The sequence below is a fragment of the Idiomarina fontislapidosi genome, assembly GCF_003226255.1.
Taxonomy (GTDB): domain Bacteria; phylum Pseudomonadota; class Gammaproteobacteria; order Enterobacterales; family Alteromonadaceae; genus Idiomarina; species Idiomarina fontislapidosi.
The window spans coordinates 173,015-288,357 of record NZ_QJST01000002.1 but is presented as its reverse complement, the minus strand read 5'-3'; the positions used below and the strand labels follow the sequence as shown (position 1 = coordinate 288,357).

99 protein-coding genes, 1 tRNA gene and 1 riboswitch (2 of these 101 running past the window's edge) are annotated in these 115,343 nt (G+C 47.7%); of the genes, 64 read left to right on the top strand and 36 right to left on the bottom strand.

The genetic code is table 11. From position 1 onward, the window contains the following. On the bottom strand, positions 1-330 hold the 5' portion of the coding sequence (locus DFP83_RS03905) for an energy-coupling factor ABC transporter permease (protein WP_110573363.1). The gene continues 306 nt to the left of window position 1, outside the view; 330 of the gene's 636 nt are visible here — the first part of the coding sequence; it begins with the start codon at positions 328-330; the stop codon falls past the left edge of the window. Positions 331-351: 21 nt separating this feature from the next. Next, entirely contained in the window at positions 352-1,161 is an 810-nt protein-coding gene (gene xthA, locus DFP83_RS03900; protein ID WP_110573674.1) for an exodeoxyribonuclease III, read from the bottom strand. Positions 1,162-1,308: 147 nt separating this feature from the next. On the opposite strand from xthA, the gene DFP83_RS03895 reads away from it, so the two are divergent. The 7 genes from DFP83_RS03895 (at position 1,309) to DFP83_RS03865 (ending at position 8,299) form a co-directional block, all read left to right on the top strand. After that, positions 1,309-1,632 (top strand): DUF3392 domain-containing protein, encoded by a 324-nt coding sequence (locus DFP83_RS03895; RefSeq protein ID WP_110573361.1) that lies wholly within the window; start codon positions 1,309-1,311, stop codon positions 1,630-1,632. A gap of 12 nt (positions 1,633-1,644) precedes the next feature. Next, positions 1,645-2,712 (top strand): alpha/beta hydrolase, encoded by a 1,068-nt coding sequence (locus tag DFP83_RS03890; protein WP_110573359.1) that lies wholly within the window; start codon positions 1,645-1,647, stop codon positions 2,710-2,712. Positions 2,713-2,806: 94 nt separating this feature from the next. Continuing rightward, positions 2,807-4,774, top strand: coding sequence for a PAS domain-containing protein (locus DFP83_RS03885; RefSeq protein ID WP_110573357.1), 1,968 nt, complete (start codon positions 2,807-2,809; stop codon positions 4,772-4,774). Then, complete coding sequence (locus DFP83_RS03880; protein ID WP_110573355.1) at positions 4,774-5,604, top strand: AAA family ATPase; 831 nt, start codon at positions 4,774-4,776, stop codon at positions 5,602-5,604. The genes DFP83_RS03885 and DFP83_RS03880 overlap by 1 nt, the downstream gene beginning before the upstream one ends. Continuing rightward, positions 5,594-6,763 carry a vWA domain-containing protein gene (locus DFP83_RS03875; RefSeq protein ID WP_110573353.1) on the top strand — a complete coding sequence of 390 codons (1,170 nt, stop codon included), beginning with the start codon at positions 5,594-5,596 and terminating at the stop codon, positions 6,761-6,763. Before DFP83_RS03880 ends, DFP83_RS03875 begins: the two co-directional genes overlap by 11 nt. Continuing rightward, entirely contained in the window at positions 6,760-8,130 is a 1,371-nt protein-coding gene (locus DFP83_RS03870) for a phospholipase D-like domain-containing protein (protein ID WP_110573351.1), read from the top strand. The genes DFP83_RS03875 and DFP83_RS03870 overlap by 4 nt, the downstream gene beginning before the upstream one ends. Before the next feature lies 1 nt (position 8,131). Continuing rightward, positions 8,132-8,299 carry a DUF2256 domain-containing protein gene (locus DFP83_RS03865; protein ID WP_110573349.1) on the top strand — a complete coding sequence of 56 codons (168 nt, stop codon included), beginning with the start codon at positions 8,132-8,134 and terminating at the stop codon, positions 8,297-8,299. Here the strand turns inward: DFP83_RS03865 and DFP83_RS03860 are convergent. Continuing rightward, complete coding sequence (locus DFP83_RS03860) at positions 8,296-10,104, bottom strand: DUF885 domain-containing protein (protein ID WP_181416363.1); 1,809 nt, start codon at positions 10,102-10,104, stop codon at positions 8,296-8,298. The two genes, DFP83_RS03865 and DFP83_RS03860, sit on opposite strands and share 4 nt — an antisense overlap. A 2-nt stretch (positions 10,105-10,106) precedes the next feature. Beyond that, positions 10,107-13,031: a ligand-binding sensor domain-containing diguanylate cyclase gene (locus DFP83_RS03855; RefSeq protein WP_241971573.1), complete on the bottom strand. Its 2,925-nt coding sequence runs from the start codon at positions 13,029-13,031 to the stop codon at positions 10,107-10,109. Between the two features lie 132 nt (positions 13,032-13,163). On the opposite strand from DFP83_RS03855, the gene DFP83_RS03850 reads away from it, so the two are divergent. The 11 genes from DFP83_RS03850 (at position 13,164) to DFP83_RS03800 (ending at position 25,712) form a co-directional block, all read left to right on the top strand. Next, positions 13,164-14,216, top strand: a complete 1,053-nt coding sequence (locus DFP83_RS03850) for an NAD(P)-dependent alcohol dehydrogenase (protein ID WP_110573344.1) — start codon at positions 13,164-13,166, stop codon at positions 14,214-14,216. Between the two features lie 83 nt (positions 14,217-14,299). Then, on the top strand, positions 14,300-15,391 hold the full coding sequence (locus DFP83_RS03845; RefSeq protein ID WP_110573342.1) for a GGDEF domain-containing protein: 1,092 nt from the start codon (positions 14,300-14,302) through the stop codon (positions 15,389-15,391). Continuing rightward, positions 15,385-15,553: riboswitch (Lysine riboswitch) on the top strand. (Overlaps the previous gene by 7 nt.) A 66-nt stretch (positions 15,554-15,619) precedes the next feature. Beyond that, complete coding sequence (gene lysC / locus DFP83_RS03840; RefSeq protein ID WP_110573340.1) at positions 15,620-17,002, top strand: lysine-sensitive aspartokinase 3; 1,383 nt, start codon at positions 15,620-15,622, stop codon at positions 17,000-17,002. Between the two features lie 95 nt (positions 17,003-17,097). Next, the gene (locus DFP83_RS03835; protein WP_110573338.1) at positions 17,098-17,898 is read left to right on the top strand and encodes an undecaprenyl-diphosphate phosphatase; all 801 of its coding nucleotides are present in this window, start codon (positions 17,098-17,100) and stop codon (positions 17,896-17,898) included. A 32-nt stretch (positions 17,899-17,930) separates the two neighbouring features. Next, on the top strand, positions 17,931-18,776 hold the full coding sequence (locus DFP83_RS03830) for an ion transporter (RefSeq protein ID WP_110573337.1): 846 nt from the start codon (positions 17,931-17,933) through the stop codon (positions 18,774-18,776). Then, complete coding sequence (locus DFP83_RS03825) at positions 18,751-19,452, top strand: YgjP family zinc-dependent metalloprotease (protein WP_110573334.1); 702 nt, start codon at positions 18,751-18,753, stop codon at positions 19,450-19,452. Before DFP83_RS03830 ends, DFP83_RS03825 begins: the two co-directional genes overlap by 26 nt. Continuing rightward, positions 19,421-20,599, top strand: coding sequence for an alpha-hydroxy acid oxidase (locus DFP83_RS03820; protein ID WP_110573332.1), 1,179 nt, complete (start codon positions 19,421-19,423; stop codon positions 20,597-20,599). The genes DFP83_RS03825 and DFP83_RS03820 overlap by 32 nt, the downstream gene beginning before the upstream one ends. A gap of 9 nt (positions 20,600-20,608) precedes the next feature. Further along, positions 20,609-22,345 carry a thiamine pyrophosphate-binding protein gene (locus DFP83_RS03815; RefSeq protein WP_110573330.1) on the top strand — a complete coding sequence of 579 codons (1,737 nt, stop codon included), beginning with the start codon at positions 20,609-20,611 and terminating at the stop codon, positions 22,343-22,345. Positions 22,346-22,422: 77 nt separating this feature from the next. After that, positions 22,423-22,863 carry a VOC family protein gene (locus tag DFP83_RS03810; RefSeq protein ID WP_110573672.1) on the top strand — a complete coding sequence of 147 codons (441 nt, stop codon included), beginning with the start codon at positions 22,423-22,425 and terminating at the stop codon, positions 22,861-22,863. 73 nt (positions 22,864-22,936) lie between these two features. After that, a complete protein-coding gene (locus tag DFP83_RS03805; RefSeq protein ID WP_110573328.1) occupies positions 22,937-25,162 on the top strand; it encodes an NADP-dependent isocitrate dehydrogenase in 2,226 nt (741 codons plus the stop codon). A gap of 70 nt (positions 25,163-25,232) precedes the next feature. After that, positions 25,233-25,712 carry a hotdog fold domain-containing protein gene (locus DFP83_RS03800; RefSeq protein ID WP_110573326.1) on the top strand — a complete coding sequence of 160 codons (480 nt, stop codon included), beginning with the start codon at positions 25,233-25,235 and terminating at the stop codon, positions 25,710-25,712. Positions 25,713-25,766: 54 nt separating this feature from the next. Here DFP83_RS03800 and DFP83_RS03795 read toward each other — a convergent pair whose 3' ends face one another. Both DFP83_RS03795 and DFP83_RS03790 read right to left on the bottom strand, forming a co-directional pair. After that, a complete protein-coding gene (locus DFP83_RS03795; RefSeq protein WP_110573324.1) occupies positions 25,767-27,329 on the bottom strand; it encodes a peptide MFS transporter in 1,563 nt (520 codons plus the stop codon). 117 nt (positions 27,330-27,446) lie between these two features. Continuing rightward, positions 27,447-28,217, bottom strand: coding sequence for a TerC family protein (locus DFP83_RS03790; protein WP_110573322.1), 771 nt, complete (start codon positions 28,215-28,217; stop codon positions 27,447-27,449). A 143-nt stretch (positions 28,218-28,360) separates the two neighbouring features. Here DFP83_RS03790 and DFP83_RS03785 point away from each other — a divergent pair, with 143 nt between their 5' ends. The 8 genes from DFP83_RS03785 to DFP83_RS03750 all read left to right on the top strand — a co-directional run bounded on the left by DFP83_RS03785 (position 28,361) and on the right by DFP83_RS03750 (position 40,674). After that, a complete protein-coding gene (locus DFP83_RS03785; protein WP_420843780.1) occupies positions 28,361-29,059 on the top strand; it encodes a GntR family transcriptional regulator in 699 nt (232 codons plus the stop codon). A 2-nt stretch (positions 29,060-29,061) separates the two neighbouring features. Next, positions 29,062-29,943 carry a methylisocitrate lyase gene (gene prpB / locus DFP83_RS03780; protein ID WP_110573318.1) on the top strand — a complete coding sequence of 294 codons (882 nt, stop codon included), beginning with the start codon at positions 29,062-29,064 and terminating at the stop codon, positions 29,941-29,943. Between the two features lie 93 nt (positions 29,944-30,036). After that, positions 30,037-31,161: a bifunctional 2-methylcitrate synthase/citrate synthase gene (prpC, locus tag DFP83_RS03775; protein ID WP_110573316.1), complete on the top strand. Its 1,125-nt coding sequence runs from the start codon at positions 30,037-30,039 to the stop codon at positions 31,159-31,161. 12 nt (positions 31,162-31,173) lie between these two features. Further along, positions 31,174-33,771: a Fe/S-dependent 2-methylisocitrate dehydratase AcnD gene (gene acnD / locus DFP83_RS03770; RefSeq protein ID WP_110573314.1), complete on the top strand. Its 2,598-nt coding sequence runs from the start codon at positions 31,174-31,176 to the stop codon at positions 33,769-33,771. Position 33,772: 1 nt separating this feature from the next. Beyond that, complete coding sequence (gene prpF / locus DFP83_RS03765; RefSeq protein WP_110573312.1) at positions 33,773-34,954, top strand: 2-methylaconitate cis-trans isomerase PrpF; 1,182 nt, start codon at positions 33,773-33,775, stop codon at positions 34,952-34,954. 153 nt (positions 34,955-35,107) lie between these two features. Next, a complete protein-coding gene (locus DFP83_RS03760; RefSeq protein WP_157981522.1) occupies positions 35,108-38,797 on the top strand; it encodes an ATP-binding protein in 3,690 nt (1,229 codons plus the stop codon). Then, the gene (locus tag DFP83_RS03755) at positions 38,794-39,414 is read left to right on the top strand and encodes a condensin complex protein MksE (protein WP_110573308.1); all 621 of its coding nucleotides are present in this window, start codon (positions 38,794-38,796) and stop codon (positions 39,412-39,414) included. The genes DFP83_RS03760 and DFP83_RS03755 overlap by 4 nt, the downstream gene beginning before the upstream one ends. Then, complete coding sequence (locus tag DFP83_RS03750; protein ID WP_110573306.1) at positions 39,415-40,674, top strand: hypothetical protein; 1,260 nt, start codon at positions 39,415-39,417, stop codon at positions 40,672-40,674. 5 nt (positions 40,675-40,679) lie between these two features. Here DFP83_RS03750 and DFP83_RS03745 read toward each other — a convergent pair whose 3' ends face one another. From DFP83_RS03745 to DFP83_RS03725, 5 genes are all read right to left on the bottom strand, one after another. Beyond that, complete coding sequence (locus tag DFP83_RS03745) at positions 40,680-41,414, bottom strand: 3'-5' exonuclease (protein ID WP_110573304.1); 735 nt, start codon at positions 41,412-41,414, stop codon at positions 40,680-40,682. 6 nt (positions 41,415-41,420) lie between these two features. After that, entirely contained in the window at positions 41,421-43,274 is a 1,854-nt protein-coding gene (locus tag DFP83_RS03740) for a DUF294 nucleotidyltransferase-like domain-containing protein (RefSeq protein WP_110573302.1), read from the bottom strand. Between the two features lie 68 nt (positions 43,275-43,342). Next, entirely contained in the window at positions 43,343-44,959 is a 1,617-nt protein-coding gene (locus DFP83_RS03735) for a BCCT family transporter (protein WP_241971582.1), read from the bottom strand. A 194-nt stretch (positions 44,960-45,153) separates the two neighbouring features. Then, positions 45,154-45,531, bottom strand: a complete 378-nt coding sequence (locus DFP83_RS03730; protein ID WP_110573298.1) for a YchJ family protein — start codon at positions 45,529-45,531, stop codon at positions 45,154-45,156. A gap of 57 nt (positions 45,532-45,588) precedes the next feature. Beyond that, positions 45,589-46,233, bottom strand: coding sequence for an outer membrane beta-barrel protein (locus tag DFP83_RS03725; RefSeq protein WP_110573296.1), 645 nt, complete (start codon positions 46,231-46,233; stop codon positions 45,589-45,591). Positions 46,234-46,414: 181 nt separating this feature from the next. On the opposite strand from DFP83_RS03725, the gene DFP83_RS03720 reads away from it, so the two are divergent. Then, complete coding sequence (locus DFP83_RS03720) at positions 46,415-46,822, top strand: thiol-disulfide oxidoreductase DCC family protein (protein WP_275540949.1); 408 nt, start codon at positions 46,415-46,417, stop codon at positions 46,820-46,822. Between the two features lie 9 nt (positions 46,823-46,831). Here the strand turns inward: DFP83_RS03720 and DFP83_RS03715 are convergent, their stop codons facing one another. Beyond that, positions 46,832-47,437: a methyltransferase family protein gene (locus tag DFP83_RS03715; RefSeq protein WP_110573292.1), complete on the bottom strand. Its 606-nt coding sequence runs from the start codon at positions 47,435-47,437 to the stop codon at positions 46,832-46,834. Positions 47,438-47,607: 170 nt separating this feature from the next. Between DFP83_RS03715 and DFP83_RS03710 the strand changes: the two genes are divergently transcribed. Together DFP83_RS03710 and katG are read left to right on the top strand one after the other, a co-directional pair. Next, positions 47,608-48,822, top strand: coding sequence for a M24 family metallopeptidase (locus tag DFP83_RS03710; RefSeq protein WP_110573290.1), 1,215 nt, complete (start codon positions 47,608-47,610; stop codon positions 48,820-48,822). Between the two features lie 124 nt (positions 48,823-48,946). Further along, positions 48,947-51,121 (top strand): catalase/peroxidase HPI, encoded by a 2,175-nt coding sequence (gene katG / locus DFP83_RS03705; protein ID WP_110573288.1) that lies wholly within the window; start codon positions 48,947-48,949, stop codon positions 51,119-51,121. A gap of 62 nt (positions 51,122-51,183) precedes the next feature. Here the strand turns inward: katG and DFP83_RS03700 are convergent, their stop codons facing one another. From DFP83_RS03700 to DFP83_RS03690, 3 genes are read right to left on the bottom strand one after another with little or no spacing between them, the layout of a single operon-like run. Beyond that, positions 51,184-52,182, bottom strand: a complete 999-nt coding sequence (locus DFP83_RS03700) for a LacI family DNA-binding transcriptional regulator (protein WP_110573286.1) — start codon at positions 52,180-52,182, stop codon at positions 51,184-51,186. Position 52,183: 1 nt separating this feature from the next. Beyond that, positions 52,184-53,509, bottom strand: coding sequence for a glycoside-pentoside-hexuronide (GPH):cation symporter (locus DFP83_RS03695; protein WP_110573284.1), 1,326 nt, complete (start codon positions 53,507-53,509; stop codon positions 52,184-52,186). Continuing rightward, positions 53,503-54,894 (bottom strand): GH1 family beta-glucosidase, encoded by a 1,392-nt coding sequence (locus DFP83_RS03690; RefSeq protein WP_110573283.1) that lies wholly within the window; start codon positions 54,892-54,894, stop codon positions 53,503-53,505. The genes DFP83_RS03695 and DFP83_RS03690 overlap by 7 nt, the downstream gene beginning before the upstream one ends. A gap of 122 nt (positions 54,895-55,016) precedes the next feature. On the opposite strand from DFP83_RS03690, the gene DFP83_RS03685 reads away from it, so the two are divergent. Next, complete coding sequence (locus DFP83_RS03685; RefSeq protein WP_110573281.1) at positions 55,017-56,291, top strand: sugar MFS transporter; 1,275 nt, start codon at positions 55,017-55,019, stop codon at positions 56,289-56,291. Further along, on the top strand, positions 56,291-58,810 hold the full coding sequence (locus tag DFP83_RS03680) for a glycoside hydrolase family 3 protein (protein ID WP_110573279.1): 2,520 nt from the start codon (positions 56,291-56,293) through the stop codon (positions 58,808-58,810). The genes DFP83_RS03685 and DFP83_RS03680 overlap by 1 nt, the downstream gene beginning before the upstream one ends. A 113-nt stretch (positions 58,811-58,923) precedes the next feature. On the opposite strand, the gene DFP83_RS03675 is transcribed toward DFP83_RS03680, so the two are convergent. The 4 genes from DFP83_RS03675 to hexR all read right to left on the bottom strand — a co-directional run bounded on the left by DFP83_RS03675 (position 58,924) and on the right by hexR (position 66,570). Next, positions 58,924-61,884: a TonB-dependent receptor gene (locus tag DFP83_RS03675; RefSeq protein ID WP_110573277.1), complete on the bottom strand. Its 2,961-nt coding sequence runs from the start codon at positions 61,882-61,884 to the stop codon at positions 58,924-58,926. 30 nt (positions 61,885-61,914) lie between these two features. Next, a complete protein-coding gene (locus tag DFP83_RS03670) occupies positions 61,915-64,551 on the bottom strand; it encodes a glycoside hydrolase family 16 protein (RefSeq protein WP_110573275.1) in 2,637 nt (878 codons plus the stop codon). An 87-nt stretch (positions 64,552-64,638) separates the two neighbouring features. Next, the gene (gap, locus tag DFP83_RS03665; RefSeq protein ID WP_110573273.1) at positions 64,639-65,697 is read right to left on the bottom strand and encodes a type I glyceraldehyde-3-phosphate dehydrogenase; all 1,059 of its coding nucleotides are present in this window, start codon (positions 65,695-65,697) and stop codon (positions 64,639-64,641) included. A 12-nt stretch (positions 65,698-65,709) separates the two neighbouring features. Next, positions 65,710-66,570: a transcriptional regulator HexR gene (gene hexR / locus DFP83_RS03660; protein ID WP_110573271.1), complete on the bottom strand. Its 861-nt coding sequence runs from the start codon at positions 66,568-66,570 to the stop codon at positions 65,710-65,712. Between the two features lie 128 nt (positions 66,571-66,698). Between hexR and zwf the strand changes: the two genes are divergently transcribed. The 6 genes from zwf (at position 66,699) to DFP83_RS03630 (ending at position 73,112) form a co-directional block, all read left to right on the top strand. Next, on the top strand, positions 66,699-68,162 hold the full coding sequence (zwf, locus tag DFP83_RS03655) for a glucose-6-phosphate dehydrogenase (protein WP_110573269.1): 1,464 nt from the start codon (positions 66,699-66,701) through the stop codon (positions 68,160-68,162). Beyond that, the gene (gene pgl, locus DFP83_RS03650) at positions 68,155-68,859 is read left to right on the top strand and encodes a 6-phosphogluconolactonase (protein WP_241971574.1); all 705 of its coding nucleotides are present in this window, start codon (positions 68,155-68,157) and stop codon (positions 68,857-68,859) included. The genes zwf and pgl overlap by 8 nt, the downstream gene beginning before the upstream one ends. Before the next feature lie 9 nt (positions 68,860-68,868). After that, positions 68,869-70,692 carry a phosphogluconate dehydratase gene (gene edd / locus DFP83_RS03645; protein WP_110573267.1) on the top strand — a complete coding sequence of 608 codons (1,824 nt, stop codon included), beginning with the start codon at positions 68,869-68,871 and terminating at the stop codon, positions 70,690-70,692. After that, a complete protein-coding gene (glk, locus tag DFP83_RS03640) occupies positions 70,693-71,709 on the top strand; it encodes a glucokinase (protein WP_110573265.1) in 1,017 nt (338 codons plus the stop codon). Between the two features lie 8 nt (positions 71,710-71,717). Then, complete coding sequence (locus DFP83_RS03635) at positions 71,718-72,275, top strand: bifunctional 4-hydroxy-2-oxoglutarate aldolase/2-dehydro-3-deoxy-phosphogluconate aldolase (RefSeq protein WP_110573263.1); 558 nt, start codon at positions 71,718-71,720, stop codon at positions 72,273-72,275. A gap of 135 nt (positions 72,276-72,410) precedes the next feature. Then, positions 72,411-73,112 carry a dUTPase gene (locus DFP83_RS03630; protein ID WP_110573261.1) on the top strand — a complete coding sequence of 234 codons (702 nt, stop codon included), beginning with the start codon at positions 72,411-72,413 and terminating at the stop codon, positions 73,110-73,112. Between the two features lies 1 nt (position 73,113). On the opposite strand, the gene DFP83_RS03625 is transcribed toward DFP83_RS03630, so the two are convergent. Continuing rightward, on the bottom strand, positions 73,114-73,827 hold the full coding sequence (locus tag DFP83_RS03625) for a restriction endonuclease (protein ID WP_110573259.1): 714 nt from the start codon (positions 73,825-73,827) through the stop codon (positions 73,114-73,116). Positions 73,828-74,066: 239 nt separating this feature from the next. On the opposite strand from DFP83_RS03625, the gene DFP83_RS03615 reads away from it, so the two are divergent. Continuing rightward, on the top strand, positions 74,067-75,248 hold the full coding sequence (locus DFP83_RS03615) for a GGDEF domain-containing protein (protein ID WP_110573255.1): 1,182 nt from the start codon (positions 74,067-74,069) through the stop codon (positions 75,246-75,248). A 46-nt stretch (positions 75,249-75,294) separates the two neighbouring features. Here the strand turns inward: DFP83_RS03615 and DFP83_RS03610 are convergent, their stop codons facing one another. The 3 genes from DFP83_RS03610 to DFP83_RS03600 all read right to left on the bottom strand — a co-directional run bounded on the left by DFP83_RS03610 (position 75,295) and on the right by DFP83_RS03600 (position 77,648). Further along, positions 75,295-76,293 (bottom strand): NADP-dependent oxidoreductase, encoded by a 999-nt coding sequence (locus tag DFP83_RS03610; protein WP_110573253.1) that lies wholly within the window; start codon positions 76,291-76,293, stop codon positions 75,295-75,297. A 97-nt stretch (positions 76,294-76,390) separates the two neighbouring features. Next, positions 76,391-76,467 (bottom strand) — tRNA-Val (locus DFP83_RS03605). Between the two features lie 116 nt (positions 76,468-76,583). Beyond that, positions 76,584-77,648, bottom strand: coding sequence for a DUF3080 family protein (locus tag DFP83_RS03600; protein WP_110573250.1), 1,065 nt, complete (start codon positions 77,646-77,648; stop codon positions 76,584-76,586). Between the two features lie 7 nt (positions 77,649-77,655). On the opposite strand from DFP83_RS03600, the gene DFP83_RS03595 reads away from it, so the two are divergent. Continuing rightward, positions 77,656-78,267: a riboflavin synthase subunit alpha gene (locus DFP83_RS03595; protein ID WP_110573248.1), complete on the top strand. Its 612-nt coding sequence runs from the start codon at positions 77,656-77,658 to the stop codon at positions 78,265-78,267. On the opposite strand, the gene DFP83_RS03590 is transcribed toward DFP83_RS03595, so the two are convergent. Next, positions 78,261-78,470, bottom strand: coding sequence for a CPXCG motif-containing cysteine-rich protein (locus tag DFP83_RS03590; RefSeq protein ID WP_110573246.1), 210 nt, complete (start codon positions 78,468-78,470; stop codon positions 78,261-78,263). The two genes, DFP83_RS03595 and DFP83_RS03590, sit on opposite strands and share 7 nt — an antisense overlap. A 35-nt stretch (positions 78,471-78,505) precedes the next feature. Further along, the gene (locus tag DFP83_RS03585) at positions 78,506-79,390 is read right to left on the bottom strand and encodes a DMT family transporter (protein ID WP_110573244.1); all 885 of its coding nucleotides are present in this window, start codon (positions 79,388-79,390) and stop codon (positions 78,506-78,508) included. Between the two features lie 151 nt (positions 79,391-79,541). Here DFP83_RS03585 and thrS point away from each other — a divergent pair, with 151 nt between their 5' ends. From thrS to DFP83_RS03550, 7 genes are all read left to right on the top strand, one after another. Next, positions 79,542-81,458: a threonine--tRNA ligase gene (gene thrS, locus DFP83_RS03580; protein WP_110573242.1), complete on the top strand. Its 1,917-nt coding sequence runs from the start codon at positions 79,542-79,544 to the stop codon at positions 81,456-81,458. A 20-nt stretch (positions 81,459-81,478) separates the two neighbouring features. After that, entirely contained in the window at positions 81,479-82,021 is a 543-nt protein-coding gene (gene infC, locus DFP83_RS03575; protein ID WP_110573240.1) for a translation initiation factor IF-3, read from the top strand. Positions 82,022-82,098: 77 nt separating this feature from the next. Next, positions 82,099-82,296 carry a 50S ribosomal protein L35 gene (gene rpmI, locus DFP83_RS03570; RefSeq protein ID WP_006955398.1) on the top strand — a complete coding sequence of 66 codons (198 nt, stop codon included), beginning with the start codon at positions 82,099-82,101 and terminating at the stop codon, positions 82,294-82,296. 14 nt (positions 82,297-82,310) lie between these two features. Then, positions 82,311-82,664, top strand: coding sequence for a 50S ribosomal protein L20 (rplT, locus tag DFP83_RS03565; protein WP_006955397.1), 354 nt, complete (start codon positions 82,311-82,313; stop codon positions 82,662-82,664). A 126-nt stretch (positions 82,665-82,790) separates the two neighbouring features. Further along, positions 82,791-83,771, top strand: coding sequence for a phenylalanine--tRNA ligase subunit alpha (gene pheS, locus DFP83_RS03560; protein WP_110573238.1), 981 nt, complete (start codon positions 82,791-82,793; stop codon positions 83,769-83,771). 13 nt (positions 83,772-83,784) lie between these two features. Beyond that, on the top strand, positions 83,785-86,169 hold the full coding sequence (pheT, locus tag DFP83_RS03555; protein ID WP_110573236.1) for a phenylalanine--tRNA ligase subunit beta: 2,385 nt from the start codon (positions 83,785-83,787) through the stop codon (positions 86,167-86,169). A gap of 3 nt (positions 86,170-86,172) precedes the next feature. Then, complete coding sequence (locus DFP83_RS03550) at positions 86,173-86,469, top strand: integration host factor subunit alpha (protein WP_110573234.1); 297 nt, start codon at positions 86,173-86,175, stop codon at positions 86,467-86,469. 34 nt (positions 86,470-86,503) lie between these two features. Here the strand turns inward: DFP83_RS03550 and DFP83_RS03545 are convergent, their stop codons facing one another. From DFP83_RS03545 to DFP83_RS03535, 3 genes are all read right to left on the bottom strand, one after another. Continuing rightward, positions 86,504-87,184, bottom strand: coding sequence for a ChrR family anti-sigma-E factor (locus tag DFP83_RS03545; protein WP_110573232.1), 681 nt, complete (start codon positions 87,182-87,184; stop codon positions 86,504-86,506). Continuing rightward, positions 87,177-87,797 carry a sigma-70 family RNA polymerase sigma factor gene (locus DFP83_RS03540; protein WP_110573230.1) on the bottom strand — a complete coding sequence of 207 codons (621 nt, stop codon included), beginning with the start codon at positions 87,795-87,797 and terminating at the stop codon, positions 87,177-87,179. The genes DFP83_RS03545 and DFP83_RS03540 overlap by 8 nt, the downstream gene beginning before the upstream one ends. Before the next feature lie 81 nt (positions 87,798-87,878). Continuing rightward, the gene (locus DFP83_RS03535; RefSeq protein WP_110573228.1) at positions 87,879-88,457 is read right to left on the bottom strand and encodes an LON peptidase substrate-binding domain-containing protein; all 579 of its coding nucleotides are present in this window, start codon (positions 88,455-88,457) and stop codon (positions 87,879-87,881) included. A 181-nt stretch (positions 88,458-88,638) separates the two neighbouring features. On the opposite strand from DFP83_RS03535, the gene DFP83_RS03530 reads away from it, so the two are divergent. From DFP83_RS03530 to DFP83_RS03480, 11 genes are all read left to right on the top strand, one after another. Continuing rightward, entirely contained in the window at positions 88,639-89,574 is a 936-nt protein-coding gene (locus DFP83_RS03530; protein ID WP_110573226.1) for a YbgA family protein, read from the top strand. A 2-nt stretch (positions 89,575-89,576) separates the two neighbouring features. Beyond that, positions 89,577-90,983 carry a cryptochrome/photolyase family protein gene (locus DFP83_RS03525; protein WP_110573224.1) on the top strand — a complete coding sequence of 469 codons (1,407 nt, stop codon included), beginning with the start codon at positions 89,577-89,579 and terminating at the stop codon, positions 90,981-90,983. After that, positions 90,976-91,410, top strand: coding sequence for a nuclear transport factor 2 family protein (locus DFP83_RS03520; protein WP_110573222.1), 435 nt, complete (start codon positions 90,976-90,978; stop codon positions 91,408-91,410). Before DFP83_RS03525 ends, DFP83_RS03520 begins: the two co-directional genes overlap by 8 nt. Further along, complete coding sequence (locus DFP83_RS03515; protein ID WP_110573219.1) at positions 91,407-92,135, top strand: SDR family NAD(P)-dependent oxidoreductase; 729 nt, start codon at positions 91,407-91,409, stop codon at positions 92,133-92,135. Before DFP83_RS03520 ends, DFP83_RS03515 begins: the two co-directional genes overlap by 4 nt. Continuing rightward, entirely contained in the window at positions 92,132-93,406 is a 1,275-nt protein-coding gene (locus DFP83_RS03510; RefSeq protein ID WP_110573217.1) for an NAD(P)/FAD-dependent oxidoreductase, read from the top strand. The genes DFP83_RS03515 and DFP83_RS03510 overlap by 4 nt, the downstream gene beginning before the upstream one ends. After that, positions 93,399-94,136, top strand: coding sequence for a DUF1365 domain-containing protein (locus DFP83_RS03505; RefSeq protein WP_110573215.1), 738 nt, complete (start codon positions 93,399-93,401; stop codon positions 94,134-94,136). Before DFP83_RS03510 ends, DFP83_RS03505 begins: the two co-directional genes overlap by 8 nt. Positions 94,137-94,147: 11 nt before the next feature. After that, on the top strand, positions 94,148-95,380 hold the full coding sequence (locus DFP83_RS03500) for an SAM-dependent methyltransferase (RefSeq protein ID WP_110573213.1): 1,233 nt from the start codon (positions 94,148-94,150) through the stop codon (positions 95,378-95,380). A gap of 18 nt (positions 95,381-95,398) precedes the next feature. Further along, positions 95,399-95,908, top strand: coding sequence for a DUF2878 domain-containing protein (locus DFP83_RS03495; protein ID WP_110573211.1), 510 nt, complete (start codon positions 95,399-95,401; stop codon positions 95,906-95,908). Next, entirely contained in the window at positions 95,905-96,447 is a 543-nt protein-coding gene (locus DFP83_RS03490) for a chalcone isomerase family protein (RefSeq protein ID WP_110573209.1), read from the top strand. Before DFP83_RS03495 ends, DFP83_RS03490 begins: the two co-directional genes overlap by 4 nt. Further along, complete coding sequence (locus tag DFP83_RS03485) at positions 96,425-96,976, top strand: DUF3833 domain-containing protein (RefSeq protein ID WP_181416361.1); 552 nt, start codon at positions 96,425-96,427, stop codon at positions 96,974-96,976. Before DFP83_RS03490 ends, DFP83_RS03485 begins: the two co-directional genes overlap by 23 nt. 82 nt (positions 96,977-97,058) lie before the next feature. Continuing rightward, entirely contained in the window at positions 97,059-97,310 is a 252-nt protein-coding gene (locus tag DFP83_RS03480) for a DUF3912 family protein (protein WP_110573207.1), read from the top strand. 63 nt (positions 97,311-97,373) lie between these two features. Here the strand turns inward: DFP83_RS03480 and DFP83_RS03475 are convergent, their stop codons facing one another. Next, a complete protein-coding gene (locus DFP83_RS03475) occupies positions 97,374-97,721 on the bottom strand; it encodes a hypothetical protein (RefSeq protein WP_110573205.1) in 348 nt (115 codons plus the stop codon). A 141-nt stretch (positions 97,722-97,862) separates the two neighbouring features. Here DFP83_RS03475 and DFP83_RS03470 point away from each other — a divergent pair, with 141 nt between their 5' ends. Genes DFP83_RS03470 through DFP83_RS03460 form a run of 3 tightly spaced genes read left to right on the top strand, consistent with a single transcriptional unit; the run spans position 97,863 to position 100,305 of the window. Then, positions 97,863-98,624 carry a Nif3-like dinuclear metal center hexameric protein gene (locus tag DFP83_RS03470; RefSeq protein ID WP_110573203.1) on the top strand — a complete coding sequence of 254 codons (762 nt, stop codon included), beginning with the start codon at positions 97,863-97,865 and terminating at the stop codon, positions 98,622-98,624. Beyond that, positions 98,621-99,397, top strand: a complete 777-nt coding sequence (locus DFP83_RS03465; RefSeq protein WP_110573201.1) for a methyltransferase domain-containing protein — start codon at positions 98,621-98,623, stop codon at positions 99,395-99,397. Before DFP83_RS03470 ends, DFP83_RS03465 begins: the two co-directional genes overlap by 4 nt. A gap of 17 nt (positions 99,398-99,414) precedes the next feature. Beyond that, positions 99,415-100,305 (top strand): NAD(P)-dependent oxidoreductase, encoded by an 891-nt coding sequence (locus DFP83_RS03460; protein ID WP_110573199.1) that lies wholly within the window; start codon positions 99,415-99,417, stop codon positions 100,303-100,305. Between the two features lie 46 nt (positions 100,306-100,351). On the opposite strand, the gene DFP83_RS03455 is transcribed toward DFP83_RS03460, so the two are convergent. Next, on the bottom strand, positions 100,352-101,704 hold the full coding sequence (locus tag DFP83_RS03455) for a DUF1329 domain-containing protein (protein WP_110573197.1): 1,353 nt from the start codon (positions 101,702-101,704) through the stop codon (positions 100,352-100,354). A 162-nt stretch (positions 101,705-101,866) separates the two neighbouring features. On the opposite strand from DFP83_RS03455, the gene DFP83_RS03450 reads away from it, so the two are divergent. Both DFP83_RS03450 and DFP83_RS03445 read left to right on the top strand, forming a co-directional pair. Continuing rightward, the gene (locus DFP83_RS03450) at positions 101,867-103,039 is read left to right on the top strand and encodes a WD40/YVTN/BNR-like repeat-containing protein (RefSeq protein WP_110573195.1); all 1,173 of its coding nucleotides are present in this window, start codon (positions 101,867-101,869) and stop codon (positions 103,037-103,039) included. A gap of 1 nt (position 103,040) precedes the next feature. Continuing rightward, on the top strand, positions 103,041-105,374 hold the full coding sequence (locus DFP83_RS03445) for an efflux RND transporter permease subunit (RefSeq protein ID WP_110573193.1): 2,334 nt from the start codon (positions 103,041-103,043) through the stop codon (positions 105,372-105,374). A 23-nt stretch (positions 105,375-105,397) separates the two neighbouring features. Here the strand turns inward: DFP83_RS03445 and DFP83_RS03440 are convergent, their stop codons facing one another. The 3 genes from DFP83_RS03440 to DFP83_RS03430 form a co-directional block, all read right to left on the bottom strand. Further along, the gene (locus DFP83_RS03440) at positions 105,398-107,020 is read right to left on the bottom strand and encodes a GMC family oxidoreductase (RefSeq protein ID WP_110573190.1); all 1,623 of its coding nucleotides are present in this window, start codon (positions 107,018-107,020) and stop codon (positions 105,398-105,400) included. Then, positions 106,998-108,467, bottom strand: coding sequence for an exodeoxyribonuclease I (sbcB, locus tag DFP83_RS03435; RefSeq protein ID WP_110573188.1), 1,470 nt, complete (start codon positions 108,465-108,467; stop codon positions 106,998-107,000). Before sbcB ends, DFP83_RS03440 begins: the two co-directional genes overlap by 23 nt. An 83-nt stretch (positions 108,468-108,550) precedes the next feature. Next, a complete protein-coding gene (locus DFP83_RS03430; RefSeq protein ID WP_110573186.1) occupies positions 108,551-108,790 on the bottom strand; it encodes a hypothetical protein in 240 nt (79 codons plus the stop codon). Positions 108,791-108,871: 81 nt separating this feature from the next. On the opposite strand from DFP83_RS03430, the gene DFP83_RS03425 reads away from it, so the two are divergent. Both DFP83_RS03425 and hrpA read left to right on the top strand, forming a co-directional pair. Further along, positions 108,872-109,924: an isoaspartyl peptidase/L-asparaginase family protein gene (locus tag DFP83_RS03425; RefSeq protein ID WP_110573184.1), complete on the top strand. Its 1,053-nt coding sequence runs from the start codon at positions 108,872-108,874 to the stop codon at positions 109,922-109,924. Positions 109,925-109,935: 11 nt separating this feature from the next. Further along, a complete protein-coding gene (gene hrpA, locus DFP83_RS03420; RefSeq protein WP_110573182.1) occupies positions 109,936-113,880 on the top strand; it encodes an ATP-dependent RNA helicase HrpA in 3,945 nt (1,314 codons plus the stop codon). A 33-nt stretch (positions 113,881-113,913) separates the two neighbouring features. Here the strand turns inward: hrpA and DFP83_RS03415 are convergent, their stop codons facing one another. From DFP83_RS03415 to nrdB, 3 genes are all read right to left on the bottom strand, one after another. Next, complete coding sequence (locus tag DFP83_RS03415; RefSeq protein ID WP_110573180.1) at positions 113,914-114,180, bottom strand: GrxA family glutaredoxin; 267 nt, start codon at positions 114,178-114,180, stop codon at positions 113,914-113,916. 104 nt (positions 114,181-114,284) lie between these two features. Further along, positions 114,285-114,548 carry a class I ribonucleotide reductase maintenance protein YfaE gene (gene yfaE, locus DFP83_RS03410; RefSeq protein ID WP_006955351.1) on the bottom strand — a complete coding sequence of 88 codons (264 nt, stop codon included), beginning with the start codon at positions 114,546-114,548 and terminating at the stop codon, positions 114,285-114,287. Between the two features lie 8 nt (positions 114,549-114,556). Beyond that, positions 114,557-115,343, bottom strand: the 3' portion of a protein-coding gene (gene nrdB / locus DFP83_RS03405; RefSeq protein ID WP_110573179.1) for a class Ia ribonucleoside-diphosphate reductase subunit beta. 347 nt of this gene lie beyond the right edge of the window; the window shows 787 of its 1,134 coding nt (coding positions 348-1,134); its start codon lies off the right edge, out of view; it ends in the stop codon at positions 114,557-114,559.

The following is a 115,343-nucleotide window of genomic DNA, read 5'->3' as shown; positions in this document are numbered from 1 at the left end:
GGCCGCAGGTAGTACGATATGACTTAGATAAAGCGCACCCATGGCGGTCGGACTGTAAGCATTAAACAGACTGTTGATCGCGACTATCAGAACGCCAGCGAGCAAGGCGTAGCGAAAGCCCAACATCAAAGTAAGTGTGGTGATCAACAGAAAGTGAATATCTAGACCTTGCTCGAGCTTTGCCGAGAACACCCAGATAAACGTAATGATCGCAGCAGAGCCGAATAGCAAGTGTTGTAGTAGGCTGCTATCTCTCAACATACGCCAGTTGTCGTTAACCCACGTAGTGATGAGAATGCAAAGAGCAAGTATGTTGAGAAACAGCGCCATAGTATGAATTCCTGTAGTAAATTACAGCGAGAAACGGCTCCATATTGGAGCGTGATCAGACGGCTTTTCGATACCTCGTAACGCGTAATCAATGCCGCTCTCCTCGCACTGACGTGCCAATGTCTTGGTCGCTAAGATCAAGTCAATCCGAAGGCCGCGGTTGTCATCAAAGCCGCGTGAACGATAGTCAAACCAGCTGAACTCGTTATCTTGATCGGGATTGAGTTGACGGTAGGTATCAATCAGACCCCAATCAAGCACTTCATTCAGCCAATCGCGTTCTTCGGGTAAAAAGCTACATTTACCGGTGCGCAACCAACGCTTCGCGTTCGCATCGCCAATGCCGATATCACAGTCTTGATGGGAGATATTCATATCGCCCATCACAATGACCGGTTGATCTGGGGATAAGTCATTGTTGAGATAGTCCATTAAATCACGGTAAAACTGTGCTTTCATTGGAAACTTAGTCGGGTGATCGCGGCTTTCTCCTTGCGGGAAATAACCATTTAACACACGCACGGACGAACCGTCTGGAAGCGGGTAGTCGCCCATGATCATTCGACGTTGCGCATCTTCAGGCTCGTTCGGGAATCCCTTCTGCACGTCAGTAAGCGGTTTTTTACTTAACAGCGCGACGCCATAATGACCTTTCTGACCGAAGAAGTTCACATGATAGCCCATCTCTTCGACCGCTTCTTGCGGGAACTGGTCATCATGTACCTTGGTTTCCTGTAAACCGATCACGTCGGGTTGATGCTTATCAATCATCGCTTGCAGTTGATGAAGACGCGCTCTAATTCCATTGATATTAAATGATATAAATTTCATGGGCTGTGATGTTTTGCTGTGATTAATGATGGTTTGAGGATACCAAAGTTGACGCGGTGCTGCGAGTGGCAATGCGGTGTCGGGGGATGTTCGACTAGGTAAAAATCGGTATACTTCCGAGTTAAGCAAAGCTGTAGGAGAATTCGATTGCTGCAATTGATGAATCAGTTGGGGATGATGCTCAGGCAACATACTTACGAAATTGCCATGATGGTGATGGCAACGTTACTTGTTATTTATGGTGACGAAGTTAATGGCTTAGTGAAAAGGCTCGTTGGTAAGTATCCGTTCATCGTAAGAGCTTTAGTGTTTGTGGCGTTATGTGCGTTTGGCTACGGTTACCTATTAATTGGCTTTACGCCGATATTGGCAAGTTGGATATACGCTATACCTCTACACCTGCTCGGGCCGGCTGTACTCATTACGTTGTTGGTATTGGGTATATTGGCAGAACGAAAAAAACAACTATAAGGATAATTGGCCGTGACTCAGTCATTTGTTTCCATTCGCGCGGGCAAAAATGCGTTGTCGCATATCCAAAATAATGGTTTATCAGCGGATGATGTTGGATTGTTAATGGGCGCCTCGGGCGGTCCTAAATGGTTTGTTCTACAAGGTATCGATGAGTGGCTGTTTGGTGAGTTTTTTGCTAACAAAAAGCAGCCGCTGAATACCCTAGGTACGTCTGCCGGGGCGTGGCGATTTGCGTCGCTAGGTCAGAGCGATCCGGTGGCCGCAAGCCGTCTCTTCGCAGAACTGTACAGTCATCAAACATACAGCGCCAAACCCGATCAGCGTGAGATTACGTCGGAAGCTGAAAAGCTTTTACACAAGTACGTACCGGAAGCGGCAGTGAAAGACATTTTATCGCAAACACGCGTACACCATCATTTTATTGCGGTGCGCTGTTTACGGTCAACGGCGCATGAGGGGCGTCGGCAAGCGCTTGGTTTATTATCCTCGGCACTGGCTAATAGCGTTAATCGACGTTGGCTAGGCCGTTATTATGAACGGGTTGTATTTCACCACCCCGCATCAAACCTCGCGATATCAAAGGATTGGACGGATTTACCGACTCGGCATGTAGCCTTGACCGAAAACAACTTTCAACCTGCGTTGCTTGCCACGGGCTCAATACCGATGGTGCTGGAGGGGGTGCGCGATATCCCAGGTGCACCACAGGGGATTTACCGAGATGGTGGCATTACGGATTATCATTTTGACATTGATTTATCGCGGGTCGAAGGGATTACACTCTATCCTCATTTTCATCATGAGGCGATTCCAGGGTGGTTTGATAAACGGCTTAAATGGCGTCGAAGCACAGGACGCGAATGGCCTAATACCGTTTTTATGAGTCCAACAGAGGCATTTCTAAATAAATTGCCGTATCAGAAAATACCTGACCGCAACGATTTTGCACAACTTGATGCGCCTCAGCGTATTGAATACTGGCAAAAAGCCATTGATGCGGGACGTTGGATGGCCGACGAGTTGCAAACCTTACTGGCGAATGGCCGTTTTGCTGAGCGCGCTCAATTGTGGGAGTGATCGCGATAAAAAACGATGAAGTAATCGAAATTGCTCTTTACGACTGTTTTGTGGTTAGAATGAAGTTTGTTATTCCTAGATTGTGCGCAAATAAATGAAAGACCGATTAAGCGTTCCAAATCCGCAACAGATTGGTAACCAGAACTTTGCGGAGCTACTTGCTGCCGGCAATAGTATGTGTCTATTTGTTTGGCAAGACACGGAGCTGTGGCCCGTTCGGTATGTATCTGACAACGTAGAATCAATTTTCGGCTATACCAAACAACAGTTTCTTGAGCGCGAGGTGCACTTTAAATTTCTTGTGCATGAGGATGATCTGCCTCGAGTAAACGAAGAGGTAAGACGCTTAAAAAGCGGTGAAACAGGCTATAGAATCACTCACAATGATTACCGCATTCGACATAAAAATGGGCGTCATGTATGGGTGTCTGACACGTCCATTATAAAAATGGATACCGAAGACGGTGTGCCGCTGTTGTTCGGTTACTTGATTGATATTACAGAACGTAAAGAACTCGAGATAAAATTAGAAACGGAACGCAATCGATTACAGCTATTACTCGATGCGACTCGGTTGGGTACTTGGGAGTGGAATCCCCAATCAAACTTAACGGTATTTAATGATCGTTGGGCGCAGATTTTTGGCTGGTCGAAAGAGGAAATCGCGCAAAGTCCTTACAGTTGGTCGAGTCGACTCCACCCGGATGATTACGACCGTGTTTGGCGAGCTGTTAAAGACCACCTCGATGGTATTACCCCCTTTTATGAGAGCCAACACCGTATTCGTCACCGCGACGGTCATTATGTTTACGTGCTTGATCGCGGGCGTGTAATCGAACGCGATGAGCATGGTAATGCAACGCGATATGCTGGCACGGTAACGGATGTAACGGAGCAAAAACAAGCAGAAATAAATGCACGTCGGGCGGCCAGTGCAAAAAATGTATTTTTAGCCAACATGTCACACGAAGTACGTACACCGTTACACGGTATTCTGGGGTTGGTAGGCGTTTTGGAGGGTACCGAACTTAATGAGCACCAACGAAAGTTGTTACTGACCGTCAAAGAGAGTGGTGACCATTTATTACAAATGCTCAATGACTTGTTGGATTTAACTCGTGCTGAGGAGGGGCAACTTAAGCTGAATAAAGACGTTTTACTGCTCCCCCGAATTATGCAACATATTGAGGCACTGTATCGTTTACCAATCGAGGACAAGGGTGTTGAGTTTGTGATTGAGCGGAGTAACTCGATGCCAGAACGGATTTACAGTGATCGTGCGCGCATCGTACAGATACTGACGAACTTGCTTAATAATGCTGTGAAGTTTACCAGTCAGGGCACCATTACATTGAGTCTTGGCTGGCATGCGCTTGAGTCTTCTGGTAATCCGACCCGTGAACAGGGTGAGTTATTGATTGAGGTGAAAGATACAGGATCGGGTATACGCGATACACAACGCATTTGGCAATTATTTGAGCAGGAACAGCAAGGATTGACTAAAAAGCAAAGCGGTAGTGGCTTGGGATTGGCGATCGTACGCAACCTAGTGCAATTACTGAACGGCTCGATTCAGGTTGAAAGCGAACCAGAGCAGGGCGCTTGTTTTAGTTTACGCCTGCCGATGTATGCGGTGTACAGCGATCAGGTGAATCCCGAGGCGTTGGATCAACCTCGGCTACCCGAGCTTGCACCGCGCAGAATCCTAGTGGTTGATGACAATCCAATTAACCAGTTAATTGTCAGTGAAATGCTGATCTCGCTCGATCAACAGGTGATCAAGGCGTCGAGTGGACAAGAAGCAGTGGAGTTTTTGAAACGTCATCCTATAGAGGTGGTGTTTATGGATCTTCACATGCCACTGATGGATGGTATGGAGACGACGCAGCGTATTCGAGATTTACCCGTTAACCAACCTCATATTGTCGCACTAACGGCTAATGCGTATCCTGAGACCCGTACACAGGCTTTAAGGTCAGGCATGGACGACTACCTGACAAAGCCATTCGTTAAGGCTGACTTAGCGCGAATTTTGAATCGACTCGATAAGGTAAAAAGTTAATGAGCTTTAAAAGTACAGAACGTTACATCGTATCCGAAGGTTTGTCACAAGCGGTGAATGCTGCCGTGACGTTGGAGAAGCCATTACTATTAAAAGGCGAACCCGGGACCGGTAAAACACGTTTGGCGATGGAATTAGCCGATTCATTGGATGCACCTTTCTTACAGTGGAATATCAAGTCGACGACCAAGGCACAACAAGGCCTGTATGAATACGATGCGGTGTCACGTTTGCGTGATAGCCAGTTGGGTAGCGAAAAAGTACACGATATATCGAACTATATTAAGCCAGGTAAGCTGTGGCAGGCATTTACGTCAGAGCAGCGACCGGTATTGTTAATCGATGAGATCGACAAGGCCGACATTGAGTTTCCAAACGATCTGCTTCAAGAGCTCGACCAAATGGCATTTCATGTTTATGAAACCGGTGAGCAAGTCGAAGCGAAGCAGCGTCCTATTGTGATTATTACTTCGAACAACGAAAAGACCTTGCCTGATGCGTTTTTACGGCGCTGTTTTTTTCACTATATCCAGTTCCCAGACGAGGCGACGTTGAGCGATATCGTTCAGGTGCATTATCCGAATTTACAGCCGCGCTTGCTCGATGAAGCATTGGCGGTATTTTTTGGTGTGCGTGGTATTTCTGGACTGAAGAAAAAACCATCCACCTCGGAACTGTTAGACTGGATTCGCTTATTGCTCACCGAAGATATTACACCCGAACAGTTAGCCGAGTATCGTGAACGGCCATCGATGCTTCCACTCGCGGGAGCCTTGTTAAAACATGAGCAAGATATCGAACTCATTGAGCGGGCGTCTCGTGCTTACTGAATTTTATTTTACGCTACGAAAACACGGTCTTAAGACCTCCATTACAGAGTATTTAACGCTGCTTGAAGCGCTCGAAAAAGGTGTCATTTGGGGCAGTATCGATGACTTTTATCAATTATCGCGAGTCATGCTGGTTAAGGACGAGCGGTATTTTGACCGCTTTGACCGCGCATTCGCTGAATATATCGATAAGGTGTCTGAGGTTGACGTTGCCGAGCAAATTCCAGAGGACTGGCTGAATAATCCGTTGATGCGCGACTTGTCCGAGGAAGATAAGCAAAAGTTAAATGAGCTGGGCGGTCTAGATGAGCTAATGAAGGCGTTTAAAGAGCGTTTAAAGGAGCAACAGTCTCGGCATCAGGGCGGTAATAAATGGATAGGTACGGGGGGCACGTCGCCGTTCGGTGCCTATGGCTATCACCCTAACGGCATTCGTATTGGTCAAGAGGGTAATCGTAATCGCAGTGCGGCGAAGGTATGGGATAAACGTGAATTCCGTGACTTAGATGAAGATGCTGCGCTCGAGCAACGATCCTATCAGCTGGCGCTCCGTTCTTTGCGACAGTTTGCGCGAACCGGCGCGCAAACAGAGCTCGATTTGGATGAAACGATTCGCGCCACAAGCAAGAAAGGTGGGCTGCTCGATCTGAAGTGGCAAGCGGAACGGCACAATGCCGTTAATGTTCTCCTATTGCTCGATATTGGCGGTTCGATGGACGACCATATTTATCAGGTTGAGCAGTTATTTACCGCGTTGAAGGGGGAGTTTCATAACTTAGAGCGCTTTTATTTTCATAACTGCGTTTATGAAGGAGTTTGGCACAACAATGCGCGTCGACGTTCGAGTTTTGTCAGTACCGAATCGTTGATTAAACGTTTTGGTGAGGATTATCGCTTGATTATTGTCGGTGATGCCACCATGGGGCCTTATGAGATCGCGTTTCCAGGTGGTAGTGTTGAGCATTGGAATGAGGAACCTGGCAAGGTGTGGCTTGAGCGTTTGCTGACACGCTTTGAGCGTGCAGTGTGGTTAAATCCGCAGCCCGAACCGCATTGGAAGTACTATCCTTCGATTTATTTAATTAATGAAATTATGTCAAACCGCATGGAAGCACTCACCCTCGCCGGGATACAGCAGGCAATCGAGCATCTTAGATGACACACGGTAACCAGTTTGCTTTGCTCGAGGATGCGCGTGATAGCCTACGCCATCGCGTGGCGCTGATTCGCTTAGCGCAGCATTCGATCAAGCTGCAGTATTATATCTGGCGAGACGATGCCAGTGGGTTAACGCTGCTGAACGAATGCAAACAAGCACTCGAGCGAGGTGTTCAGGTTTACTTATTACTGGACGACTTCAGTAGCAAGCCCACTGAGCAATTACTTCGTGATTTAAGCGAACATCCACACTTTCACGTCAAACTGTTCAACCCGCTGGTGCATCGCAAACTGCGCTGGTTAAATTACTTTACTGACTTTCGTCGTGTGAATCGGCGTATGCATAATAAGGCATTTATTGTCGATGATCGGTATGCCATTGTCGGCGGGCGTAACATTGGTGATGAATACTTTGGTACGCATTCGGGTCAATTATTTTCCGATTTAGACGTGATAATGAAAGGTCCAGGCGTTACACAAATAGCCAATGATTGGTTAAGCTATTGGCGCTGCGATCTAGCCGTCTCGATTGAAAATATTGCAGGACGGAGCCGTACCGAGGCGTTTCTTCAACGCTGGCAACAGTTTAGTAAAGAAGCGCATGCGGAACAGCTAAATGAGTACGTATTTGGTGGCCTCGCCGACGACGAGCTCAACTTAACACAGGTTGCATGGCAAACTGCTGAAGCTCAATGGATAAGTGATGACCCCTATAAGGCATCGTTGTCGCACAAACCATCGCGTTTGGTTGTACAGCAAATGGTCAAAGTGCTAAGCAAAGCCAAGTATCAAGTCCGCATGGTCTCCCCTTATTTTGTGCCGACTCAAAATGGTGTGCAGCAAATCGAATCGATGCTCGAACGTGGTATTCAATTTCAAGTGCTGACCAATTCCCTCGCTGCGACGGACGTGCCCGCTGTTCATGCGGGTTATCAACGTCGACGTCGACGGTTACTGACCGCAGGCGCGAAGCTTTATGAACTCCGGCGCATTGATGAATCGTCACAGAACCGCGTGCTACCATATTTTCGCCGGTCAGCGACCAGTCTGCACGCTAAAACTGTTACGGTCGATGAGCGGTCGGTATTTGTTGGTTCTTTTAATTTTGATCCGCGGTCTGCTCAGATCAATACAGAAGCCGGTCTTATTATTGAATCACCTCAATTGGCAAAACGTATCATCGAAATATTTGATCACGAATTGCCGTTGCGTGCGTATCAAGTCCGGTTGAATCGGTTTTATAAACTATACTGGGTTGATCGGAGTCATGTCCCTGTTAGACGTATTTATCGAGAGCCTGATGCGGGTCTTCGACGTCGTTTTGTGGTTTGGCTTACGGCACGTTTACCCGTTGATCACTTACTTTAATATGGCGCATAAGAAACCTCATTTACCCTCTAAGGTGTGCGCGCACTGTCAACGACCGTTTGTCTGGCGGAAAAAGTGGGAGCGCGACTGGGAGCATGTGAAATATTGTTCAAAGCGCTGCGCTGGGCTGGCGCGCAGTGTTGCACGCCAGCGGCTTAAAGATAGTTAGAGTTGTTGAGCTATCCACAGACGGACTTTTTTCTCGAGCAAAAACAACGGTAAAGCACCATCCTCTAACACAACGCGATGAAATCCTTTGATGTCGAATTTAGCGCCGAGTTTTTGCTCTGCCATGCGGCGTAGTTCAGCTATTTTTAATTGACCAACTTTATAAGCAAGTGCTTGACCAGGAAGCGCCATAAAACGCTCGGCTTCGGATACGGCACGAGCTTCTGCTACGGGCGCATTCTTATACATATAGTCGAGTACTTCGGTGCGGGTCCAACCTTTATCATGAATCCCTGTATCCGTGACTAAACGAATCGAGCGCCACAATTCTGCTGCTAAAGCACCAAAGCGTTGGTAAGGGTCTTGGTATAAACCTAGCTCATCACCGAGCGACTCAGCGTAAAGTCCCCAACCCTCGGTGTAAGCGGTTTCGCGACCATACTTACGAAACAGCGGCAAACCCTCGAGTTCTTGCTGGATACTGATCTGAAAATGATGCCCTGGTGCTGCTTCATGAAGAAACAGCGCCGTTTTTGCCCATGTCGGACGCGACGCCAAATCATAGGTATTCAAGTAGAAAACGGCTGGACGCGCATTATCTTGCGGCGCCGACTGATAGCTACCTGAACTTGCTGACTGTTCGCGAAAACGTTCTACCGGCCTTACTTCGTAATCAGCTTCTGGAAAAATATCGAACAACTTAGGAACGCGTTCGTCGACAATTGCACGTAACGAGCGGTAGTCTTCTAACATCGCTTGGCGGCTTGGATAAATAAATTGCTCATCATGGGTCATAAAGTCAAAGAAAGCGTTTAGGTCGCCTTCGAAGTTGATTTCTTGCATGATTTTACGCATTTCTCTGTGAATGCGTGCGACCTCTTGTTTGCCCAATTGATGCACCTTATCGGCACTAATATCAACGGATGTATTGACTTTAATTTGGTGCTGATACCACGCTTTGCCGTTCGGTAATTGGCCTATTCCAAAACTTTCGGTGCGCGTGTGAGGGAGGTAGTCTTGTTCTAAATAATCCGCTAAGCGTTGATAAGCGGGGAGTACATCATCCGTTAAAATACGCGTGTATTGCGAAGCAATAGATTGCTTTTCTTGTGTCGATAACGATTTCGGCAGATCATCGACTGGGCGCCAGAAAATGCTTTGTTTAACATCGCTGACGTGTTGCGCTCTGATCTGTTCGATGGCCTTTTCGATCAGCACCTTGGGTTGCACAACATCTTGTTCAATACCTTGCTGCATATTCTCGATGGCTTGATCAAATATCACAGGAATCTGCTGCATTCGAGCAGCCCAGTTTGCGTAATCCGTTGCATTATTAAACGGCTGCGCGGATGTGCCAGAGCCCAGCATGGCGTATTGGTTTGCAATGTTGTAAAACTGGTTAATTGGAATCAAGTGCGATGGAAACGCGCTGCTGGCAATTGCATCCATGCGATCTTGACGAAAGATCTGATAGCTGATTTTTTGGCTCTCAGTCAATGAGTTAATGTCAATGGATTCTATTTTAGCTAGATATGTTTGTTCTAGTTCGAGCTGACGCTGTCGGTGCTCAGGCGAGAGAAAATTGGGGAGTTTGTCGTTGTACTCTTCACGTCCCATGTAAGTGGCGGTCAACGGATTCAATTTTAGGTTTTCATCAAAGTAGGTTTGATAAATTTCATCCAATTTATCTGATACCGACACACTTGTAACCGATGATACTTTTTGACCGTCCTGGCCCTGCGTGGGTGCTTCGCCGCAACCTGACAGTACACTCAAAAGGGTCAAAGCTATGAGGGTATGTTTCATGATTAAGCTAACTCCGTTCTGTTTCGTCCGCCTTGTTTTGCTTGGTACAAGGCTTTATCTGCTGCAACTAACAGTGCACTGTGATTTGGATAGTGTTCACTTGATGCCACGCCAATACTGACAGTAACCGATAAATCATTGGCAAGGTGATTAAAAGAGGCATCCTCAATCGTTTGTCGAATGCGTTCAGCCGCTTGCAGAGCATCCTTTGCATTGGTTTCAGGCATGAGCAAAGCAAACTCTTCTCCGCCCCATCGCGCTACATAGTCAACCTCTCGCAGAAGACTGCTCAACAATGTAGAGAGTTCGATCAGGACTTGATCGCCCACGACGTGCAAAAACCGGTCATTGATTAATTTAAAGTGGTCGACATCGATGATGGCGAGCGACAGTGGCTGAGCTGAACGTTCACAGCGCTTGACCTCATATTGCAGTTGTTCATCAAATGCACGTCGATTACCCAGCTGAGTGAGCGAGTCTTGGCGCGCCAAGCCTTTAAGTTCTCTTGTTTTTTCTGCGACCATGCGTTCGAGCTGAGCGCGTTGATTGCTTAAGAAACGTATACGAGCGCGTACTAACATGGTAGCGATACCTGTTATCGCCACTGCTAGACTTAGCCAAAACCATGACTGCTGCCAAGGATGCTCCGAACGTGCAAAAGCGAAGCTTGCGGGTTCACTCCAAGAGCCTCCCGGATAAGCCGCACGTACTTGGAATATATAATCGTTTGCTGGTAGTGACGTGTACTCCGAAGTAGTCATCGAGCCGCGATTGAGCCATTGGTCATCAAAGCCGACAAGGCGTACTTGATACTCGATATGGTCAGCCATTAGAAAACCAAGACCTGCGTAGTTTACAACCAAGCGTTGAGTATCGGCCGGAATTCGACCGCCATAGCTCACACGCTGCCCATCGGCAGTGACGGAGGCAATGACGGCCGGCGGTGCTATTTGGACCATTGCTTTAAGGTCAGAAGGCGCAACTGATGAAACGCCGCGGGCGGTGCTCATCCATACTCGTCCATTTTGACTGCGTATCATGGAAGGGCCACCGCTATTTATTTGTGAACTGCCCATACCATCAACTTCGGTAAAGCGTTGATAGGTCAGATGCGATGTTTTTCCAGAGAGAAAGTCCTCGAACTCATCATGCGCAATAAAAATGGCTCCTCGGTTTGAACCAAGCCAAATATTTGCGTCGCCATCAAATGACACCGCGAGAAAATTATCAAAAGGAAGCCCCTGATCACGGTTGATGATTGCCCACGTATCTTCCTTTTGGTGGTGGTAAATTAAACCCCGATCAGTTGCCAAAAATACATACGGACCCTTTTGGCTGATTTGGAAAGTGAGTTGTGCATCATGCAAATCACTGAAATCAAGTTGACGCACTTGCCACTCGGTTGTCGATGATGCATCTAAATCAACGATGGACAGACCGCTGACAGACGCCACCCAGAGTTTGTTATCAATGATACGCAGCGTCGTTATATAGTTATTCTGCAGTCCGTCTTGAGTGGTTATCAAGCGAGTCTGCCAACCCTTCTCAGTTTTCTTAAGTTGAGTGACTCCAACTGGAGAACCGAGAAAGAGCCCGTGCTTCTCGGAGCCAGCGATGGCTCGTACTTCATCTGATTTGAGCACGTTTTTGGTCGTTAAGTGGTCAGTTACACGCTCACCATCCCAAATGAACAAGCCGTTCGTATAGGTACCTATTAACAGCTGGTTATTGTATTCAGAAAAGGATAAAACTGACTGATTGGCTAACGGGTGGGGCGATTCAAACGTTGCCAGTTGCGCTTTGGTCAGTGTGCTGATTCCACTGCTGGTACCAACGTAAAGCTTGTCGTTAAATTCATACACAGAGCGAACAAAGTCACCCGCCAGCCCATTGTGGGATTGCATGGTCGTAAATAGTGAACGACGAAACTGCATTAATCCACCGTGAGTGGATACCCACACGCTGCCTTCTTGGTCTTCCAATATATCGAGAACGTGATTATTCGGCAGTCCATTGTCCGTATTGACTTGTTGCAACTCACCATTGTAAAAGCGCAATACGCCATTGCGGTAAGTGCCCAGCCAAAGCGCGCCGTCTCGTGTCCTATTAATTGCGCTGATGGTGAAGTTTAGGTTAGGTAGTAATTTTTCGAACGTAAATTTGTCATCTTGTTGTCGATACAAGCCACTTCCGGTACCCACCAATAGTCGGCCATCCGAATCAATCAATAACTTACGGACCCGGTTCGCAGGTAAGTCATCAATTAATTCAAAGCGCATCGCGCCGGCTCGTTTAACGGAGAGACCACCGGCAGTAGCGGCCCATAAATTCCCGCTAGCGTCTACACGGCTCTGGTAGACGTTATTGGACGGCAATCCCTGTTCTGTAGTGAAGCGGGATACACGCTCATTATTTTCATAATTGATAAGCCCCTTCTCACTGCTAGACACCCAAATAGTGCAGTTTTTATCAATCTCAACTTCATTGATAAACGGGGGCGCAGGTTCAAGAGGTAGCCATCTGTTGTCATGGAAACGGCTAATACCGCCGCGAGCGCCGGCAACGTAAATGCTGTCATCGCACGGATTGAGCGCGATTGAGAAAATCCCGATGTCGGGTAATCCAGTAACACGAATATCGTCGTAGATATCAAAGTCTTTGCCATCAAACCGAACGGGACCTTGCCAAGTGCCAAACCAAAGGAAACCCTGTTTATCTTGGGCAATGGCATTAATTGAGTTATGAGGCAGACCATTGCGCGTGGTCCAAGCTTGACGGGTCATATAGTGTATGGACTGGTCAACGGGTAGCTCAAAATCGAATGTATGTATGGCTGAACTAGCAGGAGCGTTTTGCGCGTGACTGTCTATACTGAATAGTGAAACAGCAACAACGAGTGTGAACAGTTTTAGTTTCTTGGATATCACGTGTTTAGGCCTTAATTTACGGCTCAAAAGATTGCTTGCAATCAGATGGTACGTGAATTGTAAATTGATTACCAATAGTTACACCATTAGTAATAACCGAATCTAAAAATATATCAACTTTGGAGATTAAACATGACCAAATCATATGCGGCACAATCTGAAACATCGGGTATGGCGCCCCATACTATTGAACGTCGTGAACCTCGTGCTGATGACGTAGCTATCGATATTTTATATTGTGGTGTATGTCACACGGACATCCACTATGTACAAAATGATTGGGGTGGCACCCTATATCCGGTCGTGCCTGGCCACGAAATTATTGGTCGTGTAACTCAGGTCGGTGCTGACGTTAAAGATTATAAAGAAGGCGACATCGTTGGGGTCGGCTGTATGGTTGATTCATGTCGCAGTTGCGAAGCATGTGATGAAGGTTTGGAGCAATACTGCTTAAACGGTATGGTGCCGACTTATAATGGTGAAGACAAACACGACGGTTCAATTACCTATGGCGGATATTCAGAGAACGTGGTCGTCAGCGACCGATTTGTTGTGCGTGTTCCAGACTCACTCGATCCAGCTAAAAGTGCGCCATTGTTGTGTGCAGGTATTACAACCTATTCACCGTTGCGTCATTATGGCGTTAAAAAAGGTGATAAGGTCGGTGTGATTGGCATGGGTGGCTTAGGTCATATGGGTGTCAAATTCGCTAAAGCGATGGGTGCAGAAGTCACCTTGTTTACACGCTCAGAAAGTAAGGTAAAAGAAGCCAAAAAGCAGGGTGCCGATCACGTGGTTATTTCAACTGATGAGGCACAAATGGAAGCGGTTGCCGAAACATTTGATTTCATGCTCGACACGGTTCCTGTGCAGCATGATCTTAACCCGTACCTTAATTGCTTGAAGTTTGATGGCACACATATTCTGGTCGGCTTACTTGAGCCTGTGGATCCGGCGTTACAAGCGGGGCAATTAGTGCTTAAACGTCGAGTGTTAGCCGGCTCGTTGATAGGTGGTATGCCAGAAACCCAAGAGATGCTCGATTTCTGTGGAGAACATGGTATTCACTGTGATGTTGAGATGCTTGATATCAAAAATATTAATGATGCCTTTGAGCGAATGAAAAAAGGCGACGTGAAATACCGTTTTGTTATCGATATGGATACACTCAAGCAATCTGCGTGAATTAGTTAGTCTTCAATCAAAAAGATTGACGGGAGGTTAAAATTCCGTCAATCTTTTTTTATTTGGACGGTTAATCAACCCTCGTGAAAAAATTACTTCGTCCCACCTATATTTCGGGTAAGCTCGATCCGAACTATCGTCGCCGACAACTATTAGAAGTATGTTTAGTGATCGGCGTAATCGCTTTGCTGCTGTTAGCCATTTTAAACTTATTTTTATTTGACGCTCTCGACTTAGCGACGCTGGACGCAGTGGGCGCGTCTATCGCCGCAAGTTTGTGGTACCTTTTGAAAAAGCGGCACTTGATCGAGCTTGTAAGTTGGCTGTTCACATTGATGATCGGTCTGCTAATCACGACGTTTCTGAGTTTGGCCGCAGGCAACAACAATGGTTATTTATGGACTGCTTTATTTCCTCCATTTGCTTTTTTCTTATTAGGAAAAAATAAAGGGCTTTGGGTCACGGTGGTCTTTTTTTCTATATTTACGCTTCAGCTGTACGACACAATATTCGTACAACAAGCACCTCACCTGACTCTAGGTGCCTTTTTGAATACCATTGAAGTATTCGTTATTAGTATACTTTTGTATCGGTTTTACGAAAAAACTCGTACCGAGGCGAATCAATTACTACATGAACAAAGTATTCGATTAGATAAAATGGCGAAAACCGATAAATTGACTCAGTTATTCAATCGCCAGTACTTGGATTCCACGCTTTTTAGTTTATACAAAGAGCGTCGTTCGCTACCAATTTCGATTCTTCTGCTCGATGTCGATTTATTTAAACGGATTAATGATGAATATGGTCACCTCTTTGGTGACGAAGTATTGATTAAATTAGCGCAGCGGTTGTCTGAGTCGGTGCGAGGCTACGATGTTGTGGGACGTTGGGGGGGCGAAGAGTTTTTAATCATCGCGCCCAATACCTCTCACCTCGATGCCGTCGAGTTAGCTGAGCGGATTCGTAAGCGTCTCAATATAAAAGTGAATGATGCGGTGACCACAAGTGTCAGCATTGGTGTATCGAGCACTGATCGAGTTAAAAGCCCCGAAGAATTAATTTCTCAGGCCGATAGAGCACTCTATCAAGCTAAATCGAATGGAAGAAACCGAGTTCAAAGTTTTGTTTCGGCGGTTGAATCTGAATCACGAAAAGTCAATAATACGGTTTAGGAAGAGGCGCGGTTACTAGGTAGCATTTCTGTTTCAGTTCCAGCACTTAGAAATGTCAGGGAGTGAACCGCCGAGGTAGGTCATTGGTTGGACGATGGTCTATCGGCTGTTGGGTTTGAACACCTGCAGTTGTCACCTGTCGGGTGGAGAGCTTCTGGCTGCATTATTGAGTCATCTCAGCGTGGACCAAGCTCTCTGAACATTGTTGTAATTTGTTCAGAGGATCAAATGAATCAACTTCAAAAGAATCTATCTATCGCCAAATTTGGTGGTACCAGCGTAGCGACGTATCAGGCTATTAGTGCTGCGGTCGCCAATATTCAGCAACAAACTCAACGCACAATAGTGGTTGTTAGCGCTTGTGGGGGAGTCACCGACTTATTGGTCAGTATTGCACAGACAGTGCGTGACAGCGCCGACATGTTGTCACAAATCACCGAGCGCCATCAAACGATCATTTCGCATATATCAAAGCTCGACGCGGCGCGTTTGCAGCACTGGCGTGCGCAACTTGAACAGATCCATCTCGCACTATCTTTGCATGTGGACCAAGCGCCAGATAAAACGACCGAAGACTACGCACAGTGGCGTGATAAGTTACTGAGTTTTGGCGAAGCCTGTTCTAGTGTTCTGTTTTGTGCTGTGTGGGAAGAGCTTGATGGCACTTCTGCTGACGTCTTGCCCGCTGAAAACTGGTTAGTTACCGATGACCGGTTTGGTCATGCCCGACCCGATATGGCGGCTACGCGCAGTAAAACAAAACAACAATTTGAAGCATTAGATGAGTCTATTCAGTACGTCACTCAAGGATTCATCGGTGCGACTCAAACGGGTGTTACAACGACGCTAGGACGCGGTGGCAGTGATTATAGTGCTGCGTTGTTAGCCGTTGCAATTGACGCGCAAGAGGTGCAAATTTGGACCGACGTAGCCGGAGTGTACTCAACTGATCCGCGCTTGTGCGAGGACGCATTCCCCATTCCAGAGATGAGTTTTGATGAAGCGGCTGAAATGGCAACCTTTGGTGCAAAGGTGCTCCACCCAGCCAGCCTGATTCCCGCTATTGAGCATAATATCCCTGTTTTTGTCGGCCACAGCCATTATCCCGAACGCGGTGGTACACGTCTTGTAAGAGATACTGTTTTTCGTCCAGATGTACGCGCAATCGCTGTTAGAAAAAAGCAGACGCTGATGACCGTGCATAGTATCGATATGTTTCATGCATCAGGATTCTTAGCGAAGCTCTTTGCTATCTTTGCAAAATATGACATCAGTATCGACCTTATTACGACATCTGAAGTGAGTATTGCATTGACACTGGATGAAGGCGGTAGCCAAGCCAATAATCGGGCGACTGTGCCCTCCGCTGCGATAGAGGCGATCGAGGCGTTTGCGCGCGTTGAGTTAGAACACGACCTGTCTTTAGTGGCTTTAATAGGCAACCAAATTGGACGTCAATCTCAGCTCAGTCAATGGGTGTTCGACGCCGTATCACCTACACCGGTGCGGATGATTTGTCAGGGTGCGAGTCCTTATAATCTATGCTTTTTAATCCCTGCAGCCGATACTGATTCGGTTGTTAATCGTTTACACGACAGAATAAAGCGATAAAGCTTCGAAAAATTAAGTATTCGCTGATTAACATAGCAAGGGTTATGAGTATAATGCCTGCGCAATGACAATAATGATTAGGCGCGGGCATTTACATGGATTTTCTACACGCTATTTGGTTGGGTATTTTACAAGGAATCACTGAGTTTTTACCCATTTCGAGTTCAGCCCATTTAATCTTGCTACCTGTCCTGACGGGGTGGGAAGACCAAGGGGTTGCTTTTGATTTAGCGGTGCACGTTGGAACACTGCTAGCCGTCGTGGGTTACTTTCGGAAGGAAGTGAGTACGTTGCTCTATGATGGTCTGCGCTCTATTCCAAAAGGCCGTCATGTCGGCGAGAGTAAGCTTGCCTGGATGGTCGTGATTGCCACTATACCCGCTTGTATCGCCGGTTATTTCCTGATTGACTACGTCGACTCGGCCTTGCGCGCTGTTGCAGTGATTATTACCACCACGGTGGTGTTTGCTATCTTGCTCGCGGTCGCTGATAAGTTTTGTCGTGGTCAGCGCACACTTGAACAAATTGGTTTAAAAGACGCTTTAGTTATCGGTTTATTTCAGGCGATAGCACTGATTCCAGGCACTTCGCGCTCGGGGTCAACGATTACTGCTGGACTCTTTCTTGGCATGACGCGTGAGACAGCGTCTAAGTTTTCGTTTTTCATGGCCATTCCAATCACTGTTGCAGCCGCTACGCTGAAGTTGCTGGATGTGGTCAGTGAGGACCTATCAATCGACTGGACAGCCTTTGCGATAGGCACTTTAGCGTCGTTCATTACGGCAATTACGGCGATCCATCTATTCTTGAAATGGTTAAATCAAGTGGGTATGTGGCCTTATGTCATTTATCGCTTTTTGCTCGCAGGTTATTTGGTTTGGGTGTTCTATTTGTAACTGTGTTTCGATATTGAAGGTAAAGCAAAGGTATGTATGAGACACTAAAAGGACGCTTGGCTGCGCTAAAAGACAATCGTCTATTTGAATTCGCGGTGATTAGCGTCATCATCATCTCAGCGCTCGAGATAGGCGCTAAGACCTATGACCTGCCCAATTTAGTCAACACCTTGTTGGTGGGGTTGGACTGGTTTATTACCGTTTTTTTTGTGGTCGAAATCAGTATTCGCTTTATTGCTGATAGCGATAAAAAACGGTTCTTTAAAAACGGCTGGAACGTATTTGATACGCTTGTCGTTGTGGTCAGCTTAATCCCTGTTAATGATTCTGAGCTAGCCTTGCTGGCGCGCTTGGTGCGCATATTCCGAGTGCTCAGGATGATTTCGATCATCCCTGAATTAAGAACCTTAATCACATCCTTGCTGAAAGCTCTGCCACAGATGGGTTATGTGGTGTTGTTGATGTTTATTATCTTTTATATCTATGCCGCGCTAGGCAGCTATTTATTTAAAGATATCAACCCGTTCTTATGGGAAAACATTGCGCGTTCGATGCTGACGCTCTTCCGAGTAATGACGTTTGAGGATTGGACCGATATTCAGTACGAGACCATGGAAGTGTATCCATGGAGTTGGCTGTTCTACATGACCTTTATCTTTTTGACTGCTTTTGCGTTTTTAAATATGGTCATCGGTATTGTTGTTAATGTGATGGATAAAGAGAGCCGACTTGAACTACAGGCGTGCGAGCAAGAGCTTGAGCAAAACCGTGAAGATCAGTTAAACGAGCAAATCGATAGCTTGCGTTCGGAAATTAATGAGTTAAAGCAGCTCATCATCAAACAAGGTGGTCATGACTCAAGTAACGACGCCCGTTAAAATTCGTATTGTGCGCAAGCCCATAAAACACATTTATTTGCGCTTGCGCTCGGCTGATGAGCTCGAGGTCAGTGCGCCTAAGCGTTGCCCACAACATTATATTGACCAGCTACTTGCTGAGCGTCGCGAATGGATAGAGCAACGACGAGCGCAACTGCGAGATACGGCTCGTTCTCCAAGTGTTTCGTTATTTAACACAGAGCGCGCGCTGATCGACGGACAGTGGTATCGGTGTCAGCGCTGTCAGGCAGCCTCACAGGCCGGGGTAAATGTCGCATCATCGGTCGTATCAGTTTATGTGAGGGGGGCTGGTTCGCTGGGTGAACAGCAGGTTGAGCGGCAACTGAGACGCCATTTAGACCAAAATATTGCACGTTTACTGGCGCACTGGGAACCCATCATGGGGGTTCGGGCAAGCAGTTTTGGCATTCGAAAAATGCATACTCGGTGGGGGAGCTGCAATACCCGTACTAAAAAAATTTGGCTCAGTTTTCAGCTCGTTCATTTTCCTACCGAGTTACTTGAGTATGTCGTTGTCCACGAACTGACTCACTTATTTGAACGCTACCATAACGCGCGTTTTTATGCGTTAATGGACTCGTTTCTACCTAATTGGCGTTCATTAAAACAACGTTTAAATCATTATGAGATACCCGATTACCCCAGCGGGCACTGAGGATTTTAGACAGGCTGCCGAACGGCGGTTGCCGCGTGCATTATTTGATTATATTGATGGCGGCGCGTTTGCCGAGCAAACGGCGCAGTCTAATATCCACTCCTTTACACGTTGGCGGCTACAGCAACGTGTTATGCGCGATGTAGAGCATATCAATTTAGCCGTTGAACGGCTCGGTCAATGTTATTCAGCACCGCTCGCTTTGGGTCCCGTGGGGCTTGCGGGAATGATGGCGCGTCGTGGCGAAACACAAGCGTTTCGTGCAGCACAACGCCAGCATCTTCCTTTCTGTGCATCAACTGTGTCATTGTGCGGTATTGAGGAAATTCATCAACATCGCGAGCATCAACCCGCCTGGTTCCAACTTTATATGATGCGCGATCGCGAGTTTGTCGCGCAACTTCTTGATCGTGTCCGTAAACAGGGTGTTGAGGTATTAGTTGTCACGGTCGATTTAGCTGTATTGGGCGTTCGCTATCGCGATGTTCGAAATGGCTTTGAATCTAATAGCCGACTCGCCAAACTGCGTCGAACGCTTGATTTTATCGCTCACCCCAAATGGTTATGGGATGTGGGTATTAAGGGCGGACCGCATGTATTCGGTAACCTTACCGAAGCCGTTCCCAATGCACGCCAATTAACTGACTTTAAGCGCTGGGTGGATGAGCAGTTTGACCCGAGTGTTAGTTGGGATGACATTGCGTGGCTTCGTGCACGTTGGCCTGGCAAGTTAGTGATTAAAGGTATTCTGCACGAGGATGATGCGCTGCAGGCGGTGAAAGTGGGTGCGGACGGATTAATTATCTCGAATCATGGTGGGCGGCAGCTCGATGGCGCGGCATGCCCGATTGATGTGTTACCGCAGATCCACCAACATCTAAAAGAACATGACTGCCGAGCGCAGGTTGAGTTGTGGCTTGATGGGGGGATTCGTAATCCACAGGATTTATTAATCGCACTGGCATTAGGTGCCGATGGTGGGCTGCTTGGGCGCGCTTGGGTTTATGCATTAGCGAGTCAGGGTGAGGCGGGTGTGAGTGCGCTGCTTAGCCAGTGGCATAAAGCATTGTCAGTGAGTTTAGCATTAATGGGGTGCACAGATATCGCTCAACTTAATTGCTCGCACCTACAAAACAATAATAAATAAGGAGCGCGTGTGAGAAAAAATGCAGCACAGTTAGCCGTCATGGCGCTTGAACGACTGGGCGTCACACATACCTTTGGCATTCCGGGTGTGCACAATACCGAGTTTTATGATGCGTTAAATGCGAGTCAGAAAATTACCCCAATATTAGTGACTCATGAGGGCGGTGCGGCTTTTATGGCCGATGGCATGAGTCGGGTTCGGCCAATGCATGAGGGGATTGGGGTGTTGGCGATAGTGCCTGCAGCGGGGTTTACCCATGCCGCCAGTGGTATTGGTGAGGCCTATCTCGATGGTGTACCCATGTTAGTGATATCGGGCGGCGTGCGTAGTGATACGCCGCACGACTTTGTTTTGCATGGTGTTGACCAGCTCGAACTGGCAAAGGGTATTACCAAGGGCGCATTTCGCATCAGTCATCAAAATGAGGTGACCGATACTTTGTATGCTGCCTATCAACTTGCTACGGAGGGCAAGCCAGGCCCCGTATCGGTTGAAATCCCCGTTAATTTACAACTGTTTGATGCCGCCGTTGATAAACCCAACGCGCCTCCTCAAACCAATCAGCCTATGATCGATAAAAAGGCACTCGAGCGTGCGATTGAGCTCATATCAGCAGGTAAAAGGCCAGGAATATTTGCTGGTTGGGGGGCTCGCCATGCGCAAGCGGCCTTGGTTGAATTGGCCGAACACTTACAAGCACCCGTAGCCACGACGCTTCAAGGACTCTCGGTTTTTCCACATGATCACCCGTTGCATGCGGGATTTGGTTTCTCACCCTCAGCCGTACCTGCTGCTCGTTCGAGTTTTGCGCAGTGTGATGTGATGATTGCGATTGGTACTCGCTTTGCTGAAATTCCCACCGGTAGTTTCAGCGCTGTGGTACCCGAAAACTTAATCCATATTGATATTGATGACGCTGTCTTTGACCGCAATTATCCGAGTCAAGTGAGTATTCAGGGCGATGCAGATGAGGTACTTCAGCAATTAAATGAGGCATTACGCGACCAACCTGCGCGTAGCGAGAACACCCAGCTTATTGCGACCATTAAACAACAGAAGCAGGCTTATATTAATGAATGGCGGGCGCATGACAGCGGTAGCCGTGTTAATCCTCAATACTTTTTTGAGGCCTTAAGTGCTCAGCTGGATGATAATGCTACCATCGTGTTGGACGATGGTAATCATACCTACTTAGCCGCTGAGTTATTACCGCTGAAGGCGGCTATGACATTGCTAACACCTACCGACTATAATGCAATGGGTTATGCGGTACCAGCAGCCATTGGTGCAAAACTGGCACACCCTGAACGTCAGACGATTGCCGTTGTCGGTGATGGTTGTTTTGTGATGACAGGCATGGAATTACTGACGGCCAAACAGCAGGGGCTTGGGGTCGTTTGTTTTGTTTTTAATGACGGCGCGCTGTCACAAATTGCGCAAGCACAGCAGATGCCCTATGGTCGCCAGCCATGTACTTCGCTGGTGGGAGCTAAATTTGAGGGGATGGCAATCGCTACCGGAGCACACTATCTACGGATTGAAACCGAAGCGGACTTAGATGCGTATTTAGCTGAGGCGTTTACTACTGCAGCTCAAGGACAGAGCGTGCTGGTTGATGTTAACATTGACTACAGCAAGCCGACGTGCTTTACCCAAGGCACGGTCAAGTCGACATTTAAACGCTTTCCAGCGCGGCAAAAACTGCGTATCGCAGGTCGTGCTGTTAAGCGTAAATTGTTAGGCTAACCGATTCGCCAAAGGTCGAATCGCGCTGATGCGGTAAACAGATTACACTAGAGCAAATAGTAAGTTAGGAGTTAATGGTGAGATATTTACACACGATGGTGCGCGTTGAAGATCTTGATGCGTCACTGCGTTTTTATTGTGATCTGATAGGTCTCAAGGAAATGTACCGCAAAGAGAATGAAGCAGGGCGTTTTACCTTGGTTTTCCTAGCGGCACCAGAAGGTGAGCAAGCGGCAAACGAGCATAAAGCGCCGATGCTGGAACTCACCTATAACTGGGATCCAGAATCTTACGAGGGTGGACGCAATTTCGGACACCTTGCCTATGAGGTCGATGATATCTACGGGCTGTGTAAGAAGTTACAAGATAATGGTGTGACAATTAATCGTCCGCCTCGTGATGGGCGTATGGCATTTGTTCGTTCGCCGGATGGTATCTCACTTGAGCTACTACAGAAAGGCGGTGCACGTGAACCTGAGGCGCCTTGGGACACGATGGAAAACACGGGTGAATGGTAATTAGAGGGTAGATCCCGTATAATTTGCCCACAGTTCAACCTATTACGAAGTCTGATAAACGATAGGAATCATTATGTCTAACGACAAATCGAAGATTATTTATACAGAAACGGATGAAGCACCACGTTTAGCAACTTACTCGTTGCTGCCTATCATCCAAAGCTTTACTAAAGCAGCAGGCGTTAAAGTTGAAACGCGTGATATTTCACTTGCAGGTCGCATTATTTCGCAATTCCCTGAGTATCTTACTGAGGAGCAGCGCCAGTCAGACGCATTGGCCGAGTTAGGTGAGCTGGCGAAAACGCCTGAAGCGAACATTATTAAATTACCTAACATCAGCGCGTCCATTCCTCAGATGACTGCGTGTATTAAAGAGTTGCAAGCTCAAGGCTACAAACTGCCTGACTTCCCATTTGATCCGCAAACTGATGAAGAGAAAGACATTCGCACGCGCTATGATCGTGTTAAAGGTAGTGCGGTTAACCCTGTGTTGCGTGAAGGTAACTCAGACCGTCGTGCACCGATGGCTGTCAAAAACTTCGCGAAGAAGCACCCACACCGTATGGGCGCTTGGAGCAATGACAACCAAGCTCACGTTGCGCACATGGAAGAAGGCGATTTCTATGGTTCTGAGAAATCAGTGACCTCGAGCCAAGATGATAGCTTTAAAATTGTGCTAGAAAGCAACGGCGAACAAACCGTATTAAAAGACGGTATCAACGTATTAGCCGGCGAAGTGGTTGATGCTGCGGTCATGAGCCGTAAGAAGCTACAGGCGTTCTTTGAGAAAGAAACCGTCGCCGCTAAAGAGCAGGGCGTTTTACTTTCACTGCATTTGAAAGCCACCATGATGAAGGTTTCTGACCCTATCATGTTCGGTCACGCGGTACGCGTATACTTTAAAGACGTGTTAGAAAAGCACGCTGACTTGATGAAAGAAATCGAGTTTGACGCCAGCAACGGTATTGGCGACTTGTATTCAAAACTCGATAAACTGACTGACGAACAGCGTCAAGAAGTTGAGAATGATTTAAACTCTGTTTACGCGAAGCAAGCTGAGCTAGCAATGGTTAACTCGGACAAAGGTATCACCAACCTACACGTGCCGAGCGATGTCATTATCGATGCGTCAATGCCGGCAATGATTCGTGACTCAGGTCAAATGTGGGATCGTGAAGGTGGACAGAAAGAAGCGAAGGCAATGATCCCGGATCGCTGTTATGCGGGCGTTTACCAAGAGACCATTAACTTCTGTCGCGAAAACGGTGCGTTTGATCCAGCAACTATGGGTACCGTACCTAACGTTGGCTTGATGGCACAAAAAGCAGAAGAATACGGTTCGCACGATAAAACCTTTGAGATCCCTGCTGATGGTACCGTTAAGGTATTGAATCAAGCAGGTGACGTCGTATTCGAACACGCAGTTGAACAAGGCGACATCTGGCGCATGTGTCAGGTAAAAGATGAGCCTATCCGTGACTGGGTCAAGCTAGCGGTTAATCGTTCACGCTTAAGTGGCATGCCAGCAGTATTTTGGTTAGACAAAAACCGTGCACATGATGCTCAATTAATCAGCAAAGTTGAGACGTATTTGAAAGAGCACGATACCGATGGTTTGGATATCCAAATCATGTCGCCAGAGGAAGCAACGCGTCATACGTTGAAGCGTGTGAAAGAAGGTAAAGACACGATCTCTGTGACTGGTAACGTTTTACGTGATTACTTGACTGACTTATTCCCAATTCTTGAGTTGGGTACTTCAGCGAAAATGTTATCGATTGTTCCATTGATGAATGGTGGCGGTTTATTTGAAACCGGCGCGGGTGGCTCTGCACCGAAACACGTTCAGCAGTTCGTCGAAGAGAACCACTTGCGTTGGGACTCGCTGGGTGAATTCCTCGCTCTGGCTGCTTCACTTGAGCATCTTAGCCGTGCGACCGACAACCGTCGTGCACAGATTTTGGCCGATGCGCTTGATAATGCTACAGCGAAATTCTTGGAAGAGAACAAGTCGCCATCGCGTAAAGTCGGTGAGATTGATAACCGCGGCTCGCATTTCTATTTGGCAATGTACTGGGCTGAATCGTTGGCTAAGCAAACTGAAGACGAAGAACTTCAGGTACGTTTCGAGAAACTCGCTACTGCGATGCAAAAGAACGAGCAAGCCATTATGGATGAACTGAACGGTGTTCAAGGTAAGCAAGTCGATATCGGTGGTTACTATCAGCCAAACGCTGATAAGGTATCTGCTGCAATGCGTCCATGTTCTGTATTGAACGAGACGCTCGCTAGCTTATAATCCTAAACGGGTTGTGATAAAAAGCAGGCTGCGGCCTGCTTTTTTTATGTCTGATTATTAAGGAATACACGTGAGTGAACATAATTACTTATTAAAACTCAGAGCACAGTGTTTAAAGCTACCTTTTGGTGCACGTATCTTTTCGATGATGTTTGCTCGTAAAGCGCCTTACTTTGCCTCAATAAAACCGCTCATTACTGAACTCAAGCCAAACTTTTGCCAATTAACCTTTAACAAGCGGAAGGCGGTGGAGAACCATATTGGTACGGTTCATGCGATTGCTGTATGTAATGGGATGGAAATGGCGATGGGCGCATTGGCTGAAGCATCGATTCCAAAACATTTACGCTGGTTGCCCAAAGGCATGCAAGTGAATTACCTAGCAAAGACCGACAGTGATGTCCGCGTTGAAGCAAAAGCGACAGAGGATACTTGGCAAGTCGGGGATCAGCCTATCGAAGTCACCGCTTATCGTGCAGATGGCACTGTCGTGGCGGCGGGGCATATCACCATTTATGTTTCAGAGAAACCACAAAAGCCAAAGTCTTAAGGTCAAATAAAAAGGGGCCGAAGCCCCTTTTCTATATCGTTATATTGTATCCGATTAAGGTTTACTCACCGGCTCGTTAGCATCGATGACAGCGCCTGGGTGGTCATCATTATCTGCCTCACCATCGTCTGGTGGCAGCTTTTCCCATTTGCGCGTGAAGAATGCCAGTACGAATACCACTGCACCTACACTGACGCCAAACATGAAGATGGTCCAGTACAACTCTGGCATCGCTTGTGGATTCTCTGGATCGAGTCCGCCCGCTAAGAGTCCCGCTATTACGTTACCCATTGCATAAGTCAGTACGAATACACCCATCAACTGACCTGCCATGCGTTTTGGCGACAGCTTACTGACCGCGCTCAATGCAACAGGGCTCAAGCATAACTCACCCACGGTGTGGATGAAGTAAACCGCTACCAACCAATAAGGCGCTACTTTAAGACCGCTGGCAGCCGCTTGTGATGCGAAGAACATGACGATAAAGCCGGTCGCCATGATGATTAGACCGATTGCACTTTTGAAACCGTATGATGGGTTGATCATACGTTTGCTGAGGTTAATCCAGAGCGCTGCGAAGAAGGGTGATAACGTCACCAAAAAGATCGAGTTCAACGACTGGAACCATGTCGTTGGGATCTCGAAATCACCAATCATGCGATCGGTTAAGTCACGCGCGAATAGGTTGAAGGACGAACCTGCCTGCTCAAATCCAGCCCAAAACATCGTCGATGCAATACAGACCAAGAACAGGGCGCCTAAGCGCTTCATCTCATTGCGGGTGAGTTTCCCGAATAAGAAAATGCTGAGGTAGTAAAGGAAAAAGATAACCGTAAAGATGATGGCTACGTTACCTGCAACAGCGACCGGATTAATAATAATAACGCCAGTCAATGCTAAGTAAGTCACAACAGCCAACCCAGCAAGTAATAGATAAATCACTGCCCAACTGCGCTTGGCTGCGCCCGCACTCATAGGTTTGGCTGGTTTTTCACCCACACCTTTCAGTTTGGGTTGAGTCAGTTTGTATTGGATCAAGCCCAATGCCATACCTACTGCTGCAGCGCCGAAGCCCCAGTGATATCCAGCGTTTTCTTGCAAATAACCGGTAACGAAGTAACCGATAATGGAACCAATATTGATACCCATATAGTACAAGGTGTAACCGCCGTCACGACGATCATCATCTGAACTATAGAGCTGGCCGACCATGGCTGTAATATTAGGTTTTAATAACCCAGTACCCAGCACCACGAGGATCATACCAATAAAGAAGCTGGCTTCACTTGGGATTGCCAAGACAATATGGCCCAGCATGATGATGATGCCGCCGTACCACGTTGCGCGCTGGCCACCTAATAGGCGGTCAGCAATCCAACCACCGGGAAGTCCCATGAAATATACGCCACCGGTGTAAAGACCATAAATGGCTGTGGCGGAGGCGACGGTGATGGCAAGCCCACCTTCTTGCATTGAAGCTGTCATAAACAGTACGAGCAAAGCGCGCATACCGTAATAACTCATGCGCTCCCACATTTCGGTAAAGAACAGGGTTTGAAGTCCCCCTGGCTGTCCGAAAAAACTAGCGTCTTTGTCGACAATATTTTTTGGATCCATTTTAATTATCCGTTTGTTATAAAAATTAATGTTGACCCATTCGACTTTGGTCGAAGTCGAAAAAAGTGGACATACTTTACTAGCCAACGCCTTTGATTAAAACCTTTAGCGACGAATTTATTGGTTTTCGGGGTGGCTGTCTCCAGGGATCGACTTTCTTAATTGCACAGGTTGTGCAGCCCGTTTCTTCGCACGAACTCGGATATTCAAGAACTCAACTGCAAGCGAGAACGCCATGGCGAAATAAACGTAGCCTTTAGGTACGTGGAAGCCCATGCCTTCGCCGACCAAGGTCATGCCTATCAAAATCAGGAAGCTCAAGGCTAACATTTTAATCGTCGGATGTTTGTCGACAAAATCGGATACCGACTTAGCCGCAATGAGCATGACACCCACCGAGATTATGACCGCAATGACCATAACCGAGAGATGGTCAGCGAGTCCGACGGCGGTGATCACTGAGTCAAGCGAGAAGACGATATCGAGCACCGCAATCTGTACCAGAATTGCGACAAAGTTGGCTTGAACGGTGCTACCACCCTCGCTTGATTCGCCTTCCAGCGCATGGTGGATCTCGAGTGTACTTTTGCCGAGCAAGAATAAGCCACCGAGTAAGAGAATCAAGTCACGTCCCGAAATCGTTTTACCAAAGACTTCAAACAACGGCGTGGTGAGTGACATGACCCAGGTCAACGAGAATAACAATAGAAGGCGAGTCAGCATTGCCAGCGTTAAACCAATAGTGCGCGCTTTGGCACGTTGATGTTCTGGTAAACGGCCGACTAAAATTGAAATAAAAATAATGTTATCAATACCCAGAACAATTTCTAACGCTGTTAGGGTTGCCAGAGCAATCCATGCTTCCGGCATGGCGATCCATTCAAACATAGCTTTCTCCTAGTGAGGTGATGGGAAGTATAGTGACTGGCATCTGACTGAAAAGCAATCTTTCCAGTATTGTCGACAATAATTATACTAACCCTCTTGCAAAGCGGTTGTTAGTTCATGCAAACTAGGCTCAAAGCTGAATTATGTCGACAATTCATATGGAAGTACTATCACCTATTGCCAAACCTGCTGTGACCTCTGCTGACCGAGTATTGGCGCAAATTCAACGTGCCGTGGTTGAAGGGGAAATTGCTGCGGGGAGCAAAATCAGTGAACCCGAGTTGGCTCGTAAATTTAATATCAGTCGTGCGCCGTTACGTGAGGCACTTGCGCGGTTAGAGCGATGCCACCTTATTGAACGCATTCCGAATGCGGGCGCGCGCGTGGTGCGCTTATCCTATGAAGGGTTGCTTCAGCTTTACCAAATCCGTGAAGAACTCGAGGGGCTTGCCTGTCGGCTCGCAGCCGAACACATGGCGATAGAGGAAATTGAGCAGCTGCAGGAGCTGCTTGATCAGCATTTGTCGCATCAACGTGTTCGAGAAGGCGAGAGCTATTATCAAGAGGCTGGCGACTTAGACTTTCATTACCGTGTCATCTTAGGTAGCAAGAATCCATATCTGATTAATATGCTCTGCGATGAGCTCTATTACCTGGTGCGAATGTACCGCGTCCAGATGGGTATGAATGGTCCTCGTGTGTCTCGAGCATTTGACGAACATAAAGCGATTTTGACCGCCATCGGAAACCGAGATGGCGAACTTGCCGATTTATTAATGCGGCGCCACATCAGCGCGTCGCGCAAAAACATTGAAATAAAACTAGCACAACAGGAGAAGTGATAATGACCAGCGGAATCCAAAGTGCGGGCGCAAAACTGCGTCGTGCGATTCAACAAGAAAGTCCTTTGCAAATCGTCGGTACGATTAACGCATACACTGCCATGATGGCTGAGAAAGTGGGTCACAAAGCCCTCTATTTATCGGGCGCGGGTGTTGCCAATGCTTCTTTCGGATTGCCAGATTTGGGGATGACCTCGCTCAATGATGTGTGTGAAGACATTCGTCGGATTACCGGCGCTTCTGACTTACCTCTGTTAGTTGATGCTGACACGGGCTGGGGTGGCGCATTCAATATTGCTCGTACAGTAAAAGAAATGACACGAGCAGGTGCTGCCGGCTTTCATATTGAGGACCAAGTTGCGCAAAAACGCTGTGGCCATCGCCCAAATAAAGAAATCGTAACGCAAGATGAAATGGTTGATCGCGTTAAAGCGGCCGTAGATGCGCGTATTGACGATCAATTCTTAATCATGGCGCGCACTGACGCGTTGCAACAACAGGGCTTAGAGGCCGCTATTGAGCGTGCGCAAGCCTGTGTTGAAGCCGGCGCGGATGCGATATTCGCGGAAGCGGTGCATACTCTTGACCAGTATCAAGCGTTTTCAGATGCACTTGATGTACCTGTACTGGCTAACATTACCGAATTTGGTGCAACGCCATTGTTCAACAAGCAAGAGTTGGTTGATGTGGGTGTGGATATCGTATTGTATCCATTAAGCGCATTCCGTGCGATGAACAAGGCCGCATTAAACGTCTACAATAGTATTCTTGAGAACGGCGACCAAAAAGCAGTGGTCGACGATATGCAAACACGTGCAGAACTTTATGATTTCTTGAACTATCATGAGTTCGAAGAAAAACTCGACAACCTATTCAAAAAATAAACGCTGTAACTTGCGCCTCTGGCGCAAGACATCAGTGTGTAACTTGCGCCTCTGGCGCAAGACAATCACAACAAATTAAGAAGGAAGACAACCATGGCAGAAAAGAAACTCGGTGGCGCAGGATTGCGCGGACAATCAGCAGGCGAAACAGCACTATGTACAGTGGGTAAATCGGGCTCGGGCTTGACCTACCGCGGTTACGATATCAAAGAGCTTGCCGAGAAGGTCAGCTTTGAAGAAGTCGCTTATTTGCTGGCTAAAGGTGAGTTACCTAACCAAACTGAACTCGATGCCTATCGCAAGCGCCTTAAAGCACTGCGTATTTTACCGCAGGAAGTTAAAGACGTTTTAGAGCGTATTCCAAAAGAAGCACACCCAATGGACGTGCTGCGCACAGGCTGCTCGATGCTCGGCAACCTCGAAACAGAAGAAAGCTTTGACGAAGCTGATGACAAAATTGAACGGATGATTGCCACATTCCCGGGCATGGTCTTGTATTGGTATCGCTTCACTCACGATGGCGTGCGTATCGATACCGATTCTGAAGAGCAGTCGACAGGTGCGCATTTCCTTCGTTTGTTGCATGACAAATCGCCTTCAAAACTGCATGCCGATGTGATGAATACATCGTTGATCCTATATGCTGAGCACGAATTTAACGCATCAACCTTCACAGCGCGTGTATGTGCATCAACGTTGTCTGACATTCACTCGTGTGTAACCGGTGCTATTGGTTCATTACGTGGTCCATTGCATGGTGGCGCAAACGAAGCTGCGATGGAACTGATCGAAGACATGAAAGATGCCGACGACGCTGAGAAATCATTGATGGGTATGCTCGAGCGTAAAGAAAAGATCATGGGCTTTGGTCATGCGATTTATCGCGAGTTTGACCCACGCAATGGCATCATCAAAGCATGGTCTAAGAAGCTTGCCGAGGAGAATGGCGATTCTCGCTTGTATGATGTTTCAGTGCGCTGTGAAGAAGTCATGTGGCGTGAGAAGAAGCTGTTCCCGAACGCGGACTTTTTCCACGCGTCTGCATACAACTATATGAACATTCCTACAAAACTGTTCACACCTATCTTTGTGATGTCACGTGTGACGGGTTGGACGGCACACGTGAAAGAACAACGTGCAAACAACCGTATCATTCGTCCTTCGGCGGATTACACCGGTCCAGAAGCGCGTCCAGTACCCGCTATCAGCGAACGATAAGTAGGTGGTGGGATGAGTTCGAATTATCGTAAATCGTTAACAGGCACCACGCTCGAGTACTTTGATGCTCGAGCGGCGGTGGAAGATATTGAAGCGGGCGCCTACGACAAGCTACCGTACTCGAGTCGTGTCTTTGCCGAGAACTTGGTGCGCCGCTGTGAACCGGAGCTTCTTAAACAGTCACTTGAGCAATTAATTTACCGCAAACGTGAGCATGATTTTCCGTGGTTTCCAGCCCGTGTCGTTTGCCATGATATCTTAGGTCAGACCGCGTTGGTCGACTTAGCGGGGTTGCGTGATGCTATCGCTGAGAAAGGTGGTGATCCGGCAAAAGTGAACCCGGTGGTTCCCACTCAGTTGATTGTTGACCACTCGCTCGCGGTGGAGCACGCAGGCTTTGAAAAGGACGCGTTCGAGAAGAACCGTGCGATTGAAGACCGTCGCAATGATGATCGCTTTCACTTCATTAACTGGACGAAAACGGCATTTAAAAACGTGGATGTTATCCCTCCAGGTAACGGCATCATGCACCAGATCAATTTGGAGAAGATGTCACCGGTTGTGCAAGTGCGTGACAATGTCGCCTTTGTAGATACCTGCGTAGGCACCGATAGCCATACACCCATGGTTGATGCATTGGGCGTTATTTCTGTGGGTGTCGGTGGTCTTGAAGCCGAGAGTGTGATGCTTGGACGTGCTTCTTACTTGCGTTTGCCAGACATTGTGGGCGTTGAATTGACCGGCAAGCTACAACCAGGCATTACCAGTACTGACTTGGTGTTAGCGCTTACCCAGTTTTTGCGTAAAGAACGTGTTGTGGGTGCCTACTTAGAGTTTTATGGCGAGGGCGCAAAAGCACTGACCGTGGGTGACCGTGCAACGATCTCTAACATGACACCGGAATACGGCGCGACCGCGGCGATGTTCTATATTGATGAGCAAACCATTGATTATCTCAAACTTACCGGACGAGAGGATGATCAGGTTGAGCTTGTCGAGCAATACGCAAAAGAGACTGGCTTATGGGGCGATAGCCTGGATAAAGCTGAGTATGAACGCGTATTGACCTTTGACCTGAGCCAGGTGAAGCGTAATTTGGCGGGTCCTTCTAACCCACACTCTTTGTTACCCGCTGCAGAGTTAAGTGAACGCGGAGTCGCTAAGCACATTGAAGCGCCAGAAGAGGGCAAAATGCCTGATGGTGCAGTGATTATTGCGGCGATTACCAGCTGTACTAACACCAGTAACCCGCGCAACATGATTGCGGCGGGCTTGATAGCACGCAATGCCAACAAATTGGGTCTGACACGTAAGCCGTGGGTTAAAAGCTCGCTTGCGCCCGGCTCGAAGACTGTCAAGATGTACTTAGAAGAAGCACAGCTGTTGCCAGAGTTGGAGACGCTTGGTTTTGGTGTTGTCGCGTTTGCATGTACGACGTGTAACGGCATGAGTGGTGCACTTGATCCAGCGATTCAACAAGAAATCATCGACCGTGATTTGTTCTCGACCGCTGTATTATCGGGTAATCGTAACTTTGATGGTCGGATTCACCCTTACGCGAAACAAGCGTTCTTGGCATCACCTCCTTTGGTGGTTGCATATGCTATTGCCGGTACCATGCGTTTTGATATTGAGAAAGACGTGTTGGGTTATGATAACGACGGCAACGCGGTGACGCTCAAAGACATCTGGCCAAGTGACGAAGAAATTGACGCTATCGTTAAATCGAGCGTTAAGCCTGAGCAGTTCCGGAAAGTGTACGATCCGATGTTTAATCTTTCGGTCGATTACGGTGACGATATTAACCCACTCTATGATTGGCGTGAAATGTCGACATACATCCGTCGGCCCCCGTACTGGGAAGGTGCATTGGCCGCTAAGCCAAGCTTAACAGGGATGCGTCCTTTAGCGGTACTTGGCGATAACATCACCACCGATCACCTGTCGCCTTCGAACGCGATTTTGGCTGATAGTGCGGCGGGTGAATACCTCGCTAAAATGGGCTTGCCGGAGGAAGACTTTAACTCTTACGCGACGCATCGTGGTGATCACCTGACGGCACAGCGTGCAACGTTTGCTAACCCGAAACTCTTCAACGAAATGGTTCGCGATGAGGCGGGTAATGTCATTCAAGGCTCGCTGGCACGAATTGAGCCGGAAGGCAAAACCGTGCGCATGTGGGAGGCTATTGAGCACTACATGACGCAAAAGCAACCCCTAATCATCGTGGCGGGTGCCGATTATGGTCAAGGTTCATCGCGCGACTGGGCTGCAAAAGGCGTTCGCTTGGCGGGTGTTGAAGCCATCGTGGCTGAAGGCTTTGAGCGGATTCACCGTACTAACCTGATTGGTATGGGCGTCTTGCCGCTGCAGTTTGAAGAGGGCACAACCCGCAAGACATTAGCACTTGATGGTTCTGAAACCTATGATGTTAAGGGCGAACCTGCGCCTGGAGCAGCGCTTACGTTAGTGATCCACCGAGCGAACGGTGAGGACATTGAAGTGCCTGTAATCTGTCGTTTGGATACCAAGGAAGAGGTTTCCATTTATTCGGCAGGTGGCGTACTGCAACGGTTCGCGCAAGACTTTTTAGAAGCTGAGGCGAGTTAATATGAGTGTTAAGCCACAGTTAAAAATCCCAGCCACGTATATGCGTGGCGGGACTTCTAAAGGCGTGTTCTTTGATTTGGCTGATTTGCCAGAAGCGGCACAGCAGCCAGGCAAAGTACGCGATGCGTTATTGATGCGAGTGATTGGAAGTCCGGACCCTTACGGCAAACACACCGATGGAATGGGTGGGGCGACATCGAGTACGAGTAAAACCGTTATCGTGTCAAAAAGTACACAGCCCAATCACGATGTCGACTATTTGTTTGGGCAAGTCTCTATCGATACGCCGTTTGTTGATTGGAGCGGCAATTGTGGCAATCTTTCATCGGCAGTCGGTGCGTTTGCAATCAGTCAAGGCTTGGTAGATGCGGATCGTGTACCAGAAAACGGTATCGCAGAAGTACGTATCTGGCAGGCGAATATTGGCAAAACCATTGTCAATAAAGTGCCGATGTGCAATGGCGAAGTGCAAGAAATGGGTGATTTCGAGCTTGATGGCGTGACCTTCCCAGCTGCGGAAGTTGCTATTGAGTTTATGGATCCCTCGGCGGATGGCGAGCAGATGTTTCCTACCGGTAACCTAGTGGATACGTTTGAAGTGCCTGGAGTTGGCACGCTAGAGGCTACGTTCATTAATGCCGGTATTCCTACCGTGTTTCTTCGCGCTGAGTCACTGGGCTATGATGGGACTGAACTGCAAGAAGCCATCAATGGCGATGCCGCAGCTCTGACTCGATTGGAGACCATTCGGGCGCATGCTGCTGTGCGTATGGGGTTAATTGAGCAGATTGAAGAAGCGGTTCAACGACAACATACACCCAAGCTTGCCTTTGTTGCACCGGGTAAGACGTATACCGCATCAAGTGGTAAGGTTATTCAAGCTGATAACATTGATTTACTGGTGCGCGCCATGTCGATGGGTAAATTACACCATGCGATGATGGGCACGGCGGCCGTTGCTATTGGTACCGCGGCATCGATTCCAGGCACCTTGGTAAACCAAGCGGCTGGCGGCGGCGAGCGGACCATGGTCAACTTTGGTCACCCATCGGGCACCTTACAAGTGGGTGCCGAAACGCAACTCAAAAACGGTGAATGGCGAGCCATTAAAGCGATTATGAGCCGGAGCGCTCGCGTGCTCATGGAAGGTTGGGTGCGGGTGCCAGCTGAGGTGCTGGAATAACCTTTGAAGCCTAACATGCTGACTTTTTAAAGCGCCTTTCAAGGCGCTTTTTTTATTCGTTTAGGCGATGTAAATTGTCGGTTAGCGCATCGCTCATTACGCTTAAGGCGTGCTATGATTAACGGCTTTGGTGAAGGTGTTACGAGGAATAATATGGCAGGTAATGCGGCTCGTCTTAAAAAAATAATTATGATAAACGGCCACCTCCCCGGTATTGTGGAGCTTGATGTCGAAGGACATACCAATATCTGTGGCAGTAATGCCTCGGGGAAAACGACACTACAACGCATGATTCCGGTGTTTTATGGTGAGCAGCCGAATAAGGTGGTACCGAAAACGCGCGATAACTTTGATAAATTTTACCTCCCATACAGTAACAGCTACGTTATTTACGCATACCAATCGGCGGCACAGCGAGATGTTCAAGTCGTGCTCACCAAGCGCAGCGATGGTATCGACTATCGCTTTGTCGACGCAGACTACTGTGCGCAAGATTATCTCGATGAGCGTGCCGATAAAGTGGTGGCAGTGGATTATTCGGAGTGGTTAAAACGACTGCGGGCCAAAGGTTACGTGTTCAGCCACAAAATAAGCGCCACTAGTGAGTTCCGTACGCTGATTCAGAATGATGTTCAAGCATTACAACACACACAGAAAGATAGCGTTAAGTTACGGCAGTTGGCAGCACGCTTTGCATTGGTAAAATCGCCGCATAAGTTACGTCATATAGAGAAGCTCGTTAGTGCTGTGCATGCAAAGGAAGGTAAAATGGATATCTTACGCAGCATGTTGGCGGCGATTCTCGAAGAAGATGGTCACGCGGTTCCTCATAGCTCAATTCGCGGCGAAAAGATTCGCCGATGGATTGAGCAAATGCGTCAGAATATGCGACTAGATGAGTTGCAATCTGCATTTAAGGAGTTGTCAGCAAGCTCGCATCGCTACGGTGATGAATTGGCTGAGCTATGGGCGATTCAACCACTACTGGTCGAACATCGCGAACAACTGGCGGATCACGAGCATGACTTAAAGGCACGTTTGAAAACTATTGAACAGCGTATGAGTGAGCGTACCGCTGATTATGAGCAACAACGTGATCAGATCAATGAAACGCTCAGTGAACGTAAAGCCGAGCTAAAACAGGTCGAACGGCAACTTGATGATGCCCAAAGTCGAGCCGATGCGTTTCGCGATGAGAATATTGAGGAATGGGAACATAAAATTGACCGCTTAACCGAGCTGCGTGAGCAAGCAGAAGAGGTCAAGCAACACCGTATTGTATTGCTCGAAGCCCATCAAAACGAGCGTCAGCAACTTGATAGTGAAAAGCTAAAACTGACCGAACGCCAGCAACGCCGTGACGCGAAACACCAAGCGAAGCTCGATACCATCGCCACTGAGCTTTCGGACTTGCATGCACAACATGGTGAGGCACTGAGTGAGCTCCGTGAACTGCACCAACAAAGGCGTAGCGAGCAAACTGAGCGCTGGCGTCATGAGCAAGAGGCGGTTAAGTTAAAGTTGGCGGCACTTGACTCTCAGCAAGCGCAGCATGCGAATGCTGATGAACAACAACGCCTCGATGCATTAGCCGAACGAGTTGCTGATGCACAAACCCAATTTACTTTGCAGCGCGACCAGCTTGAGCAGGCTCGAGAGCAATTAAACCAAGCTCAACGTGAGCGCCTGCGCGTGAGTGACGCGCTAAGCCGTGAACGTGAACAACTCAGCTCAATAAAAGCAGCCATCAAACAAAAAGAAGTCGAACTTGAACCCAATCCCGATAGCCTGAGGGGCTTTTTACACGAGCAGATGCCAGAGTGGCATGCCACGATCGGGAAAGTCATTGCGCCGGCGCTACTAGAACGTACTGACTTAAACCCAGTCGTTGAAGCAGACAGCGGCAGTGTCTTTGGGGTGAAGATTGACTTGGCGGCTATTGAGCCAACGCGCCATGGAGATGAGCACGGTAAAGCTGCGCTTAAAGTCTTGCAGCAACAGCGACAAGCGCACCTACAACGAATCACTGAGATCGAACAGCAGCTCGCCGATGAAACGCAACGGGTCAGTACGGCAGAAACCCAGGTACAGCAAGTACAGCAGCAGCTCCATAAGCAACAGCGTGAAGTCGAGTATGCGTTAGATGCTCAGGCACGGCTCAAGGCTGAGGTCAAACAACAGGTCGCTGAACGCGCTGAGCAATTAAGTACCCAACAAGCGGCCTTAGAGGAGCGCCTTGAAAGCCTTAAAGAACATATCGAAAGTAGCGCGCAAGAGTTAAAAGAGCAGCAACGCAGTGCTGAAATCGAGTTAAAAGCCGAACAGCAAGATGCAATTGCTCAGCTACAAGAAGCCCAGACGTTTGAGCGCCAACAGCAGGAGCAAGAGCGCGCACAAATTAAAGACGATATTAAAGCACTCGAACGCGCCTTTGGCGACAAACTTGCCCAGCAAGGTGTTAACGAGCAGGATATTGAGCAATTGCGGTCGCGAGAGGAACAATTAAACGAGGCGATTCAAGCTGCGGTTGCTCAACAGGAGCGGGTGCGTGAGTATCGCCACTTCAAACAATCGATATGGCAGTCAGCGCGCCCTCAATGGCAACAGCAAGAGCAGGCGCTGCAATCTGAGATTGTAGCCATCGAGGATAAAAAGCGACTCGCAAAAGATAGCTATGATCAGAGTAAAGCGCAGGATATAAAACTACGCGAGCAAAGTAAGTCGGCGTTAGAACAGACCAGTATGCTGTTACAGCGATTGCGTGAGGCCGTTAACAAACTAGACCATTTGCCGACTCTGACACCGGAATTGCAACAGAGCCGCACTCACGAAAGTCCCTTGAACAACACCGATAGTAGTGAGCTTTTGGGGCGTTGCGACGACGTTTACGAGCGCTTCTTACATAGCGATAAAGTACTGAACGAACAGTTACGTCAGTTTGATAATCAATTGCGCCGTGATGCTCAGGCCGATTTTCTGAACTTCATGGAAGAAAGTCGTCAACGTATGAACGTCGGTGATGATATTGCGTCCAATTTAGCTCTGTACCAAGCAATGCTGAATTATCTAGAGGAACATCAGCAGGCTATTTTGGCGACCGGTCATAATATCAGTAAAGATCTGGTGGATTTCTTCACTGTGTTTAATGATATTCATAAGCGAGTCGCTCAGTATAGTCGACGGCTAACCGATGCCGTTGGCGACGAGCTCGCGTTATCGGGTATTGACCGAGCGGAAGTTAAAATCAGTTCAACAATAGATGCTTTAGGTTTTTGGGAGCCGTTGAAACAGTTTGTTGCGAGCTATGAGCGTTGGCAACAATCAGGCGACGTGCTACCTCAAGAAGATTACCTGGTGCAACTGGGAATGGTCGCTGATATTTTGCGTGCCGACCAAAAATACAGTATCGAATCACTGCTTAAAATTGAACTATTCCTTACTGAGGGTGGCAACGAGTTAGTCATACGTAATGATCGGCAGTTGGCAGAATCCTCTAGTCATGGAATGGCTTACCTCATACTGTGTAAGTTTTTATTAGCGTTTACTCGTCTGTTACGCAGTGATGCCGAGGCGATTGTTCTTCACTGGCCTATTGATGAAATCGGAACCTTGGCGTATCACAATGTCGAAAAGCTATTTGCTGCCTGTGACAGTAATCAAATCCAGATTGTGGGTGCGTTTCCTAACCCAGAATCCGATGTGTTGATGCTGTTTAAACATCGCTATTTGATTGAAGCACACCCCAACGTGGTGGGCAAAGGCCAACTCAAACGGATTCAACCCAAGACTTCAGGTCTTTCAGAAAAGCTCGCACACCTCGTTAACAAGGAGTATAGCGCATGATGACGCATGGTCCCCTTATCGAAGCCTTACTCAATGGTGAATTTATTTGTGCACAACGCTTTCCTGAATATCACCAACAGCTTCAGGATGAGGCACTGAAGAGCCAAATTAATGATTATTTGCGCCCGTTGAATCGAACCGTCAGTGAAGTCGCGGATGGTAGTGTATTCTTTTTAAGTTACCAACGCCTTGATAAGCAAGGCCGTGAGCATTTGCGCCAACAGTTTACGCAAACATTGGCAACGTTGATGCCTTTATTGGAATGGCTTACGCTGATTCAAGAAGCCTTGGGTCACGATAGTACCCTTGTGCCAGGAGATACAGTGAAACTGCCCGAGTGGGTCATGGCGTGTGAAGATAATCCCAGTTTAAAGCAGCGCTTGGCTCACCTCGCCAAAGATCGCTTTTTTAACTCTCAAGCAGAAACCGTTGATGCTCAAATAAAACAAATTGCTAAACGGTTGGTCGAGCATGGGTACCTGATGCAACCCCATCACGATAGACCCTATTTTATCGTGACCGGAAAAGTAGACTACTTAATTGACGTGATCCGCTTTATTCGCGATGAAGAGAACTTACCCGTTGAAGAAAATCCAGAGCAGGAGGCGTTACTGTAAATGGTAGGGCAGCAACTCAGCGTTTCTGATCAGCTTCTCGAACAAGGGGAAAAGCGGCTTAACCTCATCGGGCGCCATGCCGGTATCTTGATGCACGCGTACCAAACGGGTGAACTTGATAGCTTAGCGGTTAACGAGGGCGTGCTTCGCAACTTGTTGAATGCACGGATTATCTATCAGCCTGAGAGCGGGCAGGGTTATCGTTTAAGAGCCCCGGTAGCACAGCTTATTGCAAGCCTTGTAGTGGATGAGCGAAGACGCTCGATTCAAGCTGATGTGGCCGATAAACTGGAAGTTATTCGCGGACAAGTCGATGCATTTCGAAAAGCACAGCGGCTTGGCGATATGCACCTCGGTGAACTTAAACTGCACATTATTGAAGAACGAGTGCATGATCTGGTATCCGAATTCGATGAGGCGATTCATAGTTTATGGAATCGCCTCAATACGGACTTTGGTTTTGCTGCTAATCTTGATGAGAAAATGGCTGAAAACCAGCGTGCGCAGAATCAAATTGAACGTCTGCTAGATGGCCTCTCGATGATTGACTATGATGAGTGCATTGCGCTTGCCGATGGTCACGTCAAACTGCGCCACTTACTCGTCGTTCACCTGCAACGCCGTACCAGTTTGCAACGTGCGAGTATGCTCGAGATTCAGCACCGTATGATTGAGTTGATGAGCCGTTTTCGAGAGCAGCAGTCGCGTAGCTTGTTAGTGAGTAATATGGCGCAGTTTCTGCGTCAGCACCCCGATCTTAAGGTGAGTGATTACACAGAGCAAAGCCAGGTGCCGAACTTATTCAACCAAGCGTGCGCTATTCAAGGCGCTGCGCACCTTGATGTGAATGACCGTCAAGCACAGTCAGAAACACTCACAGCGTTGCATGAAGCGCTAAAACAAACACGTCATTTACGCAATGATGACGTAGCCTCAAGCGAGTCGGCACAAGCGACGGAATTTACCCACGATTCTGTGCTCGAAACTCAGCAAAGACAATTAAAACAGGACGTAGACCAATTCTTTGTTGATGTTGCACAAAGCCAACAGCCGCAGTCTGCACTGGATTACCTTGCCCAAAGTGCGCTGAGTTGGCCCGGTGAGATTTGGTTATTTCAGGTGCTCAGCGAATACGAGACACTCGCCAAGGCGGTGCAGGCGCAACTTCCGTTGCACCGTCAAGAGCGCGCTGTGAGCCGAACAAATGATGTGCAGATTATTGAAGATATCATTGTGACGCCTCCCTCGCGTGCTGCTTAGCCGCGCTAAGGTAGCCAGATATCAGTGAGCGGGCTGTCGAGGCTGTACCGATATCGTATTTGGGCTTGCAAAAGCTCAGCACAGGCGAGGGCATCTGTGAGTGCATCGTGGGGCGCATAAAATGGCAAGTTATACCGTTCACGGCTATCCGCTAAGCGAATCGATAACGGACGTTTACCCATTAATCGTGACCATAACGAACGGCGTTGGCGATGAAAGCGCGCCTCGATCGCCATGGTGTCGATGACTGGGAAGTGAATATGTTCGTTAAAACGGGCATCCATGGCTTTCTGAAGAAAGGGGCGCTCAATACCGTTGTAGTGTACCACCCACACCTTTTCAGCAACCAACTCAAGAAGTTCAGGTAGGATGTCCTCTAAGTCAGGCGCTGATTGAATGTCCGAATGGGTAATGCCATGAATAACCACCGATTCATCCGTCAAATCTTGGCGCGGCTTGACGACCCACTGACGTGCCTGTGACAGGAAAATACGATGTGCTGTCATAGGCACGGCGGCAATGCTGACAATGCTGTTTTTTTGGCAGTCTAACCCTGTGGTCTCGAAATCGACGGCGACCATCGGCGCGTCCTTAACTAAGGTTTCTTTGTTCACCATGCCGTGTCCAAAGTAAGTTTTGAACATCGGTGTGTTAACACGATCAGCCCACGCGGCAAAGTCATGTGACCAGTCGCGGTCAGCGTCCGTATTAACCACCTCGCGTGGTTTTAAATAGAACATGCCTGCTTAGCCTCCTGCATAGCGATAGCGTAGGTATTTTTGCGCATTACTTAGGATCTGGAACGCATCCTTTAAATTCTTGCGTTCAAAATCGGATAGTTGTTCCGGAGCAACGTTATTATCGGGCGTTTCGCCCTCGGTGAGCGCAATGGCTTGATGTCGAATGCGGACCATCGATATTAACTCAAGCGCATCGCGTAGATCGGGACCCCGACCTTTAGGTAATATGTTGGCTTCCATTATATCCTCGAGACGGGCAAACGAATTACGTTGCGTAGAGCCAACTGCCAAAGCATGCACGCGAATGAGATCGGCAACCGGTGCAGTGCCTCGACGCTTGGTGTTAATACTATTACGATGCTTGCCATCTTTCTCCATCACAAAGTCTTTGAAGAAACCAAGTGGCGGTGTGCGGCCTAACGCATTACGCGCCATTGATCCTAAAAAGCGTTTGTTATCCTTAGCTTTAACGCGGATCAACTCATTGAGTTGCTTAGCGAAACTGAATTCACCCCACACGCCGTCTAAATCAAAGAAGATAGACGAGTGAAGCAGCCGCTCCGGCGATGGATTGTCTATCCAGTCGGTGAAATACTTCTTCCACACATTCAGCGGTTGGCGCCACTGACTGTTGGTTGCCATGATACCGCCTGTGCAATAAGTGTATCCGCAGGCATCTAATCCATCTGAGACAAATTTAGCCAATGCTTTAAAGTAGGCGTCATGCTGCTTGGGAATAAAGTCATCGTGTAGAACCAATGCATTGTCTTGGTCCGTTACAATGGATTGTTCATCGCGTGCCATTGAGCCTAGCGCGAGAAAGCAGTATGGGATAGGAGGCGGACCTAACTCGATTTCCGCCAGTTCCAGTAAACGTTGTTTAAAGCTACGCCCGATTGTTGCCATGGCAGAGCCAATCATGCGTGAGTTGGCATCTTCATTAACGAGTCGAACAAAGCTCGCCTCAACGCTTTCTTTTAGCTGCGCTAATTCTTCAAAGGTATTTTGTTTAAATATACTGCTGACTACGTAGAGACTTGATTTAGACTCGTGTCGAACGACATCAGATAACGCGACCACACCGATAAGGCGTTGCTTTTTAAGTACGGGCAGGTGGTGCAAGTTGGTGCGTAACATGGTCAACATTGCTTCGAAAATGCGCTGATTATGCTCGATATAGACCAAGTTTGATGACATCACATCACGCACCGGGTCGGTGGGTGACTTTTCAACAGCGAGTACGCGTTTACGCAGGTCTTTATCGGTAATAATGCCGAGTACATCATCGGGGTCTTCACCACAAATCAGCAATGATGAAACCTGCTCGTCCGTCATTTTGCGCGCGGCTTCGACAATGGGTGCACTCGACTCAATGATAACCGGATGCCGACTCAGTAAGGTTTCGACTGTTTCAACAAATAAGTCATTTCGTTGCTCTCGTTCACGCACCGCTAAATTAACACGTTGATGCTCTTCAACCTCGACCGCATCAGCGAAGGCGTCGTACTCGTCATAAAGGCGGTTAAATAAGGTCCCTGGGACATAATAAATTAGGCTATCTTCGAGCGCCTTGACGGGATATCGCACACGTCCTTTCCGTAATAGCCCGGCTTCACCAAAAAAGCCACCGGCACTGAGTCGGTTAAAGAGTTCGCCGTTGCGCTTATAGGTTTCTATCGCACCACTGCGGATGACATGCAGATCACTGATTGGTTGATTGTACTCAAGAACCTGATCGCCTTTTTGAAAATAGCCCACTTCAATTTGAGTGGCGATGGTTTGAAGCTCCTCTTCGGGTAAAATAGTAAAGGGAGCATATTGCTTAATGAAGTTAAATATTTCGATGTGTTCGGCTTCCATGACATCACCTCAGGTACAAAAAAGCGGCGCGAGGAGCGCCGCTTTTGTTTCAAAACAACCGCTGCGTGTTATCCGTTTTTACCGACTCGCGGCTCAGAGCGCAAGCCCTGAATAACAGCGACACACGCTGCCAAGAGTACAATAGTGAATGGTAGTCCTGCTGAGACCGCCATTGCTTGTAGTGCAACAAGTCCACCACCGAGGATTAGGGCGATAGCAACTAAGCCCTCGAAGGTACACCAGAATACACGTTGTGGTACGGGCGCTTCGACTTTACCACCGGCACTAATGGTGTCGATAACCAGTGAGCCAGAATCCGATGATGTCACGAAAAACACGATAACCAGAATGATACCGATAAATGACGTTACCGAAGCCCATGGTAATTGCTCAAGCATAACGAACAGCTTCAGTGATAAATCAGCATCAACGAGGTCTTGCGCACCATTAATGACCTGTTCAATAGCGATGTTGCCGAATACTGACATCCAGAATACACACGCCAGTGAAGGCACTAACAATACAGATACTAGGAACTCACGCACAGTACGTCCGCGTGAAACACGCGCAATGAACATACCGACGAACGGTGACCATGCAATCCACCAAGCCCAGTAAAATGACGTCCAGCCTTGCGTGAAGTTTAAGTCTTCACGTCCCACAGGGTTAGATAGCGCGGGTAGGTTAGTCACATAATTGACGAGGTTCTCACCAAAGCCTGTGATGATCGCGAGGGTTGGACCAACAATGATGACGAAAAGCAGCAGCAACGCGGCTAAAGTCATATTGATTTGCGATAACCGTTGTACACCTGACTCCAAGCCTGCAAGCACGGAAATCAACGCAATTGCGGTGATACCCATGACCAGTAACACTTCTGTTGTTTCACCCTTAGGTAAGTCGAACAGGAAGTTTAGACCCGCCGCTGCCTGTGATGCGCCTAATCCCAACGACGTGGCAAGACCGAAAAGTGTTGCCAAGATAGCGATGGTATCGATGATGTGACCTGGCCATCCCCATACACGTTCTTTAAGGATTGGGTAAAAGATTGAACGTACGGTTAGCGGAAGACCCTTGTTGAAAGAGAAAATGGCTAACCCGAGCGCCAGAATGGCATAAATCGCCCATGGGTGTAGTGCCCAGTGGAAGATCGTAGCCGCCATGCCGAGTTCACGCGCAGCCGCTTCGTTACCACCCGCAGCGCCTAACGGTGCCCAGTCAGTGCGCACACCATTCTCCATGGAGATACCACCGAGCGACGATGAGAAATGCGAAATAGGTTCTGATACACCGTAGAACATCAAACCAATACCCATACCTGCGGCGAACAACATCGAGAACCAACCCAAATATGAGAAGTCGGGTTTAGCTTCGGTGCCACCGATACGGACGCGGCCCAATGGGGTAAAAATAAGTACCAAAGCAACGACAACAAAAATGTTTGCGGCACTTAGGAAAAACCAATCCAAGTTTGAAGTCAGCCATCCGCGTAAACCGCTAAACAGTGGCTCGGCTTGCTCTTGGAAGATTAAAGAAAACAGAACAAATGCGATGATTGCCAGTCCCGATACAGCAAAAACCCGATTGTGGAAGTCTAATCCAAATGGGCCTACTTTCATCACGACATTATCTTGTCCAACTTTATAGTCAGTATCGATGGGATTGACTTCCCCATCGGGGATCATCGGATCCTTCTCTGCCTGACTTTCATCTATATCCTTGTTCTCGCTCATGGACATCCCCTTTATTTGTTGTGATTAGTGAGTACATTCTGCAAATTTACACTTAATTTACCGAAGTTTAGAGTAAACAGTTCACCTGCGCGAGCAAAAACCCTTGTTTTTATAGCAAATGACAGAGTGTTTGCAGCTTTAATAAACTATTCTACTCTACCGGTGGTGTAGAACCAGCGTTCAGATAGCTTAACAAAGTCACTGCGTTCTTCCATCCAAGTCAGTTCGCCTTGATCGTGATAAAAGGCACGGAAATGAACCTGACCTTGCTTATCAGACATTTCGTGAGAAATAATCTGCAATCGAATAAAGTCAGGCAAACCCTCTAAAGAGAGATCGCGGGGGCAGTGATCGTGGTGCCAAGTTTTGCGGATGTAGGGTAAGTCTCTATGTACGTACGCAGTATATCGTGAGCGCATTAACTGCTCGGGGGATTGCGCCTGCGCACGATTATCGATTAAAGGCTGGCAGCAGGTACCATAAGTATTCCCACTGCCACATGGACATGTTTGATTAGAATCCATTGGACATACTCGTAGTTTAAAACGCCCAGTATGCCAGTTTGTGATTGCTAACCCTACCTAAAACCAAAAGTGGACGTTAAATAGATAGCTGTCTTGCCGATAATCGGTCTCGGAAGCGGTGCGTCGTTGGTAACTTAAACCTAACGCAGTGCTGGGGTTAAACATATAGAATGCACCGAGTTCGGTTTGCCAATAACGAACTTCTCGTGTGAGGCGGCTGTACCGAGCGCTAGCGAATAATGTCAGGTTTGTTTGCGCTTGGTGCGCTATTCCGAGCTTGATACCTGGACCCGTATCCTGGTCTTCAGAGCGCGTATCTCCATCTTCGGTTTCAATCGTTAGGCGGTGCACCAGCAACTCCGAAAAGAAACGTGTGTTGGCATTCAAAACGTAATGGGTACCGATACCTGCGGTCAGCTCATCGGAGAATAAATCCACGCTATCATCGCGTGTCTCTAAAAACTCGCCAGCCAATCCTACATACCAATCATTTTGCCATTGAAGTTTTACCTCCGCGCGTGCGCCAGAGCCATCAAAAGCGGTTTGATTGGCGCTGCCATCGAAGTCAATTTCAGTGCTAATACCGCTCACTGTTAACTGGTTTAATGATTGCGCTGGTAAGGTGAACGCACTTTGCGCGACCGCAGGAAGCGAACAAGATGCGAGCAGAGCAAATGATGTTAAAGAGAGTTTAGTTTTCATTAGAGCCTCAATCAATGACTTAATTACCCGATAGGCTAGTTGCAGCAGCGCTGGCCGCCTATCAGTAATCAGGAAAACCGAACGTGCGATTTATCCGATAATTAGAGGTCTCGATGAATCGTTATTGATATGAGCGACGTAGTTAATGGGTGAATTTGGTCAGTATGTGAGGGAATCATCAGTGGACACTCATCGAACGTCGCATTTGGGTAAGGTCGTCATTTTTTATGACGGAGGATGTCCTTTATGTGTAAAAGAAATGCGTCATTTAAAACAGTGTGATCAGCACAATACTGTGGTGTTTGAAAATATTAACGCTGACGATTTTAACCGTCGTTACCCGAATATTGACCCTGTGGCGGCAAATCGTTTTTTACATGGTATTGACAAACAGGGACGGGAAATTTACGGCCTGGATGTCACCTATGCTGCTTGGCAAGCGGTTGGCAAAGGCGCCTACATAGCGCCCCTCAGATGGCCAGGGATTCGTTGGGTCGCGGACCGCGTTTACCTACTCTTCGCCAAACACAGAAATCGTATTTCGCGTTGGTTGACGGGGCAAGAGCGTTGTGAACAGTGCAATCTTTAGTAAAGTCCGTTAAAACCAACGCGGCGTGGCATTCTTATATTGAAAGTAGATGTCCTTGTGGCTGATCGCTAAAGCGCTTTCTTCATGGCGAACTTGAATAGATAGGGCGGTAACGCCGGCGACTAAACAGACCAAGGTAAATAGGGATGGGAAGGTTAAGAATAAGCCAATTTGTCCGATTATCACACCTTTAAAAATTGGATTGCGACTGCGTTTGAACGGCCCTTCGACAAGCAAAGGGTGGCGTGTGTTAGGATCAACACCAGAACGCCATTGCGCCTGCATATACGCGTGGCTGAAGCTCACCAGAAAAAGTGATAACAGCATCAAAGCGACACCCAGATAAACCACAACGGGTCGGTACAGTGTGTCAATGCGACCCAAATACGCATCCATATCCCACAATACTCTCGCCACACAAATAAGTAGAATGGCGCTACGAAAGAAATTAAAGCACTGTCTTACCCACCATTGACTGGTAAATAATTGGCCTGTATGAATTTGAGGATGCCCCATTCGAGCCCTTCGACCGAGCGCGACGCTACTGTAGTGAACGGCAATAACGCAGAAATAGATAGCAAGAAAATACTGACTCAATGTGTCAAAACTTAACACATGAAACTCCTATATTTTCGAATGAATATGCTATTCATTGTACTACTATTTTAATAATTTAAAACCCTAGTGAGCATGCATTCAAAAATGCATATGTAATTTGCCTTTTGCCAAGTGCCATGCGAGTCTTGATGTCATCAAAATTGATTCGATTTAAACTGGAGTAGGGTATGACCCGAGGTATCGGTTATCAAACGCAAAGCGACGCTTTGGCGCAACTAGTGAATATGGCAGAGAGTGCTGAACCCATTGATATTAGCGAGTTTAACCAGCGTATCGAAACCGCACAGACGTTGATGAGGGCGCAGGATATTGATGCGATTTACCTAAATGCGGGTACAAATTTAGAATACTTCACGGGTCTTCGCTGGTATCCCAGTGAGCGTTTGGTTGGCGCCATTCTGCCCGTTGAGGGAACGCCTAAACTCATTGCGCCCGCATTTGAATTAGGTTCGTTAGAACAAGCCATGCAGGTACCTTTAGAACCGTTGTTGTGGGAAGAGCACGAGTCACCGATTGAATTAATGGCTCAGACGTTGCGCGACGCATTTGGGGATGACGTGAGAATTGGGCTCGACGAGTCAACTGCTTACAGTTTTGTTGCTCGCTTAGAACAATGCATTCCCGCTCAGCAACTGTGTGATGCCAAATCGGTGATTGCTGAATGTCGCATGCGCAAGTCGAGCGCTGAACTTGCGTTGATTCAAACCGCCATGGATATGACCATCGCAGTCCATCGCGCGACCGCATCAATGCTTAAAGAAGGGATCAGTGCCAGTGAGGTTCGTCAGTTTATTGATGAGGCCCATCGTCGCGTAGGTGCCGCCGGTTCGTTTTTCTGTATTGTTTTGTTTGGCAAGGCAACAAGCTATCCACATGGTGTACAGCACGAGCAACACCTTCAGGCGAATGACTGGGTGCTGATTGATACCGGCTGTAAGCTACATGGTTATCACTCCGACATTACGCGGACCTATGCGTTTGGTGAGGCAACACCAGAACAGCAAAGGTTTTGGCAGTACGAGCGACAGCTACAGCAAGTGGCTTTTGATGCAGCCAAGTTGGGTCAACCGTGCCACACTGTTGATGACGCAGTGCGTCATGAGTTGGCAAGATTATCGCTTGAGCCTGATTACAAGCTACCCGGTGTTCCGCACCGAACGGGTCATGGTATCGGTATGGATTTGCACGAATGGCCCTACCTAGTGGGAGGCGATGACACACCGCTAGCAAGAGGCATGTGTTTTAGTAATGAGCCCATGGTAATTTTGCCTGAGCAATTTGGGGTCAGGCTCGAAGATCATTTTTACATGACCGACGACGGCCCGAAATGGTTCACTGAACCGTCTCGCTCGCTAGATGACCCATTAAATCTCGGTAAGTGAATCGCTTTTTCCTGTTAAGACGACCGCTTTAATGACTTTGGTCAAGTTATCTTTGGAGTGCTATAAATCTAATAAATAGAAACCTCCGTAGTTATCTTCAAATAACGTAAAAAGGAAGCGACATATGAGTTCAGGTAAATGTCCAGTCATGCACGGTAGCATGACAAACACAGGAAAAACGAATACACATTGGTGGTCCAATTCACTCAAACTCGAGATTTTGCGCCAGCACGACACCAAAGCGAATCCAATGGATTCGGACTTTAACTACGCAGAAGAGTTTAAAAAAATAAACTTGGAAGAGTTAAAGAAAGACGTAAAAGACTTGATGACCGACAGCAAGTCGTGGTGGCCAGCCGATTGGGGTCACTATGGTGGCTTTATGATTCGTATGGCGTGGCACTCAGCAGGTTCTTATCGTCTCGCTGACGGTCGCGGCGGTGGCGGTACAGGTAACCAACGTTTTGCACCATTAAATAGCTGGCCAGATAACGTAAGTTTAGATAAAGCTCGCCGTCTGTTGTGGCCGGTGAAAAAGAAATACGGCAACAAGCTGTCTTGGGCAGATTTGTTTATTCTTGCTGGAACCATGGCCTATGAGTCAATGGGACTCAAGGTGTTCGGTTTCGCTGGAGGACGCGAAGACATTTGGCACCCAGAAGAAGATATTTATTGGGGTAGTGAGAAAGAATGGTTGGATGCAACTAAGAACCGCTATGACTCGGATCAAGAGCGTGAGTCGCTTGAGAATCCTTTAGCGGCCGTGCAAATGGGTCTCATCTATGTCAACCCAGAGGGTGTTGACGGTCAACCCGATCCGTTGCGTACTGCGAAAGACGTGCGTGAAACGTTCAAGCGCATGGCAATGAACGATGAGGAAACGGTTGCATTGACAGCCGGTGGTCATACGGTCGGTAAATGTCATGGTAACGGAAAAGAAGAGAACTTAGGTCCTGAACCTGAAGCCGCCGATGTTGAAGAGCAAGGCCTAGGCTGGCGCAATAGCGGTGGCAAGGGCATGGGTCGTGACACAATGTCGAGCGGTATCGAAGGCGCTTGGACAACTCATCCTACTCAGTGGGATAACGGCTACTTCTACTTGTTATTCAATTATGATTGGGAATTGAAGAAAAGCCCAGCGGGTGCTTGGCAGTGGGAACCTATCGACATCAAAGAGGAAGACAAACCTGTTGATGTAGAAGATCCATCGATTCGTCACAACCCAATCATGACTGATGCCGATATGGCGATGATTAAAGACCCAGAGTATCGCAAGATTTCTGAGAAGTTTTACAATAACCCAGACTATTTTGCCGAAGTGTTTGCGCGCGCTTGGTTTAAGTTGACGCACCGCGACCTAGGACCAAAAGATCGGTATCTTGGCGCAGATGTGCCAGAAGAAGATTTGATTTGGCAAGATCCGATCCCGAAAGTGGATTACAGTCTGTCTGACAGCGAAGTGGCTGAAATCAAGAAAAAGTTACTTGATAGCGGTTTAACCGATTACGAGTTGATTTCTACAGCATGGGATAGTGCACGCACATTCCGTGGCTCAGACTATCGCGGCGGTGCCAATGGCGCACGCATTCGTCTTGCTCCACAAAAGGATTGGCACGGTAATGAGCCCGAGAAATTGCAGCGTGTGTTGTCGACGTTAGAGCGTGTCCGCAGTGAACTCGACAAACCTGTAAGTATTGCTGACTTGATTGTTTTAGGTGGCACGGCAGCGGTTGAGAAGGCCGTACACAAAGCAGGTTTTGACTTCACCGTACCGTTCACGCCAGGACGCGGTGACGCGACAGACGAGTGGACCGATGCTGAGAGCTTTGAACCACTTGAGCCGTTACACGACGGGTACCGCAATTACTTGAAGAAAGATTACCCAGTTCCGGCAGAAGAGCTGATGCTTGATCGTACGCAATTGATGGGGCTAACGGCACCTGAAATGACCGTGCTTGTCGGTGGTTTACGCGTTCTTGGCGCTAACTATGGTGAATCCAAACATGGCGTTTTCACTGACCGAGTGGGCACATTGACCAATGACTTCTTTGTTAACTTGACTGATATGGAAAATGTGTGGAAGAAAGCGGGTGACCATTATGAAGTCCGTGACCGTGCGACTGATACGGTCAAGTGGACAGCGAACCGTATCGATTTAGTCTTTGGTTCGAACTCTATTTTGCGCGCTTATTCTGAGCTCTATGCGCAAGATGATAACCAAGAGAAGTTCGTTAAAGACTTTATCCATGCGTGGGTCAAGGTAATGGATGCTGACCGCTTTGATGTGAAAGCAGCCTAGTTTGCGTTAAAGTGTTATACGTTGAAAAGCTCGTGCACTAAGCACGAGCTTTTTTTATGTGCTCAAATACTGTGAACTGAATCGCGCTCGATCACCCGAGGCTCAAACACAGTTTGGATATTATCGAGTTTTTGTTGGTAGATATGTTTTAGTACCCATCGCGCAGCCATGACACCCATGCCGCCGATGGGATAATCGATAGTGGTGAGCTTCGGATACATGTAGTGGGAGAAGTTGACGTTATCAAAGCCGACAATAGACAAGTCGTCGGGCAAGGTTAAGCCTTGTTCACGTGCGGTAGTGACAGCCCCCGCGGCCATCTCGTCATTTGCGCATACAATGGCGGTGATTTCTGCATCGGCGTGCAATAGTGCCGCAACGCCTTTAACACCGCCGAGTTCATGGAAGTCACCTTCGTAAAATAAGCTACTTTTAGATTCAATTCCATATTCAGCGAGCGCCCGCAAGTGGCCTAGATAGCGCTGTTCAGCGTCATTTTTCCACATAGGACCTGAAATATACCCAATCTTGCGATGGCCATTACGCAGCAAGTGCTGAGTGGCTAAGTAACCACCGTGTTGGTTATTCAACGTCACACAACGATCCGACAAACTGTCGACAAAACGATTGAGAATAACAAATGGCGTGCCGCTCTCATTAAGTTGACGTAAGTAGTCATCTGAAACCGCTTCGACATGCAAGATAAGGGCATCGCAGTTACGACTTTTTAAAAATGCGATACTTTCTTTCTCAAGCCTTTCATCACTGTGTCCAGCCGCGATGATGACGTGCTTTCCAGCACGCCGAAAAGCCGTTTCAATGTCACTGAGTAAGGTACCAAAAAATGGACCATTGAGTTCAGAAACCACAATGCCGATTGAGTTGGAGCGGCTCGATGCCAGAGATTGTGCAATAGAATTAGGGTGATAACCCAGTTTATCCATTGCATCGAGGACTTTCACTCGAGTTGCCTCGCGCACGGGGGCGTTATTATTAATAACACGAGACACGGTCGCTAAGGAAACGCCCGCGAGTTTCGAAACTTCGTAAATGGTCGCCATGTTAAGAGTATTGCTCCAACGCTTCTGATATTTGCTGAACACGCTTTTGTTTTAAGGTGTAGCGAAGCATAACTGCTGCAACGAGCAGGGATGCGAGTGCCGGCAGCACGGTAAACGCGAGTTGAATGCCGTGTTGCGCTTCAATATTTTGTATTTGATTGGGGGTGTAGTCGTAAAATGCTAACCACCAACCGCTAATCGCCCCCCCTAACGCGAGGCCAAACTTGATAAAAAATACCACCGATGAATACACCAGACCCGTCGCACGCACGCCTGTTTTCCAGTAGCCATAATCTGCTACGTCGGCGATCTTAGCCCACAGCATCGGTGTTCCCATCTGTAAGAATAGGCCCCACAAGAAGTACATAATAAATGCCGCTGTAAGTTGTTCGGGCGCAATCCAATAAGCTGCCACGCAGACGATAGCGGCTAAAACCTGAATACCAATATAGGCATTCACTTTATCCATATATCGGCAAACATATTGGGCTAATGCGCAACCAATGATATTGCCGACCATGCCGGTACTGACAAATGCGGTCACGAGGTCATCGCGTAATAGATAATACTTCACGTAATAAACGGCTAGGGTGTTTTTTAGTGCAATTCCCGTCAACACTAAAGCTGCAGCGATTGAAAGTCTGCGCCACTGCTCATTTTGCCACAATGTTTTCAGGGCTTCTCGGAGCGAAAGTTGCTGTTGTTTGGGAGGGTGAATACGTTCTTTTGTTCCGCAAAAACACACGACAAACAGCATCATACCCAGCACACTTAATGCGGCGATGGTGAGTTGATAACCAACGACTTGACTGCCCTGACCAAACCAGTCGACAAGTGGCAGCGTGCAGGTAGTAACGAGTAACCCACCGAGCATCCCCAACACAAAACGATACGACTGAACCGAGACACGCTCTGATGGGTCCTCGGTGAGCACACCACCAAGCGCAGAGTAGGGGATGTTGATCGCCGTGTACGCTAACATCAGCAGGGTATACGTCACGTAAGCATAAATAAGCTTGCCATTTTCATCGAAATCCGGAGTAGTAAATGCAAAGACACTGAATACAGCGAAAGGCACAGCCATCCAGACTAGGTAAGGGCGAAATTGACCGTGACGCGAACGCGTCTTGTCTGTGAGCAATCCCATCAGTGGGTCGGTGACCGCATCAATCAGTCGTACCACGAGGAACATGGTGCCGACGGCCGCCGCCGAGATACCAAAAATATCGGTATAAAAAAAAGCCAGAAACAACATGACCGTTTGGAAAATGATGTTACTGGCGGTGTCACCTAAGCCGTAGGCTATTTTTTCAGTGCGACTTAGCATATATCCTCCACAGCATGATGCTGTGATTGTCTAGCTAAGAAGAGTTGCTGTAAAGCTTTTGCACTGTTTTTGAGCGTCCTGCGTTGGGTGGCATAGTCTACATAAACAATTCCAAATCGCTGTGTGTAGCCTTCTGCCCATTCGAAGTTATCCATCAGACTCCAGGCAAAGTAGCCGCGGATATCAACGCCTTGCTCAATGGCATCATGAACTGCGAGTAAGTGCGACTGAAAGTAATCGACTCGCATGACATCGTTAACTTCATTTTTATCACAGACATCGTCGGTCGCTACGCCGTTTTCGGTAATATAAATGGGGGGTAAATTGTCAAACTGACGATCCAGCGTTAGCAAAATTTCAGTTAAGCCTTGTGCGTAGACTTCCCACCCCATGGTCGTAAGACCATCGCCGGTCGCCGGCACATCACTAAACCCGTGTTGTTCATTTGCTTTGAAAACCGTGCGGGTGTAATAGTTGACGCCAAGGAAATCAAGCGGTTGATTAATGATATCCATGTCACCGGGTTCGATACTCGGGCGGTCCGCTGACGCAAGTTGATTATGGATATGAGGATAAGTCCCGGTCAGCATCGGTTGTAGGTACCATAAATTGTGGTACTGATGTGCAAACTCTGCAGCCTCGCGATCAGCTGTGGAATCAGTAAGCGGATGACAAGGGCTAAAATTCAACACGACCCCTAGTTGGGGCGCGTTCTGACCGGATAAGCGCTGTCGCAATAATTGCAGCGCTAAACCGTGAGCCAGCAATAAATGGTGAGCTGCTTGGCGACCTTGCTTGCGTCGCGAGCCCGCATGCGGTTGTGGTCCTGGTGCATGAATACCTGCTTCATAACCAAGATAAGCGCTACAGAAAGGTTCATTCAGTGTTGCAATACTACTTACTTTGCTACCGAGTGCATCAGCAACAACACCCGCATAATCGGCAAACCGATATGCGGTCTCTCGGTTCAGCCACCCACCTTTATCTTCTAGATACTGGGGTAGATCCCAGTGATACAAGGTGACGTGGGATTGAACTCCGCGTTTAGTGAGCGCTTCAACTAACTTAATATAAAAATTTAAGCCCGTGTGGTTGATTTCACCGTTTGCTTTAATTACACGGCCCCAAGCGATTGAAAAACGATACGCATCAACACCTAGCTCACAAATCAAATCAACGTCGTCTTGCCAACGGTGAATGTGGTCGCAAGCAGTATCGCCATTACTGTTATCTTTGATAGTATTGGGTTGTTCGCAAAATGTATCCCAAATACAGGGTTCACGGCCGGCGATATCACCCTCTATCTGAAAAGAAGAGGTGGCGACACCGTAAACAAATGTTGGTCGACTTAAAACAGAATGATAGGGAAGCGTTATTTTTTTCATAAGAGTTTGCTCGTCAGGCAGGTTTTAATTGCCTTTGAATTAAATTATGCTATACATGAAAGCGCTTACATAATACTAGATGGTCTGATGGCTATCGTCAAAAAATAAAGCAAGAGGGAATTATGACAACTCCACAAACCTCAGCGTTGCATGGGAGTGGACAGCCGACCAATTATCGGTTCGCACTTACCGCACTCACATCACTGTTTTTTATTTGGGGCTTTATTACCTGCCTCAACGATATTCTTATTCCATATCTACGTCTATTATTCGATTTAAACTATGCACAATCGATGCTGATTCAGTTCTGTTTCTTTGGCGCCTATTTTATTATTTCGGTGCCGGCAGGCTTAATGGTCGGTAAAATCGGTTATAAATCGGGAATTATTGTAGGTTTACTGACAGCGGGTGCCGGCTGTGTATTGTTTTATCCAGCAGCACAAATGGAAGTGTACGGGTTATTTCTTGGTGCGCTATTTATCTTAGCGTCGGGCGTGACCATTCTACAAGTCGCCGCTAATCCTTATGTGACACGCTTAGGTCCAGAGAAAACGTCGTCCAGCCGCCTGACAATGACACAGGCATTTAACTCGCTGGGTACCACCGTTGCGCCGTTTTTTGGAACATGGCTTATTTTTGGTGGTGTTGCTGATCCCGAAGTGTCGGGTGTTTCCAAAGATACCGTTTCACTCCCTTATTTCATTCTCGCTGCGACCCTGGTCATCATGGCGTTGGTGTTTGTCCGCTTAAAGCTGCCAGCAATGGGTAAAGTCGACCAAGCAGCTCCGTTGCCGACGCAGGGCGGCGCTTGGGGTCAGAAACATCTGGTCTTGGGTGCGCTAGGTATCTTCGTTTATGTGGGTGCTGAAGTCGGTATTGGTAGTTTCTTGGCCATTTACCTGTCGCAAGACGACATCGGTGGTATGTCGACCTCGCAAGCTTCACACTACATTTCTTGGTATTTCGGTGGTGCCATGGTTGGTCGCTTTATTGGTGCAGCCGTTATGCAACGCTTCGCTGGTAACCGTGTACTGTTATTTAATGCGGTCTGTGCCATGTTACTGATACTGACCACCATCTTTAGTTCAGGAACATTAGCCATGTGGTCGATTCTTTTTGTCGGCTTATGCAACTCGATTATGTTCCCGACCATTTTTAGTCTGGCACTGCAAGGTTTAAAAGAAAGCACGGGGCAGGGTTCAGGCATTCTTTGTTTAGCGATTGTTGGTGGCGCAGTATTGCCGCTGTGTCAGGGTGCTTTAGCCGATATGATCGGTGTACAAGCCGCGTTTGTCGTGCCCTTGATGTGTTACGCCTACATCGCCTACTACGGTTTCGCCGGTTACGTACCACGTGCCTTTAAAAAAGCAAAGCAAACAGCTGAGGTTGCAGAATAATGAGACACAAAAAATGGCTAATGGCTGCACTTCCCGCAGCCATTCTTTCGGCCTGTAGCACAGATTCACAGGCACCCACTGAGCAGGACCCCGTGTGGCCACAACTCGACATTCCAGTTGCGCAAAAGTCAGCGATGGAACAGCGTATCGACGAATTGCTCGGTGAAATGACGCTGGAGCAAAAAGTCGCGCAAATGATCCAACCCGAAATCCGTGACATTACTGTCGAAGATATGCGCAAATATGGCTTTGGTAGTTACTTAAATGGCGGTGGGGCGTTCCCAAATAACGATAAATATGCAACGCCACAAGATTGGATCGCACTGGCGGAGGCGATGTACCAGGCATCAGTCGATGACAGCGTCGATGGTATCAATATCCCAACAATGTGGGGAACCGACGCGGTACATGGTCATAACAACGTATTAGGGGCGACGATATTCCCTCATAATATTGGTTTGGGAGCTGCCCGTAATCCTGCGTTGATCGAAGACATTGCCGAAGTGACTGCGACAGAAGTCATGGTGACCGGCATCGATTGGGTGTTTGCACCGACTGTTGCCGTTGCGCGTGATGTGCGTTGGGGACGTACCTATGAGAGTTACTCTGAGGACCCAGCGGTTGTGCGTGACTATTCAGCATCCATCGTGCGCGGATTGCAAGGGCATGTCGACGGCGACTTTTTGTCTGAGAAAAATGTCATTAGTACGGTAAAACACTTTATTGGTGACGGTGGAACCACAGACGGTATTGACCAAGGTAATACCGAAGTCGATGAACAAATGTTATTTGATATCCATGCGCAAGGTTATGTGGGTGGACTTGAAGCCGGCGCGCAAACCGTCATGGCGAGTTTTAATCGCTGGAATGGTGAAAAAATCCATGGCAGTAAATACCTGCTGACGGATGTGCTGAAAGAGAAGATGGGCTTTGATGGATTTGTCGTAGGTGACTGGAACGGTCATGGGCAAATTGAAGGCTGTACCAATGATAATTGCCCACAAGCAGCCAATGCAGGTCTTGATGTGTATATGGTGCCTACTCAGGCGTGGAAGCCTCTGTATGAAAATCTTATCGCACAGGTAAAAGATGGCACTATCGCCGAGTCGCGTATAGATGATGCAGTGCGCCGTATTCTACGTGTCAAAATGCGAGCGGGGCTGTTCGATAAGCCTTCACCCGCCAATCGTCCTTTGTCTGGTAAAACAGAACTCATTGGCGCAGATGAGCACCGCGCGATTGCACGTCAAGCGGTACGTGAATCATTGGTACTACTGAAAAATAATAATAACGTGTTGCCAATTAAACCGAACCAGCGAGTCTTAGTGGCTGGACCTGCGGCTGACAATATCGGTCAGCAGTCGGGTGGCTGGACGATTAGTTGGCAAGGCACAGGTAACTCAAATAAAGACTTCCCTGGTGGCACGTCGATATATGATGGTATCGCTGACGCTGTAAAACAAGCAGGCGGCGAAGCTGAGCTTGCTGTTAATGGTGAGTATCAAGAAAAACCTGATGTTGCAGTGGTCGTTTATGGTGAAACACCTTATGCGGAAGGTAATGGTGACATTGATAACGTCGATTACCAACGCGGCAACGCGGTTGACCTCGAGCTGTTAAAGCGCCTCAAGGAAAAAGGCATCCCCGTTGTTTCAGTGTTTATCAGTGGTCGTCCGATGTACGTCAATCCAGAAATGAATGCATCAGATGCCTTTGTAGCCGCGTGGCTACCGGGTAGCGAAGGAGCGGGTGTAGCCGATGTATTGGTGACCGATAAAAATGGACAGGTGCGTTACCCGATGACTGGGCAACTGCCTTTCTCATGGCCTAAAGCGCCGACTCAAGGTCGACTTAATGGTGATGAAGTTGGCTACGACCCATTGTTTAAACTGGGCTACGGCTTGAGCTTTGATGACAACGTAACCATCGACCCATTAAATACGGATTTCTCGGGCAGCGATATGCCGTTAGAAATGGCTATCTTTGATCGCGCGCCGCAGGCGCCGTGGCGTTTGATGATAGGTAACAGTGATGAGCGAAGCGAAGTGACCAGCAGTATTCAGTCACTGAGCGGCGTGCAAACTGAAACCTTTGATGACCAAGTGCAAGAGGATGCGCGACGCTTTACTTTTGCAGGCGAGGGCACAGGTTACTTCAGTTTTGTTAGTCCTTTCCCGCGTGATCTGCGCGCGTATAGTGTAGACGGTGGCGTGTTGAGTCTGACAGTTAAAGCGGATCCGAATCAACCTTTAACCCTGTCACTTAACTGTGGCGCCGACAGCTGTGAGTTTAGCCAAGCTATTGACGGCTATTTAAATGATAACTCGGCAGAGCAATGGACGACGTTAAACGTATCTGTTCAGTGCTTGGAACAAGCCGGTGTTAACACTGCCAGCACCGGTGAAGTGGTGCGCTTAGGCAGCTCTGCTGACACCTCTGTGAGCATTCGCGATATACGCTTGCAGGTGGCAGATGAGATTAACGGTGAAGCGCTTTGTCTAACGGGTGATAATGACTAAGTGACACCGCTTACTGACTCTGTGTAAAAGAAAGGCCAGCTTATTAGCTGGCCTTTTTAATGGGCGTTGCTTGTTGGTCCAGGGAAGACAACAAGCAACTGAGTTACGCAAACTTAGAAGGTGTATCGTGCACCCACTGCGTAACGTGGACCGTATTGACGTGCGAACAGGAACTGCTCTTCGTAGCGTCCATAACCTTCTTCGGTTTCATTGTTAAGGTTGATACCTTCAAAGAACACCGTCAGTTTTTCAGTGACATCGTAATTAACACTTAAGTCCCACTGACCGTATGACTTAGCAAATTGCGGTGGTGCGTCTGAAGAACCCTGAGCTTGGCCTACACCAATCAGGTAGCTGTCACGCCACGCATAAGTAGCACGCACTGACCAGCCGTCCTTTTCATAGAACGCTTGGAAGTTCGCAGAGTCACTTAAACCTGTAAGTGGTGCTTGTTGCTCGAGGCTGGTTACGTCAAAACGTACGTCGCCATCAACAAAAGTCGCATTGGCAGCTAAACCAAAACCCGAACGACCAAACAGATGCTGGGCGGCGACTTCAAAACCATCGACACTCTTGCTGTCTGTGTTGCTCGGACGGCTGATACTCCAAACGATCAATGGATCATCTGCATTCGGCTCAATGGCACCATCTGCATTACCATAACCATTGGCGATCATCTGTTCGAAGATAGCACTGCTGGTTGCTTGCTCACCGCGTGCTTCCACATCTGCAACGGCTTGCTGGTAGCGAGGCCCTTCAAAGATGTCGCGTAGGCCGTCGATAGTTGTCTCGGTAATGGTGGTCTGTACAAAGTTATCAACGTCTTTTTTGAAGTAACCGACAGACGCATAACTCCCTTCACCATAGTAGTACTCAAGCGCGAGATCGAGGTTGGTCGATTCAAATGGCAACAGGTTGGGGTTACCTGCGCTACCGGTGCGTGAGCCTGGTTTAGGACTCGCCGATAGGCTACGACCGCCGGCTAATGAACCGAGTGGCGCGCGAGAGATTGTTTTACCGGTTGAGAAACGACCGATCAGCTGATCAGTGAAGTTCACCTTCAGATCCAACATTGGTAAGAACACATCGTGCTCGCCGGTTTGTGTCAGGAATGTCGCATCACCTTCTTGGTACTGTGTGATCCACTCTGAAGCACTGACCCAGTTAACTTGCTGTTCTACACGCTGACGCACCGTACTGGTTACATCGGTTGTCTCGTAACGTACACCAACATTCAACTCAGTGAGGAACGAGCCCAACATGAATTCCCACTCTGTTTGTAGGAAGATGGCGTCAGTCTCTTCGCGTACGTAGCTTTGGCTGTCGATACCGTCGTAATATGCGTCAGCAACGAACTCATCGGCACCCATCACATCTTCGGTAAGATAAGCGACGTGACGCGCCAGTGCTTCGTTGTAATCGTAAGTGTAGTAATAGTTCTGTGCGAGGTCTGAACCACCGCCTTCAAACTCGTCTAAGAAACCACTGGTATCGTGGTATTGAAACATTCCATCAGGGAAAATTTCAGCAAAACTCGGACTGAACCCAGGTCCACCGCGCAGACCACTCCATGCCTCATAACCGCCCATGTCTTGGTCAGTACGTGAAATACCGGCTTTGACTGAAACTAACGGGATATCAAGAACCGAGTTAAACCAGGTCCCTTCGACTTGATACTGTTTTACATTCGACTCACCGGGTGAGTGGATGAATTGACCAAAGTTAGAACCGATTTCATTAGGCGCTAGCACCGAGGTACCGTTGTTCCAAAGGACACTGGCTTGAGGGATTTCACCATTACGGTAATCGTAGATTTTGGTTTGTAACTGGTCAGAGCCCATAATAATCTGGCCGTTAGAACCCAAACCTGGGTCGGCGCCATTATCGATGGTGTTGCTTGAATCGTGAGCATCGACCCAGAGTCTAAAGTCTGGCGTAATATCCCACGTGAGATTCAAGCCGATCGAATCCGCTTCAATTTCGGTCGTATCCCAGTTTGCAGTGAATGATGAATCGTTACCTGAGATGTCTGCGTAAACGGCAGTACCGTTTTCGTCTAGGATGTACGAGTTGATGTTGCCACCAAATTCGTTCCAAATACCCCAACCAAAGCCAAGACGACCTGAGGTACGGCGTGAACCGGTGTAATCAGCGGTCAGAACCATGGTGTCGGTAGGAGCGAACTGGAATGTTACTTGACCGTTAGTACGTTCGTTTTGAACGTCGGTAAAGCCATAGTTCATGTCTTTCGGGAAGAAGTGGTTACCGATACGCTCACCGTCTTCGCCGATAGCACGTGGATCAACATAATCGCCTTCGTCTAATTCGGGTAATCCAACGTTCGCCTGCCAACCTTGAATATTGGCATACTGTTGACGGAAGTCACGGCGTTGTTGCGATACAGACACTGCAACACCAAACATGTCGTCGGCGAAGGTATTACTGTAAACGGCCGCAAGTTCTGGCGTGATGCTATCGCCTTCTTCTACCGAACTGTCGTGCAACGCTTTACCCATTAGCACGAATTTTTGCCCAGAGTGTTGGAAAGGACGGGTGGTAACAATGTTGACCGTTGCACCAAGGCCACCGCTTGGCGTATTTGCCCGAGCCGTTTTATAGACTTCCAACGCTGTCACGCCCTCAGAAGAGAGCGCTTCTAGACTGTACGAGCGTGTGAAACCCGTTCCTGGCATCTGACGGTTGTTTAAGGTGATTAGGTTAAACTCAGGACCAAAACCACGTACTGTGATTTGGCTACCTTCGCCATCATTTCGGCTGACCGAGACACCAGTAATACGCTGCAGTGATTCAGCGAGGTTGGTGTCTGGGAATTTACCCATTTCTTCTGCCGAAATGGCATCAACGACACCGCTCGACTGACGTTTAAAATCAGTTGAGCGTGCTAAACTGCCGCGAATACCACTGACATTGATGACTTCAATAGACTCTTTGGCCTGTTCTTCGTTATCTTGTCCCTGTTCCTGCGCATACACTGGAAGCGCAAGGCCTGCGGTCAGTACGAGTGACACTGCCGTCGCAATAGGACTTATGCTAAACGTCATTGGTTTTTTCATTGTTCTATCCATTTCTGTTTGTCGTACCGATTAGAAATTATCGATGACTAAGTTATCAACTTGATACTCAGCACCGAGCGACTGACCCCAGGTAGGGAAAATCATAATCGTTTTGATATCGCTGATATCTAGACCCGCATCAAACAGTGATTGTAGTGTGAAATTATAAGTCGCCCATTCACCGGCTACTGGCTCTTCACCGTAATTACCGCTGGCAAGTGGGACTTCCGCAAATACTGCGCTATCGCTTGACTCAACCTTAAATAGCCATTGTGCATCAGCGCCTTCGGGCTGGCTCATGACACGCATATCAAAGCTGATTGCGCCGTTAGCTAACATCGCCGAAGCATCAAACGACACACCTTCTTTACCTTGGAAACCAAGCACTGTTTCTGGGATGCTTTGAATAACAAACTCGGCTACTTGTCCATGGTCATCACCACTGTCTACAACGGCTGGTGTTGAACCGGCACAGCAGTCAAATAAGTTCCAGTCGGCATTGATTGATTCTTCGAAAACCGTTAAGCCTTCTAGACCGGCGCTCGGGTTATAAATGCGCGCCTCATCAACACGGTAGACAGCGCCTTCACCGGTACCCCAAGCAGGGTACATCATGACGACATCAATTGCAGAGATGTCAAAGTCTTGGTTAACGAGCTCCTGCAAACTAAAGGTGTAGGTTTGCCATTCACCGACAACCGGCTCTACGCCACCACTACCGGCAGTAAGGTCAAGCTCAAGGGCTGACTTAGCGTTGTTAGATTCAACTTTGAACTTCCAAACCGAGTCAGGGTTAGACGGTGACTCAACCACTTTCAAGTCGAACTGAATAACGCCTTCGACCATGAGGGCGCTGGCATCAAATTTAATACCTGAATCTTCTGGCGGCTTAAAGCCTAATACAGCGGGTTCTGCGCCGACTGAGAACTCCGCAACGTTACCACGCTCATCATCAGTCACAACGACTGGGGTGGTGCCACCACAGCAGTCCCACATTGGCCAATCGGGATTTTCGCTATCACCAAATAGAACCAGCTCAGGTGATGCGGCTTCTGGCGATACGATCTCAGCGTTAGTAACGAGGTATTCAGCGCCATTACCCATATCCCATGTTGGGAAGATCATTAACACATCGATCGCAGACGGTTCGTCTAAACCTGCGTCTACTAGTGCTTTAATTGGGAAAGTATAGGTTTGCCATTCACCGACCGTCGGCGCGACACCTTCTTCGCTCGCAGTTAACGGTAGTTCGCCGGCGTATTGACCTTCGTTTGTCTCAACCTTAAATAACCATTCCGCGCTGCCGTTGCTCGGAGGCGTGACGACTTTCAAATCGAAGGTGAAATAACCTGATTCGATGATTTGTGAAGCATCGAAAGGCTGCGGAGCCACTGTTTCGTCTTCAATAAACGCTTCGCGACTGACAAAGCCATTCACGGTAGGTGTTTCGTTCACCACAAACTTGTACACATCACCTTTGTCGGCATCACTGACCAGTTCTGGTGTTGAACCACCACAGCAATCCCATGCCGGCCATGCTGGATTAGGCGTACCATCAAAAACTGTCAGCGTTTCTGGAATGGTGGTAGTCGGAGGGACTGGAATAGGGGCCTTGCCCGTGACTAATGTTTCTTCGTCTTTATATCCCGCGCGAACGGTTTCGCATCCTTTGCCGGTGTCAGGATTTTGCGCACATTGGAAAACGCGGACATAATCGATCTCGAGCGTTTGACCTTCCGCGAAAGCGCTTTCATCTATGCCCAAGTTATTTACGTTTTCGGGCCAATCACCGCCCACAGCAAGGTTCATGATAAGGTAAAAACGCTGGTCGAATGGTTCAGGACCGTATGCGACTTCGAGTTCACCGGTGCTTTGATTGTAAAATTCGGTATACCAACCTTGGTGATTCAAGCCGATGGCTTCGCCTTTGCTATTGTAGCGAACGGTGGATTCCATTTGCGTCGCATAAAGGTAATCGTCTACGTACCAACGAATCTCACCCTCCTGCCATTCGACAGCGTAGGTGTGGAACTCGTCAGCAGGATTGCCCTCTACGGCGTATGCTTTACCTGAAGAATCGTTATCTGGCCATTCGCTGCCGTAATGGAGCGTGCCGTGAATGTTGTTCTCAACATTGCCTTCTTCGTCAGTGGTTTTAAGGTTAACCGCTTCGACGATATCGATTTCTCCCGATTTGGGCCAGGTACCATAGACCGAATCTGTCGGCATCATCCATACTGCAGGCCAGCTACCTTGACCAGACGGCATTTTCGCGCGTACTTCGATACGGCTGTACTTGAAATCACCTTTCATTTTGCTGTTCAAGCGTGCTGACGTATAGGGCTTTTCAGCGCCTTCTTCAGCAGGTAAAGCAACAATTTTTAAAGTGTCATCGGAAACGTACGCGTTGTCAGGACTGTCGGTGTAGCACTGTTGCTCATTGTTGCCGCCACCTTGGCAGTTGACCTCAAAGTTCCATTTACGTTCGTCAATACTGTCACCGCTGAACTCGTCACTCCATACAAGTTCCCAGTCATCAACGGGAGCAGTGGTATCAATTTGGGTGTAATCAGTGTTGGTTTCGACACTGTCGCCACCACACCCCACAAGGCCGAGCGCTACAAGCGCTGCGGCAATAGGGCGTATTTTTGTTGTTATCGGGTTCATAATTGAATTCCTGATTCATCGTTCTTGTTGTACGGCTGCGTTGAAAATGTAAGCGCTTTCACAAACTAGAACAAAAAACTAACAACGTCAATGTGTGGTATTAACTTCTTGTTTAGAATTTGTGACAACCTTTTTGGACGCCGTACCCATCAAGGCTATTGTATTATCAAGCATACGATTACTAAAGCCCCATTCATTATCATACCACGCCATGACCTTAATTAGACGTCCATTAACGCGAGTTTGACGCGCGTCAAAAATACTAGAATGTGCATTATGATTGTAGTCTGACGACACTAAAGGTAGTTCGTTGACTTCAAGAACGTGTTTGAGCGGCGCTTGATTTGCAGCTGCTTTGACAATCTCGTTGACTTCCTCAACCGTGGTATCCCGACCCGCGATAAAATTTAAATCTACAAGCGAGACATTGGGTGTAGGCACTCGAACTGCTAATCCGTCAAACCGACCTTGCAACTCTGGGATAACTAAACCAACGGCCGCAGCTGCACCTGTTTTAGATGGGATCATATTTTGTGCGGCGGCACGTGCACGCTGTAGGTCTGAATGATAGGAATCGGTAAGTCGTTGGTCATTTGTGTAGGCATGTACCGTGGTCATAAGCCCTGATTCAATGCCAAGTGATTCGTGTAATACTTTCGCTACTGGAGCCAAGCAGTTAGTCGTGCACGAAGCGTTCGAGACGATATCCATTTCGGCGGTTAACACATCATGATTCACGCCATAAACCACAGTGGCATCAACGCCTTTACCTGGAGCCGAAATCAACACTTTTTTTGCACCTGCATCAATGTGTGCTTGTGCTTTGTCACGTTCGGTAAACAAGCCAGTGCACTCAAGCACAACATCAATGTCGAGGGACTGCCATGGTAATTGGCTTGGGTCACGCTCAGCATATACTTGTACCGAGTGGTCATCGATTGTCAAAGCGTTTTCGTGAGCTGCTACGCTTGCATTGAACCGACCGTGAACAGTATCGAACTGTAATAAATGCGCTAGTACTTCTGGTGAACCGAGGTCGTTGATTGCAACGAGTTCAATCTGATCGCTTAGCCCGCGTTCATAGAGTGCACGAACGATGTTTTTTCCAATTCGACCAAATCCATTAATTGCTATACGAATGGGCATAACTACTCCTAACTATTGTTTTGTTGTGGTTTGCTTACTGTAACGGGAGCCTTTTAACCCCTCTTTTACTCGTGCGAGTTTCTCTCTAAATTCTGGGCCACGCTGTAATGTGTAACCGGCGATGATGGCGTCAATAAGAACCAACTGAGCGATACGTGATGCCATGGGCATGTATTGGTCAGTATCCTCGGGTACATTGGTGGAAACCGTAAAGTGACAACTGTCCGAGAGCGGGCTGTGTGCCGCGGTGATGCCAATCACGGTCGCTTTGTTTTCATATGCGATCGCCGCTATTTCGCAAAGTGCTTTAGTTCGACCCGTGTGACTGATGCAAACCAATACATCGCCAGGCTCACTATTAATTGCCCACATGCGTTGTACAAGCAGATCGTCGGAAAACACGGACGGAGTGTCGAACCGTGCGAACTTGTTTTGAGCGTCATGGGCTACTGACGCGGATGCGCCGAAGCCAAAGAACGCTATTTTACGAGCGGCAACCATTGTCTCTACAGCAGCTGTAATAGGGCGGCTGTCGAGTGATTGACGAGCAATATTGAGCGCGTTTAACGTAGAGTCGAAGATTTTTTGCGTGATTTGATCAACATTATCGCTTTCTTCAATATCGCGGTTCACATAAGGCGTGCCTTGCGCCAAACTTTGCGCCAGTTGCAGTTTGAAATCTGGATAACCCTTACAGCCAAGGCGACGGCAAAACCGGTTAACGGTTGGTTCACTCACATCCGCTAACGCTGCCAAGCTGGCTATACTGCGATGAATAGCCTGCTCAGGCTCATGCAAGATTAATTCAGCGACCTTTCGTTCAGACTTACTAAACTGACTCCGCTCTGACGAAATGCGATTTATCAAATCCATAGGTGATACGACTCATTTTGTAATTTAGTTACGAAATTATTTGTTATATTGACAAACTTGACGCCTTTACACTAGTCTAAATGTAGTAAAGTTACAAAAACACGCAACTAAAATTTATCGAGGCATGCATGACAGATAGTTTGCAACGCAGTGATTTGGTGTTATTCGGGGTACTGGGTGACCTGTCGCGGCGCAAATTAATCCCTGCGCTTTATCAACTAGACCGCAGTGGGTTATTGCATCAGGACAGTAAAATTATTGGCGTCGCACGAGATAGTTTGAGCGACAGTCAATTTGAAGCGCGTGTAAAAGAAACGCTGAAAACATTCGTGGCTGACGAAGAACTCGTCGACGACGTGCTGATGCGTTTTTGTAAGCGCTTTCATTATGTCGAAATGGACTTCTCCAAAACTGAAGCATACCAAGCACTCAAAGCCGCTGCCGTCGAAGATGTCGACCGCGTGTTTTATCTTGCAACGCCACCGAGTCTGTATGCCACAATTTGTGCTGGTTTGAGTAGCCATGCTCTGATTAGTGAAAGCACCCGAGTGATTTTAGAAAAACCAATTGGTCATAATCTCGCCTCATCACAAACAATTAACCAAGCGGTTGCAAAGTACTTTCAAGAAAGCCAAATCTACCGAATTGACCACTATCTGGGTAAAGAAACCGTACTCAATTTGCTTGCTCTTCGCTTTGCCAATGCGCTATTCGCTTCTAATTGGGACAATTCAGCGATAGACCATATTCAGATTACTGCTGCCGAAAAAGTCGGCGTAGAAGGTCGCTGGGGATATTACGACGACGCCGGTCAGTTACGCGATATGGTGCAAAACCATCTTCTTCAAGTGCTTTCGTTGATAGCGATGGAGCCGCCATCGCGGCTGGATGCTGAAAGTATTCGAGAAGAGAAACTCAAGGTATTGAAGGCACTAAGACCTATCGATGCAGCCAACTCAAAAGATGTATCGGTGCGCGGTCAGTATCAAGGTGGCTTTAGTGGTGAGACAAAAGTGCCTGGCTACTTGCAGGAAGAGGGCGCGCGCCAGAACAGTGACACAGAAACTTTCGTTGCACTGAAGGTGAATATTGATAATTGGCGCTGGTCGGGTGTGCCGTTTTACCTGCGTACCGGTAAGCGTATGCCAGAAAAACGTAGCGAGGTGGTTATCACGTTTAAGAAGCAACCACACAATATTTTTAACGACACCACTGCCGATTTACAGCCCAATAAACTCGTTATTCGTCTGCAACCAGACGAAGGTGTTGAAGTACAAATGCTGAATAAGATCCCAGGACTGGGTAAACAGATGCATTTGAAAGCCACTACACTCGATTTAAGTTTTGACGAAACGTTTGAGAAAAAGCGCATCGCTGACGCTTACGAACGACTTATGCTGGAAGCCATGCAGGGTAACCAGTATTTGTTCGTGCACCGCGACGAGGTGGAGTACGCCTGGCGCTGGGTTGACGGCATATTAGCCGCTTGGGAACAAAACGAACAACCACCAAAACCCTATCACGCAGGCACTTGGGGACCTGTATCAGCGGTTTCTTTACTAGCGCATGACGGAAGGCAGTGGGATGAATAACAAAGAGGATATCAAGGTGAATACTTTTGACAGCAATGAAGCATTATCAAGTTCACTGAGCGAGCGAATTGCAGAACTGCTTGCTCAAGCAATTGAACAACGTGGCGAGGCGACACTTGTTGTGTCTGGTGGACGTACTCCAAAACCATTGTTCGCTGCACTTAATGAAAAGGATATAGAGTGGTCAAAAGTGACTATCTTGTTGGCCGATGAACGTTGGGTCTCGCCAGATTCAGACGATAGTAACGACAAGTTAATTAAGACCTGTTTATTGAAAAATAAAGTAGGTGCCGCAAAGTACGTGAGTTTATTTACCGGCCATGAGCAAGCCAGTAATGCGGCAGCGGCTTTAGAAGCGAAAGTCGCGGCATTACCTAAATTTGATGTTGTTGTTTTGGGCATGGGCAATGATGGCCATACGGCATCGTTATTTCCCTGTTGTGCGCAGTTAGAGGCTGGTTTAACGCAGTCTAACGCGCTGATCGCTACGCAGCCCACCACAGCGCCATACAACCGCTTGAGCTTAACTAAACAGCGGTTGTTGAACAGCCATCATGTATTTTTCCACATCACAGGCGATGAAAAGTGGTCAGTGCTACAAACCGCCATGGAGCGGCCAGACCCAACAAAATATCCTATCAGTGATCTAATTCACGCAGGATCAACGCCGATAGATGTTTATTATTCAGCCGCCTAAGAGGTGCTTATGAATCCGATAGTAGAACGTGTAACGCAGCGTATTGAAGCGCGCAGCGAAGCCTCACGCAATGCGTATCAGGAGCGCATGACGCAAGCGCGTCGCAAAGGGCCTCATCGTAGCGCCTTATCGTGTGGCAACTTGGCGCATGGTTTTGCTGCATGCGGTCAAGCAGAGAAGGGTGAACTGCGCAGTTTAACCAAAGCGAATATTGGTATTGTGACCGCTTATAACGATATGTTATCAGCCCACCAGCCTTATCATGACTATCCAGAGAAGTTGAAAAAGGCAATCCGTGATGTCGGGAGTGTTGCGCAAGTGGCGGGTGGTGTGCCTGCAATGTGCGACGGCGTTACTCAGGGTCAGCCTGGAATGGAATTGAGTCTGATTAGTCGTGATGTTATCGCTATGGCGACAGCGGTAAGCCTATCTCACAATATGTTTGATGGCGGTTTGATGCTTGGGATTTGCGATAAAATCGTCCCAGGGCTATTAATCGCAGCGCTGAGCTTTGGCCACATGCCGTTTATTTTCGTACCGGCTGGACCTATGCCATCAGGCATTTCAAATAAAGAAAAAGCACGTATTCGCGAGCTTTACGCGGAAGGCAAAGTCGATAAAGAGCAATTGCTCGATGCCGAGTCCGCATCTTACCACTCAGCAGGAACCTGTACTTTTTACGGTACAGCTAATTCAAATCAGCTCGTTATCGAAATGATGGGCTTGCACTTGCCGGGCGCTTCGTTCGTGAACCCAGGAAGCGAGTTACGCGAGCAATTAACCCGCGCGGCTGCACAACATGTAACGCGTATTACCGATCTGGGTGCTGATTATCGCCCGATTGGCGAAATCGTAACGGCAAAATCCATTGTTAACGGTATTATTGGACTGTTGGCGACGGGCGGCTCGACCAACCACACAATGCATTTAATCGCTGTAGCTAAGGCTGCGGGTTACCAGGTTGACTGGAATGATTTTGCTGAATTGTCATCAGTCACCCCTCTGTTAACGCGCATCTATCCGAATGGACAAGCGGATATTAACCATTTCCAACGCGCGGGCGGTATGCCATTCCTAATTCGTGAGCTACTGCGTGCAGGGTTATTACATGATGACGTTGAAACTGTGGTGGGTCACGGGCTCGATAAATATCAACAGCGTCCAACATTGACGGAAGAGGGTCAATTGACCTGGGTTGATATCGCAGAAGAATCTCTTGATGAGGATGTTTTAAGACCGCACACCCGAGCATTCAATGAGCATGGAGGCTTAGAGGTCCTAGCTGGTAACTTGGGGCGTGCGGTCATCAAAACATCGTCATTACCTGAGGGTAGCAAATCGATTACTGCGCCAGCGGTGGTTTTTACCAGTCAACATGACTTAGTTGAGGCATTTAAAGCCGATAAACTCAACAAAGATTGTGTCGTGGTGGTGCGTTATCAGGGCCCTAAAGCCAACGGTATGCCAGAGTTGCATAAACTGACACCTTCACTCAGTGTTCTTCAAAAACGCGGTTATAAAGTGGCGCTGGTAACAGATGGCCGTATGTCAGGCGCTTCGGGAACCGTTCCCGCAGCTATCCATGTCACACCTGAAGCCTTAGATGGGGGGGTTATTGCAAAAATAAACGATGGTGACTTGGTCAGTGTTGACTTTGAAAACGCACGGTTAGAGGTGTTAGTCGACGAGAATGAATTAAATTCTCGTGATATAGTCGCGCCGGATTTATCTGAGTATCAATTTGGCATGGGCCGGGAGTTGTTTGGTAACTTCCGAGACATTTTTAGTGGCGCTGAGTCAGGCGCATCCGTGCTTTTTAGGGAAGATCAGTAAATGGTAAACGACTCAAAACTCGACCTCAGCACGAATTTTGCCGTAGTCGCTGACATTGGTGGCACCAACGCGCGCTTTGGTCGTATTAACTTAAAAACCTTTGAACTCGACCGTATACAAGTATTTCCGTGTGCGGATTACTTGAATCTGACCGATGCGCTGATTGCGTATCGCGACCAACAAGACGTCGCTTTAGAGCACGTGGCGATAGCGATAGCTTGCCCCGCTGAGGGGGATTCGATTCAGATGACCAATCACCACTGGCAATTTTCAGTGCGTGGTACTCGTGAAGCGTTAGGCCTTACAAGTTTTATTGTGCTTAACGATTTTGCTGCAGCGGCGATGAGTTTATTGACGTTGGCGAAAGGCGAGACTAAAAAAATTGGTGGCGGTAAGAAAATTGAGTCCGCTCCTTGTGCTGTGCTAGGTGCAGGTACTGGTTTGGGGGTAGGTCACTTAGTGTACTTACCAAACGGCGATGTAATGCCCCTGCCAGGTGAGGGGGGTCATGCTGATTGGGCACCACTCAACGAAAAAGAGTGGGCTATTCACGAATTTTTAGCACGTCGCTTTGATGGTCGCGTATCGGCAGAACGGCTACTCTCCGGACCGGGTATTGAGAACCTCTACCAAGCGATAGCGCATTATCATGACCGCGCGGTCCCGCCGTTACGCGCCAAAACAATCGGTGCTCGGGCGCTAACCGGTTGCGATGCGATTGCGACTGAAACTGTCAATCAGTTCTTTGCTAGCTTAGGCAGTTTTGCGGGTAATTTAGCGTTAACCCTTAATACGCGTGGCGGGGTATATATCGCTGGAGGCGTGGTTCCAAAACTATTGCCACTGATGGCGGGTTCTGAGTTTAGAACACGGTTTGAACAAAAAGGGCGCTTCTGCAACTTAGCCGAATCGATCCCATGCTACGTGATCACTGCTGAGCATGCTGGTATGCGCGGCGTAGCTCAATACTTAAAACAGACATTGCGCAAAGCACCTGCGACTGCCGATGTTGATTGAGGATCCTGATGAAATATACTGCTAATGATATATTTAATGCGTCCCGTGTTATCCCTGTTATCGTTATTAACGACATTCAACAGGCCGTACCACTTGGTCGTAACCTTTGTAAACAAGGCTTTAAAGTGCTTGAGGTGACTTTACGCACCCCTGCTGCTTTGCATGCCATCGAAGAAATGCGTCGAGAGTTGCCTGATGCAATTGTTGGCGCCGGCACGGTGACAAATACCACTCAGCTGACGCAAGTACAAACCGCAGGCGCTCAATTTGCGATCAGCCCGGGTGCTACGCCAACATTGCTCGAGGCCGGTAAGGCCGCGGATATTCCATTAATTCCCGGGATTGCCACGGTCTCTGAGCTTATGACGGGCATGGAATATGGTTACGACCATTTTAAACTGTTCCCAGCAGAAGCTGTGGGAGGCGTCAAGCTTCTCAAGTCAATTCATGGTCCGTTTCCTGATATTCGTTTTTGTCCCACGGGGGGCATTAATGAAAGTAACTACCAAGACTACCTCGCATTACCGAATGTGAGCTGTGTTGGCGGTTCTTGGATAATGCCTTAGCGTGATCCTCACTCGGCTATATGCGCAGTGTGTGCATGTAGCCTCTTTCAAATCCTTGTTTAAGTTGCATGGATATCGCTCGAAACGATACTATACAAGGTCTTATGTCAGCGCTCATCAATCAAGGATCCTCTCATGCCGATTGACACTCAATTGACGGTGAATCAAGCCCAGCAAATTGCCAAATTACAGACTCAGTTCAACCAAGGATTAGACGCTGATTGGCCAATGGCACCCACACTTGCTCGTGATGATTTTGCCGCTGTGATTGTTGAGCTTGGCGAACGTTATGATCACTTAGGCTACAAGTGGTGGAAAAAACAACAAGCCGACCATGAGCAAGCGAATATGGAGTTGATTGACGTGCTGCATTTCGCGGTATCTGATGTGATTGAAGTATTGGTCCAGGATGGAAGTGCTAGCCCGGTTGAAACGGCTGCGTTAAAGCTAGCTGAAGCAAGTATTAGGGCAAATGCCGACGAAGCGCTTGATGCTAAATGGTTATTGCGACATACCGCACTTGAAGGACGTCCCGATCTAGGTCGACCTCTATGCTTTGGTAATGAGTCACTGACCCAACTGTTTAATATGCTGTATCAGGCCTACGGCAGCGCAGAAGCCGTTTATGTCAGTTACGTGGGTAAGAATGCGTTAAACCACGTGCGGCAGCAGCGTGGTTACAAAGATGGCAGCTACATTAAAATGTGGCACGACGAAGAAGATAACCAAGTGATGATGCGTTTGTTGCTTGGCAATAACGATATTCTAAAAAGCAACACGCCATTAGATGAAGCGATCGCATTGCTTACTAACTATTATGATGACCATATTGCGTGAGCTACCCAGCGTTTCGGTTTCTCAGGTTTCCACGATATTTTTTTGAGCTGCGCAGAAAGCTGCGTAACGATGTCCCGCTGATAATGTCAATAGGCTTGGTACTCAAGAATGCGTTGGCCGCTTCTGTAAACTGGCTTGATGTAACGATGTATGCGCCCGACATATTGTTCGAGAGCACTTCAACAAATAGGTCAAGCACATTGGCAAAATTGATGCTATCAGTTCGCCAGTAGTCGTAAGTCACGAGATATTGCGCCCCGTTTTTTTCGACGACTAAGTCGCATACACTATCGAAGTTCGCTTGCCAGGGTTTCACCGTGAATCCCTGCTCACGAAAGTAATCACCGACGACACGTTCTAGAATCGATCCGTTTATGTTTTCAATCCTACTATATTTTTTAGGTTCTCGCGGCAGTTGAGCGTGCTGTTTTTGTGATACAACTAAAAGTAAATGTAATAAACTCAGAAGGATAAGTAATGCGGGTACTGCATATTTGGTAATCGGAATAATTACGTGATACAGCTCATACTCAACGTGAGATACAAATGTGACTAGGTCATGCCTTTCAACACCAAAATAATTGCTTTTGTAATGGTTTTGGTAGATCTTTGACCCCGAATAAATAAGCGGTGCTAATAAAAGACCTACGCACCAAGCCCACTTAGAGAGCCTGACAGTAAAAAACCGTTCCCAATTAAGCGTCGTATTTGTCATCTTCCATCCTTGGATACACGATATGAGTGGGCGTTCCCTGCGCACTGTTTTATTTAACTAGCAAACAGAATGATAATACGCAACTATTTTATAGCCATTCAACGCTTATTGTGATTACAATCAATGTAGAAATTTGGTTTATTATTCTTGACGCATCGCATGATCGTTGTCTAAAGGAAGTGCTTGATTTATTAATGTTGATCATTGAGCGATCAATGAATTGTTAAAGGGACTTAATCTTGCCATTAAATAAAAAGTACAACATCAGTTGGCTCACTGGACAGTTCAAAGAGTCCGAGCAGGAAGCGCGTTATCGCGAGTCGATAAAACTGACCGTCAGACGTGATACGCGGTTAGCACTCATTATTGTTGCACTCATTTTTGCGATGTTCACCATCACCGATTACAACTTGCTCGGTGATACATCTGGATTCTACGCGCTCGCGGCGATGCGTATTTCGGTCGTGCTCGCGTGTATTGCATTGGCAGTTATCATCGGTCGAGTGGGGTGCTTGTCATCTAGACCGCTGCTTCATGCGATACCACTTTGGATATTGGCAACGGGTATCGTTGTAATTATTCCGTTGCGTCCTGAAAGTTTACTGACTCAAATCACCGCCGTCGTCGTTGCTACCATGGCATTTTATTTACTGATTCCAAACGTACTTAGCATCGCTACCTGCGCGAGTGTTTTTCTCAGTGTTGGCTTTATTAGCGCGGCTGTTATATTTGTAGACGTTCCGATCACAACCACGATGCGACTCACGCTATTACTCGCTATGGCTAATATTGTCGGGTATTGTGCGTTACTGCGGCTTGAGCTTTTGCAACGTCGACAGTTTTCACTGCTTAATGACGAGCGTGAACAAAATGCACGCTTACAGCAAGAAGTCGAACATCGTCGCGCATTAGAAGCACAGTTACGCATGCTCGCCGAACAAGATGCGCTGACTGGACTGGCAACGCGTAGTCATTTTATTAAGCGTGCAGAAGGTTTGTTGCGAAGCGCCCGACATGATAACTCTGCTTTTTGCATACTGATGATTGATATTGATCACTTTAAGCGAATTAATGATTCGTGGGGACATATGCAGGGTGATATCGTACTCAAACAGGTGGCGTCGACGTTACGATGTGCATTGCGCGAAGTAGACGTGATAGGTCGGTTTGGGGGGGAAGAGTTTATTGTTGCCATGCCGAACATCGAATGCCAACAGGCTATTAGCGTTGCTACGCGGCTAAAATCATGTGTCGCGACTATCGAATTGGCAGAACCGCTTGACGGTATTTCACTCAGTGTGACCATTGGCATCGCGGTTAAACGCGACGAAACCATGTTAGACGAACTTATTCAGCAAGCTGACGAGATGCTCTACAAAGGAAAACGAAGCGGGCGTAATCGTGTTGAGGCAACACAGTGAATGAGATAGGGTCGCTGACACGCAGCGTGCAAGCGACCGCTCGGCGTTACAGCTTAACCAACAATTTACCTTGGTTCTCACCAGACAGGAACATATTCAGTCCTTCAATGGCCGACTCTAATCCCTCTAAAACGTGAGCGCGATACTTAATATCGCCTTTCGTAACATAAGGTGTTAACTGCTGCAGTAGACTCGGGATCTGATCAAAATGATCAGGCATGGTGAAGCCTTGAATACTGAGTCGCTTCTTGATGATAGGAACCCAGCTAGGGCCTGGGCTTGGTTGCTCTTTATCGTAATCCGCGATCATGCCACAGACAACCACGCGCCCATGTGCATTCATGCGTCCCATGACCGCATGTTGAATCGGACCGCCGGTATTCTCAAAATAGAGGTCAATGCCATTTGGCGTTAATTCAGCTAACTTGGTGGGAATGTCATCAGTCTTGTAGTTGACTGCGCCGTCAAACCCAAGTTCGTTAACAATCCACTCTGCTTTTTCGTCTGAACCGACTACACCAATCACGGTGAGACCATCCGCTTTTGCCATTTGACCGACAATTGAGCCTACGGATCCAGCTGCACCTGTGACCACCAATGTTTCACCTTGCTTAGGTTTGCCAACATTGAGAAGGCCCTGAGTTGCGGTCAGGCCGGGTAGGGCAAATACCGACAGTACCATTTCATCCGGTGCATCCGTTTGTACTTTGTTAATGCCTTGCCCATCGCTCAGAGCATATTCCTGCCAACCCATCATACCCATGACACGGTCACCTTCGGAAAAGTCCGGGTGTTTACTGGCGACGACTTCACCCACCCCTGAACTGCGCATAACAGAGCCTAGTTCAACGGGGGGAATATAGCTTTCTCTATCTGGGCTCATCCAACCGAACATGGCTGGATCAAGCGACATATGGGTTTGTTTAATCAGTAGTTGGCCGTTTTCGACATTCGGACGATCAAGCTCAACAACCTCAAAGATATCTTGAGAGACAGGACCTGGCTGAGGTCGTTTGACTAATTTAATCGCTTTATATTGACTCATGAAGTTCCTCGAAACAATTAAGTGTGTGCGGAACTTACGGATAGAACAACTTGAGCGGATCAAAGGTCATTAAATAAAAACGTGAGATTCTGAGAAGTGGTGCGTCCGAGTAGACTCGAACTACCGACCTCTGCCATGTCAAGGCAGCGCTCTAACCAACTGAGCTACGGACGCACTATTTGGGATGTCGTTAAGACGGGCGCTATCATATTGATTTGAGGTTAAGCATGCAAGTGTTTTTTTAATGATAACAGTGCGTTTGCTTGTTTAATCATCAAACTGGTGGAAATTTAGCGACCCGCTTGAAACCCACAGGTTTCAAAGAACTGTTGCCAAGGCTGGACAAACGCTTTTGTCGTATCGGGTAAACGGGTATTGTAGGCAGTCCAATGCACTAGGTAATCTGTTAGTTCAGCTTGAGGCACCAGCGCTGCGAGTCTATTAAATGCCTCGCTGACGCGTTGATATTGGCGTTGAAGGTCAGCTAAGTCTGCTTGAGTTTGCTTAATGAACACCGTGATAAAGGCTTGATGTAAGCGACGGGCGCGCTCAGGAGTGCCTTTCGATAGGCAACCTGCATGCTTGGCTAAGTCGTCTAATTGCGGCGTAAACTGATCAAGTAACGCCGTCGCCTCGGCAACGCTGCGCATCAGCTTCGGTATATAATCTTGCTGCGCTAACACTTGCAGTGCAGCAGTCAGCTCGGTGCTCTCTCGCGGGTTGTGCAACCAAGCAATTACCGTGTTCAACGCCTCCATGCTGTGGCTAAAATCTTGGTCCGAGATGGTGGTGAGTGGCGTTGATGCCATCGTCATCACATTCCGAAGCCCTTTATCGGTTGCTATGGCGCGTGCGAGACGCGTTGCTGTTTGCTCCTCAAGTTGCTGAGCGGCTTTAACCAGCTCGTCTGAAAAAGCCTCTGACTGTGGGTCTTGAGAACATCTCAGTAATGCCTCGATGAGCCGTTGGTCATCGTAGAAACGAGATAGACCGTCATCAAGACGACCCAACGAACTATTACGCTCAGCAATGATTTGTCCCGCACGACAATGATTGAGCTGCAGTGCTGTTAAAAAACTCATCGTTGTAGGCGCATGAACGGGTTTAAGCATGCGAGGGGCGGGCAATGCGGGCGGACGCACCGAAAAGGTTAACGGCGCCAACTCAATATCCAAGGTGTATGTTACCCGATCATGCAATTCATGCAGGCTAGACAAGCCAGAAGGCTGTGAGCAGGCAGCGACTAAACCGAGGGAAAGGACGCTAGCCCATGCGATAGCGTGTCGCTTTGACTGGAGTCGTGCGGCTAAAACCTTTAAACTCGTCAGTATTCTGAAGTTGTTAACTAAGGACATAGATTACATGTTCACGGGTATTGTTCAAACCAAAGCCAAAGTAGTATCGCTGACCGATAAAGGCGAGTTTCGCCACTTGACTATCGAAGTCGAGCCGCGTCATCTCTCTGGCGTTCAACTGGGTGCTAGTATAGCGATAAACGGTGTTTGCTTAACAGTGGTTCACTTTGATGAGACACAGGTTTCATTTGATGTCATCGATGAAACATTACGGTTAACCAATTTAGGCGAGTTAGTGGTTGGCTCGGAGGTAAACTTTGAACGCTCGTTGCGGATCGGGGATGAAATTGGCGGACACTACGTGTCAGGACATATCCATTGCACGGCATCGATCGTTGATATTGAAGTCAGTGAAAATAATTGGTCTGCGTGGTTAGCATTACCACAAGCACAGGTCGCGTATTTATTCGCAAAGGGATTTATTGCAGTTAACGGGGCGAGCTTGACGGTCGGGCAGGTCGATGGCAATCAATTCAGCTTACATCTGATACCCGAGACATTGCGCTTGACTAACTTGGCTGCACTTAAGCCTGGCGATAAAGTCAATATCGAAATGGACCAACAAACGATCACAACCGTCACGACCGTGGAGCGCGTGCTCGCGGCACGCGGTCAATAGAACTGTTCGTCATTGCCGTCGACCTTCAATCGTGTTTGCGAGTGAATGGGGTCGACGGTGAGTTGGATATGAATAAGATCACCACAGGCTGAACATTCTTCTTGGTAGTCTTGATCACCGTTACTGGTATCGACACCCAGTTGCGTTGTATGCCCGCAATGGGGACAACGGACGATTGCATGGGTCAGGTCTTCTTCGTGCATAACAATTACCTTTTGGCCCGCTTAACTTCCTTTTATTATAGAAATAAAATTGCAATACCCCCTAATGAGACCAGCGCTCCGCTGACCGACCGCAGGGTAATCGTTTGTTTTTTCAGTAAAGAAATTGGAATTAAAAAGAGCGGTGCGGTTGATAGCAGTGTCTGTGTTAAGCCTGGATTGATATGCGCGATAGATAGCTGCTGTAACCAAATAGCTAAAAAAGTTCCAAAAAAGATGGCGCCAAGCAGCGGCATGGGGTTGATGGCTCGGCATTGGCGAAAAAGGGCTTGAAACGCGTGACGTTGTGATAAGCCAACAATGATTGCCAGTAAAATAGAGCCAGCGGCGAGACGAATAAATGCCGCATTAATGGGATCGAGCGCATCTGTTTGTAAGACAGAGAACGCCATCACGAGGCCTGTCGCTTGACATAAAGCAGCCCCGCAACCGAACAATACACCGCTGAAAGAAAGTGATGGCTGTTGTGTCGGAGTGCGCTCTGTAACCACAAGTAGCACGCCGAGGAGCGTAATCATGGCTCCGATAATCTCTATCCCAGAAAGTCCATCATTTAAAAACAGCCAAGCCATCAATGCCGCCAACGGAGGTGCCAGATACTCGAGCAGCATCGCATGCCATGGACCAAGACGCCTTAGCGCGGCAAAGTGACAACTATCACCTACGGTAATACCAATGACTCCACTCAGAGCAAGTAGCCACAGACCTGAGCTAAACCCGAGCGGGGCGCCCACGAGGGCGCTCATGGCAAATAACAACGGGCTGGCAATCGCTCCTTTGATGAGGTTCATTTGTAATGCTGAGAAGTGGGCGCCGGCACGATGATAAAGTATCGACGCCACTGCCCAAAAAGCCGCGGCCGTTAAAGCCGCTAACTGCCCCCAAACATTCGCCAGATCCATGTGTTATCCTTGCTCTAACAAAAAGCCTGCATTATAGTGTGCGTTTACGTTCGATGGTACCGAACGTAAACAATTTCGTATGGTTCGACAAAGAATCGATGTTAGCGCATGTGGCACTTGGTAGGTGTCACCACTGTAGAAAGGAAGTTTCATGCCTGTAATCACTCTCCCTGACGGTAGTCAACGCGAATTTGATCAACCTGTATCCATTATGGATGTGGCGCAAGATATTGGCGCGGGTCTAGCTAAAGCGACCGTAGCAGGGCGCATCGACGGCGAGCTCGTCGACGCCTGTGAAATGATTGAACACGATGCACGTATTGAGATCGTGACACCGAAAGATGATGACGGTGTGCACATTATTCGTCACTCATGTGCTCATTTATTAGGTCATGCGTTCAAGCAGTTGTGGCCTGATGCCAAAATGGCGATTGGCCCAGTCATCGATAACGGCTTTTATTATGATGTTGACGTTGATCACACGCTAACACAAGATGACCTTGATAAGCTTGAGCAACGCATGAAAGAGCTTGCTAAAACTGAGTATCAAGTCATTAAAAAGAAAGTCAGTTGGCAAGCAGCGCGTGAAACCTTTGTAGAGCGCCACGAACCATACAAAGTCGAGATCCTCGACGAAGATATTCCGACCGATGCGACACCCGGTCTTTATCACCACGAAGAATATATTGATATGTGTCGTGGTCCGCATGTACCCAACATGAAGTTTTGCCAACACTTTAAAGTGATGAAAATGGCGGGGGCGTACTGGCGCGGTAACTCTGATAATAAGATGTTGCAGCGTATTTATGGCACCGCCTGGGCAGATAAAAAGCAGCTCAAAGCGTACCTGCAACGGTTAGAAGAAGCCGAAAAGCGTGATCACCGTAAGATCGGTAAAGCACAAGATTTATTCCACTGGCAGGAAGAAGCGCCGGGCATGGTTTTCTGGCACCACAATGGTTGGACGATTTTCCGCGAACTCGAAGACTTCGTGCGTGAAAAACTGCGCCAGTATCAGTATCAGGAAGTTAAAGGTCCAATGATGATGGACCGGGTGCTGTGGGAAAAATCTGGACACTGGGAGAAATTCTCAGACCTGATGTTTACCACCTCGTCTGAAAATCGTGAATATGCGGTTAAGCCAATGAACTGCCCAGGTCATGTGCAGATCTTTAACCAAGGGCTTAAATCCTACCGCGATTTACCGCTGCGTATGGCAGAGTTTGGTTCATGTCACCGTAATGAACCTTCAGGTGCGTTACACGGATTGATGCGTGTACGCGGCTTCACACAAGACGATGCGCACGTTTTTTGTACTGAAGATCAGGTACAAGAAGAAGTCGCAGCATGTATTAAAATGGTCTACGAAACATATGAAACGTTCGGTTTCGATAAGATCGATGTGAAGCTGTCAACCCGCCCGGAGAAACGTCTTGGTGATGATGCGACTTGGGATCGCAGTGAAAAAGCACTCGCTGATGCCTTGAAAGCGCACAACATCGACTTCACCTATTTACCTGGTGAGGGAGCGTTCTATGGTCCTAAAATTGAATTTACTTTGTTCGATTGCTTAGGTCGTGCGTGGCAATGTGGTACAATACAGTTAGATTTCGCGTTACCGGGTCGTTTAAACGCGACTTACGTGGGTGAAGATAACGAACGCCACACACCGGTAATGATCCACCGAGCGATTCTTGGTTCATTAGAACGCTTCATGGGTATTCTCATTGAAGAGTACGCGGGTAACTTCCCGTTGTGGCTGGCACCAACGCAAGTTGTGTTGATGAATATTACCGATAATCAACGCGATTATGTGAATAAAGTCGTGAAATCCCTCAATGAAAAGGGAATTCGTGCATCAGCCGACTTGAGAAATGAGAAGATAGGCTTTAAAATCCGAGAACACACATTAAAACGTGTTCCATATTTGCTGGTTGTCGGCGACAAAGAAGTCGAGGCTGGCGAGGTTGCGGTTCGTACCCGTAGCGGTGAAGACTTAGGCAAGTTCCCGCTTGAACAATTTGTTGAGCAGTTAGAAAACGAAGTACGAACACGCAAAATTAATTAATTAGTTTGGAGGAATAAACCATTAAAGGCGGAAAAAGAACTCAGAAAAGCGCTGACAAAAATCGTATCAATGACGAAATTCGTGTTAATGAAGTTCGCTTAATTGGCACGGAAGGTGAACAGATCGGTATTGTAAGTATCAATGAAGCTCTTGAAGCAGCAGTCGATGCTGGTGTTGATTTGGTCGAAATGAGTCCAAATGCTGAGCCACCTGTCTGCCGCCTTATGGATTACGGTAAGTTTCTCTACGAAAAGAGTAAAGACCAGAAAGAGCAGAAGAAAAAGCAGAAACAGATTCAGGTTAAGGAAGTTAAGTTCCGACCTGGCACAGATGAGGGCGACTACCAGGTAAAACTGCGCAACCTGCGTCGTTTCCTCGAGGGAGGTGACAAAACTAAAGTCACTATCCGTTTCCGTGGCCGGGAAATGGCACACCAAGAGTTGGGTATTGAGTTATTGAATCGTGTTAAAGACGATTTAGATGAAATCTCAACTGTTGAGTCGTTCCCTAGAAGGGCCGAAGGTCGCCAGATGATTATGGTTCTGGCACCGGCTAAGAAGTGATTGTGGTACACAAGTAGTGCAGCTTAGGTTGCACTCACCCTGTCACACTTTTAATCAACAATGCGGAGTTTTATTTCATGCCAAAAATGAAATCAAACAAGGGCGCGTCAAAGCGCTTTAAAAAGACTGCTTCAGGCGGTTACAAGTGCAAGCAATCTCACTTGCGTCACATTCTGACTAAGAAGACACCTAAGCGTAAGCGTCAGCTTCGCGCGAAGAGCATGGTCCACGAGGCCGACGTCAAATTAGTCGATCGTATGTTACCATACGCGTAAGGAGGGATTAGCAAATGGCACGAGTTAAACGTGGTGTGATCGCGCGTGCGCGTCACAAGAAAGTCCTAAAGCAGGCGAAAGGTTATTATGGTGCTCGTAGTCGCGTATATCGCGTTGCGGTACAGGCAGTTACTAAAGCAGGTCAATACGCTTACCGTGACCGTCGCAACAAGAAACGTCAATTCCGTCAATTATGGATTGTTCGTATCAATGCGGCAGCGCGTCAAAACGGTTTGTCTTACAGCCGCTTTATCAACGGTCTTAAAAAAGCATCGGTAGAAATCGATCGCAAAATCCTTGCCGACATCGCTGTTCATGACCAAAGTGGTTTTGCAGCCTTGGTAGAAAAGGCGAAAGGTGCACTGTAATCGGCAATAAAGGCTTTGCCAAAAACCGATAAACAGATTTAAAAGGGAGCCAATTCGGCTCCCTTTTTTATGGCTTTTTCGTTAGAATAGAGCTTTCGTAATTTGCATGATAGGTTGAGGGAACGAATGCAGTTAGAACAAATCGTTGAACAGGCGCAGCAAGCTATTGCTGAAGCTGATTCGCCACAAGCACTGGATGAAGTGCGTGTTGAATATATGGGCAAAAAAGGTCGCTTAACCGAGCTGCTTAAAGGCCTTGGTCAATTGGACCCTTCTGAACGTCGCGAAGCTGGGCAAAAAATTAACCAAGCGAAGCAACAGGTTCAAAGTGATATTAATGCACGCAAAGAGATCCTAAAAGCAGCAGAGCTTGAGGCTAAACTCGATGCAGAGCGCATTGATGTAACGTTGCCAGGCCGCGCTAGCCAAGTGGGTGGCGTACACCCAGTGACACAAACCATTCGCCGCATCGAAGCTTTCTTCGGCGACTTGGGCTTTAGTGTAAAGCAAGGTCCTGAAGTTGAAGACGGCTTTCATAACTTTGATGCGTTGAACATTCCAGCGAACCATCCTGCACGCGCAGACCACGATACGTTCTACTTTACTCCCTCAACGATGCTAAGAACGCAAACTTCGGGTGTGCAAATCCGCACTATGGAAGCAGAGCAACCTCCGTTACGAATTATTTCACCTGGTCGCGTGTATCGTAACGATTATGATCAAACTCACACCCCGATGTTCCATCAGGTCGAAGGCTTGATGGTGGATAAAGATGTCAGCTTTACACAGTTGAAAGGTATTTTAGAAGACTTCCTGAATCACTTTTTTGAGGAGTCTTTAACAGTTCGTTTCCGTCCTTCTTATTTCCCATTTACAGAGCCTTCTGCTGAGGTCGATGTGATGGGCAAAGATGGTAAGTGGTTAGAAGTATTGGGTTGCGGCATGGTTCACCCTAATGTGTTACGGGCAGTCGGTATTGATCCTGAACAATACACAGGATTTGCTTTTGGCATGGGTGTTGAACGATTGACAATGTTGCGCTACGGCGTCACTGATCTGCGTGCGTTCTTCGAGAACGATCTGCGATTCCTAAAACAGTTTAATTAAGAGGGCGGCGAACATGAAATTTAGCGAAAATTGGCTAAGAACTTGGGTCAACCCAGACATTTCGAGTGAAGCGTTGAGTGAACAGCTCAGCATGGCTGGTCTTGAGGTCGATGGTTTAGAGCCTGTCGCCGCCGACTTCCACACGGTCGTTGTTGGCAAAGTAGTGGAATGTGGTCCACACCCCGATGCAGACAAGCTTCAGGTCACTAAAGTTGATGTCGGCGATGGTGAATTGCTTGATATCGTATGTGGCGCGCCGAACTGTCGTAAAGATTTAATGGTGGTGGTTGCTAAAGTGGGTGCGGTATTGCCTGGTGATTTCAAGATCAAAAAAGCAAAACTGCGCGGGCATCCTTCACACGGCATGCTGTGTTCATTTAAAGAACTTGGCCTAATTGATGATCATGATGGGATTATCGAACTGCCTTCAGACGCGCCGATCGGCAAAGATTACCGTGATTACCTTGGGCTTGATGACCTGAGTATTGATATCGATTTAACACCGAATCGTGGTGACTGTTTAAGTATTCGTGGTATCGCACGGGAGGTCGGTGTACTGAATAACATCGATGTGACAGAGCCGACATTTGAGACGGTTGCAGCCACCCTTGAAGACACTAGGGCGATTCACCTTGATGCGCCTAATGGATGTCCTCGTTACTTGGGACGCGTAGTAAAAAATGTCGATGTTAAACAGCAGACGCCCTTATGGATGAGCGAGAAATTACGTCGCAGTGGTATTCGTAGCATTGATCCTGTGGTTGATATCACCAACTACGTATTGTTGGAGCTCGGTCACCCGATGCACGCGTTTGACCTCGATCGTGTTCAGGGCGACATTCATGTGCGCTATGCCAACAAAGGTGAGCGCTTAACTTTACTCGATGAGCAAGAAGTTAAACTCGATGACGACGTGTTAGTTATTGCCGACGACAAACAGGCATTGGCTATGGCAGGCGTTTATGGTGGTCTCGACAGTGGTGTTACCGAGGGCAGCCAACATATTTTCCTCGAAAGCGCGTTCTTTGCGCCTGACGCCATTTTAGGTAAAGCGCGTCGCTTTGGTTTGCATACAGATGCTTCTCACCGTTATGAACGCGGTGTTGATCCTGAATTGCAGCGCCAAGCTATGGAGCGCGCTACCCAGCTATTGGTTGAAATTTGTGGTGGTGAGGCTGGTCCTATTGTAGAAGCTAAGTCAGATGAGCATCTACCTAAACCCGCTGATGTCACCTTGCGTGCAGCACGTTTATCGAGCGTGTTAGGTATTGATATCGAAACCGACCGTGTGACTGAAATCCTTAAACGGTTGGGTTTTGCAGTGCAAGTAGGCGAGGGGCAGTGGCAGGTTCAGGTGCCGACTTATCGTTTTGATATTGCGATAGAAGAGGATCTCATTGAGGAGGTCGCTCGGGTTTACGGCTACAACAACATTCAAGCGGCGGCGCCCGCGGCACAATTGCGTATGCGTCCGCAACAGGAAGCATTAATCAGCACGCATCGTTTAGTGGACGCCATGATCGAACGCGGCTATCAAGAAGCCATTACTTACAGCTTCGTGGATCCAAAACACCAAGCAGCGTTATTTGATGACAGTGCTTCGTTGACGTTACCACACCCGATCTCAGTAGAGATGTCGTCTATGCGCCTGAGTCTATGGCCAGGGTTGCTGAATGCGTTAGCGCATAATCAAAAGCGTCAACAATCGGTGCTTGCCTTTGTTGAGACCGGACTCCGCTTCGTTCCTGACGAGCAGGCTGAAAACGGGGTTAATCAACAGCCAATGTTTGCCGGCGTGCGCTCAGGTAAAGCTTTTGGTGAACACTGGTCTATCGATGATCGTAATGTTGATTTCTACGACGTAAAGGGTGATGTAGAAGCCTTATTGAAAAAGTCGGGTGTGGATGACATTCGCTTTGTAGCGAGTGAACACACGGCGCTGCATCCAGGGCAATCGGCTGCAATCTATCGTGGTGAGCGTTGTATCGGTTTTATTGGGGCGTTACACCCGCAATTTGAAAAAGCATTTGGCTTAAACCAACGGGCGTTTGTATTTGAGTTGGAGCTTGATGCGATTAATCAGCGCAGTATTCCTACCGCGCAACCAATATCAAGGTTCCCAAGTATTCGTCGTGACTTAGCGATTGTTTTAGATGAGCGGATTGCGGCGGGTGAGGTATTAACTACGCTGAAGAATATTGGCGTTAATCAATTGATTGACCTAAACTTATTTGATGTTTACCAAGGCGAAAATTTGCCAGAAGGTAAACGCAGTTTAGCTCTTTCTGTTACGCTTCAAGATAATGAAAAGACACTTGAAGAAACCGAAATTAACGGCATTATGGAAAGGCTCGTATCGACGTTACAGTCGGAGTTTGATGCAACCTTGAGGGATTAGTATATGGCGCTGACTAAAGCAGAACTCGCTGAGGTACTTTTTGACAAGTACGGAGTAAGTAAGCAAGACGCTAAAGACTTGGTTGAAGCGTTTTTTGAAGAAGTACGTTCTGTTTTAGAGTCGGGGGAAATGGTGAAGTTATCAGGATTTGGTAACTTCGAACTCCGGACCAAAAATCAGCGCCCGGGTCGCAATCCTAAAACCGGTGAGGACATTCCTATTTCTGCTCGCCGAGTGGTGAGTTTTAAGCCAGGACAAAAGTTTAAAAGCCGTGTAGAAAACACAAAGCCCGAGCAATAGCTCGGGCTTTTTTGTTACTTGTTATTAGCGCTTTTTAGCGAAAAAACAAGCTACTGAATGGGTTTAACAGACGACTAATGCCTGATGTAAAAAATAACGGTGCGTCTAACGTTGCTAGTGTTAAGCAATCCTCTGTTGCGGTGCGGGGCGTATGCTTACGATCCGCATCCAACAAAATGAAATCACCGTCATAATAAGCATCGTGTTCATCGTTGAACACACCATCAATGACCAGTGTGGCTTCCTGCCCTTTATGGCTGTGCTCAGGTACTTGTGCACCTGGCTCCATATAGATTAAGTTAGTTTGTCCATCATCTGACAAGTTAACAGGTGCGCGCCATAATTTACCCACTAAATGTGTCCATTCACCAATACGGTGCGCGTTGTGCGCCAAGGTAGTGGGTAGGTTAAAGCGACGACCCTCGAGGCTGATTAAATCTTCTCGCTGCACTGCTGGTTTCACTTGCGAGTTAAAAATCGCCTCTAACATTTGATCGCACTGAGACTTTGACATGGACCCCTTATCGGGTGCACATATCGTCTCAACGATGCTATCTAAATGCTTCTTACACAATTCTTCCTCTATCTCACAAACCGTTTGTTTGCAGATAGAGCACATATCAATATGTGTTCCAACAACTAACGTCATTGATGCACTAAGGTCGCCTGAAGCGTACTGATACAGAATTGCCTCAGAAGGATGTGACTTAATCATGCTCAACTATTAACTCTTTCAATTTTTTTAATGCAAGGCGCGTACGAGACTTAACCGTGCCCAATGGAATTCCGAGCGAGTCTGAAACTTCCTGTTGCGACTTACCCTCGACATAAATTTTTTCTACTACGATTCGTTGCGCGTCTGGCAACTGGCCATAGTAGTGAGAAATTTCTTGTAACAGAATATCTTGGTCCAATGCATAATCATCGTCCAAGTTATCGTTTTGTTCGGCCAAAATCGGCCAAAGCTCGTCTGCACTTATATCATCTTTACGCTTTTTATTCTTTCTTAATAAATCGAAACGAATATTACGTGCGATGGTGAAAATCCAAGTAGAAGGAGAGCCCTTATCCGCCTTGAATAGATGGGCTTTATGCCAGACGTTAGTCATGGTTTCTTGCACCAAATCCATTGCGGTTTGCTCATTACCAAACTGGCGCGTTCCGTAAGCTTGGAGCTTGGGCGCAAAATGCGAAAACAATTCGCTGAACGCTTGACGGCTACGTGACTCTGCAATTTGTGCTAGAAGTTGGGCAGCCTTTTCTGCAGTGTCCTGCTGGGATGTGGTCATAACTCCCCGTTGTGAAGTATGAGATGTCACCGTTTGCATAACTAGACCTGCTATTGTTGTTAGTTCGTATATCTAACTACGAGAACAAGTTTAATTTTGGATCAGTTTATCTCAAAAAAATTACGTAACTAAGTTTAGCAGATAATCAGCAACTTGATCACTTGATTGAGATTTAATTAAATCTTGTTTGGTATGAACGTCAAGGGGAAGGATTTCTAACCAGCGCTGACAAACCCAGTCGAGGCGGTCAAACGCCTTTTCATTGTATAAATCACCCAGCTCAGGATACACCGTATAAATTTCTTCCAATCGTTCTCGTAAGACGGTTACTTTTTCAGTAATGGGCTGTTGTTGCCACAGCGGCAAGGTTTCCACATCCCCGACTCGCAAACCGTCTTCTTCAAATTCATGATGGGTTATTTCAACACGCCGAGCGCCTTCAACGGTAATGCCAAGAAAGCCATCGTTAAGCATTTCAAAGTCAACGATGTTTACAGCTGTACCGTAGGGCAGAATGTAGTCAGGGTCATATTTATCAATGCCAGGGTCAAACATGCATACGACAAACTCGCTCTGGTTTGCCATGCACTGTTTCACCAACCTTGTGTAGCGTTGTTCAAAAATCCGTAATTTAAGCTTCCCATTCGGCATCACATGAGCCGTCAATGGAAAGAGAGGTAAACGCTGCACATTGTCCATAAGATACAACAATCCTGAATATTGGTTTATTTAAGATGCTTTACGCATGTCTATTCTGCTTGGATCTAAATTTGTACAACTTAATCAAACCTTTTTTGCTTTAAGTCCGTTATGGTAGTTGTCAACACAGATGCAACAATATATAGAATGTATTAAACGTATGTAAACTAATGGAGTTTTGATGCGCCTTAAAGTTGGAATAAGCGCCTGTTTACTAGGTGATGAAGTGCGTTTTGATGGTGGTCACAAGCGCTCACCTTTTTGTGAAATTGAGCTGGCTAAACATGTCGAGTTCGTAAAATTTTGTCCAGAAGTCGGCATTGGTCTACCTGTGCCGCGACCGACGATCCGGCTTGAGTACCAGAACGAGCAAATACGCGCAGTCATCCCAAAAACGGGAGAGGACGTCACTGAATCATTGCGAGGGTTTGCGGATAAAGTGAAACCCAAATTAAAGGATTTATCCGGCTATGTGCTGTGCGCAAAGTCGCCAAGCTGTGGGATGGAGCGGGTCAAGTTGTATGATCCCAAAACGGGTAGCGCGCGCAAAGAGGCAATGGGGTTATTTGCTGAACGTCTGCATCAGCTAGAACCCGCACTACCGTTGGAAGAGGATGGTCGATTAAATGACCCTCATTTACGCGAAAACTTCATCTTACGAGTCTTTTTATACGGCCGATGGAAAGCGCTTCCTCAGCCAATGAGTAAGGCAGCACTGTTAAAGTTTCATACACAAGCTAAATTGATTTTGATGGCGCATAACCAAGCCGAGTATCGCGCAATCGGTCGTGAAGTGGGCGAGGCTAAGTCGGTCGATGAGGCGTTTTGTCAACGCTACATCCTGCAGGTGATGAGAGCACTTAGTAAGCCTGCCTCACGACGTAACCACACCAATGTATTGCAGCATATTCAGGGCTATTTTAAACAGTACTTGGACAAGGAACAAAAGCAGGAGTTAAGCCAATTAATTTTGGACTACCACGATGGCACGCTCCCGCTCATGGCGCCGCTGACATTGATTAGACACTATCTACGTGAATTTCCTAGCGATTATTTGGCAGAACAGTGGTATGTCACGCCATACCCTGAAGATTTAAAACTAAGATATGGGTTGTAGTTATGGCGGCAGTGGTTTGGTTTAGAAGTGATTTGAGAACAGTGGATAATCCCGCTCTGGATGCCGCGTGTGAAAATCACGATAAGGTATATGGCATATTTTTAGTACCGCAAGAGACCTGGGTAGCTCATGATTGGGCACCAATAAAAGTGGATCTGTGGTGGCGGCATTTAGCCGAGTTCAAAGATGAGCTTGCAGAGAAGGGAATAGGTTTTTCGGTATTTGTCATCGACCGCTTTAATCAAAGTGGTGCCAGGATAGCTGACTTTTGCGAGCAACACGGCGTCACTCGTGTTTATGCCAATCGCGAGTACCCATTGGATGAGGTGAACAGGGATAAGCAAGCGCAGGCATGCTTTCAACAACGCGATATTGAGTTGAGTTTATTTGACGGCAACCTATTGGTGGCGCCTGCGCACGTAAAAACCAAGCAAGGCGGCTACTATAAGGTATTTACCCCGTTTAATCGTGCCTGGCGCACGGAAGTGAACAAACGAGATGATTGGGCGACATCGCAGTGGACGGTTGCTGACACTGTCGATACGGCGACAGAAATACCTCCGTGTCCGTTAGAACGTAAAGACAGTCAGGCGTATCCCGTTGGGCGGCAGGCGATCATGGGTAAGTTGGGTCAATTTATCGAACACCAAGTAGCTGATTATAAGGCAAAACGCGATCAGCCTTCAGTGGACGGAACCTCAATGATGTCCGCATATTTTGAGATGGGTGCGATTGCTCCTAAAACGGTGGCACGGGCGTTGACTTCATTATCACCTGAGTTTCCTTACGGGCTTGAACCGGGCGCTGATACCTGGTTAACCGAAGTGGCTTGGCGAGAATTTTACCAGCATCTGATGTTCCATGAGCCACGCCTGAGCAGGGGTGAAAACTACCAGACCGAAACGCAAGGTCTTCCATGGCGTGAGGCTGAAGACGACTTTCAAGCTTGGTGTGAAGGGCGTACAGGCTTTCCTATCGTTGATGCGGGTATGCGTCAACTCAATGAAACCGGCTGGATGCATAACCGCCTGCGCATGATTGTTGCTAATTTTCTGGTCAAAGACTTATTGATCGATTGGCGCAAGGGTGAGCAGTATTTTATGCAGAACCTTATCGACGGTAGTTTCCCTGCTAATAATGGGGGCTGGCAATGGAGTGCGTCTGTAGGCACCGATGCCGTCCCGTATTTCCGTGTTTTTAACCCTGTTCGACAAAGTGAGAAGTTTGATCCCGACGGAACCTACATTCGTACTTGGGTTAAAGAGCTAGCGGATGTACCAAGTAAACATATTCATTGGCCGCATTCGTATTTAAAACAGCGTAAAACGGGGTACGTGTCTCCGATAGTGGACCATAGCGAGGCACGTGAGCGATTTTTATCGACGTTTAAGCAGGTGAAAAATGGATAACAAAGCATTAGTGGAAAAGCTCAAAAATTTTTACGAGGAATTTTCAACTGATCAACTCAATGAACTCGATTTAATTTATCATGATGAGGTGGCTTTTAATGATCCGATCCACCAAGTTGTAGGCCTCGAGGACTTGCGTAAGTACTTCGAACACACCATGGAAAATGTTGAATATTGCCACTTCACATTTGAAGATGAGGTCGTTGGTGAAGAGCAAGCATATTTAAGTTGGCAAATGCGTTTCTCACATCCGAAGCTCGCCAATGGGCGAGAAATCGTCTTACCAGGTGTGTCTCATGTTCGTTTTGACGACGGTCAGATCCGGCTGCAAGAGGACCACTACGATCTCGGGGCGATGTTGTACGAACATGTACCTCTCGTAGGGTATGTAATCGATAAAATTAAACAACGATTGGTGTCATCATGAAGATCTTAATCACCGGTGCCACAAGTGGCATCGGTCAACAGCTGGTTGCAGATTACGCGTGTGAAGGGCATCACGTTATCGCCTGCGGGCGTAATGCCGAAGCGCTCAAGAAATTGGCCGATGAGTTTCCCGACTACGTCGAAACATTGCAATTCGATACAGTCGACAGGGAAAAAACCATTGAGTTACTCGGTTCAATTAACCAAATTGATGTCGCCATTCTCAGTGCAGGCGTTTGCGAGTATTTAGATATTGATTCGTTCGACGCGCAGCTATTTGAGCGCGTGTTTACAGTTAACGTGCAAGGCACGATGAACTGCGTTCAAGGTTTACTGCGTACCTTGCAGCCGGGCTCGAAGTTAGTTTTAGTGGGCAGTCTGGCGCGTTTGTTGCCGTTCACCCGTGCTCAGGCTTATGGCGGCTCAAAGGCAGCTATCCATTATATCACTCGATCACTCGAAGTTGACCTCGCACCCAAGGGTATTCGGGTACTGTCGATTTCACCGGGCTTTGTAAAAACACCGATGACCGATGCGAACGATTTTGAGATGCCCATGCGTGTCTCCGTTGACTATGCGTCGCAGCGTATCCGCAAGGGGATTGAGAAAAACAAACGTGATATCGGTTTTCCTACCATTTTCACGCTGATGTTAAAAACGATGTCGATTTTGCCTCAAGCATGGCAAGTGGCGATCAGTAAACGTATGTCGAAGGGAAATGAATGAAAATAGCAGTTGTAGGTAGTGGTATTGCGGGTTTGACGACGGCATATTACTTAACTGATCACCATGAAGTCACCGTGTTTGAAAAAAACGATTATATTGGCGGGCATACCAACACCGTTAAAGTCGACGATAAAACCGGTACTGTCGGTGTTGATACTGGGTTCATCGTATTTAACGATAGAACGTATCCGCGCTTTAAACGCCTGATGACAGAGGTTGGGGTCGCATGGCGTGACACCGAGATGAGTTTTAGTGTGCAAGACCCAGAGACTGGGCTCGAGTATAACGGCCATACGTTACTGACGTTGTTTGCACAGAAACGTAATCTGTTTCGACCTAAGTTCTATCGACTGTTGAAAGGGATCGTGGCTTTTAATGAGGCTGCAAAGAAAGCGGCACACGAAAACGATGACAATGACCACATTACTCTGGGTGAATTTATTGAGTCGCTGGATTTAGATGAGCAAGTGGCAGACTACTATTTGTTGCCAATGATTTCAGCGATTTGGTCATCAAGTATTAAAGACGCATATCAGTTTCCGCTTGGCTTCTTTTTGAGGTTCTTTTTGAACCACGGCTTGCTCGATATCACTAACCGACCACAGTGGCATACCATTGAAGGTGGATCGAGTGCCTACATTCCAAAACTTACGGCAAAATTTAGTGATCGTATTCGTCTATCCCAAGACATTACTGCAGTCCATCGCACTGAAGAGGGCGCATCATTAACCTTTGCTGACGGTCATACGGAAGCATTCGATCGGGTGGTGTTTGCGTGCCATAGTGATCAAACGTTGGCATTGCTGGCTGATGCCAGCGACGACGAGAAGCAAATCTTGGGTAGTATCCCATACAAACTTAATGAAGTGGTGCTACACACGGATCGTGCCTTGTTACCGTTACGCAAAGCGGCGTGGGCTAGTTGGAACTATCGCTTACGCGTCGGGGAAACCGCTCAGCGTGAGCCCAGTTCAGTGACCTACAGTATGAATATCTTGCAGGGGCTTAAGACACATTCGCACTATCTGGTTACCTTAAATAATAGTGAGGCGATAGACCCAGATAAAGTCATTAAGAAGTTATTCTATGCGCACCCTCAATACAGCACTACCTCGATGGCAGCGCGCAAGGACAGAGACCGAATCAATGGGGTTAACAACACGTATTTTTGTGGTGCCTATTGGTATAGCGGCTTTCATGAAGACGGAGTGCATAGCGCCATTGATGTGGTTAATTTGATTGCTCCGGAGCTAGAGATAGATAATGGATAGTGGTATCTATTGGGGGGATGTATTTCATGAACGCAGAACCCCGAAACACCATCAGTTTAATTACCGCTTTATGCAATGGTGTCTGTGTCTGGACGAGTTAGATGAAATCCATCAGCAAAGCCGTTGGCTCAGTACCCGCGGCTTTGCGCCGTTGTGGTTTAGACGTAATGATTACCTGAGAGGTTCGACAGGCGATCTTAAAACCGCTGTGCTCGAAAAAATGAACCAGTTAAACCCGCGTGCGCTAACGGGGCGCGTTTGGTTTGTCGGTAATTTACGTACATTTGGTATCTATTTTTCGCCACTTAACCTCTACTTTTTGCAACAAGGCGAGCAGTTTACCCACGTGCTCGCTGAAGTGAGCAATACGCCTTGGCTCGAACGTCATTACTATTTAATCGATCTAGCTGACGCGGTGCCCGAGCACGCTAAAGCTTTTCATGTCTCACCATTTAATCCTATGGATATGCGTTATCGGTGGTATATTGAACCGCCAACTAATGACTTGTCAGTGACCATAAAAGCCTGTCGTGAAAAGGCTGAGTTCATTGCCGGGATGAAGTTGTCTAGAAGTGAATTAAACCGTACATCGATAAAACACGTAATGAAGAAAATGCCGTTTATGGCGCTACGAATAATGGGTGGAATTTATTGGCAGGCGTTAAAGCTTTTCGCAAAACGTATTCCGATTTATGACCATCCTAAAACAAAAAAAAGTAAGACCAGATAAGGGTACGATTGATGTCTCAAGGTGAAACTGTAATGCAAGCACCGCTGACTTATGGCTGGATCGATAAAGCAGCACGGCGCATGACTCAGGCGCTGCTCGCGCATCTAGGCGAAGGCCAGTTGGTTGTTAAAGAACAAGGTAAGCTGATGGGTCATTACGGTGACAAATCGTCTGACTTGTCGGCTGAAATAAATGTGTTGGATTCTAAGTTTTACGTGCGTCTACTCACGGGTGGCAGCATCGGTGCGGCAGAGCTCTATATCGATAAAGCGTGGGAAACACCGAACTTAACCGCGGTGATTCAGATCTTTGCGCGTAACATGGATGCGCTTGATAAGTTAGAGCGTAAAGTCGCTTGGTTAACCTTTCCGATTAATAAGTATCGCCACTGGGCTAACCGTAACCATAAAGCGCAAGCAAAACGCAATATTTCAGCGCACTATGATCTCGGCAATGAGTTATACACGCGCTTCTTGGATACCAATATGCAGTATTCCAGTGCGCTGTTTTTGCAGGGTAACGAAAACCTTGAGCAAGCTCAGTTAAACAAAATGGATCGTTTGTGTCGTAAGCTGGAACTGAAGCCAACCGACCATTTGTTAGAGATTGGCACCGGATGGGGCGGTTTGGCCATTTTTGCCGCGCAAAACTACGGTTGCCAGGTCACCACCACAACGATTTCAGAGGAACAGTATCAATACGTATCAGAGCGAATTAAAGCGCTTGGCTTGGAAGGTCGTATTACATTGTTAAAAGAAGACTACCGAGATCTTACTGGACAATACGACAAACTTGTCTCAGTGGAAATGATTGAAGCGGTTGGTAAACGGTTTTTGCCTGGCTTTTTCAAGGTGTGTAATGACCGCCTAAAACCGGGCGGGCTGATGAGTGTTCAAGCCATTACCATTGCTGATCAACGTTACGATAGCTATTCGCGGTCGGTCGATTTTATTCAGAAGCATATTTTCCCAGGCGGCTTCTTGCCATCACTCTCGTTGATGACTGATTTGTTTAAGAAGGAAACATCGTTAGTTGTGCGTGATGTACGCGACTTTGGCGATAGTTATGCGAAAACACTAGCGTGTTGGCGCGATCGTTTTAACGCCAGAAGCAGTGAGTTAGAGCAGTTCGGTTATGATGCGCGCTTCTCACGGTTGTGGAATTACTATTTTGGGTATTGCGAGGGTGGTTTCTTGGAGAAGACCGTTTCGGTTGTTCAAGTGACTGCATCTAAAACATCGTAACGCGGGTCGAGGACAGTTATGTCGAAATCGCTGCAACACAAAATTGTTAGTTTTGTTCTGTTTAACGTGCTTTGGTTAAGCGCCGTAGCAGGACGTGACGAGTATATTTGGCTAACCGTGTTACTCGCTGTTGCTCAGGTGGGTTACAGCCACTGGATCGCCGAAGTCACTATTAAAAAAATGGCACAGTTGTTTGCAGTGGGTCTGCTACTTGAGGCGATTGCGATCAGTGTGGGTGCCATCGACTTTATTGGTGCGATGTTCCCTTTGTGGCTGGTTTTACTATGGGTTGGGTTTGCCGCAATGGCGCCTGTGGCGCTCGATTGGCTGGCTAAAATGCCTGTCGTGGCAGCCTTGTTGGGCGCCGTTTCGGGCCCCTTCACTTATTACGTGGGATTGGGATTCGGCGCGGGTACAGCCGATTCGCTATTCTGGACATTATCAGTTTACGCGGTGGTGTGGGCACTCTTCATGTTATTTTTCTGCCGAGCGATGCGTGCTGGTCCAAACGAGAGGTTAGTTCTATGAAAGCCAAGTCTTTAGCCATTGCAAGTGCCTTAGTACTATCTGGATTGGCAGCAACTGCCAACGCCCAGTCTTTGGACGAATGTAAGAAGCCAATAGCTGACGGCTATCAAGAAGTCGGACAAACGCGCCTGAGTGTGCTGTTCTGGGATGTCTATGATGCCTACCTATATACGCCCGATGGTCAGTTTGACTGGTCAGAACGTAAACAACAACGAAAGGCGTTACTGTTGCGTTATCTACGCGACATCGAAGCAAAAGAGCTGGTGGAAACCACGTTGGAAGAGTGGGAGAAGCTGGGTTTCAATAGCAAGGAACAGTCGCAGTGGTTAGATCAACTGACCTCAATGTGGCCTGATATAAAAGAAGATGACTGCCTATTGTTGAAAGAGACTGAAGAAGGTTACGCCGCGTTCTATCAAGGCGAAAAATCTTTAGGTGTCATTGAGTCGAATCAGTTTACTGAACAATTTTTAGCGATTTGGCTATCACCCGAATCGCGTTTTGAGGAGGAAAGAGATGAGCTTGTTGGCAAACAGTAAGAAACGTGTCATGCAGTGGACCTTGGCGGTCGCGGCGTTAATCTCTTTAACCGCTTGTTCAACCGCGATCGAAGACTACCAGGGTGAGCAACCGGTACTGAAGCTAGAAGAATTTTTTAAAGGTGATTTGGTCGCACATGGTGTTGTGCAAGATTACGCTGGCAAAGTCATTCAGCGCTTCACAGTCGAAATGCAAGGCTCGTGGGAGGGTAATCAGGGCGTTCTGGACGAGCAGTTCACCTATGCCGACGGACGTACGCAAGAGCGTATCTGGAAATTAACCAAAACAGGTCCGAACACCTATGAAGGTCGCGCATCAGACGTTGAAGGCGTCGCTGTGGGAACGACTGCGGGTAATGCCCTCAATTGGGAATATGTATTACAAGTCGAGGTGGACGGTGAGATGATGGCATTGTCGCTTGATGACTGGATGTATCTTGTTGACGAAAACAACATGATCAACCGTACACAGATGTATAAATATGGTCTGCCAGTGGGTGAAATCACACTCTATATTGGCAAACGGTAGCAGTATACGAGAAAAGGTTGTAGAAAACGGCGCAGTGGTCGATATAATAGCCATCTTTGAAATTTAAGGTGTACAGTTTCTTATGGCAGGACCTACGTTTTCCTACAACAATCCGCGTATTAACGGTCAGACTATTTTTGTTAAACGAGGACCTCATTGCGGAAAGTTAGGCATCGTTAAACAACAAAACGATGACGGGACTTACGTGGTGTCTCAGGCTGACTTTGGTACAGAACTGGTGAGCTTTAAGCGTGAAGAATTTATTGTATATCGCTACCGTAAGATAAAAGTGCCTATCGAGCGCGTTGCGGGGCGAAACCCCGATGTGCTTTAAGTCGTGTGATAGACATAAAAAAACCAACCCGAGGGTTGGTTTTTTTATATGTGGGAAGCTGTATTAAGAGCCACGTGGTAGACGGCAGTTGCCTGACTTTTCTGCGAGCTTTTGTTGCCATAATTGTTTGGCCGTTAATCCACCTTTACCGCTCGATTTAACCGCAGCTTTCTTAGCCGCTGGCTTTGGTTTGGCAGACGCTTTGGGTTTGTTCTCTTTTTTAGCTGGCGCGGCACTTTGACCGCCAGCCAGTGATTCGGCTTCCTCTGCAAGCTGAGCTAAACGCACATTCTTGCCACCGTTGACGCTGTACCAACCACTCTTTGCCTCGATGGACGGTGCTTTACCATGTGCTTTTTTATAAGCAGCAGTGTAATCTGCGAGAACTTTATCTTTATCCAGTTTGCTCATTAATCAAACCCTATTCGATTATAAAAAATTAACAGAAACGATTAAAAAGTAGTCTACTTTAATGTTTATACCGTTTTTTCGGATTTATGTCTAATTTAAGGTAAAATAAGTGGCAAATACGCCGTAAAACTAGGTGATTACATGACAATTGAAGTAAGTCAGCTCACTGACTATTTAGATGACTTGTTAAAAGCACGTCAAATTAGAGATTTTTGCCCCAATGGTTTGCAGGTATCAGGGAAAGGCACGATTAAACGTATAATGACCGGCGTTACGGCGAGTCAGGCGCTCGTCGACCAAGCGGTAGCCGCCAACGTTGATGCCTTATTGGTCCATCATGGCTATTTTTGGAAAAACGAATCACCAGCCATTGTTGGGATGAAAAAACGCCGCATTAAAGCGTTACTAGACGCCGACATCAACCTCATCGCTTATCATTTGCCATTGGATGCCCACCCAGAGCTGGGTAACAACGCCCAGTTAGCAAAACTGATGAACTGGACGATTGACGGCACCGCTGATCCAAACGACCCAGGCAGTGTACTGATGCTCGGTCGCGTAGAGCAGCCTTGCAGCAGTGATGCGTTGGCAGACGCGTTAGCCGAGCGGTTGAATCGCTCGCTCACCTGTTACGTACCGTGTCAGCAACCGATTAACCGTATTGCCTGGTGCACGGGTGGTGGGCAAGGGTTTATTGACCAAGCTGCAGCGCTGGGTGTTGATGGATTTATTACCGGTGAAGTATCGGAACAGACCGTACACAGCGCACGCGAGCAGGGGATTGCGTTTTTTGCCGCAGGACACCATGCCACAGAGCGTTACGGTGCAAAGGCGCTAGGTGAGCACCTCGCACACCAATTTAACCTCGACGTAGATTTTGTCGATATCGATAACCCCGCATGAAGAAACAGCAGTCGCGAGGTAACTTTACCGGGATCAGCAAGAAGTTCGCACGCAATATCTATGGCTCAACCAAAGGGCGACTCAGAATGGCGGTGCTGAAGCGCGATCTGACGCCATTTATTGATGGGCCGAAGCGCACTGTGCTGGATGTTGGCGCCGGGCTTGGTCAGGTCAATGAATGGTTTTTAGCGAAAGGCCATGCGGTGATCCACACGGATATTGCTGAAGATATGGTACTCGAAGCACAGCAAAACCATGAACAGCTTGGCTTAACCCGTCGTGCACAGTATTTGGCCGCACCCTTAGAAGCGTTGGCAACACAGTTGCCTGACCAGCAGTTTAGTCTGATTCTATGCCATGCGGTGCTGGAATGGGTGGATGATGGTAAAGCCGCGTTACAACAGTTAGCGGACCTGCTTAAGCCAGGCGGCACGCTTTCGTTAATGTTTTATAACCGCGACGCGCAGTTGATGGCGAATGCGGTTTACGGCAACTTCGATTACATAGCGCGTGGTTTGAAGGTTAAAAAAACGGTTCGCCTAAGTCCTCAACAACCCCGTCGACCTAATGATGTAGAGCAATGGATCGCGGACGCGGGTCTAAGCGTTGAGTCAAAAACGGGTGTACGGTGCTTTCATGACTATTTACGTGAGGTTGAGCACCAGCAACGTTATGATGAACTGCTCGATCTTGAGATGGAATATAACCAACAGTCACCATTTAGAGAGTTAGGTCGCTATCAGCACTGGTTGGTTCGTAAAGCAAGCGAATAACGAGAAAGGAGAAAAGCATGGCACAGCGTTGTAGTTTTATCGGACTGGGCGTAATGGGCTACCCCATGGCAGGGCATTTACAACAACAGGGCTTTGATGTGTGCGTATACAATCGAACGCAAAGTAAAGCCGAGCAGTGGGTGAGTGAATATCACGGCTCTCATGCTGAAACCCCTGCGCAAGCCGCTGCCGAAGCAGATTTTGTTATGGTCTGTGTTGGCAACGATGATGATGTGCGAAGCGTGTTTTATGGTGATAATGGCTTACTCGCTCAATTAAAGCCCGGTGCCATTGTTATTGACCACACGACGGCGTCCGCCGATTTAGCTCGAGAACTGGATGCAGCGGTTAAGACGCATCAAGGTGAGTTTTTAGATGCGCCGGTCTCAGGTGGTCAAGCTGGCGCCGAGAAAGGTATTCTGACGACCATGGTCGGCGGTGAGCAATCAACCTTTGAGCAAGCGCAGTCTGTTTTAAGTTGTTATGCAAAGAAGATCGTGCGTATGGGTGAAGCCGGCAAAGGGCAACTCGCTAAGATGGTCAACCAAGTATGTATTGCCAATGTGATACAAGGCGTAGCGGAAGGTCTGCATCTTGCACGTAAAGTCGGCCTGGATCCCGATGCCTTGGTTGAAGCAATTGGGGCCGGCGCCGCTGGTTCTTGGCAATTGGTGAACCGTTACCGAACGATGTGGGATCAAGAGTATGACCACGGTTTTGCCGTGGATTGGATGCGCAAGGACTTGGGCATTGCGATTGCCGAAGCGAACCGTCATGGCGCCGCTTTGCCTTCAACAGCGATGATCGATCAATATTACGCAGACGTGCAGAGTCTCGGAGGGTCGCGTTGGGATACATCGAGTTTGATGGTTCGGCTAGACAAATTATCTGGGGACTGGAAGAAATAAAAAAGGAGGCGAAAGCCTCCTTTTTTATTCATGCATGTTGAACGGCTTAACGGAAGCCAGTACGACGTAATGCATTGGTAGTGAAATCGTTACGGTTTGGCTCAATATCCCAATCCATATATTCACTTTCTTCGTTACCTAGGCCCAGCGAAATGTAGCGACCTGAGTTAAGGTCGTAGAGTGCTTCCGCAGCCATCCAAGGCACGTCTTGATTATAGAACTGGGTGTTAAGCGCTTCACCGACGCGCCAGAGTTCACCACGACCATCATAGTGGTCAATGATAGACGCTGTCCACGTGTCTTCATCAAGATACATAGTACGTTTTGAGTAGATATGGCGTTCGCCATCTTTCAATGTACCTTCGACAACCCAAACGCGGTGCTTTTCATAACGAATCAGGTCTTGGTTCATGTGGCCCGCTTGGATGATTTCATCATAATCGAGCTCAGGATCCATGATCTTGAAGTTATTATAAGGAATATAGATTTCCTTTTTACCCTTCAAATCCCAGTTGTACTTATCTGGAGCGCCGTTATACATATCTAGGTTATCAGAAGTACGTAGACCGTCTGCTGCTGTACCCGGACCGTCATAGGCTACGTTAGGTGCACGACGCACGCGACGCTGACCTGCGTTATAAATCCAAGCGCGACGACCTTCTTTAACCTGGTTGATCGTTTCGTGAACCAACAACACGGTACCTGTTAAACGTGCAGGCGCTTCTACTTCTTGCAAGAAATAGAACAGAATGTTGTCGTCATCTGGACCACGACCTGATTCAAGGTACTCTGGGAATACCAACGTCTCTTTTAACTCAACAGGAACGAAGTCGCCACTGGCCAGTACAGGGAACTGCGCCACGTTACGCGATACCTTACCGCCGCGGAAACGCGTGATATGGTTCCATACTGCCTCAACACCCGTTTCTGGAATGGGGAACGGAATGGTTGTGACTTCAAAGTTTTGGATACCGTTGCCGCCTGCTACTAACTCAGCGTTTTCTGCGTTCTTTTTAATTTTTGGCCACAGTGAGTCAGGGTAGGTTGCAGAACGACGTGTCGGATAGACGATCATTTTGTAATCATCGTACTTATCGAACATCGCAATCTGACCTGGCGTCAGGTTGTCTTTATATTGATCGAGGTTGTCGTGGGTAATAGTAAACAGCGGTTGGTCACTTGCGAACGGGTCTGTGCCGCGCACAATCTCAACGCTTGCATCAGAATAACCACCATCCCAAGCAGGAATTGAACCGTCTGCATTACCGGCTTTTTCAGCACCAATCGGCGTTAAATCCTTTCCTAAGCGGTCAGCTTGGTCAGGGGTGACCTTTGCCATTACGCTTGCGGAGATAACTGATAGGGCGAATACACCCGCTTTAAGCATCAGTTTATTCATGGGTAATTTCCTTGTTGTTCTACTTTCGTTCATCACTTTGCCAGAGGTTAGACCTGTAAGACAATAGTTTCACTAAAAAAAGCAGGAAAATATGCGAAAAAGGTTTTCAAATGAATATAACCTTATACAATTCTAAGACATTTTTTTCGTTTAGGAGGTTCCATGCGTCTGTCCCCAACCCGTTTTGGGTTGCTGCTCAGTGGGGTTTTGAGCACTTTTGCATTCGCACAAGAAACCGATGTGTCGTCGCAGCAAGGATTTGATGTGATTTACGCGCCGGCAATGCAAGCAAGCAGCGAACTAATTATAAAAAACCCGCTTATTGCAACGGCTAAATTGACCAATCGCCTGATTGCGGTTGGTTCACATGGCAATATCATTACTCGTGAAATAGATAGTAACACATGGCAGCAGGCTAATGTTCCGACCAGTGTGTTAATGACCAGTATTGACTTTGAATCCGATACTGTCGGTTATGCGGCTGGCCACCATGGGGTGATCCTTAAGACAACGGATGCCGGTGATAGCTGGCAACGTGTGTTCGATGGTTTTGACTTACTGGATTTAGAAATTAAATTTTACCAGCAACGCATCACTGAACTGGAGCAGCAAATAGCTGAGGACGGTGATGAATCCGGTGACTTGCAGTGGGCGCTTGACGACGCCAACTTCTATTTGGAGAACGCGCAACGTGCAAAGCAAGAAACGGGGCCATCAAAGCCGCTACTCGATATTAAAATCTTGGCGAACGGCAATATTCTTGCGGTGGGCGCGTATAACACACTACTGCTGAGCCAAGACAAGGGCGAAACGTGGTCGCTTATTAGTGATCGGTTAGATAACCCGAATGGTTTTCACTTAAATGCCATTGCGAGCTACAACAACACTGTCTTTATCGCAGGTGAGGCGGGAACCGCTTACGCGAGTCAAGATAACGGCGAGTCTTGGCGTTCTGTAGCACCCCCTTATGATGGTTCTCTGTTTGGTGCGCACTTTGATAACCAAGGTCGATTATGGACGTATGGTTTGCGTGGCAATATTTTTGTATCCGATGATCTCGGTGCGCGTTACGACAACGTTGAAAGTCCAGCTGATGCCAACTTAATGAGTGGCTATGGCGACAGCAACGGGACTCAGTGGATCGTTGGCAACTCGGGTGTGATTCTCGAAATTTCACCGGAGTTAGAAGTGACTGAACACACACATCCAAGTAGTGCTGTATTCGGCGATATGGTTGAATTTAACGGTGAGAAAGTGCTCACCAGCCGCTCGGGCATTTATTACTGGCCGGCGAAATCAACCGACAGTGAAACAGCGGAAAAGGGGCTAGAGTAGCGTGGATAACAATATCGAAAATAAAAAACCCTCTTTACTCGAACAGGCATTATTTAAATTTCGTCTTGGCTGGCTATTTCTATTTGCCGCAGTGACGCTTGCGTTGGGTTACAACGCCGTACAAGTGCGTCCAGATGCCTCATTTACCAAGATGATTCCAACACAGCATCCGTTTATTCAAAATTATTTTGAATATCAAAAGGATCTGTCGAGCCTCGGTAATGTCGTGCGTATCGCTGTTGAGAATAAACAGGGGGATATTTTTAACCCTGAGTTTCAAGAGACAGTGAAGCAAATTACTGATGAAGTCTTCTATATTCCTGGTGTAAACCGGTCAGGTTTGCGGAGTCTATGGACTCCCAACGTACGCTGGATGGAAGTCACCGAAGAGGGCTTTGTTGGGGGACCTGTTGTTCCCGATGGTTATGACGGTGGAGAGGACTCAATCGCGCAGTTACGCGAGAATGTGCTTCGCTCCGGTGAGGTGGGTAACCTGGTTGCGAATAACTTTGAATCAACCATCATTTATGTCCCCCTTGATGAGGTGAACCCTGAGACAGGCGCTAAACTTGATTACGGTGAGTTTTCTGAGCGCTTAGAAACATTAATTCGTGATAAGTATCAAAGTGAAGAGATTGGTATTCACATCACTGGGTTCGCCAAACTGATCGGTGATTTGATTGATGGTGCTGAGCAAGTTGGCTTGTTCTTCTTGCTAGCAATCCTAATTACCTTGGCGATGCTCTATGTGTACAGCCGTTGTTGGCGCAGTACTTTCACGGTTTTAGGGTGTTCCATTATCGCGGTGATCTGGCAGTTGGGTATCATCGACCTCATTGGCAGTGGTATTAATCCTTACTCGATGTTGGTGCCATTCTTAGTCTTTGCGATTGGTGTATCCCATGGCGTGCAAATTATTAATGCCATCGGCTACAACCGCACGCACGGATTTAGTAACTTTGAGGCGTCGAAACTCGCATTCCGTAGTTTGTATATCGCCGGTCTCACGGCACTGGCAAGTGATGCGATTGGTTTCACCACACTGATGGTTATCGATATCGCCGTTATTAAAGAGCTTGCGATTGCAGCGAGTATCGGTGTTGCCGTGGTGGTACTGACGAACTTGGGCTTGTTACCGATTTTGATGTCGTATTTCGGCGTATCAGATAGCGGTGTCGAGCATCATCGTAAAGCGGAAAGCGAAAAACACGTAGTTGTACGTACCTTTGAGAAGTTTGCACAGCCAAAATGGGCATACAGTGCCTTAGGCGTTGCCGTGGTATTGTTGGCGTGGGGTTTATACTACGGTCAGCAAATGCAGATTGGTGACTTGGATAAAGGCTCACCCGAGTTACGTCCAGATAGCCGTTATAACCTCGATAATGCCTATATTGTCGATAACTACAGCTCAAGTACCGATATTTTTGTGGTTATGGCTGCGACCGAACCGCAGCAATGTATCGCGTACAATAACCTCGAGTTTATGGACCGCTTTAGTTGGCACATGCAAAACACCAACGGTGTACAAGACGTAAAATCGATTGTGTATGTGTCCAAAATGGGTATGTTTGCCATTAACGAAGGTAATTTAAAATGGTTCACCTTAAACCGTAACCAGTTTGTTACCAATGCATCGTTGAGCCGTATCCCTGATGGCTTAATTAATAACGATTGTTCGATGGCGCCGATTATCATTTATCTTGATGACCACAAAGCTGAGACGCTGAAAAATGTGGTCGCCTCGGTGGAGTCATTTAAGCAGAACTACCAAAAAGAAGGTATTGATCTGCTGATGGCAGCAGGCAACTCAGGTATTGAAGCGGCGACAAACTCTGTTATTGAAAGCGCACAGAACAAAATGTTGCTGTGGGTTTACGGTGTGGTCATCTTCCTCTGTTTAGTGACCTTTAGAAGCCTACGCACAGTCGCCTGTATCGTCTTGCCACTGGCGTTTACAACGGTCATGAGTCAAGGGTTAATGGCGGTGCTAGGGATAGGCATTAAAGTTGCGACCTTGCCAGTTATTGCGCTCGGTGTCGGTATTGGTGTCGATTACGGCATCTATATTTACAGTAAGGTTAAGGAAGGTTTGCAGCGTGGTATGGATCTGCCGGCTACCTATCGGTATGCACTTGAGAATACGGGTAAAGCGGTTGGCTTTACTGGATTGACGCTAGCGATTGGTGTCGCGACGTGGATCTTCTCACCGATTAAGTTCCAAGCCGATATGGGTATTTTGCTCACCTTTATGTTCCTTTGGAACATGCTTGGTGCGCTCATCTTGATACCTGCGTTGGCACGTCTGTTTAAGGTCGGTAAGCTGCACCAAAAATAGATTTGTATAATCAACCTACCTAGTCAAAAGGCGTCGGCTTTAATCAAGCCGGCGCCTTTTTCAGCTATAGCGATCGTGGGCGCATTGGTATTTCCACTGATCGGTGTCGGCATAATCGACGCATCAATCACCCGTAATCGGCTTACACCGCGCACTCGGCACTGTGGGTCAACCACAGCGTTGTGGTCCTCGCCCATGCGGCATGTGCCTACGGGGTGATAGATGAGGCCGATTGCTTCGGTAATCTGTTGCGCGAGTTCGTGGTCTTTCGCAAAAGGTTTCGGAAATAGTCGCTTCCCAACAAAGGGTTTTAGCGCTTGAGCGTTGAGCAGCGTACATACTTTTTTAACTGCAGCTGTTAAAGCCACCAGATCATTAGGGTTGCTGAAGAAACGGTAGTCGATGAGCGGCTTATCATCAGGGGCACTCGGATTAAGCTGTACGCGTCCTTTTGATTCGGGACGTAGCAGACAGACATGGATACTAAAACCATGCGTGAGTGTCGGCCACCAATTATAGCCCGAATCTTTGAACATCACGGGAAGTACGTGGCACTGAAACCGAGGTTCGTTATCATTTGCCCAGTCACCCTTGTCGACATCAAAGAAGGCACCGACCTCAGCCAATGAATGGCTTAATTGTCCGTTTTTATTGATTAGGTAGTACAAAAACGCGGGCAGTAGTTTCAATAATCCCCAAGGTGTTAGCGTAAGACCGTTGCGCTTTTTATTCTTCACATGTATGCAAATATCCGCGTGTTCGGCAAGATTTTCACCGACCTCCGGCGCGTGATATATCACTGGGATTTGTGCCGATTTCAGGTCGTCGCTCGGACCCACCCCTGAACGCTGTAGAATAACCGGCGATGCTAGAGACCCCGCTGCCAAAATAACCTCGCGGCGTGCGTAAAAATGCTGATACTGCCCGTTACATGTGGCTTCAACGCCTTGTGCTGTGGTGCCCTCAAACAATACGCGTCGGACATCGTAACCGGACAAAACGGTTAGATTAGGCCGTGCAAGTATCGGCTTTAAGTAGGCGCGATAGGTGCTACAGCGCTCACCATTCGCCATGGTGAATTGAAATGGACCCGCACCTGTTAGCGTGTCACCATTAAAGTCACTGTTGTATGGCAGTCCGAGTTCTTGGCAGGCTTCGACGAACGCACGGCAGACGGGATAATAGGGGACTTTATCACTCACTTTCAGTGGGCCTTGATCGCCGTGGAAGTAGCTCGCCCCGCGTTGATTGGCCTCGGACTTTTTGAAGTAGGGGAGTAACGCTGAATAACCCCACTCTCGGCCAGCTGCTTCAGCCCAGCGTTGGTAGTCGTCTTGGCTGCCGCGGCAGTAAATCATTGCATTAATCGCACTCGAACCACCTAAGCCCTTACCTCGGGGAGTATAGGTCGTTTGTTTTGCGTAACTTTGTCCACGATAGAGCCAATTGAAGGTAGGGCTGTGAATGAAGCGAGCAAAGCCCGATGGCATGGTCGAAAAAAAGCCGGGCGGTTTACGCCCAGCTTCTATTAGCAATACGCGAAACTGATTATTTTCACTGAGCCGATTTGCGAGCACACAGCCCGCCGAGCCGCCACCCACGATAATATAGTCAAAACTATGTTCAAAGCCCTTGCGCGTAGTCATAAAGTGATTTCAGCAGCTGCATGCGATGTTTATTATCCTGATACTGCTGAGCCAAACCTTCAAGCTTTTCTGCAAACTCGGTAATCGAAAGTTGTCCATTGCTTGGTTCGGTGAGGCGTTGTCGACAAAATTGTTGCCAGCGCTGGAGCTCATTTTGGTCTAATGTCGCTGGATAATTACGTGCACGGTAACGAAATAATAGCTCGGGTAGGCGATTATCTTGAGTGTTGAGTTCGACGCCGGCTAACTGCTCCGGCTTCATCGAACGAATCATCTGCAAGTTCTGCTTATCTTGTGCGTCAAAGAAACCGTCGTATAAGCGCTGGTCAACGTCTAACATCGGTTGTTCACTGCGATCCGAGGCATTATCAAATATTGCCATGATACGATCACGGAAATCACTGTTTTGAACTAACCACTGGGTTCGTTCACTCAGCGTGGTCAAATCGATTTGGGTACGCTGTTGCGCTTCCTCTGTCAGCGTTGCCAGCGGCGCTAGGAATGGGCAACGATTAAGCGTAATCTGTGTTGCTCCAGGTCGTTGGGTTCCGTTGTTCGCGTGTTGTTGACGGGAAGTAAACAACAAGTCTCGTAATTGCTCCGTCGAGTAGTCCGCAAAATCCGCCGGATTGATGCGCAGATCCCAAGCGATCAGTGCATTGGCACGTTGAGCATGAAAACCAATGGGTAGCACTGCTGACACAAAAAAGTTATCCGCACCATATAGACCCGAGACATGTACAAGCGGCTTAATCTGCTGCCAATTAATGAGCTTCATTAGATCATTCTTATGGCGGTGTTGCAGGGCGAACTGCCATAGCTTGGGTTGCTTTTCGGCAATAAGTTGCGCCATCGCGATAGTCGCTCGTACGTCAGACATTGCATCGTGCGCTTGTCCATGAGCAATCCCGTTGGCTTGGGTTAGCTTTTCAAGTCGTAAGGTCACTCGACCATCCGCATCTTCTGGCCAATTTACACCTTCGGGACGCAGCGCATAACAGGCGCGTACGACGTCGATTAGATCCCAACGCGAGTTGCCATTCTGCCAAGTGTGGGCATAAGGGTCATAAAAATTGCGATAACACAGTGACCTCGTTACCTCGTCATCAAATCGGATGTTGTTATAACCAATGATAATGGTATTCGGCTGACTCATCTCTTGCACAATGGCTTGTGCAAAGTTGGCTTCATTAACGCCTTGATTAAGCGCGTATTGCGGAGTAATCCCTGTGATGAGTACAGCTTCAGGATCCGGCAAAAAATCTGGCGTCGGTTGCGCATAAATGGTTAACGGACGCCCCACCGGTTGGAAGTCCAACGTAGTGCGCATCCCGGCAAATTGCGCTGGCCTATCAATCAGTGGCCGCGCCCCCCACGTTTCGTAGTCGTGCCAGTAGAAGGTGGGTTGAGAAGTTTGTTTTTTATTGTCTTCTGGAATGGATTGCATGTCTCATACCGACTCAATTTAGTTGGTTTGGAGGCTACACCATTGTTTATGACCCTGCAATATGGGTTACCCAAGAGCGGCGCTTAAAGCCGCTCAATCTGGGTGATTTTCAAATCGTATGCTTTGTAGAGTTTTTCCTCGACGGTGCGATTGTCATCATGGTTGATTGCCAGTTCGGCATGGGGCAAAACGCGTTCGGCGAGGCGGTGGGCGATTTCGTCGCGTAGTGCGCGGTCGCTATCCGAATGTTCAGCCGTGGGGACATTCAGTTGCACCTGCTCGGGTGCGCCGAGGTGATCATAGTTAACGCGATAAGTGGGCATACAGTTACCTCCAAAAACATTGCATTGTGGTTTCGATTACCCTGTAATGTGTAGTTCGAATCCCTCACTAAGGATAGAACGATGAAAATAAAAACAACACTCACAATGCTTACGCTCGCATTAGCGGGAACGTTCACTACAGCGGCCGCGAATGCCGAAACGCACGAACAAACAGACCGTGAAAAACCCATTGCACTGGTTATTCACGGTGGCGCAGGTACCATTACCCGAGCTAATTTGAGCGAGGAACAAGAGGCAGCGTACCACGCGAAACTCGAACAGGCATTACAGGCGGGATACGCGGTACTTGAGCAAGGCGGCAGTAGCACTGATGCGGTGATTAGTGCGATTCAAGTGATGGAGGATTCACCCTTATTTAACGCGGGCAAAGGCGCGGTGTATACCTGGGATGGCGAGCATGAACTTGATGCGTCTATTATGGACGGCGCAACGGGCAATGCAGGTGCTGTTGCTGGGGTTAAGACGGTAAAAAGCCCGATTGAACTGGCGCGCACCATCATGGATAAGTCGGTGCATGTGATGCTCAGTGGCGATGGGGCGGCACAATTTGCTCAGCAGCAAGGTTTAGCCGAGGTTGATAATAGTTACTTTGATACTGACCATCGTTATCAGCAACTCATTGATGCAAAAGAAACGATTCGTAAAAGTGAGCAGCCCGAACAGCAAGCTTGGCGCTATCTTGATCTCGATTATAAATACGGCACAGTGGGCGCTGTTGCACTGGATCAGTCGGGTAACCTCAGTGCTGGGACATCAACCGGCGGGATGACTGCTAAGCGTTATGGTAGAATAGGGGACTCACCGATTATTGGCGCAGGAACTTGGGCAGACAATAATAGTTGTGGTGTCTCTGCAACCGGTCATGGCGAGTACTTTATTCGCTACCATGTAGCAGCGGATATCTGTGCACGAGTTAAGTATCAGAATCAAACGGTCGAAGAAGCGGGTGATGCCGTGATTCATGGTGTGTTAGAGCAAGCGGGTGGCACCGGTGGTGTCATTATCATGGATGCGCAAGGGCATATTGCCACACCGTTTAACACTGAAGGTATGTACCGTGGTTATATTCGCAATGGCAAGGTTCATACTGCGATTTACAAAGATGAGGATTAAAGCGGGCGTTTATGAGTCGTACCCCCAAAAAAACTAAACCGCTATCTGCGGAGCAAAAACAAGCGCAAAAACAGGTGCTCGATAAATTTGCCAATGCACTGGCAGAATGTACGTTAGCGGATGCCGCTCTCCTTAGAGGGCGGCTGCGTGGCAGTGTCAAAATTAAAGATGCTGAGCGACGCGCGCGCGTTCAAAGCCAAATTGAGCAGGATATCGAGGCAGCGCAATTGCATTTGCTCGCGCGGCAAGAGCAACAATTTAAACTGGATTACCCCGAACAACTGCCGGTCGCGCAGGAACGCGAGCGTATTTTAACCGCGATGCGCGAACATCCGGTGGTCATTATTGCGGGCGAAACGGGTTCGGGTAAAACGACTCAGTTACCCAAGATGTTGCTCGAATTGGGGTATGGCCGTAAAGGCACTATCGCACACACGCAACCTCGCCGACTGGCGGCACGTAGTGTCGCCGCGCGTATCGGTGAAGAGCTCGGTGATACGCAGAAGCAACAGGTCGGTTATAAGATCCGGTTTCAAGATGAGACGGCACCGACCACTGCGGTTAAGTTAATGACCGATGGTATGTTGTTATCGGAGCTACAAAACGATCCGCTATTATTGCAATACGATGCGATTGTCATTGACGAGGCGCACGAGCGAAGCCTGAACATTGACTTTTTATTGGGGGTTTTGCACCAACTTCGGCGTAAACGCCCCGATCTTAAAATTATCATCACGTCGGCAACGATAGAAACCGAACGCTTCTCTAAGCATTTTGATAATGCGCCTGTACTCACTGTAAGCGGGCGCACGTACCCTGTCGAAGTGCGCTATCGCGACCCATCGGAGCAACCTGAGGCTCAGAATGATGTTCTGGCAAGTTTATTAGATGCGGTGCAAGAGCTGCAAGCCGAAGGTCCCGGTGATATTTTGATTTTCGCCAGCGGTGAACGTGAAATACGTGATTACGCGGAGGCGATTCAGGATCTGCAATTACGTGATACGGAGGTGCTTCCTCTCTATGCGCGGTTATCGTCGAGCGAGCAGAACCGTGTCTTTCAGTCGCACAGCCAACGCCGTGTGGTGATTGCGACTAACGTTGCGGAGACATCACTGACGGTGCCGGGCATACGCTACGTGATTGACCCCGGAACCGTGCGTATGAGTCGCTATTCATACCGAACCAAAGTACAACGTCTTCCTATTGAACCGATTTCGCAAGCCAGCGCGAATCAGCGTAAAGGTCGTTGTGGTCGTGTGGGACCAGGCATTTGTATTCGTCTATATAGCGAAGAAGACTTTCTCAGTCGTCCTGAATATACCGACCCCGAGATTCTGCGAACCAATCTGGCGGCGGTTATACTGCAGATGTCAGCGATGCGGCTCGGTGATATCCGGCGCTTTCCTTTTGTGCAAAAGCCAGATGAGCGGTTTATCAAGGATGGCCTGAACTTATTGGAAGAACTCAATGCGATTGCACCCAACCGCAAGCAACAACAGCCTCAGCTAACGGATACCGGTCGACAGCTGGCACGCTTGCCGCTTGATCCTAAGCTGGCGCGTATGGTGCTCGCGGGGCATGAGCAGGGCTGCGTCCGCGAAATGCTGATCATTACCTCGGCGCTCAGTATCCAAGACCCGCGTGAGCGTCCAAGTGATGCGAAAGAAAAGTCAGACCAAGCACATCAACGTTTTGCCGATGATAATTCAGACTTTATGAGTTATCTCAATTTATGGACATACCTGCGAGAGCAACAAAAGGCGCTTTCTGGTAATCAGTTCCGTAAGCAGTTAAAGAAAGAATACCTGCATTTTTTACGTGTGCGCGAGTGGCAGGATGTGTATACCCAAAGTCGTCAAACGGCGCGTGAGTTAGGATTGCGCATCAATGAGGAGCCGGCGACCTATGAGCAGGTTCATCGGGCATTGCTTGCTGGCTTATTGTCTCAAGTAGGCTTGAAGGATGCCAAGCACGAGTACCAGGGAACCCGTCAAACGCGTTTCCATATTTTCCCGGGATCTCATTTATTTGGGCGCCCACCCAAGTGGGTTGTTAGTGCTGAACTGGTTGAAACGTCAAAGCTTTATGCACGCGTTAATGCAAAGATTGAGCCTGAGTGGATTGAACAGGCTGCAGGACACTTGGTCAAGAAACAGTATCTTGAACCACATTTTGAAGCCAAACAAGGTAGTGTCGTTGCAGACGAACAAGTGACCCTGCTTGGGCTTATACTGGTGGCGCGTCGACGTGTGCAGTTTGGTCCTATCGATCCGACTCTAGCACGACATATTTTTATTCGAGAGGGGCTGGCGCAAGGTCAAATTAAACGTCAGTTGCCTTTTATCAAACACAACCTTGATTTAATTGCGAGCGTACAGGCGCTGGAAGAAAAGTCCCGCCGCCGCGATATTCTCGTTGATGAGCAAGAGTTGTATGAGGCGTACGAGCGCCACATTCCTGAAGGCATCTACAACGAAAAGCTACTCGCAGGTTGGTGGCATAAGGCAGCGAAATCTGAGCCGAAGTTGTTGTTCTTTAATCGCGACGATTTGATTGATGCTGATACCAGCCATATCACCGAGCAAAGTTATCCCGAATTCTGGCGACAGGGTAATCTGAAGTTACCGTTAAGCTATCACTTTGAACCGTCAGCACAGGATGATGGTGTCTCAGTGAATATTCAGTTAGCTATCCTTAACCAAGTCGAGAATGTGGGCTTTGACTGGCATATTCCAGCATTACGTGAAGATCGTATAACGGCATTGATTAAATCACTGCCAAAGCCGATTCGCCGTAACTTTGTGCCCGCGCCTAATTTTGCACAAGCGGTGTTTGCGGATATTGAGCCAGGCGAACTGACTATGCTCGAGGCCATGTGCAAGAAGCTACTTCGGATGACCGGTGTGCGTGTTGAACCCAGCGATTTTAAGCCTGAGCAAATTGATGCTCATTTGCAGATGAATTTCAAAGTGCTAGATGGCAAAAAACTCGTACGTCAGGGTCGAGATCTCACGGTTTTAAAGAATGCCTTATCGGGTCGAGTACAGGAGCGCCTTGATAAAACGGCGGGCCAAGATGTTGAGCGTGAACCTTTAGAAACGTGGTCTATTGATGATTTACCCGAGGTGGTGAGCGAGAAACAGCATGGCTTTGAAATGCGCGCTTATCCAGCGGTGACGGTAACGGCAGACAAGCAATTGCAAGTACAGATGTACGATCATCAGAAAGAGGCTGAGCGCGCACATGCACGGGGTATTCGTGCGTTAGTGCTTAAGCAAGTGCCTTCACCCATCAAGTATTTGCAGAAGAGCTTGTCTAACAAAGCCAAGCTGGCAATGTATTTTAATCCATGGGGCAAGGTGGATGCGCTCATCGAGGACTGCATTGATGCAGCGGTAGATAATATTTATCAGGATTTTGTTGCTGAGCATGAGGCGGTGCGCTCAGCGTCAGCTTTTAATGCCTTGGTGGAAAAAACGCGGGGTGAACTGAATGAACGCGTTGAGCTCATCGCGCAACAGGTGGAGCAATGCTTAATTCGCTCGAACGACTTAAAGAAGCAGTTGAAAGGTAAGATCCCATTAGATCAGATTCAATCGCGTGGCGATGTGCAAAAGCAGGTTGAATCGTTAGTCTACCGCGGCTTTGTTTCCGATGTGGGCGCTGAGCGCTTACCCGATATTGAGCGCTACTTGAGTGCTTTACAGCGGCGTTTGGAAAAATTACCTGAAAACCCAAATAAAGATCGGGTCGCGACCTTGATGCTGGATGAGTTAACCGAGAGTTATCAAGCTTTGGTAAAACGCTACCGTAGTGTTGTGCCAGCCGAAGTACGAGAAATTTATTGGATGATTCAGGAATTGCGAGTTTCGTTGTTTGCTCAGACGTTGGGGACTAAATATCCGGTTTCTGAAAAGCGTATCAAGCAGGCGATTAACGAAATAAAGGCACCCTAGGGTGCCTTTACTTTGCAAACTTAATTGAAAGAATTAAGCTGCGTATAAACCTAGATGCTCTTTAGCGTAGGCTTCAAATTCGGTAAAGCCACCCACGTGGGTTTCGTCTACGAAAATCTGTGGCACGGTGTGCACTGGCTTACCTACGGTTTTCTCGAGATCAGCTTTAGTAATACCTTCCTCGTGAATATCGACATAACGGTAGTCGAAATCATCACGGTCAGCTTTTAGTTGCTCAGCAACGTCTTTAGCTCGAACACAAAAGGGACAACCGGGGCGACCAAAAATAACTGTAAACATAAATAATCCTCGAATCCTTGAATTTGCGACCATTATCCATATTTTCTGGGTGCTCGACAATGTATCACTGCGATGAGGGTTATCGGTTTTTCCGAACACAGCTATCAGTGTTCTATGTCTAAGTCCGATTCGGGAACACAACAGCAGGGTAGGAAGTCACCTTTACGTACGTAGGCGAGGGGATCCGTCAAATAGCGAACTGAGCCACTTTTGAGCTTAGAACGGCACGCACCGCAAAAGCCACTTTTACAGTGGTAATGAACCTCTAACTGATGCTTTTCGAGTGCATCGAGTAAGGTACCTTCTGAAGCGTCAACGGTCAGCTCGTGCTGACCGTTGACTTTAACTTTAAACAGTTTTGCTGTCATTGGACGCGTTAAAGGTCAAAGTCGCCTAAATCTGAGGCATCCACGCTACTGTCGATCTGACCGACCAAGTAAGAACTAATTTCAGCTTCCTGTGGCGCGACTTGCACGTTATCTGAGACTAAGTACTTATTCATCCAAGGCAATGGATTCGAACGACGCTCTGGGAATGGCGCATCATAGCCGATGGCTTGCATACGCAAGTTAGCAATGTACTCGACATATTGGCACAACATGCTCTCGTTTAAGCCAATCATCGAGCCATCTTTAAACAAGTAGTGTGCCCATTGCTTTTCTTGTTTAACCGCGGTCATGAAGATTTCATAGGCTTCATCGGCGAGCTCTTCAGCGATCTCTGCCATTTCTGGGTCGTCTTCACCGTCTTGCCAAAGATTGATCATGTGCTGAGTCGAAGTCAGGTGCACGTTTTCATCGCGCGCGATAAGGCGAATAATCTTTGCGTTACCTTCCATGAGCTCGCGCTCTGCAAATGCGAAAGTACAGGCAAAGCTTACATAAAAACGAATCGCTTCTAATGCGTTAACCGAGTTGATGCATAAGAACAGCTTCTTCTTGAGCTCACGACGAGTCACGTTGTGCTCTACACCTTCGACGGTGACTTTACCTTCGCCATGGGTTTGCCAAAGCTGCGTGTAAAAAATTAAATCGTCGTAGTAACGAGAAATATCATTAGCGCGGAGCTTAATTTGATCATTAATAACGATATCTTCGAAGATTTCACTCGGATCACTAAATAAATTACGCAAAATATGCGTGTACGAACGTGAGTGAATAGTC

Excerpts from the sequence above, each read along its gene's own strand:
- gap (WP_110573273.1), bottom strand. The coding sequence starts at position 65,697 with ATGCCCATTCGTATAGCAATTAATGGATTTGGTCGAATTGGAAAAAAC.
- rplT (WP_006955397.1), top strand. The coding sequence starts at position 82,311 with ATGGCACGAGTTAAACGTGGTGTGATCGCGCGTGCGCGTCACAAGAAA.
- DFP83_RS03835 (WP_110573338.1), top strand. The coding sequence starts at position 17,098 with ATGGATTTTCTACACGCTATTTGGTTGGGTATTTTACAAGGAATCACT.
- DFP83_RS03700 (WP_110573286.1), bottom strand. The coding sequence starts at position 52,182 with ATGGCGACCATTTACGAAGTTTCGAAACTCGCGGGCGTTTCCTTAGCG.
- DFP83_RS03795 (WP_110573324.1), bottom strand. The coding sequence starts at position 27,329 with ATGGATCCAAAAAATATTGTCGACAAAGACGCTAGTTTTTTCGGACAG.
- prpC (WP_110573316.1), top strand. The coding sequence starts at position 30,037 with ATGGCAGAAAAGAAACTCGGTGGCGCAGGATTGCGCGGACAATCAGCA.
- DFP83_RS03515 (WP_110573219.1), top strand. The coding sequence starts at position 91,407 with ATGAAGATCTTAATCACCGGTGCCACAAGTGGCATCGGTCAACAGCTG.
- rpmI (WP_006955398.1), top strand. The coding sequence starts at position 82,099 with ATGCCAAAAATGAAATCAAACAAGGGCGCGTCAAAGCGCTTTAAAAAG.
- DFP83_RS03595 (WP_110573248.1), top strand. The coding sequence starts at position 77,656 with ATGTTCACGGGTATTGTTCAAACCAAAGCCAAAGTAGTATCGCTGACC.
- pheT (WP_110573236.1), top strand. The coding sequence starts at position 83,785 with ATGAAATTTAGCGAAAATTGGCTAAGAACTTGGGTCAACCCAGACATT.
- DFP83_RS03460 (WP_110573199.1), top strand. The coding sequence starts at position 99,415 with ATGGCACAGCGTTGTAGTTTTATCGGACTGGGCGTAATGGGCTACCCC.
- DFP83_RS03520 (WP_110573222.1), top strand. The coding sequence starts at position 90,976 with ATGGATAACAAAGCATTAGTGGAAAAGCTCAAAAATTTTTACGAGGAA.
- DFP83_RS03710 (WP_110573290.1), top strand. The coding sequence starts at position 47,608 with ATGACCCGAGGTATCGGTTATCAAACGCAAAGCGACGCTTTGGCGCAA.
- pgl (WP_241971574.1), top strand. The coding sequence starts at position 68,155 with ATGAATAACAAAGAGGATATCAAGGTGAATACTTTTGACAGCAATGAA.
- hrpA (WP_110573182.1), top strand. The coding sequence starts at position 109,936 with ATGAGTCGTACCCCCAAAAAAACTAAACCGCTATCTGCGGAGCAAAAA.
- DFP83_RS03590 (WP_110573246.1), bottom strand. The coding sequence starts at position 78,470 with ATGCACGAAGAAGACCTGACCCATGCAATCGTCCGTTGTCCCCATTGC.
- DFP83_RS03480 (WP_110573207.1), top strand. The coding sequence starts at position 97,059 with ATGGCAGGACCTACGTTTTCCTACAACAATCCGCGTATTAACGGTCAG.
- DFP83_RS03610 (WP_110573253.1), bottom strand. The coding sequence starts at position 76,293 with ATGAGTCAATATAAAGCGATTAAATTAGTCAAACGACCTCAGCCAGGT.
- DFP83_RS03825 (WP_110573334.1), top strand. The coding sequence starts at position 18,751 with ATGACTCAAGTAACGACGCCCGTTAAAATTCGTATTGTGCGCAAGCCC.
- DFP83_RS03495 (WP_110573211.1), top strand. The coding sequence starts at position 95,399 with ATGTCGAAATCGCTGCAACACAAAATTGTTAGTTTTGTTCTGTTTAAC.
- DFP83_RS03870 (WP_110573351.1), top strand. The coding sequence starts at position 6,760 with ATGACACACGGTAACCAGTTTGCTTTGCTCGAGGATGCGCGTGATAGC.
- DFP83_RS03430 (WP_110573186.1), bottom strand. The coding sequence starts at position 108,790 with ATGCCCACTTATCGCGTTAACTATGATCACCTCGGCGCACCCGAGCAG.
- DFP83_RS03525 (WP_110573224.1), top strand. The coding sequence starts at position 89,577 with ATGGCGGCAGTGGTTTGGTTTAGAAGTGATTTGAGAACAGTGGATAAT.
- DFP83_RS03785 (WP_420843780.1), top strand. The coding sequence starts at position 28,361 with ATGTCGACAATTCATATGGAAGTACTATCACCTATTGCCAAACCTGCT.
- DFP83_RS03740 (WP_110573302.1), bottom strand. The coding sequence starts at position 43,274 with ATGGAAGCCGAACACATCGAAATATTTAACTTCATTAAGCAATATGCT.
- DFP83_RS03865 (WP_110573349.1), top strand. The coding sequence starts at position 8,132 with ATGGCGCATAAGAAACCTCATTTACCCTCTAAGGTGTGCGCGCACTGT.
- DFP83_RS03805 (WP_110573328.1), top strand. The coding sequence starts at position 22,937 with ATGTCTAACGACAAATCGAAGATTATTTATACAGAAACGGATGAAGCA.
- zwf (WP_110573269.1), top strand. The coding sequence starts at position 66,699 with ATGACAGATAGTTTGCAACGCAGTGATTTGGTGTTATTCGGGGTACTG.
- DFP83_RS03885 (WP_110573357.1), top strand. The coding sequence starts at position 2,807 with ATGAAAGACCGATTAAGCGTTCCAAATCCGCAACAGATTGGTAACCAG.
- edd (WP_110573267.1), top strand. The coding sequence starts at position 68,869 with ATGAATCCGATAGTAGAACGTGTAACGCAGCGTATTGAAGCGCGCAGC.
- DFP83_RS03535 (WP_110573228.1), bottom strand. The coding sequence starts at position 88,457 with ATGGACAATGTGCAGCGTTTACCTCTCTTTCCATTGACGGCTCATGTG.
- DFP83_RS03860 (WP_181416363.1), bottom strand. The coding sequence starts at position 10,104 with ATGAAACATACCCTCATAGCTTTGACCCTTTTGAGTGTACTGTCAGGT.
- DFP83_RS03510 (WP_110573217.1), top strand. The coding sequence starts at position 92,132 with ATGAAAATAGCAGTTGTAGGTAGTGGTATTGCGGGTTTGACGACGGCA.
- DFP83_RS03820 (WP_110573332.1), top strand. The coding sequence starts at position 19,421 with ATGAGATACCCGATTACCCCAGCGGGCACTGAGGATTTTAGACAGGCT.
- katG (WP_110573288.1), top strand. The coding sequence starts at position 48,947 with ATGAGTTCAGGTAAATGTCCAGTCATGCACGGTAGCATGACAAACACA.
- DFP83_RS03685 (WP_110573281.1), top strand. The coding sequence starts at position 55,017 with ATGACAACTCCACAAACCTCAGCGTTGCATGGGAGTGGACAGCCGACC.
- DFP83_RS03440 (WP_110573190.1), bottom strand. The coding sequence starts at position 107,020 with ATGACTACGCGCAAGGGCTTTGAACATAGTTTTGACTATATTATCGTG.
- DFP83_RS03880 (WP_110573355.1), top strand. The coding sequence starts at position 4,774 with ATGAGCTTTAAAAGTACAGAACGTTACATCGTATCCGAAGGTTTGTCA.
- DFP83_RS03470 (WP_110573203.1), top strand. The coding sequence starts at position 97,863 with ATGACAATTGAAGTAAGTCAGCTCACTGACTATTTAGATGACTTGTTA.
- DFP83_RS03415 (WP_110573180.1), bottom strand. The coding sequence starts at position 114,180 with ATGTTTACAGTTATTTTTGGTCGCCCCGGTTGTCCCTTTTGTGTTCGA.
- DFP83_RS03540 (WP_110573230.1), bottom strand. The coding sequence starts at position 87,797 with ATGCAAACGGTGACATCTCATACTTCACAACGGGGAGTTATGACCACA.
- DFP83_RS03600 (WP_110573250.1), bottom strand. The coding sequence starts at position 77,648 with ATGTCCTTAGTTAACAACTTCAGAATACTGACGAGTTTAAAGGTTTTA.
- prpF (WP_110573312.1), top strand. The coding sequence starts at position 33,773 with ATGAGTGTTAAGCCACAGTTAAAAATCCCAGCCACGTATATGCGTGGC.
- DFP83_RS03475 (WP_110573205.1), bottom strand. The coding sequence starts at position 97,721 with ATGAGCAAACTGGATAAAGATAAAGTTCTCGCAGATTACACTGCTGCT.
- DFP83_RS03725 (WP_110573296.1), bottom strand. The coding sequence starts at position 46,233 with ATGAAAACTAAACTCTCTTTAACATCATTTGCTCTGCTCGCATCTTGT.
- DFP83_RS03530 (WP_110573226.1), top strand. The coding sequence starts at position 88,639 with ATGCGCCTTAAAGTTGGAATAAGCGCCTGTTTACTAGGTGATGAAGTG.
- DFP83_RS03755 (WP_110573308.1), top strand. The coding sequence starts at position 38,794 with ATGATGACGCATGGTCCCCTTATCGAAGCCTTACTCAATGGTGAATTT.
- yfaE (WP_006955351.1), bottom strand. The coding sequence starts at position 114,548 with ATGACAGCAAAACTGTTTAAAGTTAAAGTCAACGGTCAGCACGAGCTG.
- DFP83_RS03830 (WP_110573337.1), top strand. The coding sequence starts at position 17,931 with ATGTATGAGACACTAAAAGGACGCTTGGCTGCGCTAAAAGACAATCGT.
- DFP83_RS03585 (WP_110573244.1), bottom strand. The coding sequence starts at position 79,390 with ATGGATCTGGCGAATGTTTGGGGGCAGTTAGCGGCTTTAACGGCCGCG.
- DFP83_RS03500 (WP_110573213.1), top strand. The coding sequence starts at position 94,148 with ATGTCTCAAGGTGAAACTGTAATGCAAGCACCGCTGACTTATGGCTGG.
- DFP83_RS03675 (WP_110573277.1), bottom strand. The coding sequence starts at position 61,884 with ATGAAAAAACCAATGACGTTTAGCATAAGTCCTATTGCGACGGCAGTG.
- DFP83_RS03465 (WP_110573201.1), top strand. The coding sequence starts at position 98,621 with ATGAAGAAACAGCAGTCGCGAGGTAACTTTACCGGGATCAGCAAGAAG.
- DFP83_RS03635 (WP_110573263.1), top strand. The coding sequence starts at position 71,718 with ATGAAATATACTGCTAATGATATATTTAATGCGTCCCGTGTTATCCCT.
- DFP83_RS03630 (WP_110573261.1), top strand. The coding sequence starts at position 72,411 with ATGCCGATTGACACTCAATTGACGGTGAATCAAGCCCAGCAAATTGCC.
- acnD (WP_110573314.1), top strand. The coding sequence starts at position 31,174 with ATGAGTTCGAATTATCGTAAATCGTTAACAGGCACCACGCTCGAGTAC.
- DFP83_RS03490 (WP_110573209.1), top strand. The coding sequence starts at position 95,905 with ATGAAAGCCAAGTCTTTAGCCATTGCAAGTGCCTTAGTACTATCTGGA.
- hexR (WP_110573271.1), bottom strand. The coding sequence starts at position 66,570 with ATGGATTTGATAAATCGCATTTCGTCAGAGCGGAGTCAGTTTAGTAAG.
- thrS (WP_110573242.1), top strand. The coding sequence starts at position 79,542 with ATGCCTGTAATCACTCTCCCTGACGGTAGTCAACGCGAATTTGATCAA.
- DFP83_RS03850 (WP_110573344.1), top strand. The coding sequence starts at position 13,164 with ATGACCAAATCATATGCGGCACAATCTGAAACATCGGGTATGGCGCCC.
- DFP83_RS03545 (WP_110573232.1), bottom strand. The coding sequence starts at position 87,184 with ATGATTAAGTCACATCCTTCTGAGGCAATTCTGTATCAGTACGCTTCA.
- DFP83_RS03730 (WP_110573298.1), bottom strand. The coding sequence starts at position 45,531 with ATGGATTCTAATCAAACATGTCCATGTGGCAGTGGGAATACTTATGGT.
- sbcB (WP_110573188.1), bottom strand. The coding sequence starts at position 108,467 with ATGCAATCCATTCCAGAAGACAATAAAAAACAAACTTCTCAACCCACC.
- DFP83_RS03625 (WP_110573259.1), bottom strand. The coding sequence starts at position 73,827 with ATGACAAATACGACGCTTAATTGGGAACGGTTTTTTACTGTCAGGCTC.
- DFP83_RS03455 (WP_110573197.1), bottom strand. The coding sequence starts at position 101,704 with ATGAATAAACTGATGCTTAAAGCGGGTGTATTCGCCCTATCAGTTATC.
- glk (WP_110573265.1), top strand. The coding sequence starts at position 70,693 with ATGGTAAACGACTCAAAACTCGACCTCAGCACGAATTTTGCCGTAGTC.
- xthA (WP_110573674.1), bottom strand. The coding sequence starts at position 1,161 with ATGAAATTTATATCATTTAATATCAATGGAATTAGAGCGCGTCTTCAT.
- DFP83_RS03760 (WP_157981522.1), top strand. The coding sequence starts at position 35,108 with ATGGCAGGTAATGCGGCTCGTCTTAAAAAAATAATTATGATAAACGGC.
- DFP83_RS03745 (WP_110573304.1), bottom strand. The coding sequence starts at position 41,414 with ATGTTCTATTTAAAACCACGCGAGGTGGTTAATACGGACGCTGACCGC.
- pheS (WP_110573238.1), top strand. The coding sequence starts at position 82,791 with ATGCAGTTAGAACAAATCGTTGAACAGGCGCAGCAAGCTATTGCTGAA.
- DFP83_RS03550 (WP_110573234.1), top strand. The coding sequence starts at position 86,173 with ATGGCGCTGACTAAAGCAGAACTCGCTGAGGTACTTTTTGACAAGTAC.
- DFP83_RS03485 (WP_181416361.1), top strand. The coding sequence starts at position 96,425 with ATGAGCTTGTTGGCAAACAGTAAGAAACGTGTCATGCAGTGGACCTTG.
- DFP83_RS03505 (WP_110573215.1), top strand. The coding sequence starts at position 93,399 with ATGGATAGTGGTATCTATTGGGGGGATGTATTTCATGAACGCAGAACC.
- DFP83_RS03670 (WP_110573275.1), bottom strand. The coding sequence starts at position 64,551 with ATGAACCCGATAACAACAAAAATACGCCCTATTGCCGCAGCGCTTGTA.
- DFP83_RS03680 (WP_110573279.1), top strand. The coding sequence starts at position 56,291 with ATGAGACACAAAAAATGGCTAATGGCTGCACTTCCCGCAGCCATTCTT.
- DFP83_RS03425 (WP_110573184.1), top strand. The coding sequence starts at position 108,872 with ATGAAAATAAAAACAACACTCACAATGCTTACGCTCGCATTAGCGGGA.
- DFP83_RS03695 (WP_110573284.1), bottom strand. The coding sequence starts at position 53,509 with ATGCTAAGTCGCACTGAAAAAATAGCCTACGGCTTAGGTGACACCGCC.
- DFP83_RS03450 (WP_110573195.1), top strand. The coding sequence starts at position 101,867 with ATGCGTCTGTCCCCAACCCGTTTTGGGTTGCTGCTCAGTGGGGTTTTG.
- DFP83_RS03735 (WP_241971582.1), bottom strand. The coding sequence starts at position 44,959 with ATGATCCCCGATGGGGAAGTCAATCCCATCGATACTGACTATAAAGTT.
- lysC (WP_110573340.1), top strand. The coding sequence starts at position 15,620 with ATGAATCAACTTCAAAAGAATCTATCTATCGCCAAATTTGGTGGTACC.
- DFP83_RS03790 (WP_110573322.1), bottom strand. The coding sequence starts at position 28,217 with ATGTTTGAATGGATCGCCATGCCGGAAGCATGGATTGCTCTGGCAACC.
- prpB (WP_110573318.1), top strand. The coding sequence starts at position 29,062 with ATGACCAGCGGAATCCAAAGTGCGGGCGCAAAACTGCGTCGTGCGATT.
- DFP83_RS03750 (WP_110573306.1), top strand. The coding sequence starts at position 39,415 with ATGGTAGGGCAGCAACTCAGCGTTTCTGATCAGCTTCTCGAACAAGGG.
- DFP83_RS03690 (WP_110573283.1), bottom strand. The coding sequence starts at position 54,894 with ATGAAAAAAATAACGCTTCCCTATCATTCTGTTTTAAGTCGACCAACA.